Here is a 114,460-nt window from a genome sequence, read left to right as displayed (position 1 = left end):
CGGAAGATGTTGTCCACGAAGAACAGAACGTCCTGACCTTCATCACGGAAGTTCTCAGCGATCGTCAGACCGGTCAGAGCGACGCGAGCGCGGGCGCCCGGCGGTTCGTTCATCTGGCCGTAAACGAGAGCTGCCTTGGAACCTTCGCCGCCGCCAAGCTTGTTGACGTTGGACTCAATCATTTCGTGGTAGAGGTCGTTACCTTCACGGGTACGCTCACCAACGCCGGCGAATACGGAGTAACCGCCGTGTGCCTTAGCAACGTTGTTGATAAGTTCCATGATGAGAACGGTCTTGCCAACGCCGGCGCCGCCGAACAGGCCGATCTTACCGCCCTTGGCGTACGGAGCCAGAAGATCGACCACCTTGATGCCGGTGACGAGGATCTGTGCTTCGGTCGACTGCTCGACGTAAGACGGTGCGTCCTGGTGGATGGCGCGCTTCTTAGCCGTATTGATCGGACCGGCTTCGTCAACCGGTTCGCCGATGACGTTCATGATGCGGCCGAGCGTTTCCGGACCAACCGGAACCTCGATCGGCGCACCCGTGTTGCTTACGGGCTGACCGCGAACCAGACCTTCGGTCGAGTCCATGGCAATCGTGCGAACGACGTTTTCACCGAGGTGCTGCGCGACTTCGAGAACCAGGCGGTTGCCGTTGTTCTCGGTTTCGAGCGCGTTCAGGATCGGAGGCAGTTCGCCTTCGAACGCCACGTCGACAACAGCGCCGATAACCTGGGTAACCTTGCCCGCGCCGTTCACCGCTGCGGTTTTCTTGGGGGTAGCTGCCTTAGCCATTATCCTTACCCTCTTTCCTTACCTCAGAGCGCTTCCGCGCCCGAAATGATTTCAATGAGTTCCTTGGTGATCTGAGCCTGACGCTGACGGTTGTAGGAAAGCGTCAGCTTGTTGATCATCTCACCGGCATTGCGCGTTGCGTTATCCATCGCGCTCATCTTGGCGCCCATTTCACCGGCAACGTTTTCGAGCAGAGCCCGGAAAACCTGAACCGAAATGTTGCGCGGAATAAGGTCTTCCAGAATAGAAGCCGCATCCGGCTCATATTCATAGACGGCGCTCTGCGTCGCGGCATCCTCTTCCACAACAGGCGTTGCGGCGGGAATGAGCTGCAGGCCGGTCGGGATCTGGCTGATGACGGACTTGAATTCCGAATAGATCAGCGTGCAGACGTCGAACTCACCGGCGTTGAAGAGCGAGATCACCTTCTTGGCGATCTGGTCGGCATTTTCAAAACCGACCTTCTTCACGTCGCGCAGTTCGATGCGCTCGATGACGTTGGCTGCAAATTCGCGACGCAGGGCGTCGTACCCCTTTTTGCCAACCGTGATGATCTTGACCGTCTTGCCTTCCGAAATCAGCTTGCGGGCGTGATCGCGGGCAAAACGGGCGATTTGCGAGTTGAAACCGCCGCAAAGACCACGCTCAGCCGTGCAGACGACGAGCAGATGCACATCGTCCTTGCCGGTGCCGGTCATCAGCGCCGGAGCAACGTCCGCCTCGACCGCATTCGCGATGTTGGCAAGAACGGCGCTCATGCGCTGAGAATAAGGCCGGGCGGCCTCCGCAGCTTCCTGGGCGCGCCGAAGCTTCGCCGCGGCGACCATTTTCATCGCCTTGGTAATCTTCTGCGTCGCCTTTACGGAGGCAATGCGGTTTTTCAGATCCTTTAGTGAAGGCATCCGTTATCCGTCCGAGTAAAAGAGCCCTGATTTAAGAGAAAGACTTGGCGAAGTTATCAAGAGCGCCCTTGAGCTTGCCCTTGGTATCGTCGCTGATAGCCTTTTCCGTGCGGATGGTGTCGAGGATCGCCTTGCCTTCCGACCGGAGGTAGGAGAGCAGACCCTGCTCGAACTTGCCGACCTGCGCGACTGCAACCTTGTCAAGGTAACCGTTGACGCCGGCGAAGATCACCGCAACCTGTTCTTCCGTCTTGAGCGGCGAGAACTGCGGCTGCTTCAGAAGTTCGGTCAGGCGTGCACCGCGGTTCAGCAGGCGCTGCGTCGAAGCATCGAGGTCCGAACCGAACTGGGCGAAGGCTGCCATTTCGCGATACTGGGCGAGTTCACCCTTGATCGAACCGGCAACCTGCTTCATCGCCTTGATCTGGGCGGCAGAGCCAACGCGCGAAACCGACAGACCGACGTTAACGGCCGGGCGGATACCCTGATAGAACAGGTCGGTTTCAAGGAAGATCTGGCCGTCGGTGATCGAGATCACGTTGGTCGGAATGAACGCCGAAACGTCGTTACCCTGGGTTTCGATGACCGGCAAAGCCGTCAGCGAGCCAGCGCCCATTTCGTCGGAGAGCTTCGCAGCGCGCTCGAGAAGACGGGAGTGGAGGTAGAAAACGTCGCCCGGATAAGCTTCGCGGCCCGGAGGACGGCGCAGCAACAGCGACATCTGACGGTAAGCAACAGCCTGCTTGGAAAGGTCGTCGTAACCGATGAGAGCATGCTTGCCGTTGTCACGGAAGTACTCGCCCATGGCGCAACCGGCAAACGGTGCCAGATACTGCATCGGAGCCGGATCGGAAGCCGTGGCGGCGACGATGATCGAGTACTGCAGCGCGCCGCGCTCTTCCAGAACCTTGACGAACTGGGCAACGGTCGAACGCTTCTGACCGATAGCGACGTAGACGCAATAAAGCTTGTCGCCGTCAGGGCCATTGTCGTGAATGGCCTTCTGGTTCAGGATCGTGTCGAGAATGATGGCGGTCTTGCCGGTCTGGCGGTCGCCGATGACGAGCTCGCGCTGGCCGCGACCAACCGGGATGAGCGCGTCGATGGCCTTGAGGCCGGTCGACATCGGCTCATGAACCGACTTGCGCGGAATTATGCCGGGAGCCTTGACGTCAACGCGCGAACGCTTGGCGGCATTGATCGGGCCCTTACCGTCGATCGGATTACCGAGCGCGTCAACGACGCGGCCGAGCAGTTCCGGACCGACGGGAACGTCAACGATAGCGCCAGTCCGCTTTACGGTGTCGCCTTCCTTGATGTCACGGTCGGAACCGAAGATAACCACGCCGACATTGTCGACTTCGAGGTTGAGCGCCATGCCGCGGATGCCGCCCGGAAACTCGACCATTTCGCCGGCCTGAACATTGTCGAGACCGTAAACGCGAGCAATACCGTCACCGACGGAAAGCACCTGGCCGACTTCCGAGACTTCCGCCTCATTGCCGAAATTTTTGATTTGATCTTTCAGAATTGCGGAAATTTCCGCGGCGCGGATATCCATCAGCCAACCTCTTTCAGTGCAAGCTTAAGGGTGGAAAGTTTGGTGCGAAGAGACGTATCGATCTGGCGGGAGCCGACCTTGACGATCAGACCACCGAGGATCGACGGGTCGACGGTAACGGAAATCGTCACATCCTTGCCGGTAACGCTCTTCAGCGCCGCTTTCAGTTCAGTTTCCTGCGCCTCGTCGAGCGCATGTGCCGAGGTGACCTCGGCGGTGATTTCGCCGCGATGGGCGGCAGCGATGGTGCGGTAGGCGCGGATCATGCCGGGAACAGCGAAGAGACGGCGATTATTCGCAACAACCTTGAGGAAATTCAGAGCGAGACCGGAGATACCGGCCTTTTCGCAGATAGCGGTGATTGCCTTGAACTGATCCTCGGCGGAAAACACCGGGCTCGCAACCAGACGCTTCAAATCGTCGCTTTCGTCGAGAAGTGCGCCGAACTTGTCCAGCTCGGCCTGAACCGCTTCGACCGCACCCGCTTCCAAAGCAAGCTCGAAAAGCGACGACGCATACCTTTCCGCTACACCGGATGTTCCATGGGAGGTGTCTGCCACGGGCACTTTTTCCCTGCTAATCGTCCAAGACCATCAGCGATGGGGCTCCACCGCATCAAATTCTTGAAATCGTTTCAATTTCCCCGAAAAAGACCGGAATTCCCCCCTGCCTTTTCCCAATTTCGCGGTCCGTCTAGCATAGGACGCCGGGACTCGCAACACGCGTAATAGCGGAAAGCGCCGTTTGGGCAAGGGGGAATGCGTTTAAATTTTCCGATTTCGCTCAGGATGCGGCGCATCTGCGGCACAAAAGCCAAAAAGCCCGCCTCAGACCAGCCCGAAGACGTAGCTCAACGACAGCGCAGCGAGCAGAAAGTGCACAACCAGAAGTATGAAATTCCGCATGGTTGCGCCGCCATCGGAGAGTATGGAGAGAATGCCGCCAAAGACACTGAGGCCGAAAGCCGCACCAAAGGCGAGATAGACCATGGGCTGCGCGAGAAGCAGGGCGGCGGCGCCGAGACCGAGATAGAACCCGGCAAGCGACGAGCGCGCGAGCGTATAACCATCGCGGCGCTCACCCGCTGGCTGCAGCCCGAAGGCACGCAGCGTAATACCCGGTGCAAACATAAAAAAAAGGCCCATCATGGCCGAAACTACTGCCGCTCCGAAGGCCAGCTGCTCGCCGAACTCGGCGGGAAAATAAAACTCCATCTCGTTCCCCAAATCATCTTTGATTGCCTGCTGCGTTATGACACGGTCATGACAACGGGAAAACGCCCCGTCGGCGAGTTTCAAAGGAAACTTTGCGGGTCGATATCGAGCTGCACATGCACGCTGCCGCGCTCTTTCGGGCCATTGGCCAGAAGCGTTCGCAGAAAAGACTGCATGTCGGAATTGCGACGCCCGTGCACGAGGAGGCGGAAACGGTGGCGTCCGCGGATGAGAGCCAGCGGCGCTTCCGCCGGGCCGAGCAGCATGATGCCCGTAACTTGCGGCGCGGCCGCCCTTAAACCCCGTGCATGGGTTTCGGCCTCTGCACGCGTATCGGCGGAAACGATGATGGAGGCAAGGCGTCCGAAGGGGGGCAGGACAGCCTTTTCCCGCTCCACGATCTCTCTTTCATAGAAAGCCGAAGCATCACCCGAAACGATGGCCTGCATGACCGGATGCTGCGGCTGATACGTTTGCAGCAAGCCATGGCTCTTCAAACCGGTTCGCCCGGCGCGTCCCGTCACCTGTGAAAGCAGCTGGAAGGTTCGCTCCGCCGCGCGCGGATCGCCATTGGCAAGGCCGAGATCGGCATCGACAATGCCGACAAGCGTCATCAGCGGAAAATTATGTCCCTTGGCGACCAGCTGCGTGCCGATCACGATATCCGCCTCCCCTTTAACAATCGCCTCCAGCTCCAGCCGCAACCGCTTGACGCCCATGAGATCGGAGGAGAGCACGATGGTGCGGGCCTCAGGGAAATGTTTCTCCACCTCCTCGGCAATGCGCTCCACGCCGGGGCCGCAGGCCACCAGATGATCGAAGGTGCCGCATTCCGGGCAATGATCGGGCGTTGGCTCATTATGGCCGCACTGATGGCACTGCAATTGATTGCGAAACCGGTGCTCCACCAGCCAGCTGGAACATTGCGGGCACTGGAAACGGTGACCGCAGACGCGGCAGAGCGTGAGCGGCGCATAACCGCGGCGATTGAGGAAGAGCAGCGCCTGCTCGCCCTTTTCGATGGTCTTGCCGATGCCGCGCAGCAGGACGGGTGAGAGAAACCCTCCCCGCTCGGGCGGGTGGCGGCGCATATCGACAAGATGCAGGTCCGGCATCGCTGCATCGCCGAAACGTGTATGCAGGTGAATGGTGTTATAACGCCCGGAACTACCATTAACCTGGCTTTCGACCGACGGTGTGGCAGACACCAACACTACCGGGAATTCCGCGATCCGCGCCCTTACCACCGCCATGTCGCGGGCATTATAGAAGACACGATCTTCCTGCTTGTAAGCGGGGTCGTGCTCTTCATCGACAATGATGAGACCGAGATTGTCGAAGGGCAGGAAAAGCGCCGAGCGCGCCCCGGCCACCACCTTCACCTCACCCGTCACCGCCTGCCGCCAGACCTTTTCGCGCATGCGGGGCGACAGATCCGAATGCCATTCCGCCGGTTTCGCACCGAAGCGATCCTGAAAACGCTCCAAAAACGCAGCCGTCAGGGCGATTTCCGGCAGCAGGATAAGAACCTGCTTGCCTTGCCTCAACGTTTCAGCCACCGCCTCGAAATAAACCTCGGTTTTGCCTGACCCCGTCACACCGTCGATCAGCGAGACATGAAAACCGCCCTTGCGCACATCTTCCAGTATCTCCGAGGCGGCCTGTTTCTGTGGGCCCTCCAGGCGCGGCTCGACATAATCAGGATCGGGTTCAGCCACCACAGGCGGCGCGGGCAGAAACACCGTCTCGAACACGCCCTGCTTGACGAGACCATCGATGACGCTGGTTGAGACGCCGGCGGCATGGGCAAGCCCGCTCTTCGTCCAGCCATGCCCTTCCGCCGCCAGTTCCATCACCCGCTCACGGGCGGGGGTGAGGCGCTCCGGCCGACCCTCCGTCAGCCGCAGCCCCTCGATCATCGGTTCGGGATCGAAGGCGGCAGGGGCGCGCAGCGCCATGCGCGCCACGAGGCCGGGCGGAGACAGCGTATAGGCGGCAACCCAGTCCACGAAGCGGCGCATTTCCGCCTTCAGCGGCGGGCACTCGAAACTCTTGGTGATGGGCCGCAGCTTCTTCGGATCGACGCCCTTCTCACCCGCATCGTCCCAGACCACGCCGAAGACCTGCCGGGGACCGAGCGGCACCTGCACGACGGAACCCGTCTCCACCACCATATCCTCAGGCACAGAGTAGCTGTATGGCCCGGGCGCTGGCATGGGCACGAGAACGGGCACCGTGCGCGTGGGCGACGGCGGGTCGAACAGAGCCCCAAACAGATCGGACGAATCTTTTGCCATGATGTGGCGACCATGCCCCGACGACAGGAAAAAGGAAACCGCCCGGATGTAGTGGGCGCGCCTTGCAAAGTCCACCTCTTAACCAAATGCTGACCATAAGCGCATAGTTTCGGGGCATGGAATGGAGCGCCGCGTGACCGAAATCCTGACATTTGCCGAACCCGATCTCCTGAATGAACGCCAGTCCTGGCTCGCCGCCCTTGCCGGCGAACGCCGCCTTTCCGACAACACCGTCGAGGCCTATGAGCGCGACACGCGCCAGTTCCTGACCTTTCTCACCGGCTATATCGGCAAACCCGCTGCGGTCACGGATATAGCCGATCTGCGCCCTGTCGATCTGCGCGCCTTTCTGGCCAACCGGCGCAAGGAAGGTACCGGCGCCCGTTCGCTCGGCCGGCATCTGGCCGGCCTGCGCTCGTTGCTGCACCACCTACAGAAAAAGGGACTCGTCAACGCGGCCGGCGCCACCGCCATGCGTGCGCCGAAACAGCCGAAATCCCTGCCGAAACCACTGACCGACCGCCAGGCGCTGAAGATCACCACGGCCGAGGCACAGTTAAATGAAGAACCCTGGATCGCCGCCCGCAATGCCGCGGTCCTTTCGCTGCTTTATGGCTGCGGTCTGCGCATTTCCGAGGCATTGGGTCTTACCCCAGCCGATTTCCCGCCCGGCACCCGCAGCCTGCGCATCACCGGCAAAGGCAACAAGACGCGGATCGTGCCGCTCCTCGCAGTGGTCACGGAAGCGGTCGATACCTACAGGACGCTGTGCCCCTATGCTCTGGCCGTGGATGAACCGATGTTCCTCGGCGCCCGCGGCGGCAAACTGCAGCCGGCGATCATCCAGCGGGAAATGCAAAAGCTGCGCGGCGCTTTCGGCTTGCCGGAAAACGCCACCCCGCATGCGCTGCGCCATTCCTTCGCCACCCATCTTCTGGCGGGCGGCGGGGACTTGCGCACCATTCAGGAACTGCTCGGCCATGCGAGCCTCTCCACAACACAGGTCTATACCGGCGTCGATACCGCACGACTGCTGGAAATCTACGATAACGCCCACCCGCGCGCCTGAAGCAGGAATCGGTTAACCGTAAACATTAACCAGACGTCCAAACCGCCGTTCTATAAACAGACAAGAACCGGATTGGACCGATGCACAGCCTGATAAAACCCGAAAATCTCACCGCCACCCTGATGGGTAAGACCGGCGACGCCCTGCTCTGGCTGCTGGCCGCCCTGCATGTCACCGCCGTCGCCATCCTGCTCATGACCCTGCTGTCGCTCAGTGAAGCGGGGGCTGCGCAGCAGCAGATCGCCTGCACCGGCAGCGACATTCTCGTGGAAATGCGCAAGACCGATCCACAAGCCTTCGCAAAGATCGAACAGGAAGCGACCGCTATCCCGAACGGCAAGGGCAATTTCTGGCGCATCGAAAAGGCCGGAACGCCCACGTCCTATCTTCTCGGCACCATGCATGTCACCGATCCGCGTGTTCTGGAAATGCCAACCGCTGCCAGCCCGGCCTTCGAAAAAGCCGCGACGGTGATCGTGGAATCGGACGAAATCGTGACAAGAAGGTCGCCGCCTCGCTGCTGAGCAAGCCTGAACTCACCATGTTTCTGGATGGCAAATCGATCACCGATATCCTCTCACCGGAAAATGTCACGCGTCTGGAAAAGGGCCTCAAGGAACGCGGCATTCCGTTGAACGCCGTTTCACGCATGAAGCCGTGGATGCTTTCGAGCTTCGTCGCCCTTCCCGCCTGTGAATTCGCCCGTAAGGCCACTGGCCTTTCCTTTCTCGACAAGAAGCTGGCGGAAGACGCCATTGCGGACGGAAAACACCTTGTCGGACTGGAGACCATGGTGGAACAGCTGACGGCCATGTCCGAGCTGCCGATGGAGTTTCATCTTCAGGCGCTGATCGAAACGCTCGAACTGCGCGATCGGATGGATGACATCATGACAACCATGACCGATCTATACGTCGCCGGCGATATAGGCATGACCATGCCCATGCTGAAAAGCCTGGACCCCAAAAAGGCAGCGGCCGAAAGCGAACAGGGCTACGCCGCCTTCGAACAGCGCATCATCACCGACCGCAACCATGTCATGGCGGAGCGGGCCACACCAGAACTTGCCAGGGGCAATGTTTTCATGGCCGTTGGCGCACTGCATCTGCCGGGCGAGGAAGGTCTTGTCGAATTGCTGCGCGCGGAAGGCTTCACCCTCACGCGGGTCGATTGACCGGCTCATTCCCGATGCTGACGGGCCGGACATTGGCGCAGAACGGCCGCATCGTCGCCGGCACGATGCGGCGGTGAAACGGTCCCACGACAAGAAGATAAAGCCGCCCGAACAGGTTCTTGCGCCTGACGATGGTGGTGACACTCACCAGCTGGCGGTTTTCTTTCTCTTCGAGATCGACGACGATCCGGAAATCGAGATGGCGGTCGTCGAAGCCGAGCACAGTCCGCTGTGGCGTGGATGATAGGACGGGAAAACCGCCTGCCGATGTGCCAGCCGCAATTTCTACCATTCTCAATCCGAAAAGCGCTACCACGCGGTTTCGAAGCGCCATTAGGCTGCGGATCCACGGCGGAGGATGATCTAGAAGCAGCCTGCTCACATCGAGCGACGTTATGCCCGTCCTCATCATCTCGCCCTGAAAGCGATCACACCAATCGGCGCCCGGCAATATGTCTTCGCTGTTTCGCATCTCTGTCCCCCAGCCGCCCGTTGCGGCAAGGGCCACCATCGTCTTTTTACGGCGAACCGAAAACGTGACAAACCGCCGCTCAACCGTGTGTCATGCGCTTGAGAATATTGGTACGCCAGTAGAGCTGGTGAACCAGAACGGCGGCGACATGGCCGGCAATCAGCACCCACATCACAGCCTTGAAGGGACCGGAATGCAACTCTCCTGCCGTTGCGATACCGAAGTAATAAGCAGCGATGCCGGAAAGCGGCAGAATGAAGAACAGGACATAGAAGGTGAAATGAGCCACCTTGGCGGCAATCTGCGACACACGCGGTTCTTCAGCCGGATGCGGCGGCACGCCTTGGAAAAAGCGAAGACAGAGACGCAGTACCGCAAGCAACAGAATGGCAAAGCCGACATAGGCATGAATATTGGCCGAAGAAATCTGATCCGGTGTCAACGTCTCACCCCGCCGCATCAGCCGGTAGGCGTGCTCCATGCCATCGGGAAACAACAGGTTGAAGAAGATCAGAAGCGCCATCAACCAATGAATGATACGCTGCGGCATAGTGAAGGAAACTTGACTACGAAACGCCATTTTATTGCCTTTTATCAAAAGGTTAGACAGGCTGCGGCGCGCAGTATGGAAAACCCCGGCCTGCATGGCAAGCCGGGGTTTGGCAGATGACTGAAATTTAATGATGGAGCAACGGGCTCCAAAAACCGATCACATGTGGATCGGCTTGAAGAAGGTCGCCAGCGCCGCTTCCTTCACGGCTTCCGACATGGTCGGATGCGCATGGCAGGTGCGGCCGAGATCTTCCGAAGAACCGCCGAATTCCATCAGCACTGTGATCTCATGGATCATCTCACCAGCGCCGAAACCAACGATATGGCCGCCGAGAACCCGGTCGGTTTCCTTGTCGGCAAGGATCTTCACGAAGCCATCCGTCACCTGCATGGCGCGGGCGCGGCCATTGGCGGTGAAGGGGAACTTGCCGACCTTGTAGGCGACGCCAGCGGCCTTCAGTTCTTCTTCGGTCTTGCCGACGGAAGCGACTTCCGGCTGCGTATAGACCACGGCCGGAATGACGTCATAATTCACATGGCCGTGCTGGCCGGCGAGAATTTCCGCAAGAGCAACGCCCTCATCTTCCGCCTTGTGTGCCAGCATCGGGCCTTTCACCACGTCACCGATTGCATAGATGCCATCGACATTGGTCTTGAAGTGGCCGTCGATTTCGACACGACCGCGACTGTCCAGTACGACGCCGGCTTCCGCGAGGCCGAGACCTTCGGTATAGGGCTTGCGGCCGGTGGAAATCAGGACGACATCAGCTTCCAGCGTTTCAGCAGCGCCGCCCTTGACCGGCTCGAATACGACCTTGGCACCGGCAGAGGTCTTTTCAACGGCCGTCACCTTGGCACCGAGCTTGAAATCGAGACCCTGTTTGGCGAGCAGACGCTGAGCCTGCTTGGAGACTTCGCTGTCCATGCCGCCGAGAATAGTGTCGAGATATTCAACGACGGTGACCTTCGCGCCAAGACGCGACCAGACCGAACCAAGCTCGAGGCCGATGACGCCACCACCAACGACGATCAGCTTTTCCGGAACCTTGGAAAGGGCGATTGCACCGGTGGAGGACACGATGACGGTTTCATCGATATCGACCTGAACGCCCGGAATGCCGGCAACGTCGGAACCGGTGGCGATGACGATGTTCTTGGCTTCGATTTCTTGGCTCTCACCCTTCTCGTTGGTGACGGAAACCTTGCCGGCGGAAACCACCTTGCCCATGCCCTGGAAGGCATCGATCTTGTTCTTCTTGAACAGGAAGGACACGCCGTCGACATTGGCCTTCACCACGCCGTCCTTGTGGCCCATCATCTTTTCAAGGTTCAGCTTCGGCGCGGCAACTTCGATACCGAGCGTATCGACACCATGGGCGACATGCGCGAAGGTTTCGGACGCGTGCAGCAACGCCTTGGAGGGGATGCAGCCGACATTGAGGCAGGTGCCGCCATAGGTCGCGCGCTTTTCGATCACTGCGACCTTAAGACCAAGCTGTGCCGCCTTGACCGCGCAAACATAACCGCCGGGACCCGTACCGATTACAACTACATCATATGCCATGTTCTGGTTCCTGCTTTATTGGGACAAGATATCGGATCATTGCCCAGCTTCCATTTGACCTGAAACTCAGGCCGCTTTTTCCGTTGCGAGTTTTATACCAAGAGCGATGAAGACAACACCGCTGGTGCGGTCGATCCATTGGCTGGCGCGCTGAAACGCGGCGCGCATGCGCGGCGTTGTCATGAACAGGCTGACGCCGACGAACCACAGGATAAGGCAGCTTGCCATGACGAGCCCGTATCCGAATTTGATGGTAACCGGCGTATGCGCATGAACCACCGTCGAAAAGATCGACAGGAAGAAAAACACCGGCTTTGGGTTGAGTGCGTTTGCGGCAAAACCAAGTGTGAAGGCCTTCAGCCCGGTCTGCATGCTTTTTGCTCGAACGCCGCCCTCGCCTTCAGCGGTCGGCAATTCTGTCTTGCCGGCGCGCAGCGCCTTGATGCCGATATAGATCAGATAGGCGACGCCCAGCCATTTGACTATGTTGAAGAGATAGATCGACTGGGAAATGATGAGACCAAGTCCGAGGATCGTATAGGTGACATGGAACATCAGCGATGTTCCGACGCCAAAGCTGGTGATGATGGCCTGCCTGCGTCCGTGAACCATTGCCTGGCGCATGACCATTGCAAGATCGGCGCCCGGCGATACGATTGCGAAAGCGAAGATCGCCATCAGCGATGCAAGTTCGATAAGATATTGGTGCATCACATCAGGCCTCAGAACATCAACACGACAAACATCAGCGCAAGTCCAAGCATTGAACCCAACCAGACGAAAGACCGGATATAGGGCACACCTGCCAGATAGAGCGGAATATAGATGATGCGGCAGATCAACCACAACCACGCACCGATAAGCGCAAGTCCGGCCGGGTCACCCGCCATGATAACGCCGAAAGCCAGTGCCAGAAAAGCCGGATAGGTCTCCCGGAAATTCGCCGATGCGCGCGAAGCGCGACCGGAGAGCTTACCCTGTGGCTTCTGCTCACCGTCTCTCGGACCGGCATTCCATTCACGCCCCAATTCTCTGGTCGCCGTCATCCCCTGCAACAGGACATGCACGACGAGAAGAAGAACGCTTAGACCGATAAGCGGTAAAAAAGGCGAAGCGGCAAGAAATGTCGGCTGCACGTCTGCTCTCCCGGGTGGTCTTTCAGCGGGGTTTCACTTGAAGCCCCGCTGAAACGAAAAGCAAGAGCGATCAGAGATCGAGAACCAGACGTTCCGGATCTTCGAGGCTTTCCTTGACGCGAACGAGGAAGGTCACGGCTTCCTTGCCGTCAACGATACGGTGATCGTAGGAGAGCGCGAGATACATCATCGGACGGATGACGACCTGACCGCCGATGGCGACCGGACGCTCCTGGATCTTGTGCATGCCGAGGATGCCCGACTGCGGTGCATTGAGGATCGGCGAGGACATCAGCGAACCGTAGACACCGCCATTGGTGATCGTGAAGGTGCCGCCCTGCATGTCGGCCATGCCGAGCGAACCGTCGCGCGCTGCCTTGGCGAGGCGACCGAGTTCCTTTTCAACGCCGGCGATGGAGAGCTGGTCGGCATCGCGGATAACCGGAACGACAAGACCCTTATCGGTGCCGACAGCCATGCCGACGTGACAATAGTTCTTGTAGATGATGTCCGTACCGTCGATTTCAGCGTTGACGGCGGGCAGTTCCTTCAGCGCGTGGGTCACGGCCTTGGTGAAGAAGCCCATGAAGCCGAGCTTGACGCCATGCTTCTTCTCGAACACGTCCTTGTAACGGTTGCGCAGGTCCATGACGGCGCTCATGTCCACCTCGTTATAGGTGGTCAGCATGGCGGCGGTGTTCTGCGCATCCTTGAGACGCTTGGCGATCGTCTGACGCAGGCGGGTCATCTTCACGCGCTCTTCGCGAACCTGATCCTGCTCGGCGGAAACCGGACGGGGAGCAGCAGCAACCGGAGCCGGAGCGGCGGCAGGTGCGGAAACGCCCTTGGCGACGGCGGCGAGAACGTCACCCTTCAGAACCTGGCCGCGCTTGCCGGAACCATCGACCTGATCGGCAGACAGGTTGTTTTCAGCCAGCAGCTTGCCAGCGGCAGGTGCCGGCGGCATAGCGCTGGCGGCAGAAGCAGCGGGAGCCGGAGCAGCGGCGGCGGCAGGCTTTGCCGGTTCGGCAGCCGGTGCCGAGGTTGCAGCGCCGGCAGCACCTTCGGCGATCTGGCCGAGAAGCGCGTCGAGACCGACGGTCTCGCCGTTCTGCGCAACGATTTCGGTCAGCACGCCGGAGGCGGGTGCCGGAACTTCGACGGTAACCTTGTCGGTTTCCAGTTCTACGAGCGGTTCGTCGGCCTTGACGGTGTCGCCGACCTTCTTGAACCAGGTGCCGACGGTCGCTTCGCTGACGGATTCGCCGAGGGTTGGTACGCGGATTTCAGTGGCCATGATCTAGTTCCGTTATTCGGGTGTCTTTTTTGCGGGGCGATGCGGGAGAGTTCTCACTCTCCCAGCGCGTCTTCCAGGAACGCAGCAAGCTGCGCCAGATGCTTGGACATCAGGCCGGTCGCCGGAGAGGCGGCAGCCGGACGGCCCGTGTAACGGACCTTCTGGTACTTGGCGTCGATATGCGCCAGGACCCATTCCAGGTAAGGATCGATGAACGACCACGCACCCATGTTCTTCGGCTCTTCCTGGCACCAGACCATCTCCGCATTGCGGAAGCGCGACAACTCGTTGATGAGCGCCTTGGCCGGGAACGGATAGAGCTGCTCGACACGCAGCAGGTAGATATCGTCGATACCGCGCTTTTCACGCTCCTCGAGCAGATCGTAATAGACCTTGCCCGTGCACATGACGACGCGGCGGATCTTCGAATCCTTCTGCAGCTTGATCGGACCGTCCTTGATGACTTCCGCATCGTCCCACAGGAGACGGTGGAAGGAGGACTCGCCTGCAAGCTCGGCCAGCGAAGAGGTGGCGCGCTTGTGACGCAGCAGCGACTTCGGCGTCATCAGGATCAGCGGCTTGCGGAAGTCGCGCTTCACCTGGCGGCGCAGGATGTGGAAGTAGTTGGACGGCGTCGTGCAGTTGGCAACCTGCATGTTGTCTTCGGCGCACATCTGCAGCCAACGCTCCAGACGGGCGGACGAGTGTTCCGGACCCTGACCTTCGTAGCCATGCGGGAGAAGGCAGACGAGACCGGACATGCGCAGCCACTTGCGTTCACCCGAAGAGATGAACTGGTCGAACACCACCTGCGCGCCGTTGGCGAAGTCACCGAACTGGGCTTCCCAAAGGGTCAGCGCGTTCGGACGGGCCAGCGAGTAGCCGTATTCGAAACCGAGAACGGCTTCTTCCGAAAGCATCGAGTTGATGACTTCATAACGGGCCTGCGTCGGCGAAAGGTTGGCGAGCGGAATATAACGCTCTTCGGTCTCCTGATCGTAGAGGACCGAGTGACGCTGCGAGAAGGTGCCGCGTTCGCAATCCTGACCGGAAAGACGAATCTTGTGGCCGTCGGCAACGAGCGAACCGAACGCAAGCGCTTCCGCCATTGCCCAGTCGATGCCTTCGCCCGTCTCGACCATCTGCGAGCGGTTTTCCATAAAGCGCTGGATCGTGCGGTGCGCGCTGAAGCCTTCCGGAATGGTCGACAGCTTCTTGCCGATTTCCTTGAGCTGCTTCATCGGTACGCCGGTCTTGCCGCGACGCTGCTCATCGGCATTGTCGGCAGCGCGCAGGCCGGACCACTGGCCATCCAGCCAGTCGGCCTTGTTCGGCTTGTAGGACTGGCCTGCCTCGAACTCCTGCTCGAGATGAGCACGCCAGTCGGCCTTCATCTTCTCGAATTCACCTTCGCTGATCAGGCCTTCCGCAATCAGCCGGTCGGCATAAATGCGCGCGACCGTCTTGTGACCACGGATAACCTTGTACATCTTCGGCTGCGTGAACGCCGGCTCATCGCCTTCGTTATGGCCGAAGCGACGGTAACAGAACATGTCGATGACGACAGGCTTATGGAACTTCATGCGGTATTCGGTCGCGACTTTGGCCGCATAGGTAACCGCTTCCGGATCGTCACCGTTGACGTGGAAGATCGGCGCTTCGATCATCTTGGCGACGTCGGACGGATAGGGCGACGAACGGGAGAAGGCCGGGTTCGTCGTAAAGCCGATCTGGTTGTTGATGATGAAGTGCATGGTGCCGGCAACGCGGTGACCGCGCAGACCGGAAAGGCCGAGAATTTCGGCAACCACGCCCTGACCCGCAAAAGCGGCATCGCCATGCAGCAGGAGCGGCAGCACCTTGGCGCGTTCAGACAGCGGAATGATGTCGCCGTCCCACACCTTGGCCAGCTGGTCCTGCTTGGCGCGGGCCTTGCCCATGACAACGGGGTTGACGATCTCAAGGTGCGACGGGTTGGCCGTCAGCGACAGGTGAACCTTGTTGCCATCGAATTCGCGGTCGGAGGAGGCGCCGAGGTGGTACTTCACGTCACCCGAACCTTCGACATCGTCAGGCTTGAACGACCCCCCCTTGAACTCGTGGAACACGGCGCGATGCGGCTTGCCCATCACGTTGGTCAAAACGTTCAGGCGACCGCGGTGGGCCATGCCGAGAACGACTTCTTCCAGACCTTCCTGGCCGCCGCGCTTGATGATCTGCTCCAGCGCCGGGATGAGCGATTCACCGCCATCGAGGCCGAAACGCTTGGTGCCCTTGAAACGCACGTCGAGGAACTGCTCGTAGCCTTCGGCTTCGACCAGCTTCGACAGAATGGCCTTCTTGCCTTCGGCCGTGAAGGCAACGCCCTTGTCCGGACCTTCAATACGCTCCTGAATCCAGCCTTTTTCTTCCGGGCTGGACATGTGCATGAATTCGACGCCGATGGTGGAGCAGTAGGTGCGCTCCAGAATATCGATCATCTCGCGCACGGTCGCATATTCGAGGCCGAGCACGTTATCGATGAAAATCTTGCGGTCGTAGTCGCTTTCCTCGAAGCCGTAGGACTTCGGCGAAAGCTCGTTGTAATCCTCGACGGCAACGGCAATACCGAGCGGGTCGAGCTTGGCATGCAGGTGGCCGCGCATGCGGTAAGCGCGGATCATCATGATGGCGCGAACGCTGTCACGGGTCGCCTGCAGCACTTCGGCTTCGCTGACCGGCTTGCCGGTGTCGGCGCTCTTGGCCTCAGCTTTCGCCTGTACCTTCTTTTCGATGGCCTTTTCGACCGTGGCCCAGTTGCCGTCGAGTGCGGAGACCAGTTCGCCATTTGCCGGGATCGGCCAGTTGGCACGCTTCCAGGAGGCGCCCTTGGCCGCCTTCTTCACGTCTTCCGGATTATCGGACAACGCCTTGAAGAAGCTCTGCCACTCCGGCGACACGGAAGAGGGGTCCTCTTCGTACCGGGCATAGAGCTGCTCGATATAGGCTGCATTCGCGCCGTCCAGAAACGACGTGATCTGAAACTGCTCGTTCGCTTCTTGCCTTGCCATTGTGTTCTTGCGGACTTATCCGTCCGCCTCCTCGATGCCGTTAGGGCCGTTCAACCGGCCTGCCGCTTTGATTATTGCTGTCTGCCGCCGGGGCGGTATGCCGTCTGTCTGTCGTTCTTGCAGCATCGGGCAGCGCGAGCTTTAGGCCGCGCCGCCCGTCACCGTTTCATGTGGTCTCAGCCCTTGAGGACTTCAACCAGCGTCTTGCCGAGGCGCGCCGGGGAAGGCGAAACCTTGATGCCGGCCGCTTCCATGGCTGCGATCTTGGATTCCGCATCGCCCTTGCCGCCGGAAACGACAGCGCCGGCGTGGCCCATGGTGCGGCCCTTCGGAGCCGTGCGGCCCGCGATGAAGCCGGCCATCGGCTTCTTGCGGCCCTTCTTGGCTTCGTCGATCAGGAACTGCGCTGCATCTTCTTCAGCCGAACCACCGATTTCGCCAATCATGATGATCGACTGCGTGGCGTCGTCAGCGAGGAACATTTCCAGGACGTCGATGAACTCGGTGCCCTTGACCGGGTCGCCGCCGATGCCGACAGCCGTCGTCTGGCCGAGGCCTTCGTTCGATGTCTGGAACACGGCTTCATAGGTGAGCGTGCCGGATCGCGAAACGATACCGACCGAACCCTTGCGGAAGATGGAGCCCGGCATGATGCCGATCTTGCATTCTTCCGGCGTCAGGATGCCGGGGCAGTTCGGGCCGAGCAGGCGGGACTTCGAACGGTCGAGGCGAGCCTTGACGCGAACCATGTCCATGACCGGGATGCCTTCGGTGATGCAGGTGATGAACGGAATTTCCGCATCGATGGCCTCGATGATCGCGTCGGCAGCACCGGCCGGCGGAACATAGATCACGGATGCGTCTGCACCGGTCTTTTCCTTGGCTTCGGCAACCGTTGCGAAGATCGGCAGGCTTTCGCCCTTGGAACCGGTCCAGGTTTCGCCACCCTTCTTCGGGTGGATACCGCCGACCATCTGCGTGCCGTAATAAGCAAGCGCCTGTTCGGTGTGGAAGGTACCGGTCTTGCCGGTCAGACCCTGAACAAGGATCTTGGTGTCTTTATTAACGAGAATAGACATTATTTCCGGTCCCTCAATTAGCCGTTGATCGCCGCGACGATCTTCTTGGCTGCGTCGTCCAGATCGTCAGCAGCCGTAATCGCAAGGCCCGATTCGTTCAGGAGCTTCTTGCCAAGTTCGACGTTGGTGCCTTCGAGGCGAACAACGAGCGGAACCTGCAAACCGACTTCCTTCACCGCGGCGATAACGCCTTCGGCGATGACGTCGCACTTCATGATGCCGCCGAAGATGTTGACGAGGATACCCTCGACCTTCGGGTCAGCCGTGATGATCTTGAAGGCTGCCGCAACCTTCTCCTTGCCGGCGCCACCGCCGACGTCGCAGAAGTTTGCCGGCTCCTTGCCGTAAAGCTTGATGATGTCCATCGTCGCCATGGCAAGGCCAGCGCCGTTGACCATGCAGCCGATGTTGCCGTCGAGCGCCACGTAAGCGAGGTCCCACTTGGAGGCTTCGATTTCCTTGGCGTCTTCTTCGGTCTCGTCGCGCAACGCCTTGACGTCGTCATGGCGGAACATGGCGTTGCCATCGAAGGAAACCTTGGCGTCGAGAACGCGCAGATGGCCATTTTCCATGACGATCAGCGGGTTGATCTCGAGAAGAGCCATGTCCTTCTCGCTGAAGGCCTTGTAGAGGATCGGGAAGAGCGACTTAGCGTCTTCGGCAGCAACGCCGTCGAGCTCAAGCGCCTTGGAGATCGCAGCAACGTCGGCATCGGAAACGCCCTTTTCAGGGTTGATGGCGATGGTGTGGATCTTCTCAGGTGTGTCGTGAGCGACAGCTTCGATGTCCATGCCGCCTTCAGTGGAAACCACGAAAGCAACCTGGCCGACCGAACGGTCTACCAGCAGCGAGCAGTAGAGTTCGCGCGCGATATCAGCGCCGTCTTCGATATAGAGCCGGTTAACCTGCTTGCCGGCATCGCCCGTCTGCGCCGTTACCAGCGTGTTGCCGAGCATGTCCTTGGCGTGGGAAACGACTTCTTCGATGGACTTCGCCAGACGAACGCCGCCCTTGGCGTCCGGGCCGAGTTCCTTGAACTTGCCCTTACCGCGTCCGCCAGCATGGATCTGGCTCTTGACGACGTAAAGCGGGCCGGGAAGCTGCTTTGCGGCAGCTTCTGCTTCTTCGACCTTGAGAATGGCCACGCCTTCAGCAACCGGCGCGCCGTAGCCCTTCAGAAGAGCCTTGGCCTGATATTCGTGAATATTCATGGAATAATCCCTGTTTGGAGCCGCTTGAGGCTATTACTTCAGCGACGGAGCGATGTTGACGCAGGCTTCGCAAAGCCCGGCGACGGCACCGACGGATTTCTGGAAGGCGGCTTCTTCTTCCTTGTTGAGTTCGATCTCGATGATGCGCTCGATACCGCCTGCACCGATGATGGTGGGAACGCCGACATACATGTCGTCTACGCCATACTGACCCGAGAGATGGGCAGCCGCGGGCAGGACGCGCTTCTTGTCCTTGAGGTAGGATTCAGCCATTTCGATTGCAGATGCAGCCGGCGCGTAATAGGCCGAGCCGGTCTTCAAGAGGCCGACGATTTCCGCACCGCCGTCACGGGTGCGCTGAATGATCTGCTCGAGACGCTCGGCCGTCAGCCAGCCCATCTTGACGAGGTCGGTCAGCGGAACGCCAGCAACGGTGGAGTAACGGGCGAGCGGCACCATGGTGTCGCCGTGACCGCCGAGAACGAAAGCGGTAACGTCTTCAACCGAAACGTTGAACTCTTCAGCGAGGAAGAGGCGGAAACGCGCGCTGTCGAGAACGCCGGCCATGCCGACGACCTTGTTCTTCGGCAGGCCGGAGAACTTCTGCAGCGCCCAGACCATGGCGTCGAGCGGGTTGGTGATGCAGATGACGAAAGCGTTCGGCGCGTACTTCTTGATGCCGGCGCCGACCTGTTCCATGACCTTGAGGTTGATGCCGAGAAGATCGTCGCGGCTCATGCCCGGCTTGCGGGCAACACCTGCGGTGACGATGCAGACGTCAGCGCCTTCGATTGCAGCGTAATCGGAAGCACCGGTGAGCTTTGCATTGAAGCCTTCAACCGGGCCGGACTGGGCAATATCCAGACCCTTGCCCTGCGGGATACCGTCGGCAATATCGAAGAGGACGATATCGCCCAGTTCCTTCAGGCTGGCCAGATGCGCCAGCGTGCCGCCGATCATGCCAGAACCAATAAGTGCAATTTTTTTGCGAGCCATCGAATGCTTCCTCTTGAGCTTCAATTCAATTTCACCGCGCCAAACCGGCAGCCAAATTGTCGCACTTCGATTAGCCCCATTGGCTAAAATTGGCAACAGATTCTTTTGTGATCAGTATTTTCAATCGTTTAGATCATTATTTTCTTACGTAAACGTAAGAAAATACGTCACGAAAGTGTCAAAGTTTCTGCCGTTTTTCGAGATGAAGCGCCAGATAATCGGCGCTGCGCATCTCAAACAGACGCGAGGCGGTACGATCGAACTCGAAACCTTCTGTCCCCTTGCGTTTGCCGAGCAGGTCCTCCGGCATGGCGGCAGCGGAGGCAAAAAGCCTGACGCTGTGATCGTAAAGTGCGTCGATGAGGATGATGAAACGCTTGGTCTCGTTGCGCTTGTCCGCGTTCAAGAACGGGATATGGTCGATGAAGACCGTATCGAAACGATTGGCGATAGCCAGGAAGTCCGAAGCCCCAAGCGGTTTTTCGCAGAGATCGGAAAAGGAAAACCGGGCGACCCTGCCGCTGGCGCGCGGCACCAGAATGGAACGCCCCTTCATCGGTATCTCGGTCGGCGCAACAAGATGGCCGCCAGTCATATGCCGCCAGGCCATGTCCATCGCCTGATCCGCCGAACCGTCGAGCGGGGTGACATAGACCGGAAGGCTTTCCAGCTTCTCCATCCGGTAGTCGGTGGGGCTGTCCAGCGTTACCACCTCAACATATTTCTTCAGCAAGTCGACGAAAGGCAGGAACAGGCCGCGATTGAGCCCGTCTTTGTAAAGATTGTCGGGGACGACGTTGGAGGTGGTCACCAACGTGCAGCCATTGGCGAAGAGCTCGCTGAACAGCCGGGCGAGGATCATTGCATCGGCAATATCCGTGACGGTGAACTCGTCGAAGCAAAGGAGCTCCGCTTCCGCCAGAAGTTGGGCCGCGACAGGTGGAATGGGGTCTGCCTGTTTGGTTTCGCCATTTTTCAACTTCTGCCGGTGCGCATGCACACGATTATGCACATCCGCCATGAATTCATGAAAATGGCAACGCCGCTTGGAAGAAACGGGCGCCATCTCGTAGAACATGTCCATCAGCATCGTCTTGCCGCGACCGACGCTGCCATAGACATAGAGACCCTTGACGGCCGCCGCAGGTCCGGACTTGCGCGCGAACATCCAGCCAAGCGCACTTTTTTTTCTGGCGGGCTTGCGCGCTTTCAGATCGGCAAGGATACGGTCGAGATGAGCCGCCACGCCTAGCTGGGCGGCGTCGGCCTGCAAAGTGCCAGCTACCGTCAATGCGTTGAGCTGTTCAACGACACTATGGTTATAGTCAGGCAATGGCTTCATGAAAAAGCGCCCCGGACGCGGGCGCAAATCCGCACCCGCGACGAATGGAATGGCTTAGAGCGAAGAAGGCAATCCGGCTGCACCGGAAATGCTCATCGGCTGAGGCTGAGCGGCTGGCCGCTATTGGTCGTGCCGTCAAAGCGCGCATCGGCGCTTTTGTAGACACGGCCGATCGTATTGCCGGCGCGGTCCTTGAAGAGGACCATCTTGCCGGAGACTTCCCAGGAACCCATTGCCGTCAGCTCGCCCGCACAACCGCGCGTGCCGCCACGGGAGCCGGCGCCGAGATTGGTGAGTGTCAGGAACATGTCGCAATTGGCACCGCCGTTGGAAACGCGCCAGTTGCCGACCATGGATTCCTTGGTAACGTCGAGGGCCGTTGCCGGGGGCGCTGCAGAAGCGACATTCACGCCGCCAGGTGCTGCGGATGCAGGCGCCGATGGGAACTGGCTGCCCGAAGCGCCGCCAGGCGGAGGCAGGGCGCCGGACTGAACGGAAGGAACCGGCTGCGCCTGCAAAGGCGGCGTATAACCGGGATTGTTGCTGGCATTGTTGTTGTAATCGTAGGAGGTACGTTGGCAACCGGCAAGGCCCATCACAACGGCAAGGCCCGTCACCACATATCTGAATTGCATATCAAGCTCCCGATTCTCTCGCTTCCGGAAAGACAGTGATCAAACAAGAAGGCTGAATTATTACCAAAGCCTTATCTTGCGCAAGCGATGGCCGGGATAATTACCATTTCGGTCGATTTTTACCGAATTTTCCCGTGCCGGGTTGTAAAAAGGGCCACGGTCGAGACCGTGGCCCGATAGGGTTTCCGTCGTCAGCGAATCGCCTTCAAACGCGGCGCTCGACCATCATCTTCTTGATTTCCGCAATCGCCTTGGCCGGGTTCAAGCCCTTGGGGCAAGCCTGCGCGCAGTTCATGATGGTGTGGCAGCGGTAAAGGCGGAACGGATCCTCGAGATTGTCGAGACGCTCGCCGGTTGCCTCGTCGCGGCTGTCGATCAGCCAGCGATAGGCCTGTAGCAGAACGGCCGGACCGAGATAACGGTCGCCATTCCACCAGTAGCTGGGACAGGAGGTGGAGCAGCAGGCGCAGAGAATGCACTCATAAAGACCGTCCAGCTTCAGGCGATCCTCATGGCTCTGCTTCCACTCCTTGGCGGGTGTCGGCGAGACTGTCTTCAGCCAGGGCTCGATGGAGCGGTGCTGCGCATAAAAGTTCGAGAGATCGGGAACCAGGTCCTTCACCACGGGCATATGCGGCAGCGGATAGACCTTCACCGTCCCGTTGATCTCGTCCATGCCCTTGGTACAGGCGAGCGTATTGGTGCCGTCGATGTTCATCGCGCAGGAACCGCAGATACCTTCGCGGCAGGAGCGACGTAACGTCAGCGTCGGATCGATATTGTTCTTGATGTAGAGAAGCGCATCGAGAACCATCGGTCCGCAATCATCGACGTCGATATAGAAAGTGTCGATGCGCGGGTTCTGGCCATCATCCGGGTTCCAGCGATAGACGCGGTATTCGCGCACATTCTTGGCACCATCCGGCTTCGGCCAGACCTTGCCTTCGTTGATCTGGGAATTCTTGGGGAGAGCGAGTTCAACCATGATAAAATCCTAGTATGCCGACAGGAATTCGGACTTCACATAACCCTTGCAACCACCGAACAGCGCGTCGCTGGCTCGCACATAAGCGACCGAGCCTTCGCGCTTTATGACCTCGGCTTTTGTCCCAGGTCTGGCGACGCATTCCAAATTCTGCGCCGTAACCGGATTACCGACCGAGATACGGGCATTCATCGCTGCTTTGGCGGTTTTCCATACGCCGACGTCGTTGAAAACCGCAGCAGTATTTCCACCGGGAGCACGCAACTTGTAGCGCTCGGCAGCTACCGCAGGAGCGGCAGCCACTAGAGCACCAATCAGAACAAGAAGACTGATGCGCTTTCCCATGATCAATATACTCGCGCCTTCGGCTCGATCTTTTTCGGATCGATGCCGTCGGCGATGAGGTCGGTGTGAACCGGGCGATAGTCGAGTTTGACGTCCCCTTCGGGGCTGACCCAGGCGAGCGTATGCTTGCGCCAGTTCACGTCGTCGCGACCGCCGAACGGACCGTCGACGAAATCCTCGCGGGCGTGCGAACCACGGCTCTCCTTGCGCGCTTCCGCACCGTAAACCGTCGTGATGGCATTGGCCATCAGGTTGTGCAGCTCGAGCGTCTCGACCAGATCGGAGTTCCAGACCATCGAACGGTCGGTCACCTTGACGTCGGGCAGTTCCTTCCAGATCGCCGAGAGACGGCGGCAGCCGCTTTCCAGCGATTCCTGGGTGCGGAACACGGCCGCATCGTCCTGCATGGCGCGCTGCATTTTGTCACGCAGCACCGCCGTCGGCGTCGAGCCATTGGCGTAACGCAGGCTGTCGAAGCGTTCCATGATCTTGTCGCAGGCCGCTGTGTCGAGAGCCGGAACCGGCCCATCGCGATCGATGACCTGGGCGGCGCGAATAGCGGCAGCACGACCGAAGACCACGAGGTCGATCAGCGAGTTGGAGCCGAGGCGGTTCGCGCCGTGAACCGAGGCGCAACCAGCTTCGCCCACAGCCATCAGGCCGGGTGCGATGCGTTCCGGGTTGCTGGCATCGGCATTCAGCACTTCACCCCAATAGTTGGTCGGAATGCCGCCCATATTGTAGTGAACCGTCGGCAGAACCGGGATCGGCTCGCGAGTAACGTCAACGCCTGCAAAGATCTTCGCGCTTTCGGAAATGCCCGGAAGACGCTCATGCAGGATCGCCGGATCGAGGTGATCGAGATGCAGGAAGATGTGGTCCTTATTCTTGCCGACGCCACGGCCTTCACGGATTTCCATCGTCATGCAACGCGACACCACGTCGCGCGAGGCGAGGTCCTTCGCCGAAGGAGCATAACGCTCCATGAAGCGCTCGCCTTCGGAGTTGACGAGATAACCGCCTTCGCCGCGTGCGCCTTCGGTGATGAGGCAGCCTGCGCCGTAAATGCCGGTCGGGTGGAACTGCACGAATTCCATGTCCTGGAGAGGCAGGCCGGCGCGGGCGATCATGCCGCCGCCGTCGCCGGTGCAGGTGTGGGCAGACGTTGCCGAGAAATAGGCGCGACCGTAACCGCCGGTCGCCAGCACCACCATCTTGGCGGAGAAGCGATGGATCGTACCGTCATCAAGGTTCCAGGCAACGACGCCGGTGCAACGGCCGTCTGCCGACATGATGAGGTCGAGCGCGAAATATTCGATGAAGAATTCCGCATTGTTGCGCAGCGACTGGCCATAAAGCGTGTGCAGGATGGCGTGGCCGGTACGGTCGGCGGCGGCACAGGTGCGCTGCACCGGCGGGCCTTCGCCGTAATTCTGCATATGACCGCCGAACGGACGCTGGTAGATCTTGCCTTCTTCGTTACGCGAGAAAGGCACGCCGTAATGCTCCAGCTCATAGACCGCCTTCGGCGCTTCCATGGCGAGATATTGCATGGCGTCGACGTCACCCAGCCAGTCGGAGCCCTTCACGGTATCGTAAAGGTGCCACTGCCAACAGTCGGGCGTCATGTTGGTGAGCGATGCGGCGATGCCGCCCTGCGCTGCGACGGTATGGGAGCGCGTTGGAAAAACCTTGGTGATGCAGGCGGTCTTGAAACCCTGCTCGGCCATGCCGAGCGTGGCGCGCAGACCGGCGCCGCCGGCGCCCACCACGATCACGTCATAGGAGTGATCGACATAGGTATAGGCCTTGCCATTCTGGGAAGGTGAACTGATCGAAGCCATGGCGAACTTATCCTACGAATGCGATTTTCAGGATGGCGAAGATCGAAAGGCCACCGATGAGGATCGCGAAAAATGTATTCAGCATCAGAAGAACGAGCTTCGAAACTTCGGCGTGAACGTAGTCTTCGATGATGACTTGCATGCCGAGCTTCATGTGGATGAGGCCGGAGACCAGCACCAGAGCCATGATGACCGCAACGAGCGGGTTCGACAGCGCGGCGGCGACTTCCGGATAGGGCGCGCCGGCATATTTGATCAGGAAGATCACGAAGAAGATCAGCAGCGGAACGTTGGCGACCGCAGTGACGCGCTGGCGCAAGAAATGGTCCGTACCTTCCTTGGCAGAGCCGAGACCGCGAACCTTTCCGAGAGGTGTACGCATATCCATGAAAAATCTCCTCAGCGCACGATCAGGGCAATGACCCAGATCAGCGCGGTCAGACAGATCGACACGACCCACGAGGCCTTTGCCAGCTTGGTGGTAAAGTGCTTTTCAAAGCCATGACCCAGATCCCACATGAAGTGGCGAAGACCACCCAGCATGTGGTGAACCAGAGCCCAGGTGTAACCGATCAGGATGAGCCTGCCGATGATGGTGCCCATCGCCCAGTTGACCCAGTCGTAATAGGCAGGACCCGAGGCAAGCGCGATCAGCCACCAGGCAACCAGAAGCGTTCCGAAATAAAGCGCGCCGCCGGTGATGCGGTGCACGATGGATGCAACCATCGTCGGAATCGGCTTGTAAATTTGAAGATGCGGCGACAGAGGCCGGTTATTAGTCGCATTCGCCATCAGAACCTCGCGGCGTTTTCCCGTGCGCCCATCAGATAAGGACGCCCCCAAGCAACAGCACATGACGAAAGAATGTGCATTGCACCAACCGCGACGTTTAATCACATGGCAGCGTCACCACAAGCACATTTCACGGCCGATTCGAATTTAATCGATTGGTTCACGATTTTTTTTTGGATTTTTTTGCGTCAAAAAAATGAAAAATCGAGCGTTTCCAAGATTTACGCCCTCGAAATATTTACCTTTACGTAATTCAGAAAAGGTGTAATTTACGATTGGTTAACCTCAAAAACCGGAGCATGAGGCTCATGTTACAGCGTCGAATCGCCGCCCTGACCATGACGGTCGCTGGCGCAATTTTCGCCTCCGTGCCACCGGCGGCGGCAGAGGATTTTTATGGCCGCCACCAATATCGGCATCATCAATCCGATGTAAGCTTCTCCACCGATGGGTTGCCATCAACCCTTCCCGGCGGCACCTATGTCGGCGGCATAGCAGCCCTGCGGGTGCGCGGGAACGGCAACTATTTCGCGATCAACAGCGGATTTTCACGAAGAGGTGCAGCCGATAAAACGGGCATGCAACTGGCCCCCAGGGCGACAATCATCTCTGTCCATGCCGAAAACGCCGACGATGTCTGCGCGTATGAGCATGGCGTCTGCATCATCAGGCCCTGATCAGATAAAACGCCACACCGTGGTCTTCTTCACTTCGCTGTCTTCCAGCGCCCGCGTCACCGGCACCTGATAGGTCGCCTCGGCGCGAAGGCGCTCTTTGGGCAGATAGGCCCGCCCCGGATCGCCGACGAGGACGCTCACACCCTTCGCCGTCAGCGCCAGAAACCACGGCACGAGAAGATCGGCAAAGTCGCGGTCGTAGAACACATCGCCCGCCAACAGGACATCGGCCTCGACCGGCTTGCCGACTAGGTCGAACCCCGTAAAGCCGATATCCACGCCATTGAGTGCAGCATTCAACCGAATGGCCGTTTCTGTCCACGGATCGATATCGGCTGCCAGAACCTTGGCTGCGCCGGCCTTCGCCGCCGCGATGGCAACCAGCCCGGAGCCACTGGCGAAATCCAGCACATACTTGCCGCAAACACTCTCAGGATGATCGAGAACATAACGAGCAAGCCCCTGCCCGCCAGCCCAGGCGAAGGCCCAAAACGGTGGCGGCAAGCCGATCTCCTCAAGCTCATCCTCCGTCTTCAGCCACAGTTCATGAGCCTCCGTGGCAAGATGAAGACGCAATTCCGGCACATGCGGCGGGCGCATGATGCCGGTATTGTCAAGAATGAAGCGTTGGGGATCGGTCCTCACCGAAGCATCAGTCCGGTGACTTAGGCGGATTGGCGAGGCCACCCATGCGACAAACCTCGAGATACTCCTCCTCCGTCACCGGCTGCACGGAAAGCCGCATGGAGGTGACGAGAGACATCTTTTCCAGCTTCGGGTTGGCCTTCACATCCTTCAGCGAAACCGGTTGCGGCATATCGCAGACGGCACGGATATCGACGCAATCCCACTTCAGATCTCCTTCCGCAGTCGAATCCGGATGCGACAATGCACAGACTTCGACAATGCCGACGACATCCAGCCCCTCATTGGAGTGGTAGAAGAAACCCTTGTCGCCAATCTTCATGGCGCGCATATTGTTGCGCGCCTGATAATTGCGCACGCCGGTCCATTCTTCACCGGCCTCACCCTTGGCCTTCTGCATTTCCCAGGACCATTTGAACGGCTCGGACTTGTAAAGCCAATAATTCGCCATATCCGATCACGCCCCCGGATTGTTGAAGACCCAGTTATAGGGCTTCACATCGACACTTTCGAACAGGCCGGCCTTGGCATAGGGATCGGCGTCGGCAAGGGCCTTGGCCGCATCGATATCGGCAGCTTCCACGATCACGAGGCTGCCATTCGGCTTGCCTTCGGCATCCAGAAACGGACCGGCGATCTTCAGCGTGCCTTCTGCATTGAGTTTGTTCAGATGTTCCAGATGGGCCGGGCGCGTTTCCATGCGCACGTTAAGATGGCCCGGCTTGTCCTTGCAGATAAAGGCAAACAGCATTGTCGTCTCCTTGCTGGAGCATGTCCCCCGAAGCGTCAGCGGTTTCGGGATCAGGACATGCGTAAAACATCATTTGACCGCCCACCTCACTCGGTGGTGATCGGCCGTGTCATCAATTGTTGCATGGCGCTCGCCACATCCAGATTGCCGTCAATGATAGCGGCCACCGCTTCGGTAACCGGCATGTCGACAGCGTGACTTTCCCCGAGCCGGGCGGCGACGGCAGCAGCGAAGGCGCCTTCCACCAGCCCGCCGGACATGTCCTTGCCCTCGCCCCGGCCAAGCGCGATGCCGAAACGCAGGTTGCGCGACTGGTGGCTGGTGGCGGTCAGCACCAGATCGCCGAGGCCCGAGAGACCGCGCACCGTGTCCGCCTTGCCGCCCATGGCGACGATGAGCCGCGACATTTCGGCAAGCCCACGCGAGATCAGCGCCGCGCGGGCGGAATCACCAAGGCCAGCGCCTTCAACAATGCCGGCGGCAATGGCGAGAACATTCTTCAGCGCCCCGCCCAGCTGCACGCCGATGCGGTCGGTCGAGGCATAAAGCCGGAAGGTCCTGCCGGAAATCGTGGTCGCAAGCCGCTCGGCAACCTCCGGGTCTTCCGCCGCAATCGCCATGGCCGTCGGCAAGCCGCGCGCAATATCCGCCGCGAATCCCGGACCGGAGAGAACCGCAATCGGATGATGCGGTAATTCCGCTTCCAGAAGTTCCGTCAGCAGTCGGCCGGAGCTGCGGTCGATGCCCTTGGCGCAGGTGACGACGATAGAGTCATTAGCCAGATAAGGACCGTAATGACGGGCCGCATCCGCATGAGCCTGTGAGGGCATGGCGAAGAGCACGATATTGGCGCCAGCCAGCACATCCGGCTCGGCCGAAAATTCAAGCGCGTCCGGCAGATCGACACCCGGCAGAGCCGCCTCGTGAACACGATCAACCTCCAGATCGGCCATCAGCGATGGATCACGGCCGAGCAAGGTGACGTCATGCCGGTTTTCCAACGCAATGACGACGGCAAGCGCTGCTCCGAAGGCGCCGGCGCCGATAACGACGATTTTTTCACGCTGCATCAGGCCTTGGCTCCCCTTTTACCGAAACCGATCAGTGTCTCCGCGTTGCCGTCCAGCGGCCAGCGCGAGCGCGGCGGGATTTCGAGCGGATCGGGGTCACGGCCATCCGCCATGCGCTCCAGTCCCGCCCAGGCGATCATCGCCGCATTATCCGTGCAAAGCCGGTGCGGCGGCGCAACGAAACGGAAGCCATGGGTATCGCAAAGCGACTGCAGCGTCTGGCGGATTTCCTGATTGGCCGCAACGCCGCCGGCGACGACCAGCGCAGGTGTCGTCTCCAGCTGCGGAAACTCCTGGCTGAAACGGGCAAGGCCACGGCCGATACGGTCCTTCAGGGTGCGCGACACCGCTTTCTGGAAGGAGGCGCAGATATCGGCAATATCCTGCTTCGAAAGCGGCGCGATGGCGGTCGCGGCCTGCCGCACCGCTGTCTTCAAGCCCGAGAAGGAAAAATCGAGCCGTGTCTCTCCCACCATCGGGCGCGGAAGCGGAAAACGGTCCGGGTCACCCTTTGCCGCCGCTTTCTCTACGGCAGGCCCGCCAGGATAGGGCAGGCCCAGAAGTTTCGCGGTCTTGTCGAAGGCTTCCCCCAAAGCGTCATCGATGGTGGTTCCCCAGCGCTCGTAGTCATCCACGCCGCGCACCAGCACCAGCTGGGTGTGGCCGCCGGACACCAGCAACATCAGATACGGGAACGACAGACCATCGGTCAGCCGCGCCGTCAGCGCGTGGCCTTCCAGATGATTGATGGCGTAAAGCGGTTTGCCGGCCGCCTTGGCGATAGCCTTGCCGGTCATCAGCCCCACCAGCAGGCCACCGATGAGGCCGGGGCCGGATGTGGCGGCAATGGCGTCGACATCGGCAAGAGTGACGCCCGCCTGCTCCAGCGCCTCTTCCACCAGCGTATCCAGCGCTTCGACATGGGCGCGGGCGGCAATTTCAGGCACCACACCGCCATAAGCGCTGTGTTCCTCCAGCTGCGACAAAACGACGTCGGAGACGATCTCACCACGCCCGTCCGCATGCCGAACCACAATGGATGCAGCGGTTTCGTCACAGCTTGTCTCTATGCCAAGAATACGAAGAAAGGGGGCCATCAAATCTGTTCGTTCATTGCGATCATGCGCTGAGTTGGTCTAAGACAACTCCGGTAACAATGGATAGACGCGGATGCAAACAAAACCTTTCCGAATCGGCACGCGCGGCAGCCCGCTGGCGCTCGCGCAGGCTTACGAGACGCGCAACCGGCTGATGGCGGCGCATGGCCTGCCGGAAGAAATGTTCGAAATCGTCGTGCTGTCCACCAAAGGCGACCGGATAACCGACCGCGCTTTGTCGGAGATCGGTGGAAAAGGCCTCTTCACAGAGGAGCTGGAAAACCAGCTTCTATCAGGCGAACTCGATATGGCCGTGCATTCCTCCAAGGACATGCCGACCGTTCTGCCCGAAGGCCTCTATCTGTCCGCTTTCCTGCCGCGCGAAGACATACGCGACGCCTTCATCGGTCGCACCGCACCGAAGTTGCTGGAGCTGCCACAGGGCGCCGTGGTCGGTTCCGCATCCCTGCGTCGCCAGGCGCTCATCCGCCGCCTGCGTCCGGATTTGAGCGTCATCATCTTCCGTGGTCAGGTCGATACGCGACTGCGCAAGCTCGAAGAAGGCGAGGCGGATGCCACACTTCTTGCTTTTGCCGGCCTGAAGCGGCTCGGCAAGGACAATGTGCCGACGGAAATTCTCGACCCGAAGGAATTCCCTCCGGCTCCTGCCCAGGGCGCAATCGGCGTGGAAAGCCGCATCGGCGATACGCGCATGGACAAACTGCTCGCTCCCATAAACGACAGGCCCACTCATGATGCCGTGACCTGCGAGCGCGCCTTTCTGGCAGCACTCGATGGTTCCTGTCGCACGCCGATTGCCGGCTACGCCACCTGCGACGGCGACGACTTGCATTTTTCCGGCCTGATCCTCACCCCCGATGGCCAGACGAGCCACGGCATCGAAATCTCTGGCAACCGCCGCGATGCGGCAACGCTCGGCCGGCAGGCCGGCGAAGATGTGCGCGCCAAGGCCGGCAGCAATTTCTTCGAAGGCTGGAGCTGAGGCGATGCGGATCGTCGTCACCCGGCCGCAGCGTTCGGGCGAAAGGACGGCCGCAAAGCTTGAAGCACTTGGGCATGAGCCGGTGCTTCTTCCGCTGTTTTATCCTGTCCATCATGGGGAACGCGCCGTCTCGGCGCTATCCGCCCCGCTGGCGGCCATCGCGGTGACCAGCGCCGAGGCGCTGCGGGCGCTGGAAACATCCCTGGACGGGCTGGCTCCCTATCTGTCAAAACCGCTTTTCGCCGTCGGCGGAGCAACGGCGGAAGCGGCGGAAAAAACCGGCTTCGAACAGATTTTCACCGCCTCCGGCGACGCCGCCAGTCTGACCGCACTGGTAGCTGAGCACCAGGTTCTGTTTTCCGAAGAAGCACCGCTGCTTTATCTCGCCGGCAGGCCCCGTGGCGCCACCTTCGAGAAGGGCCTTGCCGCCGCTGGCATTCCCTTCAGAACGGTAGATTGTTACGAGATGCTGCCCTCCGGCATTTCGCAGACAATGCTTGGGACGGCGTTTGTCGAAAGCGCTGCCGATGTGGTCCTGCTCTATTCATCGGAAGCAGCGCGGGCCTTTTTTCATCATGTATCGACGCAAAAATACGTGGCGGCGCTGGCAACGACACAAATCATCTGCATCAGCCGCAACGTGCTGTCTCTCGTTCCTCAAATCTTCCGCGCAAACGCAAAGGCCGCCAGCGAGCCGAGCGAGGCGGCAATGTTTGAACTTCTGCGCCATAACTCTGGAACCTAATTCGAGCTCGCCTCTTTCCTTTGCCGCCGTCACTGACTAGGTTTAGATTACTGCAGGCAGAAATGAGGTTGTCATGGTATCGGGAAAGCCGCCACGCCACTCCAAGTCCAAAGCCGAACCGGTCACCATCGACCTGGACGCCAAAGACGTGAAAGCAATTTCCGCCGACGTGGACGCTGCGAAGACGGACGAAAAGCCCGGTGACAAAACACCGGAGGCTACAGCAGCGCCTGGAGTTTCGGCCGCAAAGTCGCAAGCAGCCGCAACGGGTAACCCCGCCCCCGTCTGGGACCAGCCCAAGAAATCCCCTATCGAGCCCGAACCCAATATCGGCAAAGCTGAATCCGAGGCCACGGCGCCCAAGGCTGAAAGCGCTGCGGGCAAACAGAAAGAGGCTGTCTCGACGGCCCCTGTTCCGCCGAAAGCCGATACAAAACCGTCGACGGGCGCCACTGACACGAGCGCCGCTGCGGCGGCTGCGGCGAAGCCGGCCTTCGGCTCTACAGCGTCCTCCAGCGCATCCAGCAGCGACGGCGCCGCAAAACCATCGACGGCAACCTCTTCCTCAGGACCGGCAAAGCCCTCCACACCACATCAGGTGGAGCGCAAACAGGCGGCGACCTCCGGCCTCATCGCGGCGGGTATCGTCGGCGGCCTTGTGGCGCTCACCGCCGCAGGCAGCATGCAATATGCCGGCATCCTGCCCTCCTTTAATGCAGGTCAGGCGGGAAGCGAGGAAATCGCCGCATTGAAAACCGATCTGAGCAGCTTACGGCAGCAGCTTGCCAATGCGCCTGCCGCCGATACCTCGGCGCTGGAACAGCGCATCGCAACCCTCGAGGGCGCAAAGGGTGAGACCCCACAAATCGATGGACTGTCGGAAAAAATCGCCGCGCTGGAATCCACCCTCCAGTCGGAGCGATCCGCGCAGGCATCGGCGACGGCGGAACTGACACGCCGTCTTGCGGATGCGGAAGCCAAGATCAATGAACCGCGCGACGATATCGAAGTCGCCCGCGCCATTGCTTCCGCCGCGCTGAAGGCCGCGATCGATCGCGGTGGGCCGTTCCTCACCGAACTCGACACGCTATCGAAGGTCACGCCTGATGATCCGGCCATCGCATCGCTGCAATCCTTCGCCGCAACCGGCGTACCATCGCGTTCCGAGTTGATGCAGAAATTCCCCGATGTCGCCAATGCGATGCTGTCGGCCATCAACCAGCCTGACCCCAATCAGGGCATTATGGAACGCCTGACGGAAAGCGCCTTTTCGCTGGTGAAGGTGCGCCCGGTCGGAAATATCGAGGGCGAGACCCCCGAAGCCCAGATTGCGCGCATGGAAAACAAGCTGCGCAACGGCGATCTGCAAGGCGCGGCGCTTGAATGGAACGGGCTTCCCGATGCCGCCAAGACGGCATCGGCCGATTACAAGAAATCGCTGGATGCGCGCATCGAGGTCGAAAATCTGGTCGGCGGCACGTTGAACCGCGCCATCACCAGCACCGGCAGGCAGGGGTAAGGGCATGACCAGAATTCTGACTTTCGCCGTTATCGTTCTGGCTCTCGGCTTCGGTTTTTCCTGGCTGGCGGACAGGCCGGGCGTGCTATCCATCGTCTGGCAAGGCCAGCTGATCGAAATGAGCCTGATGGTCGCGGCCTCCATAATTGCGGCGCTGGTCGCCGCCGTTATGCTGGTCTGGTGGGTCGTCAACGCCATCTGGACCTCGCCCAATGCCGCGCGTCGTTATTTCCGCGCCCGCAAGCGCGACCGTGGTTATCAGGCGCTATCCACCGGTCTCATTGCCGCCGGCGCCGGCAATGCCCTCCTTGCCCGGAAGATGACGGCACGAACACAGGGGTTGCTCAGCGCCGATCAAGAGCCACTGATCCACCTGCTCGACGCTCAGGCCGATCTCATCGAAGGAAAATATGACGCGGCGCGGCGCAAATTCGAAGCCATGGCCCGCGATCCAGAAACCCGCGAACTTGGCCTTCGGGGCCTTTATATCGAGGCGCGCCGTCAGGGCGCCTACGAAGCCGCCCAGCAATATGCCGAGGATGCGGCGGAAAAGGCGCCCTATTTGCCCTGGGCAGCACAGGCGACGCTGGAAAATCGTTGTCGCAACGGACAATGGGACGATGCCATACGCCTGCTCGACCAGCAGAGGGCGGCCAGTGTCATCGAACGCGGCGAGGCGGAACGGCTGAAAGCGGTGCTTCTCACCGCCAAGGCCGGCGAAAAGCTGGAAAGCGACCCCGTGGGTGCCCGCGAGGATGCCAAACACGCGCTCAAGCTTGCCAAGAGCCTCGTTCCGGCAGCGCTGATCGCAGCAAAATCCTATCTGCGCGAGGACAATCTGCGCAAGGCGGCCACGGTTCTCGAACCCGTCTGGAAGAACGATCCGCATCCGCAACTCGCCGAACTTTATGTCCGCGCCCGCAGCGGCGATACCGCCATCGACCGGCTGAAACGGGCTGAGCGGCTGGAAAGCCTGAAGCCCAACAATATCGAATCCCTGTTCGCGGTGGCACAGGCAGCGCTCGACGCCAAGGAATTCGCCAAGGCGCGGGCCAAGGCCGAGGCTGCCGCCCGGATTGAGCCACGCGAAAGCATCTTCCTGCTGATGGCCGATATCGAGGAAGCCGAAACCGGTGATCAGGGCCGGGTACGCTACTGGATGGCACAGGCGCTGCGCGCGCCGCGTGACCCCGCCTGGGTTGCCGATGGTATTGTTTCGGAAAAATGGCTGCCGGTGTCGCCCGTTACCGGCCGTCTCGATGCCTTCGAATGGAAAGCACCTTTTGGCCAACTCGAAGGCCCCGTCGAGGATCTCACGATCGAAAATGCGATTGCCGCAGCACCGGCAAGGGCCGAACCGGCTGCGAAGACAATCATTGCAGAAGCAGCGCCGGAGACACGCGCCGAACCGAAACCGATCCCGGCCGCGCCGATTGAGGTCAAACCGGCCGTATCGGTCCCAAAGGAGAAAAAGCCTGTTACAATCGAGGCGCCGGTGGAAACCGATGCATCGAATGGGAAGGCGGAGGCCGTGCCGTTTTTCGGCGGCGCGCCGGATGATCCGGGCGTCAAGAAATCAGGCGCGGAAGCCGAACCCAAGACGCGGCTCAAACTCTTCTGACCAACAGGCTATCGATGTTCCAGCAAATACAATCGTTTATTCAAAACCTCGTCGGCCCGAATGCGGGTGATTTCAGCCCGGACGATCTGAGGGTTGCGGTGGCCGCCCTCTCTTTCCAGGTGATGGAAGCGGATGGCACCGTCTCGAAAAGCGAGCGTGACCGCCTGCGCGAGATTCTGCATGAATATTACCATCTCGATGGCGGCAAACTGGATGCCCTTCTCACCGCCGGCCAGGAGGCGGGCAAGGAGGCCGTCGATTATTACCGCTTTACCGCCGATATCCGCCGCCATCTCGACGAAGATCAACGCGTGGAGCTTATTGGAATATTATGGGATATTGTTTACGCTGACGGCGAACGAAGCGAAATGGAAGACCATGTGATCTGGCGGGTAGCCGATCTGCTCGGTGTATCCGTGCGCGACAGGGTTCTGCAACGTCAGCAGGCCGCCACGAGGTCCGGGCCCGCTGAAGAAAGCGAAAACGAAGACGATGCTGTTTGACCCTTCCAGGCAACAGGAAAAACAACCATCGCTGCTCATCGTCCTGCATCAGGAACGTTCCACGCCCGGCCGTGTCGGCCAGATGCTGGTGGAAAAAGGGTATCGTCTGGATATAAGGCGACCCGCACTCGGCGACGACTTGCCGCAGACGCTGGAGAAACACGCGGGCGCCATCATCTTCGGTGGCCCGATGAGCGCCAACGATTCTCATGACTACGTCAAAGCCGAGATCGACTGGCTGAAGGTGCCGCTTAAGGAAAATAAGCCCTTTCTCGGCATCTGTCTCGGCGCGCAGATGCTATCCAAACATCTGGGCGGCAAGGTGGAGGCCGACAGGGACGGTAAGGTCGAAATCGGCTGGTATCCGCTTCATGCCACCGAACATGGGCGGCTTTTGATGCCGCATTGGCCGAAGATGGTCTATCATTTCCACAAGGAAGGGTTCGAGCTGCCGCGCGGAGCCGAACTTCTGGCCTCGGGCGAGACCTACCCCAATCAGGCCTATCGCTATGGAAAAAATGCCTGGGGCTTGCAGTTTCACGCCGAACTGACCCGCGCCATGATGCATAGTTGGGTGGTGCGCGGCGCCCAGAGGTTCGGCATGCCCAATGCACAGATGGGCAGCCAGCATCTGGAAGGCCGCATGCTGTTCGACACGCCTCTCAGGGCATGGCTCGGCAATTTTCTCGATCTGGTTTTTGAAGGCAAGGCGCAGCGCTAGAGCATTTCCAGTAAAAGTGCTTAGCGGTTTTACGTTCGGAAAATGCGTAAAAACAAAACGATCTAAGCCCCATCGCCATCAGTGCGGCGCATCCAGATTGTCGATCTTGCGCAGTTTGGAAAAACCGAGCGCCCAGATGACCGCCACAGCAAGCGTACCCGCCCCGCCGATGACGACTGCGGGCACCGCTCCGACGACATGAGCCATGGTGCCGGCACGAAACTCGCCCAGCTCGTTCGATGCGCCGACAAAGACCATATTAACCGCATTCACACGCCCGCGTACCTCGTCCGGTGTCCAGAGCGCAATCAGGGTCTCGCGCACATAAACCGACACCATGTCCGATGCGCCCATGACCACCAGCGCGGCGATGGACAGCCACGCGGTCTGCGACAGTCCGAAAACCACAGTGGAGATGCCGAAGAGGCCGACGCCGGTAAACATCAGCAGGCCGGCGTGGTGACGAATGGGTTTGAAGGCCAGAATGACCGCAACGGTGATGGCCCCGATGCCAGGCGCGGCACGCAGAAGCCCAAGGCCCCATGGGCCGAGCGTCAGCACTTCCTTGGCAAAAATCGGCATCAACGCAACAGCACCGCCGAGCAACACCGCGAAAAGATCAAGCGAGATCGCGCCAAGGACGACTTTTTCCTGCGAGATGAATTTGAACCCGGCCAGCATGGTTTCGAGGCTGATGGCTTTTGCCGGGCCGCGTTGTTCCGGCTTACGGATTGCTACTGCAAGCGCCGCGGAAACAATGAAAAGCACGAGCGCTACGCTATAGGCGACGGAGGCCCCGAGACCATAAAGCAGACCACCGGCGACAGGGCCAAGAATCGACGCCATCTGCCATGAAGACGAATTCCAGGCGATAGCATTCGGCAAATCCTCGACCGGCACGAGATTGGGTGCCAGCGACTGCACCGCCGGCCCCATGAAGGCCCGCTCTATGCCGAAGACGACGAGAATGGCGAAGACCGGCCAGGGCGAAAAGCTGTGCATCAACGTGAGGCTAAGAAGCGCCGCAGCGCAGAGCGCCGCGATCAGCAGGCATATGGCCATGATGCGCCGGCGATTGTGCCGGTCGGCGACCGTTCCCGTGACGAGGATCAGAAGCAGCGACGGCAGAAATTGGAAAAGACCGATCAGGCCGAGATAAAAGGCGTTGCCGGTAACCTCATACATCTGCCAGCCGACAGAGACGCTGACGATCTGGATGGCGAAGGCCGAAAAAAACCGGGCGCTGAAAAAACGGCGATAGGAACTATGCCGGAATGCGCCAAAGCGATTATCGGCGGAAGGGAGGGACATCGGCTGGGTGCTCGCGAGACAATAGGAGAGCTTTGCAATAGAGCGATATGGCAGGAATCGCCAGCCCTCATCGATGGATGACGAAAAGTGCAGGCGGTTTTGTGCGAATTCCCGCTGCAAGGCCACAAGCCGGACTGCCATGATCGCCGGTCGATGAGGCCAAAGTTCATTACGATCAGGGGCAAGACTTGCCGGTTCACCAGCGAATGTCTAAATGTCTTGCAACCAAGATACGGAGATATTGATGCTTGCCCTGTTTCAGACCATCGATCTGGCCTTGAACCTCTATACGTGGGTGCTGATCGCCAGCGCGATTTTTTCCTGGCTTTACGCCTTCAACGTCATCAATTCCCGCAACCAGTTCGTGAACGCCATCGGCAGCTTTCTGTTCAATGTCACGGAACCGGTTCTGCGACCCATCCGCCGCATTCTGCCCAATCTCGGCGGCATCGACATTTCGCCGATCATCGTGCTCCTGATCATCTTCTTCATCCGCTCCTTCATGTGGAACACGCTTTACCCGATGGTCGCTTGAGCGGCTGCTGGCAGAAGCACGGTGATCATGTCCGCCTGACCGTCCGCCTCACACCGAATGGCGGGCGGGACGCCATCGGCGGCGTGGAAAAGGATGCGGAAGGAAACACGCATCTCAAGGCCCGTGTCAGCGCCGTGCCGGAAGGCGGCAAGGCCAACAAGGCCCTGATTGTCTTCCTGGCAAAAAAACTCGGCCTGCCGAAATCATCCATCAGCTTCGTTTCAGGCGAAACAGCGCGTAAAAAAATCCTCCGGATCGATACCGACCCGGAGGATTTCGAAGAGCTATTTAAAAAGCTTTAAGGCAGATCAGCCCTGCGCCTTGTAACGCTCAATGGCTTCAACGATCAGCTTCTTGGCAACATCAACATCCTGCCAGCCGCCCATCTTCACCCACTTTCCGGGCTCCAGATCCTTGTAGTGCTCGAAAAAGTGCTCGATCTGCTTCAGCGTAATTTCCGGCAGGTCGGTGTAATTGTGCACCTTGTCGTAACGGCGTGTCAGCTTCGGAACCGGCACGGCGAGAATCTTCTCGTCCTTGCCGCCGTCATCTTCCATGATCATCACGCCGATGGGGCGGACATTGATGACGCAGCCTGGAACCAGCGGACGGGTATTGCAGATGAGAACGTCGATCGGATCGCCATCGTCGGACAGGGTGTGCGGTACGAAGCCATAGTTACCCGGATAGGTCATCGGCGTGTAGAGGAAGCGATCGACGATCAGCGCACCGGCATCCTTGTCCATCTCGTACTTGATCGGATGTCCGCCGACCGGCACTTCAACGATGACATTCACGTCATCCGGCGGATTCTTGCCTACGGAAATTGCATCGATACGCATTCGCTTCCCTCATTCGACGGGTTGGATTTGGTTTTCGATACTGGGAAAGTCGCCGCATTGCAACATGGCTTTGGGCGGATAAGGCAGAATGCGGGATTTGAGGCTATCGCAATGGCGCATGGCCGTCCGCGAGAATGAACCCCGGCCCAAATCACCGGGGCATTATTTGTCAATTCCAGACGAAACCGACTTTGCGAAGCGACTTGCCGTCAAAGTCTTCCATGCCTTCGGCAATATCGCGGCCGCCGTGAGATCGGAAAAAGCGGTTGGCCACATCGCTGTCTTCAAGGCACCAAACAACGATGCCGTTGCAGCCAAGCGAGGTCAGCAATCTGCGCGCTTCCGTAAACAGCAGCGAGCCAAGCCCGATGCCCTGATATTCCGGTCGGAGATAAAGTTCGTATATCTCTCCGTCTTGCGGCAGCCCGCGTGCCCGGCTGAGGCCCAGTGTCGCATATCCGGCAACCACACCGGCCACCTCCACCACCAGCATTGTCGCAGAGCCTCTGGTCGCCTTCTTCCACCAGATTTCTCCGCGACGCTCGAGCATCTGCATCAACGGCCGATGCGGGATAAGCCCTGCATAGGCCTGTTGCCACGACAGACGGTGCGCCTCGGAGATGGCGCGCGCGTCATGCGGTTCAGCACGGCGAACATCGATGGATAACGTTTTCATAACGCGATTCTGGCCCCGGCCACGGAAACTTACCAGTCATAAAGGTTAACGCCGGCAAGCTTACCCACAGCCTATTCATGTGGACGACCCTGAAAAATTAACGCATCCTTAACCTTTGGCAAAGCGCCTTTCGACTCATACGCACATAAAAACGAACGCATAAAAAAACCCGGCCAAAGCCGGGTTTTTCGAAAGCATGGATCAAACCGATCAGCTGGCTGCAAGCTTTGCCTTTTCGAAACGCTTGCGGTCGTTCGGGTCGAGGTAGAGCTTGCGAAGACGGATCGACTTCGGCGTAACTTCGACGAGTTCGTCATCCTGAATCCAGGACAGCGCACGCTCCAGCGTGAACTTGATCGGTGGCGTGAGCTTCACCGCCTCATCCTTGCCAGCGGCGCGGATGTTGGTGAGCTTCTTGCCCTTCAGCACGTTCACGTCGAGGTCGTTGTCACGGCTATGAATGCCGATGATCATGCCCGCATAAACCTTCTCGCCGGCATCGATGATCATCGGGCCGCGATCTTCAAGGTTGAACAGGGCATAGGCGACTGCTTCGCCGGATTCGTTCGACAGCAGAACGCCGTTGACGCGGCCGCCGATTTCGCCCTTGTAAGGCTGGTAGTCGTGGAACAGACGGTTCATCACAGCCGTGCCGCGCGTGTCGGTCAAAAGTTCAGACTGATAACCGATAAGGCCGCGGGTCGGCGCGAAGAAGACCAGGCGGACGCGATTGCCGCCCGAGGGACGAAGCTCAACCATCTCGGCCTTGCGCTCGGACATCTTCTGAACAACGACACCGGAATGTTCTTCATCAACGTCGATGACGACTTCCTCGACCGGCTCCATAAGCTGGCCGTTTTCATCCTTGTGCATGACAACCCGCGGACGCGAAACGGCAAGTTCGAAGCCTTCGCGGCGCATGTTTTCGATCAGAACCGCCAGCTGCAATTCACCGCGACCGGAGACGAAGAACGAATCCTTGTCGGCGGATTCTTCGATCTTCAGCGCAACGTTGCCTTCGGCTTCCTTGAACAGGCGGTCGCGAATGACGCGGCTCGTGACCTTGTCACCTTCGGTGCCGGCGAGCGGCGAATCGTTGACGATGAAGGACATGGTAACCGTCGGCGGATCGATCGGCTGCGCCTGCATCGGCTCCATGACGGCAGGATCGCAGAAGGTATCGGCGACGGTGCCCTTGGAGAGGCCGGCAATGGCGACGATGTCGCCCGCATGGGCTTCTTCGATCGCGGTGCGCTCGATACCGCGGAAAGCGAGAATTTTCGAGATACGGCCGTTTTCAATCAGCTTGCCGTCCTGGCCCAGAACCTTGACGGCCTGGTTCGGCTTGATCGAACCGGAGGCGATGCGGCCGGTGATGATGCGGCCGAGGAAATTGTTAGCCTCGAGGATCGTGCCGATCATGCGGAACGGCCCCTCTTCGACCTTGGGCTCCGGAACGTGCTTGACGACGAGATCCAGCAGCGGCGCGAGACCTTCGTCGGTCGGGCCTTCCGGATTGACGTTCATCCAGCCGGAGCGGCCGGAACCGTAAAGGATCGGGAAATCGAGCTGTTCGTCGGTGGCGTCGAGCGCCGCGAAAAGGTCGAACACTTCGTTGACGACTTCTTCATGGCGGGCGTCCGGACGGTCGATCTTGTTGATCGCGACGATCGGGCGAAGACCGACCTTCAGCGCCTTGCCGACCACGAATTTGGTCTGCGGCATGGGGCCTTCGGCAGCATCGACCAGAACGATGGCGCCATCCACCATCGACAGGATACGCTCGACTTCACCGCCGAAGTCGGCGTGACCGGGGGTGTCGACGATGTTGATACGGGTATCTTTCCACTCGATCGAGGTCGCCTTGGCGAGAATGGTGATGCCGCGCTCTTTTTCAATGTCGTTGGAATCCATCACGCGCTCCATCACGCGCTGGTTTTCACGGAACGAACCGGATTGCTTCAGAAGCTCGTCAACAAGCGTCGTTTTTCCATGGTCAACGTGCGCGATGATCGCGATGTTGCGAAGTGCCATTGTTTAAAATCTCTGAGGTTGGGCGCTATATTGATGAGAAACGCCAATTTAGTTTGGCGCGCTCATAACCTTTTTTTTGCAAATGCGAAAGGGGGCTCATGTCATAAGCCCCCTGCGCTCAGCTTCTAACTCAGAAATATGACAGTCTCTTATAGGAGACCGCGCTTTAAAAGCATGGCGTCCGGGCTCGGCATCTTGCCGCGGAAGGCAAGATAGGCCTCCTCCGGATCGATCGAGCCGCCAACGGAATAGATGTTATCCTTCAGCCGTCGCGCCATCTCGCTATCAAAGGCATTGCCGGTTTCCTCGAATGCCGAAAAGGCGTCGGCGTCCAGCACTTCCGACCACATGTAGGAATAGTATCCGGCGGAATAACCGTCGCCGGAAAACACATGCTGGAAATGCGGCGTCGCATGGCGCATGACGATGGATTTCGGCATGTTGAGCGCGGAAAGGACCTCACCCTGCACGGCCATCGGGTCACCGACGTTGTCGCGGGTATGAAACGCCATGTCGACAATCGCCGACGAGGTGAATTCCACCGTGCTGAAACCGGCATTGAAGGTCTGCGCAGCCAAAACCTTGTCCAGTAGCGCCCTCGGCATCGGCGCGCCTGTTTCATAATGCAGGGCGTATTTTTCGAGAATTTCCGGCACCGTCAGCCAATGTTCGTAAAGCTGCGACGGCAATTCAACGAAATCGCGCGAGACACCGGTTCCGGAAACGGAAGGGTAAGTGACATTCGACAACATGCCATGCAATGCGTGGCCGAATTCATGGAACAGCGTGCGCGCATCGTCGAGCGAAAGCAGCGCGGGTTTGCCCTCGGCCGGTTTGGCGAAATTGCAGACATTGTAGATGATCGGTATTTCTCCGACCGTGCCGTTCTTGAGGGGCAGCTTATGCTGCGACTGGAAGGAGCTCATCCATGCGCCGGACCGCTTGGAGGGACGGGCGAAATAATCGCCGAGGAACATGGCCTTCAGACCGCCCTTTTCATCGCTGATTTCGAAAACACGCACATCCGGGTGATAGGCCGCGACGCCTTTGATTTCGACCGCCCGAATCCCGAACAGCCGCCCGGCCACATCGAAGCACGCTTCGATGATCTTTTCGAGCTGCAGATAGGGCTTCAATTCAGCCTCGGAGAAGCTAAATTTCCGTGCCCGGAGCTTTTCGGCATAATGCCGCCAGTCCCAGGGCAGCACCTCGTGATTCCTTCCCTCCTTAGCGATGATGGCGGCCAGTTCGGCCTCCTCCTCGCCCGCACGGCGCACGGCCTTTTCCCAGACCTGCCCCAGAAGGCCGTTCACGGCATCCGGCGTCTTCGCCATCGTATCATCGAGCTTGTAGGCGGCGAAATTTGCGTAACCGAGAAGCTTTGCCTTCTCCTCGCGCAATTCGAGCGTGCGGCGGACGATCTCGCGATTGTCGGTCCCGCCGCCATTCTCGCCACGCGCCACCCACGCCCTGAAGGCCTGCTCGCGCAGATCGCGGCGCTCGGAAAAGGTCAGGAAAGGCTCGATGATGGATCGGGAAAGGGTAACGGCAAATTTGCCGTCCTCGCCATGTTCACGGGCAGCACCCGCCATCGCGTCTCGCAGAAAATCGGGAATGCCGGTAAGTTCCTCTTCCGTGGAAAGCAGGAGCTTCCAGTTCTTTTCATCCGCCAGCACATTCTGCCCGAATCTCGCACCGAGACCGGCAAGTTCCTCATTGATCGCCGCCAGCCGTTCCTGCCGGTCCTTCGGCAGCTTGGCGCCGGAGCGCACGAAACTCTTCCAGTGCCGCTCAAGAACACGGCTCTCCTCACCCGTCAGCCCCAGCGCCTCGTGCTTTTCCCACAAAGTGTCGATCCGCTTGAACAGGGCCTCGTTCATGCCGATCTTCGAATAGTGCCGCGACAGTTTCGGCGCGATCTCCCGCTCCAGCGCCTGGATCACGCCATTGGTATTGGCGCCTGCCCTGTTCCAGAACAGCGCCGAAATGCGCGAAAGATCGTCGCCTGCGATTTCGAGCGCGGTCACCGTGTTTTCGAAGCTCGGGGCCTCAGAATTGCCGGCAATCGCATCGATTTCGTGTTCGTGGGACAGAAGGGCGGCATCGAAGGCCGGAGCGAAATCCTCATCCCTGACCGCATCGAATTTCGGCAGACCATTATGGCCGTTCCAGTCAACGAGTGCGGGATAAAGCGCGGTCTTGGATGGCATTTCATCTTCCTTGTACAATTCCGGTTAAGCTCATATGGGCACGCCTCCACCGGCAATTCAATATGCCCGGCGGAGATGTCAGGCCGCGTGAAAAAATATGGAAAGTCCGGTCTTTTTTGCTTCAGCGTAACAATCGGCGACTATATTGCAGATCATCCAGAAACCGAACTGACGCATACTTTACCCGATTTTCCACAATATGACTTGTGCACCATTGATTATCGCCCGGATTTTAGTAAGTCTGACTTACGAAAAGGCGAAACATGGGCACTAAACGCGAAAAAGACTCATTGGCATTTTTACTGAACAGTGGCGCACGCCTGCTGAACAGTGCTTTCGAGCGCCGAATTGCTGAAGCCGGACTGGGCCTGACACCCGGCGAAGCACGCGCCCTGCTGACGGTCGCCGTCGTTGATGGCAGCAAACAATCGGATATCGCCGCCCGGCTCGGCATCGAGCCCATGACGATCTGCGCCTATCTCGACAAGCTGCAATCTCTCGATCTCATCGAACGCCAACAGGACCCGCAGGACAGGCGCTCCAAGCGTATAGTGATGACAAAAAACGCAGCCGAGATGCTGGAAGCCGTGCGCCAGGAAATCGATGAACTCGTCCGTCACGCCACACAGGGCCTGAATGACGAGGAGGTCGCGCTTTTCCGCAGCTTCCTGCAGACTCTCCGCAACAATCTCCAGCCGGAACAGTCGAGCCAGGGCTGCTGATCGCAATGTCGCCAGAAACGGTTATGTCCAGAAAGCGCACGGCCATGCTCGGTGCGTTGCTGACGGCGCTGGCGCCGATTTCCATGGCCATCTACACACCCGCCATGCCGGAACTGACGCGGGTTTTCTCCACCACGGAATCCGCCGTGAAACTCAGCCTGTCGCTTTACTTCGCCGGTTTCGCCATGGCGCAACTGCTGGCCGGCCCGGCATCCGATGCCTTCGGGCGGCGAAAGGCGAGTCTCGTTTTCCTGTCCATCTTTCTGGGCGGGGGGCTGCTGGCGATCTTCGCCCCAACAATCGAGGTGCTGCTCTTCGCCCGGCTTGTTCAGGGTATTGGCGCCTCCGTCGGCATGACGGTGGCGCGCGCCGTCGTGCGCGATCAATTTACCGGCTCGGAAGCCTCCAGCATCATGAACCTTATTGGCATCATGCTGGCCGTTGGCCCAGCCATGGGCCCGACCATAGGCGGACTTTCGCTTGCGGCTTTCGGGTGGCAATCGGTATTTTTCCTCATGGCCGGCCTCGGGGCCATCGCCATCTTCACCGTCGTGGTTTTCCTGCGCGAGACGACAATCCCGGACAAGAACCTGATCCGCCCGCGTCGGCTCCTGTCGGCCTATGGGACATTGCTCACCGAGCCGCGTTTTCTTCTCGCTGCACTGGTACTCGGGGGTTCCATCGGCGCGCTTTATGCGCAGGCGACCATGCTGACCTTCATCCTCATCGACAAAGTCGGCATGACACCCACCGCCTTCGGCATCGGCATGCTGATGCAGACCGGCGCCTATTTCTTCGGCTCAATCGCCCTGCGTTATATCGCACCGAGGCTTGGTGACCGCCGTTCGGTCGTCCTTGGCCTCTGTTTTTCGGGAATAGGCGGCCTCCTTATCCTGCTGTCGGTGTTCCTGATACCGCCATCCTTTCTTTCGATCATGGGACCTGTGGCGGTCGCAACGGTCGGCATCGCCTTGCTGACGCCATCCATGGTGACGGCGGCCCTCGCCCCTTTCCCGCATATTGCCGGCTCGGCATCGGCAATGATGGGTTTCATTCAGATGGGATCTGGTTTTGCGGGCGGTGCTGCAGCCTCACTCATCGGTTCGCCGTTGACCGGCTTCGGCATCATCATCCCCGTGATGGAGTTCACCGCAATCGCCAGCTACATCGGCTTCCGCATCGTCTCCATACGAAAGACATGAAAAAACCCGCCGACGGCGTCGCCAGCGGGTTTCATTATTTCCATTTCAGCAGAATTACTTGCTGATATTGCGCTTTGCGAGTGTGCGAAGACGCAATGCGTTAAGCTTGATGAAGCCTGCAGCGTCCTTCTGGTCATAGGCGCCATGGTCGTCCTCGAAGGTCACCAGCGCGTCGGAATAGAGCGACTTGGCGCTCTCGCGGCCGGTCACCATGACATTGCCCTTGTAGAGCTTCAGCGTCACTTCGCCTTCCACATGCTCCTGGCTCCTGTCGATCAGGGCCTGCAGCATTTCTCGCTCCGGCGAGAACCAGAAACCGTAATAGATCAGCTCGGCGTAACGCGGCATCAACTCGTCCTTGAGGTGGGCCGCACCCCGGTCAAGCGTGATGGATTCGATGGCGCGATGCGCGGCAAGCAGGATGGTGCCGCCGGGCGTCTCGTAAACGCCGCGCGACTTCATGCCGACGAAACGGTTCTCGACCAGATCGAGACGACCGATGCCGTTTTCACGGCCGTAATTGTTGAGCGTGGCAAGAAGCGTCGCCGGCGACATTTCAACGCCGTTGATGGAGCAGGCATCGCCCTTGCGGAAACCGACCTTGATGACGGTTGCCTTATCGGGCGCGGCTTCCGGGGAGATGGTGCGCATATGCACATATTCCGGCGCTTCCTGCGCCGGGTCTTCCAGAACCTTGCCCTCGGAAGAGGAGTGCAGCAGGTTGGCGTCCACCGAGAAAGGCGCCTCGCCCTTTTTATCCTTGGCAACCGGAATTTGATGCTGCTCAGCGAAGTTCAGGAGGTCCGTACGGCTCTTGAACGACCAGTCGCGCCAGGGAGCGATGATCTTGATATCCGGATTCAGCGCATAGGCCGACAGCTCGAAACGGACCTGATCGTTGCCCTTGCCGGTGGCGCCATGTGCGATGGCGTCGGCGCCGGTCTTCCTGGCGATTTCGATCAGGTGCTTGGAGATCAGCGGACGGGCAATGGAGGTGCCGAGCAGATAGACGCCTTCATAAACCGCGTTTGCGCGGAACATCGGAAACACGAAATCACGTACGAACTCTTCGCGGACGTCCTCGATGAAGATTTCCTTGATGCCCAGCATCTCGGCCTTCTTGCGCGCCGGCTCGAGTTCTTCGCCCTGGCCGAGATCGGCGGTGAAGGTCACCACCTCCGCGCCGAGTTCCGTCTGAAGCCATTTCAGGATGATCGAGGTGTCGAGACCGCCGGAATAGGCGAGAACGACTTTCTTAACGTCTTTCGGAAGTGCCATAGTGATGTCCATCTGCATGATGACGGCATTGGGACACCGCCATTTCCTTGGGATTTCGGCACTTTTACAGTGCAAGCCGAAATGTGTGAAGCGCTTTTCAGTGAGATAAGCGACAAAACAATTGATGGGCGCATACGAGGGCGGGCGATGACCGGGCGTATTGATGGAAACGAGGCGATTGTCACATGCATTATGAAAATTCGCGCTTTATCATAAAGCGGCGCGATCAACTTGAAGACCGTGAATGAAACCCGTGAGGTTCAGGCAACGTTGCAAACCGCTGGAAACAGCCGAAACGACGCGAAGGAGAGACCTATGACGACCATCCACCCCGCATTCAAGGAAGATAATGTCGCCGTCATCACCGGTGCTGCCTCCGGCATCGGACTTGCCGCAGCCCGCAAATTCGCCGGTTTCGGCATGAGTGTCGTGCTCGTCGATCTCGACGGCGAGAGGCTTGCTGCAGCCCATGCGGATATTGTGGCCGTTGCCAAGAACGGCGAAGCGCAGGTTGTCGCCATTCCGACCGACATATCCAGGCTCGATGAACTGGAGGCGCTGGAGCGCGCCGTGATCCAGCGTTTCGGACGCGTTCACGTCCTGATGAACAATGCCGGCATCCAGCCCGGCAGCGCCATTTTCGGTCCACAGGCCAATTGGGAAAATATCATCAACGTCAATCTGATGGGTGTCGTGAACGGCAGCCGTGTTTTCGGGCAGGGCATGATCGCCCATGGCGAGCCGGCGCTCATCGTCAATACCGGCTCGAAGCAGGGCATCACCACGCCTCCCGGCGATCCGGCCTATAATGTCTCGAAGTCCGGCGTCAAAACCTTCACGGAGGCGCTTCAGCACGAATTGCGTAACCTACCGAACAGCTCGGTTTCCGCTCATCTGCTGATCCCCGGCTTCGTCTTCACCGGCCTCACCGCCCATGGCAGGACAGAAAAGCCTAAAGGCGCATGGACCGGCGAACAGACCGTCGATTTCATGGTTGAAAGCATCGGTCGGGGCGATTTCTACATTCTTTGCCCGGATGGCGAGGTGGACCGACCGACCGATGAAAAGCGCATTCTCTGGGCGGCCTATGACATCGTCCAGAACCGTCCGCCGCTATCGCGCTGGCACACGGAATATTCCGCCGCCTTCACCAGCTTCCTGAAAAACTGAATGTTCCGGGCCGCCGCGATGTAACCATTGCGGCGGTTTTTCGCGTCAGTGCTCAAAAGCATTGGCAGAAATGCGAAACCGCGTTAAGCACGGCAATCTCCAGCTTTTACGGGTGCCGCGATGGATTTCGTTCCCAGCCTGCCGACATTGATCGCCTTCACCATTGCCATTCTCCTTCTGGCTGTGACCCCGGGGCCTGACATGACGCTTTGGATCAGCCGCTCCCTGCGTGAGGGCCGGACGGCAGGTTTCATGACGCTTCTGGGAACCAATATCGGCATTACCGTGCACACGATGCTCGTCGCCTTCGGCGTCGCCGCCCTCATCGTCGCCTCGCCGACGGCTTTCATGATCCTGAAGACCGGCGGAGCCGCCTATCTGGTCTGGCTCGCCATCCAGGCAATCCGCAAAGGCTCGGATTTCGTGATGGTGAAAAGCGCCGGCGAAAAATCGCAGTCCTCCCTGAAGTCGGCGCTGCTGAACGGCATCTGGGTCAACCTGCTGAACCCGAAGATCATCATCTTTTTCATGACCTTCCTGCCGCAATTCGTCAGCGCATCCGATCCGCATGTGACCGGCAAGCTGATCTTCCTCGGCATCTGGTCGATCATCGTCGCGCTGCCGATCGGCATCGGCATCGTAATCGCGGCAGATGTTCTTTCAGCCTGGCTGCAACGCAACCGGAAAATTCTGCGCGGACTGGATTATACGATCGCAGGTGTCTTTTCGCTTTTCGCCGTCAAGATTTTCTTCACGCAGGCGCGCTGACGGCAACAAAAAGGCGCCCTACGGCGCCTTTTTTACAATCAACCGATCAGCAACTCATCGTCATCGAGCTTCTGGCCGCGTATCTTGCGGAACATGTCGATCAAATCTTCGACCTCGAGATCCCTGCGGCTGTCGCCGGAAACGTCGAGCACGATCTCACCGGCATGCAGCATGATCGTGCGGCTACCATAATCCAGCGCCTGACGCATGGAGTGGGTAACCATCAGCGTCGTCAGCTTGCGCTCCGACACCACCTTGCGGGTCAACTCCATCACGAATTCGGCCATGCCGGGATCGAGTGCCGCCGTATGTTCATCCAGCAGCAGCACGTCCGAGCCGGACAGCGTCGCCATCACGAGCGAGACTGCCTGCCTCTGACCGCCGGACAGAAGGTCCATGCGGTCCTTCAGACGATTTTCCAGCCCGAGATTGAGCGAGGCGATGCGCTCCTTGAAGAAATCCCGCCGACCACGCCCAAGCGCCGGCAAAAGGCCGCGACGCGTGCCGCGCGACGCCGCCAGCGCCAGATTTTCCTCGATGGTGAGCGCGCCGCAGCTGCCCGCCAGCGGGTCCTGAAACACGCGCGCCACCCGCCCCGCCCGGCTGGCGGTCGGTTTGCGGGTTACATCGGCGCCGCCGATCATCACCTTGCCCGCCGTCGGCAGGACATCACCGGCGAGAACGCCGAGCAGCGTCGATTTGCCGGCGCCATTCGAGCCGATGACGGTGACGAAGGAGCCATCCTCAATAGTGAGGTCGATCTTGGAGAGCGCCTGCTTCTGCAGCGGCGTGCCGCGCCCGAAGACAACCTGAATATCGGAAAGGGAAATCACGATGTTGCTCCCCCGCGGCGCAGTCGGGGCAGGATCAATGCGATGGCCACCAATACCGCCGTTACGAAATTGAGATCGGACGCCTTGAGGCCCAGCACATCGCTCGACAGAGCGAGCTGGATGGCGAGACGATAGGCGATGGAGCCGAAGACACAGCCGATCAGCGCGACCAGAATACCGCGCGCGCCGAACAGTGTCTCGCCGATGATGACGGCCGCAAGCCCGACAACGATAGTGCCGACACCGGAGGTCACATCGGCAAAACCATTGGTCTGCGCGAACAGGGCGCCGCCGAGAGCGACCAGGGCATTCGAAAGCGCCATGCCGAGGTAGATCTGGTTACCTGTCTTCACCCCCTGCGCCCGCGCCATCCGGGCATTGGCGCCCGTCGCGCGCATGGCAAGGCCCGCATCGCTTTCAAGAAAACGCCAGACGAGGATGACCGCGGCCAGCACCAGCGCGCCGACGAACAGCGGCCGCACCAGATATTCCGACAGGCCGAGGCCGTAAAACGGCGATATCATCGTATCCTGATTGAGCAGCGCCACATTCGGCTTTCCCATCACGCGCAGATTGACGGAAAACAGCGCGATCATCGTCAGGATCGACGCAAGCAGGTTGAGGATTTTGAAACGAACGTTGAGGGTGGCGGTCACGATGCCGGCGGCGGCACCGGCCACCATCGCAATCGCCGTCGCAACCCAGGCATTCAGACCGGCGATGATCAGCACGGCAGCCACGGCGGCGCCGAGCGGAAACGAACCGTCCACGGTCAAGTCAGGAAAATCAAGCACACGGAAAGCGAGATAAACGCCGATCGCCACGAAAGCGAAGACCAGTCCCAGCTCCACGGCGCCCCAGAAGGCGATTTGGCTCACGGTAATGTCCTTGTTATTGCCGCCATCAGGCGGATACGGGTGCTGTCTCGCGCCACGTAAAACGGGCGGCGAATTTGCCGCCGCCCGTTATTCAGTCTGGTTTCGGTTCAGTCGATGACCTTGGTGGCGCGCTTGGTGACGCTTTCCGGGAAGGTGACGCCGGCTTTTTCGGCGGCCTTCTTGTTGATCACCAGATCAGTGCCGACAGCAACGGTTGCCGGAATATCGCCCGGCTTTTCACCCTTGAGAATGCGGACGACGACGGCGCCGGTCTGTTTGCCAACGTCGAAATAGTTGAAGCCGAGGGCGGCAACCGCACCGCGGGCGACCGAATCCGTATCGGCCGCGTAAAGCGGGATCTTGGCTTCGGAAGCAACACCGGCAGCCGCTTCGAAAGCGGAAACGATAGTGTTGTCAGTCGGAACGTAGATCACATCGGCCTTGCCGACCAGTGCGCGGGTTGCACCCTGCACTTCTGCCGATTTGGTGGCGACGGATTCAACAACCTTGAGACCCGCTTTCTCAGCCTCAGCCTTCAAGAGGGCGAGCGTCGATACGGAATTGGCCTCGGCCGAATTGTAGATGAAACCGATGGACTTGGCGTTCGGGGAGATTTCCTTGATGAGCGCCAGATGTTCGCCAACCGGGAGCATGTCCGAAAGGCCGGTCACGTTGCGGCCGGGCTTTTGCATGTCCTTGACGAGCTGTGCGCCGACCGGGTCGGAAACCGCCGTGAAGACAACCGGAATGTCGCGCGTGGCGGCAACGACGGCCTGCGCGGAGGGCGTGGAGATCGGCACGATGACGTTCGGCGCATCGCCAACGAACTGGCGCGCGATCTGCGCGGCGGTGCCGGGATTGCCCTGCGCGGACTCATAAAGGAACTTGAGGTTCTCACCCTCCTTGTAACCGGCTTCGGCAAGCGCGGCCTTGACGCCGTCACGGGCGGCGTCAAGCGCCGGATGTTCGACGATGGCGGTGACAGCAACGGTGACGTTTTCAGCCTTGGCCGGCAGAACGAGGGCGCTCGCGGCGGCGAGAGCCAGAATGAGTGCGCGCATGGATATCCTCCTGTTGGTTCCCTGTTTTCGTCTTCTTAGGAACAAGACAGCCCGAAATCAATCGGAGAACCGCTGCAAAACAAGCTTTCAGGCGGCAATTGCGGCTTATTCAGTCATCCGCGCCGTGGTTGGCGATCATCATCGCCTCGAAAGCCAGCCTTTCGGTCTTGCGCATCCGTTCCGATTCCGACTTCAACTGGCCGCAGGCGGCGAGAATATCGCGACCGCGCGGCGTGCGGATCGGCGAAGCATAACCGGCCTGATTGATGAAATCGGCGAACTTCTCGATCTGCGCCCAGTCCGAGCACTGATAGTTCGTGCCCGGCCATGGGTTGAACGGAATGAGGTTGATCTTGGCCGGGACGCCCTTCAAAAGCTGCACCAGCATCTTGGCGTCTTCCAGACTGTCATTGACATCCTTCAGCATCACATATTCGAAGGTGATGCGACGGGCGTTGGAGAGGCCCGGATATTTGCGGCAGGCCTCGATCAGTTCCTTCAGCGGATATTTCTTGTTGATCGGCACCAGCATGTCGCGCAGCTCGTCGCGCACCGCATGCAGCGAAATCGCCAGCATGACGCCGATCTCATCGCCGGTGCGGAAGATTTCCGGCACAACGCCCGATGTGGAGAGCGTGACGCGACGCTTGGAGAGCGACAGGCCATCGCCATCGGTGGCGATCAAAAGCGCGGTCTTCACATGCTCGAAATTATAGAGCGGCTCACCCATGCCCATCATCACGATGTTGGAAACCTTGCGGCCTTCGCTCGGCACATAAGCGCCGACCGGCGTCGAACCGTCGGGAAAATCACCGAGCCGATCGCGTGCCAGCAGAAGCTGGGAAAGGATCTCCTCAGCCGTCAGGTTGCGCACGAGGCGCTGGGTGCCGGTGTGACAGAAGGAACAGGTCAGCGAACAGCCCACCTGGCTTGAAATGCACAGCGTACCGCGACCCTCTTCGGGAATATAGACCGTCTCGATTTCGACCGGACGTCCCGCACCGCGCGGTGGGAACCGCATCAGCCATTTGCGGGTGCCGTCATTGGAAATCTGTTCCTCGACGATTTCCGGACGGGCGATGGTAAAGGCCGCCTTCAGCTTCTCGCGAAGCTCCTTGGCGACATTGGTCATATTGTCGAAATCGGAGACGCCGCGCACATAAAGCCAGTTCCACAACTGGCTGACGCGCATCTTCACCTGCTTCTGCGGCACGCCGATTTCCGAAAGCGCCTCACCCATTTCCTCACGGGTCATGGCGATCAGCGACGGCTTGCCGGACATCAGATCGCTATTGGCGATCAACGGCGTTTTGACTGCCAGGCCGGCAGGGGCTTGCATTACAGACATTACGCTATCCCATCATTCCATGCATCGCACGACCGGCCTTTCGGATAGGCGGAAAATCGTCTGCATGTCGAGAAAATCAAAGGCGGAGCAGTTTTCGCGCATCCGCCTGTCAATGTTGCCGCGCCTTTAGCATCAAACAAGTAAAAACGCAAATGGCCGGTCAAGGACCGGCCATTGTCAGACACAATACGGTGTCAGGATTATTTACAGCTCTCGATCTGCTTGAGAGCCGCCGAAATACCCGACAGCGAATAGGAATAGGATGTCGCGGTGCCACGGCCGGAGGTGGCCTTGACGGTCATGGACCTGCCGCCCTTCATGGCCGCCACAAGCGCCGGTTCTTCGGCGGCGTTTTCAACCCAGGCGGCCTTGTCCTTGGTGAACATGACGAAGTTTTTGTTGTCGATCGTCACATTAACCTTGGAACCCTGCTTGAGCGGATAACCCACCATGGCCTGCGGCTCATAGGAAATGTTCTGCCCCGGACGTTGCGAGACGATGAAAAAGATATCGCCGTGGTCGACATTTGCCGGCTCCTTGGCGGTCGGAATGGAAAGAACGTAGCAGACGGTGCTGTTGCCCGATTTGTACGAATAGGCACCCCATGCATTGAACTGCTGGATGCGCGTGGGCGACTGTGCAGATGCTACGCCGACGCTGGTCAGCAAAATGGCCGCTGCGGTTGCTACACTTCTTACAAACATTGAATTTCCTGCCGGGTTATTGTCTTCCATTGGCCCGAAGCATCGGCGAGCCCAGTTTCTGGATCGGCCACGTTCAGGTGCGGATCGTCTTTTCTCATTGTGGTCGGGAAGCGGTTACCAAACCGTCAACAACACGCATAAAATGCCGGAAACGTCTTGCGGTGTTACAGATTGGCGACTCCCGACGCCCTGAGGAGAAAGGTGCGAAACACCCTTCTTTCGTGTGTATGACACATAAATTCAGGCAAGAATTTGTCGCCCGTCAGGCTCGCCCGAACAGGCAGATCACAGAGGCGTTACCCGGCTTCCTGCTGCCGTTTCAGCATGGCGTCAGCCGCCTCGTAGTGCTCCAATTTGATATGGGCGCGGATCATAGCGAGCGCTGCCGTGATGACGGCGATGTCGTCGGTGAATCCGATAACGGCCAGCACATCCGGCACGGCATCCATCGGCATGATGAAATAGGCGAGCGCCGCCAGGATGATACCCTTGGCGCGCAGCGGCGTATCGCGGTCGATCGCGCAATAATAGGCCGCCGCCGCATCGCGTGCGAAAGGTACCTTCGACATCACGCGCTTCAGCTTGGGCCAGAATTTCGCACGCACGACGTTCTCGCGCTCCTCCCGCCTGTCGGCTTCACCAGGCAGAAGAATTTCACCGATTTTCACATCATCCATGATCGACGGTCCTCCGGTCACGGCTATTATATGGGATTTAAGCTCCGCCGTTCAATTGCTTCGGGCCGCAGCCGCCTTCTGCATGGCCTCGGCCAGAAGAAAATCGCGCTCCGTCACACCCTGCGAATCATGGGTGGTGAGGCAGACCTTCACCCGCGAATAGACATTGGACCATTCGGGATGATGATTGAGCCTTTCCGCCACAAGTGCGGATTCGGCCATGAAACCGAAGGCTTCCGCAAAGCTTGCAAACTTGAAGGAACGGACGATAGCCGCTCCGTCCTCGCGCAGGGACCAGCCCTCTAGTTTCGACAGGGCCTGCCGGATGGCGTCCGGCTCTAGTCTGGGATATTTCATGAACTTACCTCCGCTTGAGACCCATTAACGCTTCAACGACGGGATCGACGCACAATCCATGAAACATACAGCTATTCTTTTTGTCTGCATGGGCAATATCTGCCGTTCACCGCTGGCCGAAGGGGTTTTGAGACGCCTTGCCGACAGCGCGGCCATGTCTGATCAGCTCACCATCGATTCCGCCGGCACCGACGGCTGGCACGCGGGTGACGCGCCCGATCCACGGTCCATCGCCATGGCGCGACGGCATGGCGTCGATATTTCCCGGCAGCGGGCGAGACAGGTCACCCTGGCGGATTTCGAGACCTTCGACCTGATACTCGCCATGGACGAAAACAATCTGGCGAACCTGCTGCAATCGAGCCCGGGAAGGCAGCGACACAAGATCCATCTCTTCATGGACTATGCCACTGGCTGCCGCGAGAACGTCCCCGACCCCTATTACGGGGCCGAGGACGGGTTCCTCAAGGTCTACAACATGCTCTTGGCAGGATGCAGATCGTTGCTCGAAAAGATGGAGCTGGACCGCGCCTCATGAAGCGGAAACGCCTCTTCAACGATATAGGGTCCACCGCCCACCGATTCCTTCGACGACATCAGCACGAAACGGCCGACCGTGAAGGGCGAGGTGCGGAAGTTGCCGCGTCCGGAAAGATACTGCACCACATCGTCCACGCGGGAGGAGCGCAACCGCGCCAGCGTGACATGCGGCATGAACTTGCGCGGATCGGGCGGGAGACCGATCCTCTGGCAAATCCGCTCGATTTCCGCCTGAAGCGCATGCATTTCCGGCGAGGGAGAAACCCCGGCCCAGATGGAATGCGGTTTCTTGGAACCGAAGGACCCCATACCGGTGAGGTTCAGCTGGAATTCCGGCCTGTCGATCCGGTCCAGCCTGTCCACGACCTCATCTGCGGTACGACCGTCGATGTCACCGATAAAACGCAGGGTTATGTGATAATTCTCCACATCGATCCACCGGGCTCCCGGCAGACCACCGCGCAACAATGAGAGGCTCATAGCCGCATTGCGCGGAATTTCGAGGGCGGTAAACAGTCTCGGCATGGCGAGCTCCCCGAATCTCTTGGCAGAACAAGCATAGCGAATCACGCAAAACGGATGGGCGCAAGTGCTTATTTTTTTTGCGCACCGATTGTCGTGATGAAGCTTTCAACAGCCGGCAAAGATTTTTCGACCATCATCGCCACACCCTTCGTATTGGGGTGCATCTTGTCGTCCAGCTTCAGCGCATCATCCGTCACCACGCCATCAAGAAAGAACGGATAAAGCGGCAGGTTGTATTTTTCGGCGAGCTTCGGAAAGATCGGATTGAAGCGGCTGGCATAATCATCGCCCATATTCGGCGGCGCCATAATGCCGACCAGCAACACGGCTATGTTGCGCTTCTGAAAACCGGAAATGATGGTGTCGAGGTTCTTTTCGGTCTGTTCGGGGGGAATTCCGCGCAGAGCGTCATTGGCGCCGAGTTCCAGGATGACCCCGTCCGCACCATCGGGAACCGACCATTCCGCCCGCGCCAGACCGCCGGAAGAGGTATCGCCGGACACACCGGCATTGGCGATGGCGACATTGACGCCCTTGCCCTTTAATGCAGCTTCAAGCTGTGCGGTGTAGCTGTCGGTTGGCGGCAGCTGATAACCAGCCATCAAGCTGTCGCCGAGGCCGACCAGTTGCAATGTCCGTTCCTGAGCCATCGCAACAGAGCCCGAAAAGGCAGCGGCGAAAATGACGATGAAGTGAAACAGGGCAGCTTTAAATCTCATCACGGCTTTCCTAACTTGGTTCCCATTGTCTGAAATACCGACCGCATCGAGCGCCAGACCGTTTTCATCACCCTATATAGGAACGAGAATTGTGACGAAAAGCATCATAGAGCTGAAGAAAGCCGACCTCACGCTCGGCAATGCCGCCGCCTCCGTTCACGTTCTCAAGAACATCGATCTTTCAATCGGAGAGAGCGAGGCGGTTGGTATCGTCGGCCCCTCCGGATCGGGAAAGTCGACGCTTCTGATGGTGCTTGCCGGTCTCGAGAGGCTCGATAGCGGCGAAATCATCATTGCCGACACCGAACTGCACAAGCTCGGCGAAGATGCGCTGGCGGATTTCCGCGGCCGGAATATCGGCATTGTCTTCCAGTCCTTCCATCTCATCGCCAATATGACGGCGCTGGAAAATGTCGCCGTTCCGCTGGAACTGGCCAATGTTCCAAACCCGTTCGAGATCGCCAGACGCGAGCTCGTCGCTGTCGGTCTCGGCGAGCGCCTGAGCCATTATCCCGGCCAGCTCTCCGGCGGCGAACAGCAGCGTGTCGCCATCGCCCGCGCGCTTGCCCCTTCGCCGGCCGTACTGATCGCCGACGAACCGACCGGCAACCTCGATACCGATACCGGCAGGCAAATCGCCGATCTTCTCTTTGCCAAGCAGGCCGAACGGGGCATGACGATGATCCTCGTCACCCATGATCCGTCGCTTGCCGCCCGGTGCTCACGGCAGATCAAGGTGCGATCCGGCGAGATTGAGGGCGACAGCGCCCGTCCCCAGATGGCGCGGGCGGTATCGGCATGATCGGCTCCATTTTCCCCTCTTTCGCCAATATAAGAAACGCCATGAGGCTTGCGCGCCGCGAAATTCGTGGCGGCCTGCGCGGCTTTTACATTTTCCTTGCCTGCATTGCGCTCGGAACCGGTGCCATAGCCGCCGTCAATTCCGTGTCACGCGCAGTCACTAGCGCCATAGCCACCGAAGGCCAGTCGATCCTTGCCGGAGACGTCCGTTTCGAGCTGCGCAACAGGGAGGCGACGCAGGAGGAACGGGCCTATCTCGACCGCCTTGGTACCGTCGCGGTTTCCACCGGGCTGCGTTCCATGGCGCGCCTTGCCGATGGGTCTGAACAGACCCTGACGGAAGTGAAGGCCATTGACGGCGCCTACCCGCTCTATGGAACTTTCGTGGCCGAGCCGAACCGACCGCTGAGCGAACTTCTGGCCGGGAACGGCGACACTTATGGCGCCATCGCCGCGCCGCTTCTGCTGGAACGGCTCGGCATCAAGGTCGGCGATGAAATCCTGCTCGGTAATGTGAAGCTGAAACTGACCGGCACCGTGGTCGACGAGCCGGATGCTCTGTCCGACGGTTTCGGTTTTGCTCCACGACTGATGGTCAGTCGCGACGCCCTTTTCGCCTCGGGTCTCGTTCAGAACGGGAGTCTTGTCGAACATGCCTACAAGATCAGGCTGAGCGATCCTTCGGCACGGTCAACGATGACCGATGCGGCCAACAAGGCCTTTCCCGATGCCGGCTGGTCCATCCGCACCAGTGACCGGGCGGCCCCATCGCTCACCGAAAACGTCAATCGCTTCTCGCAATTCCTGACGCTGGTGGGCCTCACCGCGCTCATCGTTGGCGGGGTCGGCGTCGCCAATGCCGTTCGCGCCTTTCTGGATTCTAAACGCACCACCATCGCCTCGCTGAAATGCCTGGGTGCGCCGGCCTCGGTGGTCACCATGACCTATCTCTTCCAGATCGCCTTCATCGCCGCCGTCGGCATCATCATCGGCCTTGTCGTCGGCGCCGTCGCGCCGCTTATCGCCATGCGGTTTCTGGAGGGCGTATTGCCCGTGCCGAAGGAGCTTGCCTTTTATCCCGGCGCTCTCGGTCTTGCCGCCCTGTTCGGTCTCCTGACGACGCTCGCTTTCGCCATCGTACCCCTTGGCCAAGCGCGCGAGGTGCCGGCAACGGCACTTTTCCGCGAACAGGGTTTCGAGGAGGGAAGCTGGCCATCCTGGCCCTATCTGGTAGCAACCGGCCTGCTGCTGGCGGCGCTCGCCGCTCTTGCCATCTTTTCTGCGGAAGACCGCTTCATCGCCTCGGTCTTCCTGGCGGCCATCGCTTTTGCGTTCATGGTGCTGAGGTTCGTTGCCTCCGGCGTCAAGGCCATCGCCAAGCGCAGCCCGCGCGTTCATTCGGCTGCGCTCAGGCTGGCGATCGGCAATATCCACCGGCCAGGCGCGCTCACCCCCTCCGTCGTTCTTTCGCTCGGCCTCGGCCTGACCCTGCTCGTGACGCTGACGCTGATCGACGGCAATCTGCGTCGCGAATTGACGGACAGCCTGCCGGACCGCGCACCGAATTTCTTCTTCGTGGATATTCAGGGCAGCGAACTTCAGGGCTTCCGCGATCTCCTGAAACAGGAAGCGCCGGAAGGCGCGCTGACAGAAGTGCCGATGCTGCGCGGCCGCATCCTGGCGCTCAACGGCGAGGACGTCACGAAGATGGAGGTGCCTCCGGCCGGGCGCTGGGTGCTGCGCGGCGACCGGGGCATTACCTATTCGCAGGATATTCCCGAAAATGCGACTCTGACAGAAGGAAGCTGGTGGGGGCCGGACTATAGCGGCGAGCCGCTGGTTTCCTTCGCAGCCGAGGAAGCTGGAGAACTGGGTCTCAAGATTGGCGACACGGTTACCGTCAACGTGCTCGGCCGCAGCATCACGGCCAAGATCGCCAATCTGCGTAATGTCGAATGGGAATCCCTCTCAATCAATTTCGTCATGGTGTTTTCGCCCAATACCTTCCGCGGCGCACCGCATGCCTGGCTTGCGACCCTTGCCGATCCTGCCGCAACCGCCAGCGACGAGGGCCGCATATTGCGAGCCGTCACCAACACCTATCCGACGATCACCAGCGTGCGCGTGAAGGATGCGCTCGATGTCGTCAACCGGCTTGTCGGCCAACTCGCTACCGCCATTCGCGCCGCTGCGGCCGTTGCGCTCATCGCCTCCGTCCTGGTCCTTGCCGGCGCTCTTGCCGCCGGAAACCGCGCCCGTACCCATGACGCGGTCATCCTGAAAACGCTGGGCGGCACACGAAACCTGCTCATCCGCGCTTTCTCCTATGAATATATGATGCTCGGCCTCGCCACCGCTGTCTTCGCGCTTTTCGCCGGCGGCGTCTCCGCATGGTTCGTGATTGCCCGTATCATGAAGCTGCCCTCCAGCTTCCTGCCGGATGTGGCGATCGGAACCCTCGTCGTCGCCCTCGTCATGACGGTGGGCATCGGTCTCATCGGCACATGGCGGATTCTCGGGCAGAAGGCAGCCCCGGTTCTCCGGCAGGCAGGCGAATGATCATCGGTTGTACGCCGCTTAACTTTAACGATTAATTCTTTGTAATGATCGCCAAAACGTGAGCGCTTTTCGCGCATATGGTGTCTTTTCGACGGGAAAAGGCCTTGTATCGGACACGATCTGCCATCATATTCTCAAGCAGGCTTGCTGAAGCTCCGCAGCGGCGCCCGGGAGGTATCCCGACACCGTAGCAATCACGGAGCTCAAAAGAGGAAACAATGGCTGACTTCAATAACTACCAGAACCGCATGGCGCAGACGCGTGCACAGTCTGGTGCGATGATCGATGAAGGTCTTCGCGCCTATATGCTGAAGGTTTATAACCTGATGGCGCTGGCTCTGGTCATCACCGGTGTCGCGGCATTCGCGACCTTTACGCTCGCGACCACCAATGAGGCTTTCGCCCAGTTGCTCTATGCGTCGCCGCTGCGTTGGGTCGTCATGCTCGCACCGCTCGGACTGGTGTTCTTTCTTAGCTTCCGCATCCAGAACATGAGCGTTTCCGCTGCCCAGATGACCTTCTGGGTCTATGCGGCACTGATGGGCGTATCACTGTCTTCGATCTTCCTGGTCTATACCGGCCAGAGCGTCGTGCAGACGTTCTTCGTGACCGCTGCCTCGTTCGGCGCGCTCTCGCTTTACGGTTACACGACCAAGAAGGACCTGTCCGGTATGGGCTCTTTCTTGATCATGGGTCTGTTCGGTCTGATCATCGCATCGATCGTTAACATCTTCCTCGCGTCTTCTGCGCTGCAGTTCGCGATTTCCGCGATCGGCGTTCTGATCTTCGCAGGCCTCACCGCCTACGACACGCAGAAGATCAAGGAAATGTATTTCGATGGCGATGACGTTGCCGTGGCTGGCCGCAAGGCGATCATGGGTGCGCTGACGCTCTATCTCGACTTCATCAACCTGTTCATGTTCCTCCTGCAGTTCATGGGTAACCGTGACAAGTAAGGGCAGGAACCCAACTGGCAGACATGCAAAAGGCGGCCCTTCCGGCCGCCTTTTTATTTACCAGATTTCTCACGGACTGCCCTTTCGCCGTTTGTCGCATAGAGCCACAGCAGGCTGGTGGGATAGCGCGCCATCTCATCTCACTCGATGAGCTTCAAAACCTTGTCGAAGACCTTCAGAACCTGCGGCAACTCATGCCCACGTTTTAAAATGCGGCCATCCGTATTCACCACGCAATAAGCACCCTGTTTCGCCGCCAGCTTGGGGTTTTTCTCGATCCTGAAAAGCGGCATTTCACCTGAGCGCTTGAAGACGGAAAACACTGCCTTTTCCTTCAGGTGATCGATGGCGTAGTCACGCCATTCGCCCTCTCCCACCATGCGGCCATAGATGCGCAGAATCGCATCCAGCTCGCGGCGGTGAAAGGTGACCGGCAAAGGGTCCTTGTTCTTTTTATATTCGCGGAGATCGATGACGGTGGAATTGTCACGTGAAGCGGTCTGCACCTGCTGCACATCCGGTTGATCGGTCATCCAATACCTCCGATTCCACCCAAATCATCCGTGCAGTGTGAGCCTGAGAGGGCGAAATTGCAAGTCTTTGCACCGGCATGGCGTACAGGACAGGGGAATTCCGGGCAGGGTTTGACAAGCCTTCGATGCGCAGCGGAACCGGAAGACGGCAGCGCAGAACTGCGCCCGCCGTTTCTCGGACAAGCGCTGCCAACTGCAAAAGCAGGGGTTAAAAATGGTAACCATTTAGGCAGCCATTTTCGCGTAGGCTGCCGTATTTCGGTCAAACCATGGCCTGAATTGGGTGGAATAGTCCTATTGTCAATTGATGCCTAGGCACCAAGATGACCCGGTCCGGTGCATTGACCCTTTACCCCCAGCCCCCAATGCCCGGACCGGATCTTCCATCGCCTTACGGGCGATCAAGGGTTTCCATTTCCAAGCAGGATACTGGCGCCGACGATTGCCGCGGGATCGCCACCGGCGTTGGCTGTCTGCAAAAGCACGGCGCAGCCGCCCTTTTTCACCTTGGCCACCACGCTCGCCGGAAGCTTCACCGTCATTGGCGAACCATCCCACATGCCGACTGTCTGCACATCATAGACGCTGTGCCAGTAGGACATTTTTTTCCCCTGGTTTTCGCCCTTCTGCACATCCACGGTCTGCTCGCGCGTGAAATACGCAACGACGACATCGGCCTTGCCGCTGCCAGCGCCAATATCGATCTCCACCTCGTCACCGGCAAATTTCGACGAAACCGGCACGTTCAGTCCCTTTCCCTCGCGCTTGAAAGCATCAAGCCTGTCATAGATACCGCGAACATCGGCACCCTTGACATGGTCGCGGCCGTTCAGAATGGCCTGCGGCGTATAGACCCCGTTACGGCCGAGCGCGCGCATATAACCATATTGCCGGTCGGTATTTTCCTTCGAGGCGAGCGAATCCGTCCAGCCGAGATAGTTCCAGTAATCGACATGGTAGGAAAGACCGACGACGTCGCCCTTCTGGATCATCTTGCGCAGGGCTTCATCTGCCGGCGGGCAGGATGAGCATCCCTGCGAGGTGAACAATTCGACGACGCCCTTCACGGCCTCCTGCGCCTGCGCGGAGGTGACGAGAAACGTGCCGAGAAGACATATCGACAGAGGGAATTTCAGCGGCATTACAAAAACCTTTGTCCGGAAGAGATCCAGACGAATTGATGCGATCAATCCTGCCGGATGCAAATCGGAAAATAACGTCTAACGCCCTTCAATAGAAAGTCACGAAGGGGTGAGCGACAATCACAAAAAAAGAGACCGCAAAATGAAAGGCGCCGGGATTTCTCCCGACGCCTTCGATCGTCAAAGCGTTAAGCGGCCAGATCGCGCAGAACGGTCTGCAGAATGCCGCCATTGTTCATGTAGATCACCTCATCAAGCGTATCGATGCGGCACAGAAGCGGCACTTCCTTCACCGAACCGTCGCTGTAGGTGATCTTGGCGATCTTCTTTTCACGCGGCTTGATTTCGCCTTCGAGACCATCGATCTCGACGATTTCATCGCCCTTGAGGTCCAGGCTCGCCCAAGTCGTGCCTTCCTCGAAGACGAAGGGAACGACGCCCATGCCGACAAGGTTGGAGCGGTGGATACGCTCGAAGGACTGTGCGATCACAGCCTTCACGCCGAGCAGGTTGGTGCCCTTGGCCGCCCAGTCGCGGGAAGAGCCGTTGCCATATTCGACACCGGCAAAGATGACGAGCGGTACGCCCTCTGCCTTGTACTTCATGGCAGCATCGTAGATCGACATCTCTTCCTTGGACGGATAGTGGATGGTGTAACCACCTTCCTTGCCGTTCGGACCAAGCATGTGATTGCGGATGCGGATATTTGCGAAGGTGCCGCGCATCATCACTTCATGGTTGCCACGCCGCGTGCCGTACTGGTTGAAGTCGGCCACGGCAACACCATGCTCCGTCAGATAGGCACCGGCAGGCGAAGCGGCCTTGATCGAACCGGCCGGAGAAATATGGTCGGTGGTGATCTTGTCGCCGAAGAGACCGAGGACGCGCGCGCCCTTGATGTTCTTGAGACCGGCGCCCTTTTTACCCATGCCGACAAAATAGGGCGGGTTCTGAACATAGGTAGACTGGTCGTCCCAGGCATAGGTCTGGCCCGGCGGAACCTGAACGGCCTGCCAGTTCGCATCGCCCTTGAACACGTCGGCATACTTCGTTTCGTAAAGCTCACGGGTGACGTATTTCAGGATGAATTCCTGGATTTCCTTGGAGGTCGGCCAGATATCCTTGAGATAAACAGGATTGCCGTTCTGATCGTCGCCGATCGGCTCCTTGGTCAGATCCTTCTGGACCGTGCCGGCAAGGGCATAGGCGACGACGAGCGGCGGCGAGGCCAGATAGTTCGCCTGAACGTCAGGCGAGATACGACCTTCGAAGTTGCGATTGCCCGAGAGAACACCGGCGGTGATCAGGCCCTTGTCGTTGATCGTCTTGGAGATCGCAGGCGGCAGCGGACCGGAATTGCCGATGCAGGTGGTGCAGCCGAAACCGACGAGGTTGAAACCGATCGCATCGAGATCCTTCTGCAGACCTGATTTGTCGAGATATTCGGCAACGACCTGGCTTCCCGGTGCCAGCGAGGTCTTCACCCATGGCTTGGACTTCAGCCCCTTGGCGACCGCATTGCGGGCGAGAAGGCCGGCGGCAATAAGAACGGAGGGGTTGGACGTGTTCGTGCACGACGTAATGGCGGCAATAGCCACATCGCCGTGACCGAGATCGAACTCCTCGCCCTCAACCGCATAGCGGCTGTGGAGCTGGCCGGGCTTCTTGTAGTCGTTCTCGAGAGCCGTCGCGAAATTCGGCGCGATGGTTTCGAGCGGCAGGCGGCCTTCCGGACGCTTCGGTCCGGCCATGGAGGGCACGACATCGCCAAGATCGAGTTCCAACGTGTCGGTGAACACGAGGTCGGAACCATCGCCGGTGCGCCACATGTCCTGCGCCTTGGAATAGGCTTCGACGAGCGCGATACGGTCCTTGGCGCGGCCGGACATGGTCAGGTAATTGATGGTTTCACCATCAACCGGGAAGAAGCCGCAGGTCGCACCATATTCCGGGCCCATATTGCCGATGGTTGCACGGTCGGCCAAAGACATCGAATCGAGGCCGGGGCCGAAGAATTCGACGAACTTCGAAACCACGCCCTTCTTGCGCAGCATCTGCACAACGGTCAGAACGAGGTCGGTCGCGGTGACGCCTTCCTTCACCTTGCCGGTCAGCTTGAAGCCGATGACCTCAGGCAGAAGCATGGAAACCGGCTGGCCGAGCATGGCAGCTTCAGCCTCGATACCGCCGACACCCCAGCCGAGAACACCGAGACCATTGATCATCGTGGTATGCGAATCCGTACCGACGCAGGTATCCGGATAAGCGATCGTCTCGCCATCCTCTTCCTTGGTCCAGACGGTCTGGCCGAGATATTCGAGGTTGACCTGGTGACAGATGCCGGTGCCCGGCGGGACAACGCGGAAGTTCTTGAACGCCTGCTGGCCCCACTTGAGGAAGCGATAACGCTCGCCGTTGCGCTCATATTCGAGTTCGACGTTGCGGGCAAACGCATTCGGCGTGCCGAATTCATCGACGATAACAGAGTGGTCGATGACGAGATCGACGGGAACGAGCGGATTGATCTTTTCCGGATCGCCACCGAGAGCCTTGATACCGTCGCGCATGGCGGCGAGGTCAACCACGGCGGGAACGCCGGTAAAGTCCTGCATGAGAACGCGGGCGGGGCGGTAGGCAATTTCGGTTTCGGTCAGGCCCTTGTTGTTCAACCATTCGGAAACCGCAATGATGTGCGCCTTGGTGACGGACTGGCCGTCCTCGAAACGCAGCAGATTTTCCAGCAGAACCTTCATGGAATAGGGCAGCTTGGAAACGCCCTTCAGGCCATTGGCTTCAGCCTTGGGAAGGCTGAAATAGACATAGTCCTTACCATCAACGGTAAGGACGGAACGACATTGAAAACTGTCGAGTGACTTGGGCATGGATTAAAACCCCGCTTACACTGATAGCCAACACGTTCGTGCGGACACCTATGCACTCATGCACATCAGGATGCGGGTACGACCATTTCCGCTGTCCGCACGTGAAAATTGCTCCTCGCAATCGTCAAGTCCGGCGCAAGATGATGTTCACGCCGGCCGCTGGCGTGGTTGACACCCATATAGATAATTTCGGAGAAACGTGCCAGACCATTCCACGAAGCTAATCGATTTTTTTATCGAGACGACGAAATCTGAAACGGAATCGCAGCATGGATTTGACGGCGGAAAATCTTGGCGTGCGACGCGGCGAAGATTTCATATTCATGAACATTTCCTTCAAGTTAAGCGATGGAGAGGCTCTGGTGCTGACCGGCCGCAACGGCTCGGGAAAATCCACTCTCCTGCGGACAGTCGCCGGCCTACTGCGCCCCGAACAAGGCAGCGTAAAGATAGCCGGCGAAGGGGTTGATGAGGAGATGCGGCCGTCAGAGGCTTGCCATTATCTCGGCCATCGCAATGCCATGAAAACCGAACTGACCGTTTCGGAAAACCTGCGCTTCTGGAAGGAATTCCTCAGCGACTTTGCCGGCGGCACGGGCATGATGATTGATGAGGCAGCGGAGATCGTTGGCCTTGCCGGCATTACCCACCTGCCCTTCGGTTATCTCTCCGCCGGCCAGCAGCGTCGTTTTGCCATGGCGAAGCTTTTGATTGCATGGCGACCGGTGTGGATACTCGATGAGCCGACGGCGGCGCTCGACAAAGCTGCGGACGGGATGTTTACCGATCTCGTCAAAAGCCATTTGGGGAAAGGCGGGATTGTCCTGGCTGCGACCCATCAGTCTTTGGGGCTAGAGAAGGCGCGTGAATTGCAGATGACGGGTTTTGCGGGTGTGGAGGCTTGGGCATGAACGGTTTGCGCACGGGGCATACCCCCCTCTGCCCTGCCGGGCATCTCCCCCTCAAGAGGGGAGATCGACTCGTGGTGAGCTCTCGTCCATCTGAAAGCTTGAGAATGGAGCGGCGAAATCGCGTCTTGCCGATCTCCCCCCTTGAGGGGGAGATGCCCGGCAGGGGAGAGGGGCGTAAACCACACCCGCACAGGCCTACCCAATGACCGCCCTCTTCCTCCGCGATATCAAACTCTCCATTCGCGCCGGCGGCGGCGCGCTGATCGGCGTGCTGTTCTTCATGACAGTGGTTGCCGTCATCCCCTTCGGCGTCGGTCCTGATCTCAACCTGCTCGCGCGCATCGGCCCGGCCATCGTCTGGATCGGCGCGCTTCTGTCCGCCCTTCTCGGCCTCGACCGGCTGTTCCAGGCCGAGCGGGATGACGGCTCCCTCGATTTGATCTTGATGCAGGAAACTCCGCTAGTCCTGACCGTGTTCGTGAAATGCCTGGCGCACTGGGTCACGACCGGTCTGCCGCTGGTGCTTGCCTCCCCTTTGCTCGGCCTCTTTATGAACATGGACGAAGTGGCTATCGGCGCCGTGATGCTGACGCTTCTGGTCGGCTCACCCGCAATCACTTTCATCGGTGCGGTCGGCGCGGCAGTTGCCGTTGCCCTGCCGCGCGGGGGGCTTCTGGTTTCCATCCTCGTGCTGCCGCTCGCCATTCCCGTGCTGATCTTCGGCGTCAGCGCTTCCTATGCGGCAGTGCAGGAACCGGCGCCCTTCATGCCGCCATTCCTCATTCTGTGTGCGATCACGTTATTTTCAGCCGTGACCGGCCCTTTCTTCGCCGCTTTGGCGCTGCGCAATGTTATGGATTGACGAAACTGCAATGCACGATCCCGTGTTGACAGGGATCAATTGCGGGGCGGCCATTCTCGGGTTACACAAACGGCATGAACGAGCAGACCTTCACCATCACCAAATTCAGTGATCTCGCCAATCCCACCCGGTTTCTGGCGCTGGCGGCACGTATTTTGCCATGGCTCGCTGCGCTCACGGCGCTGGTGCTGGCCGCCGGTCTTTATCTGTCCTTTACCACCGAAGGCGATTACCAGCAGGGTTACACGGTGCGCATCATGTATGTGCACGTGCCGTCCGCCTGGCTCGCAATGATGTGTTATTCGGTCATGGCGGTCTCCGCAATCGGCACCCTCGTCTGGCGTCACCCGCTGGCGGATGTCAGCCACAAGGCCGCCGCCCCCATCGGCGCGGCCTTCACGCTGATTGCGCTCGTCACCGGCTCGCTCTGGGGCAAACCCATGTGGGGAACCTGGTGGGTGTGGGACGCGCGGCTGACTTCCGTCTTCGTGCTTTTCCTGATGTATCTGGGGCTGATCGCGCTCAACCGCGCCATGGACGATCCGTCCAGAGCCGCCCGCGTCAGCGCCGTGCTGATCCTCGTCGGTTTCGTGAATATCCCCATCATCAAATTTTCGGTCGAGTGGTGGAATACGCTGCACCAGCCGGCAAGCGTCATCCGCATGGGTGGTTCCGCCATCGATGCGGAATTTCTATGGCCGCTTCTGACCATGGCGATCGGTTTCACGCTGCTGTTCTTCACCTTGCACATCGCCGCCATGCGCAATGAAATCTGGCGTCGGCGCGTGGCCGCGCAGCGGCGGCTTGCCGCGCGCATGGCAAACCGGGAGGGCTGAGGTGATGACACACGCCTTTTATATCGGCATGTCCTATGCGGCGACCGGCCTTGTCGTTCTCTGTCTCATCGCCTGGGTCGTTGTGGACGGCCAGGCGCGCAAACGGGAACTGAAGCAACTCGAAGCATCCGGCGTGCGCCGCAGGGCGAGAGCCGCTTCCGCAGGTGATGCGCAATGACGCAGGCCGACCACAACACCAAGACCAAAACAACGGGCCGCAGCCGTTATGCGCTGGCGCTACTACCGCTTCTGCTGTTTGGTGGTTTTGCCCTTGTCGCCGGCAAGATGCTCTACGATCAGGACGTGAATGGCCTGGATATCAGCGCCATTCCTTCCGCACTCATCGGCACCAAGGCCCCCGCCCTGTCGCTGCCGCCACTGGAGGGCTCGAACCTTCCGGCGCTCACCGATGCCGCTATCAAGGGCAAGCTGACACTGGTCAATGTCTTCGCTTCCTGGTGCATTCCCTGCCGGCAGGAGCACCCGCTGCTTCAGGAATTGTCAAAGGATAACCGCATCACCGTCGTCGGCATCAACTACAAGGACAAATCGGACAATGCGCTGCGCTTCCTCGGCGAACTCGGTAATCCATTTGCCGCAATAGGCGTCGATCCGAACGGCAAGGCGGCAATTGACTGGGGTGTTTATGGCATTCCCGAAAGTTACCTGGTCGGCGCCGATGGCACGATCCTTTATAAAAAGGTCGGTCCCTTCGATGCCCGCAGCATAGAACGTGACCTGCTGCCGGCCATCGCAGCGGCGACAGGAAAATAGCCGCCGCGCCAGAAGGATATCACGCCTTGGCAACGACCCGGAGCGCAGGCCCTTCCGCAGGCAAACGTATGCCTTCCAGCACGACCTGATCGCGACCGCCGCGCTTTGCGGCATAAAGACTGTCGTCGGCCCGCTTGATGGCATCGTGAATGGAATGGTCTCCCCTCGCGACGGCTGAGACACCGAAACTTGCGGTGATCTGGCTGGTGACGCCGCGGTTGCGCCAGTCGAGAGACGAAAGACCCGTGCGCATGCCATTGGCAAGCTGGCCGGCCGCAGCAGCCGTCTGCCCGGGCAGGAAGACCACGAATTCCTCACCACCGAAACGCGCCACCAGCGCATCCTCGGGCGCGTTTCGCCTGAGGAGATCGGCAAGGCCGATGAGCACGATATCGCCAGCCGCATGACCGTAGACATCGTTAATGCGCTTGAAGTGGTCTATGTCACAGGCGATGATCGCGCCGTCAGGCGTATCGTTGCGGAAATCGGGAACACGCCGGTCGAAGCCGCGGCGATTTAACACGTCCGTCAGCGGATCATGTTCCGCCGCATGCTGGTGACGGTCGACGGTGACGGAAATCTGGCTCGCAAGCACCGACAACGCCAGCAGAAAGCCGAAGATGCTGGCGGCGAGCTGCATGTAAAAAGCATAGTCCGACTCGAAGAATTCGCTGAGCTCGACCATCGAGCCACCCGGCGTCATCACCAGCAGCATGCCGATACGCACCAGCGTTTCCAGCACCACGAGCGAGGCGATGGCCACCATCAGCCTGTCAGCGAGCGCGACGGGCCGTTTGCGCACGAGCCAGACCGGAAAGGCGAGCAGCAGAGCGCAGACGACATCGCCGATAACGAGTTCGCGTTTCAGATCAGGCGTGACGAAAACATGGAACGAAACGAGCAATACCGCCACCGCCACGATCGACAGCCGCGCCTTGGTATAAAGCGGCCGCTCGAAATGGGTGAGCAGCGCGTGGCCATAAAGGAAGAAGGCGGAGAAGAACAACAGGTTCGAAAGGATCGCCTGGACTTCGAAAGGCAGACCGCCAAGCACCAGAGGCGTTGCGAAGCCAAAAGCCGCCGAGAGATAACCGATACCCCAATAGCGCGCCGAAGCGTGGCCGATCCTCTGCAGGAACAGAAACACCACGCCGAATGTCAGCATGATGAAGGGAAGAAGATAGGCGAAATTATCTTGCAACGGGATCTGCCAGGAAGAAACGGGCCTTTGAAGCCGGACGTTACCGCAATGCCCTTAAAAAAGCCTGCATATAACGCGCGGTTTCTGGGCCTTTCAGGCCAAAATCCCGGCGAACCCGTTCACATTTGCGGGAGCGCGTTCTGCCATTCCTTGATCGCTTCGACGGGCCAGACCAGCATCACCACGTTCAGCGTGAGATTGTCGCGGATCAGCCAGCCCGTGAAAATCTCGAAGAAGATGGCGATCAGGACTGTCAGCCACACCGGCACGCGCGCGGCAAAGAGGAAACCCAGCGCCATGAAAACCGTATCCATCGCCGAATTCAGGATGCTGTCGCCGGTATAACCCAGCGCCATGGTCGCCGTGCGGTAACGATCAATGATAATAGGCGAATTTTCGAGAATTTCCCACGCCGCCTCCACCAGAACCGCGAAAGAAAGCCGCATGGAAAACGGTTTGTTGCGGAACAGCAGCCACGCGAACCAGTAAAACAGGAATCCGTGAATGATATGCGAGGGCGTATACCAGTCGGCCAGATGCTGGGAATTGCCCGGCGTGTTCACACCCGGCTCGAACAGCTTCACATAACCGCATTCGCAGATCGGAATACGGCCCATGGCGTAGAGAATGACGATTTGCAGGAGAAGCAGGCCGGCGGCCACGCCGAACCATTTGAGCGAACGCGAACGGGAAGCCGGCATCTCCGCAACTGTCATTTTTCGTCCTTGTTCAGCGGCTCGACCGAATGGCGCATGACGAGCGGCATCTGCGCCATGGTGAAGATGATGGTGATTGGCATGGTGCCCCAGACCTTAAAGGCCACCCAGGTGTCTGTAGAGAACATTCGCCATACAACTTCGTTCAGCACCGCCAGAAAAAGGAAAAAGATGCCCCAGCGCAGCGTCAGCTTGCGCCAACCCTCATCCGTCAGCTTGAAGGCGGAATTGAAGACGTAACCCAGCAAAGACTGCCCGAAGAACAGGCCACCCAGCAGAATGACACCAAACAGCGTGTTGACGATGGTCGGCTTCATCTTGATGAAAGTATCGTTCTGCAACCACAATGTCAGCGCACCGAAAACGAACACCACGATGCCTGATATCAGCGGCATAATCGGCAGCTTGCGCGTCAGGACCCAGGAAACGGAGAGCGCAATCGCCGTCGCGATCATAAACAGGCCGGTGGCAATGAAAATCGGGCCACCGAACTCTGTCAGGACCGGAAAAGTGGTTGCAAGCCATTCGCCACGCGAATTGGCGAAAAAGAAAACGACAAGCGGGCCAAGCTCGAGCACGAATTTCAGGAGCGGACTGATTTCCGCCACCATCTTTTCGCTTTCCTTGGAATTGCTTTCAATATCCATACTCAAACTCCCGCAATGGCCTTGGCGAAATCTTCCGCCTCGAAGGGCTCCAGATCCTCAACGCCTTCACCCACACCGATGAAATAGACCGGCAGCTTGTGTTTGGCGGCGATGGCGACGAGGATACCGCCCCGCGCCGTGCCATCCAATTTTGTCATAATCAGGCCCGAAACACCCGCCACATTGCGGAATATCTCCACCTGGTTCATGGCGTTCTGTCCCGTCGTCGCATCCAGCGTCTGCAACACGGTATGCGGCGCATCCGGATCGAGCTTGCCGAGCACGCGCACGATCTTTTCCAGCTCCGCCATGAGTTCCGTCTTGTTCTGCAGGCGGCCGGCCGTATCGATGATGAGCACATCGCTTTTCTGCGCCCGCGCCTGCTCATAAGCGTCGTAGGCAAGACCGGCCGCATCCGCACCGAGCTTGGTGCCGATGAACTGCGAGCCGGTGCGGTCCGCCCAAATCTTGAGCTGCTCGATCGCCGCCGCGCGGAACGTATCGCCGGCCGCCAGCATCACGTTGAGGCCCGAGCCGGAAAGCTTCGCGGCAAGCTTGCCGATGGTCGTCGTCTTGCCCGTACCGTTCACACCGACGACGAGGATGACATGCGGCTTGTGCGACAGATCGAGCTCCAGCGGCTTGGCTACCGGCTTCAGAACCTTGGTGATCTCGCCCGCCATGATGCGCGCCACATCCTCGCCGCTGACATCCTTGCCGTAGCGTTCCGAAGACAGGGCGCCGGTGATGCGCATGGCGGTCTCGACCCCGAGATCGGACTGGATGAGAAGATCTTCCAGCTCGTCGAGCGTATCCTCATCCAGCTTGCGTTTGGTGAAGAGCGCCGAAATCTGTGTGGTCAGCTGCGACGACGTGCGGGCAAGCCCTGCCCGCAGGCGCTGAAACCATGTCAGTTTTACCTGCGGTGCCGCAGGGGCAGGCTCCTCCCGCTCACTGGCGGACGAAAAACCCTTCGGTAGAGCTGGCGGTATAGCGGCGGGCTGGGCGGTGGTCGCAGCTTCGGCCTCGTCAAGCAGCGCATCCATCGCATCCGCATCCAACACGACATCCGCTACTTCCGGGGCAGATTCGACCTGCTCTTCGGCGGCGGCTTCCGCCTGTAGCAACGACAGCGGCACTACACCCATATCGCCGGAAAGCTCGGCACCGGGCAGAAGCGGTGCGTCCTCTTCCTCATCATCGTCGGAAAGGACCACGTCCGTCGCCTCGTCCGGGGCAGGTCCGCCGGCCGTCTCCATCTCCAGTTCGGAAACCGGGTCCTTGTCAACAGGGCCATGCGCTTCGGCGTCGCTTAGCGCCGCTTCGAAAGAAGCGTTTTCATTGTCGCGCTCAGGCGCGGCGTCCTCTTGCGGCCGCTCTTCCGTTTCGGCCTTGTCCTTGCCGAACGAAAAGACTTTTTTGATGAAGCCGAGGGCCATGGTCGTTCCCGTGTCTTTTCTCTTGTGTCGCCTCAGGCCGCATCCGCCGCCAGAAGCTTCATCTTCAGATGTTTGCCGTTGTGGCCGGTAATCGAAACCTGCGCAAGAGTGCGCGGGGCAAGATGCGGTGCCTCCACCAGCGTGAAATTGTCGGTATGGGCAAAACCGTTGTTTTCAACGAGGATCGTCTGCGCCGAACCGACCATACCTTGCAGATGCGTAAACCGCAGCGCCTCGCCGCGCTCCCGAAGCCTCGCCGCCCGCTCCTTCACCAAAGCCCGGTCAAGCTGCGGCATGCGTGCCGCCGGCGTACCCGCTCGCGGGCTGTAGGGAAACACATGCAGGCTGGAAATGCCGCATTCTTCCGCAAGCGTCGCGGCGTTTTCGAGCATGTCTTCCGTCTCTGTCGGAAAACCGGCGATCATATCCGCGCCAAAGGCGATATCCGGCCGAAGCGACCGCACCTCGTGACAGAAGCGAATGGCGTCTGCCCGCAAATGGCGGCGTTTCATGCGTTTCAGAATCATGTCGTCGCCATGCTGGAGTGACAGGTGCAGATGCGGCATGAAACGCGGCTCGTCGGCAATCAGATCCATCAGATGGCGGTCGGCCTCGATACTGTCGATAGAGGAAAGCCGCAGCCGCAGGATGTCCGGAACCTGCTTCAGCAATGTCTTGGCGAGATAACCGAGGGAAGGCTCGCCCGGCAGGTCCGCGCCATAGCTCGTGGCATCCACCCCGGTCAGCACGATTTCGCGATAACCGCTCTCCGTCAGCCGACGGGCCTGATCCACCACCGCACCCATCGGCACGGAGCGCGAATTGCCGCGCCCATAGGGGATGATGCAAAAAGTACAGCGATGGTCGCAGCCATTCTGCACCTGAATGAAGGCGCGCACGTGCCCGTCTATGTGCTTCACCATCTGCGGCGCGGTCGCCTTGATGCTCATGATATCGTTGACGCGCAGCTTTTCTTCCGCTGAGACGCCAAAATCGGGCAGCGCACGATAGGAGGCGCTTTTCAGCTTTTCCTCATTGCCCAGCACCGCATCCACCTCGGGCATGTCGGCAAAGGTCTGTTTTTCAGTCTGGGCAGCGCAGCCGGTAACGATGATGCGCGCGTGCGGATTGTCGCGCCGTGCACGCCGGATGGCCTGGCGCGCCTGGCGCACCGCCTCGCCCGTCACGGCGCAGGTATTGACCAGCACGGCATTGTTAAGCCCGGCCTTTTCGGCCTCCGCCCGCATCACTTCCGATTCATAGGTGTTGAGACGACAGCCGAAGGTTATGACCTCGACGCCGCTCATACAGCCCCCCGCTCGACCGCATCCCGCGCCCAGACGCCCGTGACGGGATCGACGGAACCGGACCATTCCCATTCGGCCGGGCCGGTCATGATGACGTGGTTATCCTCACGCCAGTCGATGGTCAGCGGCACGCGGATGGGGCTGGAGGCGACATCGATGGTGACCTTTCGGCTGGTGCGGCCGGTACGGGCAGCGGAAACGGCCGACGCGCAGGCGGCCGAACCGCAGGCAAGCGTCAGCCCGGCGCCGCGCTCCCAGGTGCGGGTGCGAAGCGCGCTGTCGGAAATGACCTGCGCCAGCGTGATATTGGCCTTTTCCGGAAACATCGGGTGATTTTCGAGAAGCGGCCCGAAACGTTCGAGATCAAACGTCATCGGATCGCGATCCACCCAAAAAATCGCATGCGGATTGCCCATGGACATGACGGCCGGCGAATGCAGGACCGGCGCATCGATCGGCCCGATCTGCAATTCGATGCGACTGGTATCGTGGAACTCCTCAGACAGTGGAATGTCGCTCCAGCGGAATCTGGGCTGACCCATATCGACCGAAATCATGCCATCTTCATGCTCGACGGCATTCAGAATGCCGGCGACAGTTTGGAAGGTGAAGCTGGTCCTGCCGGTTTCGGAAGACAGCGCCTGCACCACGCAGCGCGTGCCGTTGCCGCAAGCCTGCGCCTTGGTGCCATCGCAATTGAGGATATCGATATAAGCATCCGTGCCGCCGACACGCGGATCATGGATCGCCATGATCTGGTCGAACTGCGTGGCGGGATCGGAATTGAGGGCGATTGCCGCATCAGGCGTCACCATATCTTTGCGGCCGCGCATATCGACAACGAGGATCTTGTTGCCAAGCCCGTTCATCTTCGCAAATTCGACCGTGTCCGCCATCGCCTTAAAACCTGAAAACTGCCTGAAAACCGGGTTGCATGCGGGATTTTCCCGCGCTTTCGCCCTATATGGCGGAAAGGACGGGAAATTACCAGACTGTTGCGGCGCAAACGGGGCGGCCGTCAGGCGGAAGGCACGTCGAAAACCTCACCCGGGCGCATCGGCCGGAAACGGCTTTCCTCCACTCCCTGCTCCGTCAGCGCTGCCTTGAGGGCCACAAGCGGCGCATCCACCGCCTCATCGGTGAGTTGTACCGTACCCCAATGGTGGCCGCAGACATGCGCCGCACCGCAAAGCTTCATGCCTTCCACGGCTTCCGCCGGGTTCTGGTGCTGGCCCTTCATGAACCAGCGCGGCTCGTAAGCGCCGAAGGGCAGGTTGGCGAGGCGGAACTCGCCATGCTTCTTGCGCGCGGCGTGATAGTTGAGTCCCTCATGGAAGCCGGTATCGCCGATATGGTAAATCTTGCCGCCAGGCGTTTCGATGACGAAAGCCGCCCAGAGCGCCATCCGCCGGTCATTCAGGCCGCGCGCCGACCAGTGGTGGCAAGGCTCAAAGTGAATTTTCACCGCACTGGCATCGATCACATCGCCCCAGTCCCCCACCTCTATACGGGCCGCCTCGACACCGGTGCGGATGATGGCGTCATTGCCAAGCGGCGTGATGAAAAGCGGCTTGTGCGCCACATGCAGGCGCTTCAGCGTTTCCATATCCAGATGGTCGTAGTGATTATGCGTCACCAGCACCAGATCGATGGGCGGCAGATCCTCGAAACGGATGCCGGGCGGGTTGACCCGCTTGGGACCGGCAAAGCTGAATGGGCTCGTGCGCTGCGACCACACCGGATCGATGAGAATATTCAAACCCGCCGTCTGGATGAGAAACGAGGCATGGCCGACAAAAGTGACGCGCATGTCTTTGCCTTCGATCCGTGCTTCCGGCTTCGCGAAGGGAAAGGGGCTGGGGTAGCTTTCCGGCCATGTGGAGCGCTCGCCATTGAAGCGCCACTTCAAAAGGCCCATGAAGTTGCCGGGCGGCGTGCCGCCAGGATTGAAAAAGCGTATCCCGTCGAAATGATCGGAGATAGGGCCGCTGTAATAGGCGCTGGCGCTCGAACGGCGGGCATAAAGGCCGCCGCCTGCCAGAGCGAGCAGACCAACAGCGGAAAAACGGAAAAATTTTCGACGGTTCATGAGAAATGTATAGGTGGCGAAGAAGCAGCCTTCAAGGAGGACCCATCATGGCCTGCTGAAGATCACGCAAAGATGAAATCAGCGCTTTCGCGGCTGAATCCCGCCGCCGCCTTGACTTTTCCCGCACTTTCCTGTTTATCCCGCCCATCAGCTGGCAGTTTCACGACTCCAAGCCGCCGACCGGGACCCGAAAAGGTATAAAGAGATCCCGGAGGTCAACACCCGACAGCGCGATGCGCCCTCGGGTGCTTTTTGGCTTTGCGTCTTGTTTTTGCCAGCGAAAGCACCGACGTTTCGGAGACCCCGGAACGAAGAAGGAAGAAACGATGTTTGAAAACCTCCAGGACCGCCTTGGTTCCATTCTGAATGGACTGACCGGCCGTGGCGCGCTGACGGAAGCCGATGTTGCCGCCGCCCTGCGCGAGGTTCGCCGTGCGCTTCTGGAAGCGGACGTGGCGCTGGAAGTCGTGCGCTCCTTCACCGACAGGGTGCGTGAAAAGGCTGTTGGCGCCGCCGTCCTGAAATCCATCAAGCCCGGCCAGATGGTCGTCAAGATCGTGCATGACGAGCTGGTCGAGATGCTGGGCACCGAAGGCGTTTCCATCGACCTTCACGCCCCCGCCCCCGTTGTCATCATGATGGTGGGTCTGCAGGGTTCGGGTAAAACCACGACCACCGGCAAGATCGCCAAGCGCCTGACCGACCGCGACAAGAAGAAGGTGCTGATGGCATCTCTCGACACGCGTCGTCCGGCCGCACAGGAACAGCTGCGCCAGCTGGGCGTCCAGACCGGTGTCGACACGCTGCCTATCATCGCCGGCCAGTCGCCGACGGATATTGCCGCGCGCGCCGTGCAGGCCGCAAAGCTTGGCGGCCACGACGTTGTCATTCTCGACACCGCCGGCCGCACCCATATCGACGAACCCTTGATGCTGGAAATGGCCGACATCAAGAAGAAGTCCAACCCGCACGAAATCCTGCTGGTCGCGGATTCGCTGACCGGTCAGGACGCCGTCAATCTGGCGCGCAACTTCGATGAGCGCGTCGGCATAACCGGCCTCGTTCTTACCCGTATGGATGGTGACGGTCGCGGTGGTGCTGCCCTCTCCATGCGCGCCGTCACCGGCAAGCCGATCAAGCTCATCGGTATCGGCGAGCGCATGAACGAACTCGATGAGTTCCATCCGCGCCGTATCGCCGACCGTATTCTCGGCATGGGCGACATCGTCTCGCTGGTCGAGAAGGCCGCCGAAAACATCGATGCGGAAAAAGCCCGCGCCATGGCCGAGAAGATGGCCAAGGGCAAATTCGACCTCAACGATCTCGCCGACCAGCTTGCCCAGATGAAGAAGATGGGCGGCATGGGCGGCATCATGGGTCTTATGCCCGGCATGGCCGGCATGAAGGACAAGATGGCTTCGGCCGGCATGAACGACAAGATGTTCGACCGCCAGATCGCCATCATCTCGTCCATGACCAAGGCCGAGCGCGCCAATCCGGATATTCTGAAACACAGCCGCAAGAAGCGCATCGCCGCCGGTTCCGGCACCGATGCCGCCGAAATCAACAAGCTCCTGAAAATGCATCGCGGCATGGCCGACATGATGAAGGCCATGGGCGGCAAGGGCAAAGGCGGCATCATGAAGCAGATGATGGGCGGCCTTGCCGGCAAGATGGGCCTCGGTGGCATGATGGGCGGCGGCATGCCTGATTTGTCCAACATCGATCCGAAGCAGCTTGAAGCGCTCCAGAAGCAGGCGGAAGCCGCCGGTCTCGGCAAGCCGGGCGCGATGCCCGGTCTTGGCGGGCTACCTGGGGGATTGCCAGGTCTTGGCGGCGCAAAGCTTCCAGGTCTCGGCGGCATGCCGGGGCTTCCCGGTTTTCCGAAGAAGAAGTGAGGCACACCGGTGAACGATGTAGAGGTGAAAGCCCAGCTTTCCGAATACCGCCAGTCGATCGACAATATCGATGCCGCGCTGGTTCACATTCTTGCCGAACGGTTTCGCTGCACCAAGGCGGTGGGCGTATTGAAGGCAAAATACAGTTTGCCGCCGGCTGATCCGGCGCGCGAGGAATACCAGATCGAACGCCTTCGCCGTCTTGCGAAGGACGCCAATCTGGATCCGGATTTCGCCGAGAAGTTCCTGAACTTCATCATCAAGGAAGTCATCCGGCATCATGAAGCAATCGCCGCCGAACATGGCGGCCTCGACAAGACCGCCTGAACGGCGGACAAGCCATCCTAAGGAGTATATAACATGGCACTTAAAATTCGTCTCGCACGCGGTGGCTCCAAGAAGCGCCCGTACTACCAGATCGTCGTTGCTGACGCCCGTTCGCCCCGCGACGGCCGTTTCCTCGAGAAGGTCGGTTCCTGGAACCCGATGCTCGGCAAGGACAACCCGCAGCGCGTTGAGCTGAAGGCTGACCTCATCAAGGAATGGATCGCCAAGGGCGCACAGCCGACCGACCGCGTTCTGCGCTTCCTCGCTGAAGCCGGCCTTGCCGAGCGCGCCGCTCGCAGCAACCCGGAAAAGGCAAAGCCGGGCAAGCGCGCTCTCGAGCGTATCGCTGAAAAGAAGCAGAAGGCTGAAGATGCAGCCGCTGCTGCTGCGGAAGCCTCTGCTGCAGAATAATCTGCACGGAAACTTTTGAAGAACGGGTGGTGTGGTTTTCCATGCCGCCCGTTTTTTGTTTATTTTGGCGTCAACAAACCTTAAAGCTGACGCAACCAACACCAGAAGACGGACGGCCCGATGGCAAAGCTGGAAAACCCGATACTCATGGCAAAAATCGGCGGCGCACAGGGCCTGCGCGGCGAAGTCCGTGTCAGTACCTATACGGACGACCCCATGGCGCTGGGCGATTATGGCAATCTGGTTACCGCCGATGGTCGCGTCTTCGAGATTCTGGAATTGCGCGAGGGCAAGAATGTCGTCGTCGTCCGCTTCAGAGGCATCAACGACCGCAATGCGGCGGAGAGCTTGAACGGTCTGGAACTCTTCATCGACCGCGACAATCTGCCTGACGACGAGCTTGACGATGACGAGTTTTATTATGCCGATCTCGAAGGGCTGGAAGCCGTCGATGCGGAGGGCAGAAGTTATGGCGCCGTCAGCGCCGTCTATGATTTCGGCGCAGGTGACCTGCTGGAGCTGAAAGGTGCAGGCCGACGCCCTGCCCTCATTCCCTTTTCGGAAGCAGCCGTGCTGGAAATCGACCTCGAAGCCGGTCGCATTCTCATCGATCCGATGGCCGCCGGACTGATCGACAACCCCGATGACAAGGACGAAACCGGCGTATCGCCTTTCGGCAAGAAATAAACCATGACCTTCAAGGCTACCGTTCTGACGCTCTACCCGGAAATGTTTCCGGGACATCTCGGATATTCGCTGGCGGGCAAGGCGCTGGAGCGGGGGCAATGGTCACTGGACGCCGTGCAGATCCGCGAATTTGCCACCGACAAACACAGAAGCGTCGATGACACGCCGGCAGGCGGCGGCGCCGGCATGGTGCTGAAACCCGACGTTCTGGCGGCGGCCATCGACCATGTTTCCAATGGCGATACACGCCCGCGGCTACTGATGAGCCCGCGCGGCAAGCCTCTGTCGCAAAACCGTGTGCGTGAACTGGCGGCCGGAGAGGGCGCGATTATCGTCTGCGGTCGTTTCGAGGGTGTCGACCAGCGGGTGATAGAGGCGCGCGGGCTGGAGGAAGTGTCGATCGGCGATTACATCCTCTCCGGCGGTGAGCCGGCGGCGTTGACGCTTCTTGACGCCGTCGTCCGTATCCTGCCCGGCGTTATGGGCAACGATCTTTCCGGTGTTCATGAGAGCTTCGAGGGCGGACTGCTGGAACATCCGCATTATACCCGCCCGCAGGTCTGGGAAGGCCGTGACATCCCCGCCATTCTTACTTCCGGCAACCACGCCGTCATCGACAGGTGGCGTCATGAACAGGCGCTGAAGCTGACGCAGGAAAGACGTCCGGACCTTCTGGTAAAGGCTCAGGCCGAAACGAAATAATAGGCCGTCAGCACCAGCCCGACGGCGATCACCAGCCAGCGGATGATCCATTGCGGCACCCGCCGTGCCGTATGCACGCCCGCATAGCCGCCAAGTGCGGCCGCGGGGAACATGATGAGCGCCGCCCACCAGGAAACGACGCCGCCGCTGACGAAGATCGCGATTGCGATAACGGCGATCACGACTGACAAGAGGTTTTTCAGCGCATTCAGATGATGATAGCTGCCTCCCGAGGTTATTCCGAGAATGGCCAGCATCATGATGCCCATGCCAGCGCCAAAAAAACCGCCATAGACGGAAGCGAGTCCCTGGAAAATGAGGCTCGGCAGATTGCCGGGCGAACGTTCGACGCTCGCTTTTGGCCTCAGCCACGGGCCGGCAGCGAAAACGGTGGTTGCAGCGAGAAGTAGCCATGGCACAAGCTGGCGGAAGGAAGGATTGTCGAGCGACAAAAGCAGAAGCGATCCGGCCAGCCCGCCGACGACTGAAACGGCAGACAGAAGGATTGCCTCGCGCCAATGGGCGCGAATTTCAGGCCCATAGGCGATGACAGAGGTGACGTAGCCCGGAAACTGCACGATGGCTGACGTGGCGTTGGCGACGATCGGCGGCAGGCCGGCCAGCGTCATCGCGCCGAAGGTCAAAAAAGTGCCGCCACCGGCAATGGCATTGACGACACCCGACAGAAAGCCGGTGGCGAACAGCATGAGAATAACGAATACGGACATAGCCCCTCCCAAGGTTCCCATGCCATATCCGCCAGCGCGCTGCTTCGCAACTGCCGGAACGCGGCGCGTAATTGATAAAATATTGTCATGAAAGGGATGACAAACGGCGCTGCCTCGTGTATGTGCCCGCGTGGAAATGGGAAATATCCCAGCCGAAAGCAAAGAATGGCGAACCCGCTCCTGCCGCAAGGCATGGTCTGAAGGCATTGACCGACAGACGAACCGTTGAGCGCTCTGGCTGTTTCAGAAGAAATCAGAGGTTAACATGACCAATATCATTCAGCAGCTGGAAGCCGAACAGGCCGCCAAGATCGAAGCAAAGCGCACCCTGCCCGAGTTTTCTCCGGGCGACACCCTGCGCGTCAACGTGCGCGTTACCGAAGGTAACCGTACCCGCGTACAGGCTTACGAAGGCGTTTGCATCGCCCGTTCCGGCGGCGGTCTTTCCGAAAGCTTCACCGTTCGCAAGATTTCCTACGGCGAAGGCGTCGAGCGCGTATTCCCGATCTACTCCCCGCTGGTCGAAGGCGTTGAAGTCGTTCGCCGCGGTAAGGTTCGCCGCGCGAAGCTCTACTACCTGCGCGACCGTCGCGGTAAAGCTGCCCGTATCGTTGAAAACACCGGTACGCGCGCCCGCAAGCTGAACGAGTCCGAGCGTCAGGCGCTTGCCGACGAGAAGGCGCGTCTGGAAGCCGAAAAGGTAGCAGCAGCTCAGGCTCTCGCCGCAGAAAAGGCAGCAGCCGAAGCCGCAGAAGCCAAGGCAGCGGAAGAAGCAGCAAAGGCTGCTGAAACCGCAGCGGAATAAGATTTCCATTTCGATGGATTGATCAAAAGGCGGCCTTCGGGCCGCCTTTTTTGTTGCGCTGATGTAGCGCAACAAGCCATGCGAGGAAAATGCCGCTTGAAAGCCGCGTTTGGCAAGCATTGGCTGGCCAGAGAGAATACCGACGTTCTTTCAGTCATTTGCTTCGCCGAAAGATCCGGCAGATTTCGACCGGCAACAAATGCTGACCTGATTTCCCGCAAAACTGTTTTAGCCAATCTTCGAACAGCATTGCCTAATTGCATTTATTGTGCAATTTTCTAGCCGTTTCAGGTGTTATTATGTTTTTATTTAATTCTTTTTTAACAAAAAATAAGTCCGCTTTTTTCGCCGTTGGTCTCGCCAGCGCGTTGATGAATGTTCTTAATCTTTCCGGCTCGCTTTTCATGCTGGAAGTTTACGACCGCATTTTGCCAAGCAAGAGCATTCCATCCCTTGTGGCGCTGGTCGTTCTCCTGATCGTTCTCTACGCGTTTCTGATGGGGTTCGACGCGCTGCGAGGACGCATATTGGCGCGCATCTCGGACAATATGGACGACGCGCTCAATCAGAAGCTTTTCAGGGCGTCAATCACTGCCCCGCTCCTTGCCTCGGGGAAGATCGATGGGCTGCAGATCGTCGGCGATCTCGATCAGATCCGCCAGTTTCTCTCCGGGCCAGGTCCGGCGGCTTTTTTCGATATTCCCTGGCTGCCCATCTATCTGCTGATCTGTTTCGCCCTGCATCCATGGATCGGGTTTGCTGTGCTCGGCGGCGCCTTGGTTCTTATCGTACTGACGCTTCTGACTAATTGGTTGACCGAAAGGGCGACAAAACAGGCTTATACTGCACGAGGCCAAAGAAACGTCCTCGTCGGCAGCAGCCAGCGCAACATTGAATCCATCAAGACCATGGGCATGATGGGGGCGGTGACATCCATGTGGGACGAGCTACATTCCAGATATCGCGCCGTCACCCTGTCGACATCCGATACGGCCGGCATGCTCGGCGCCATGTCGCGAACATTCCGACTGTTGCTGCAATCCGGCGTCATGGCGATCGGCGCCGTTCTTGTCATCGACGGCAATGCATCGGCGGGCAGTATCATCGCAGGGTCGATCCTCTCCGCAAAGGCGCTCGGCCCTGTCGAACATGCGATTGCGAACTGGCGCAGCTTCATGACCGCAAGACAGGGCTGGAAACGCGTCAACGAGTTCCTGGAACTGGTGCCCGAACCCTCGCCGCCGCTCTCCCTGCCCCGCCCGCAATATACCGTAGCGGTTGACCGTGTAACCGGTGGACCGCCAAACGGCGCGCGCGATACGGTTGCCGATATTTCCTTCACGCTGAACGCGGGCGATGGTCTCGGCATCATCGGCCCAAGCGCCTCCGGCAAATCCACGTTGGCACGCTTGATGACCGGCATCTGGCCCTATGAACGCGGTTCCGTCCGCTTCGATGGGGCCGCGCTCAACCAGTGGGATTTCGAGTTTCTCGGCAAATCCGTCGGCTACATGCCCCAGCAGGTGGAGCTGATGCCCGGGACTGTGGCGCAGAATATTGCGCGCTTCGACCGCGATGCGACAGCGGAAGCGGTTGTCGCCGCGGCCAAGGCCGCACAGGTGCATGAGCTGATCCTGAACCTGCCCAACGGTTACGATACCTATATTGGCGACCGTGGCGAGGCTTTATCGGGCGGACAAAAACAGCGCATCGGCCTTGCCCGCGCCCTGTTTGGCGAGCCTTTTTTCGTTCTTCTCGATGAGCCGAACTCCAATCTGGACAGCGAAGGCGAAGCGGCCCTGCGCAACGCCATTGGCGACATCAGGGCGCGCGGCGGCATCGTCGTCGTGATTGCCCATCGCCCCAGCGCGATTGAAAGCGTCAATCTGGTGATGGTGATGAGCAACGGTCGGATGCTGCGTTTTGGCACGAAGGAGGAGGTGCTCGCGCAAATACTGCGGCAGAATATCCGCCAGGTGCCTGAGGAGGAAGAGACGCGCAAGATTGAAAACCGGGTGAGCGAAAATGGTTGAGACGGAAAAAACCGGCAGGACAAATGCCTCCATTCTCAAACACTCGACCGCGGTGGTCGTTCTGGCGCTCGGCCTGTTGGTCGGATTGGGCGGGTGGGCTGCTTTTGCAAAGCTTGCCGGTGCGGTGGTCGCCACTGGCCGGGTCGTCGTTGAAGGCAATTCCAAAAAGATCCAGCATCTTTCCGGTGGCATCGTCAGCGAGATAAATGTCGCCGAAGGTGACAGGGTAGAAGCCGGTCAGATCCTGTTGCGGCTGAGCGCGACCGTCGTGCAGGCGAACCTCTCGATCGTTGAAAATACGCTTGCGCAACTTTACACGCGACGGGCTCGTCTGCGTGCGGAAATTGCCGAGGCGACGTCTTTCACCGTGCAGGAAGATCTGGCGGCCCTGACGAGTTCCAAGGCGGCCAAAACCTTTATCGACAGCGAACAGAACCTCTTCAACAGCCGTCGCAACGCCTTGATCGGCATGAAGAAGCAGCTGGCAACTCGCAAGGATCAGCTCGCCGACGAGGCTCGCGGCCTCGAGGTGCAGGTGCAGGCAACGGACAATGAGCTTACCATCGTCAAAGAAGATGTTTCCAAGACGGACGAGCTCTTCAAAAAAGGGCTTGTCACGCTTCAGCGCCTCAATCTCCTCAAGCGCCAGCTTTCCAATCTCGAAGGCCAGCAGGGCCAATACATCGCCGCCCGGGCACAGACGGTGGGCAAGCTGAGCGAATTGGACCTGCAATTGCTTCAGCTCGATGAAGACCGGAAATCGGAAGTCACGAAAGATCTGACATCGATCGAAGCGACCGTCGCGGAATATGAAGAGAGGCTGGCGGCAACGCGCGATCAGCTGGATCGCCTTGACATCCGCTCACCGATCGCCGGCCGCGTCTACCAGCTTTCAGTGCATAATATAAACGGTGTCATTCAACCGGGCGAAGTGCTGATGCTGGTGGTGCCTGAGCAGGATGAGCTTGCCATCGAGGCCAATATAACCCCACGGGACATCGATCAGATTTACGTCGGACAGCCGGTTACCATTCGTTTCACGGCGTTCAATCAAAGCACGACGCCGGATTTCAGCGCGCAAGTTGCTGTCGTCGCCCCGGACCTGCAGATGGATTCCCGGACCGGCACATCTTATTACGCGCTGCGTATCAAACCCGACAAGGCCGGAATGGGTCATCTGCCCGGCGGGAAACTATATCCCGGCATGCCGGCCGAAGTATTCATACAAACCAGCGAAAGGAGTGTTCTTTCTTATTTTGTAAAACCGTTCCAGGACAGGCTCAAAAAGACCTTCGTACAGGAATAAACAGTTTCCATTGCATAATTTTTCGAAAGGAATTTTCGCAACACGCTAAAGACGCACTTTATTCAAAAAAACAATTTCTTATATTGTATTATCATTTTTTACGTATTAAATATTACCCGCAATATTTATTACAAATTTAATTTCAATTCATCGATTTCTCAAAAATTTATGGGAGTGTAAAATGGCGTTAAAAGTAACTTTTGGTAATGGTGGCGCTGCTTCGGTCTCTTCGCTCACCAATCTGGTCGATCAGGAAGCTTATAAGCTCCTAACCGAATCCACAGCACAGGTCAAAAACGGTTCTTCGCTCGACTCCGGCGTGGTCAATGTCGGCGCGGTATCCGTTCCCGGCACCGGCGCGGGCGGCACGGTCGATGTCGGCTATGATCCCAGCTCTAACAGCTTCAAATTTGACGTGTCTTCGGCATGGAATTCGGTAAAAAACGCTCTCGCCCAGTCCGACACTTCTGAAAACCTTATCTTCAAGGATTTCGTTCAGGTCGATGTTCATCTCGGCGGCACCGGTTCGTCCAACGTTGAAGTTCTCAATGCCAAGCGTGGCAACATCTCGACCGGCGAAGGCAATGACACTGTCACCGTCTCTGTCATTTCGAACGACAAGGCTTGGGTAAACGCCTTCAACATCGACACGGGCGCCGGCAACGACACCATCGTGGTCAAGGCGGGCACGGCATTCGATGGCGGCGTTGCTGCCGGTACCAATGTCGTGAACGGTGGCGCTGGCGTCACCGACGGCAGCTTCACCTCCGTCAAGATCGACGCCGGCGCAGGCAACGACTCTATCGACCTGAGTGGCGTAAACCTCGCCTCCTCGCTGGTAGCCGGCGGTAAGGGCATCGACCACATAAAGGCAAGCGGTGGCGCCGATACCTTCGTCTTCAATCTCGGCGACATGGCCAAGAGCTTTGCGACCGACACTATCGAAGGCTTCAACACGGCCATGGACAAGCTCAAGCTGGTCGGTACGGTACTCGACAACTGGGCGGTGTCGACGATCGATAACGACACCATCCTCACCTACAACGTCACTGGCGAGCACAAGGGCGAAAAGATCGTTGTCGCCGGTGTCCACCTGACCGGTAGCGACTGGTTCACCGCGTAATTCTCTTGAAGAGAATTCATTATTTGCCGCTTAAAATGATCGTGGCCCGGAGACATCCGGGCCACGATTTTTTGCATATGCGGCGATCGGCAACCGCTTCAGATGTCGCAATATTCCAAAATCAGGCCGCTTTGACCTGATTGCCCATTCTGCGCGTTGCGATGATGACCAGCACGCCTGCTAGCGCCAGGCAAAAGGCAAGGAAGAACATCGGCGCAATGGTGCTGCCGGTCTCATCCTTGATCCAGGGCACCACGTTCTGCGCCACGAAGCCACCCAGATTGCCGACGGAATTGATCGCGGCGATGCCGGCGGCCGCACCTGCTCCCTTGAGGAAGCGGCCGGGCAGGCTCCAGAACACCGGCTGGCCGGCAAAGATGCCGGCAGCGGCGATGCAGAGGAAGGCGAACTGCAGCACCGGGTCACTGAGCAAGGCCGACATCAACAGGCAAAAGGCGCCAATGAAGGCGGGGGCGACGATATAGGGCGTCTTGTTCTTTGCCTTGTCGGCTGCCAAAGGCACGACGAACAGGGCAACGGCAACGATCACCCAAGGGATGATGTTGATGAAGCCATTGGCGGTGTTGGAAACGCCGAAGCTCTTCACGATGGTCGGAAGCCAGTAGCTGAGACCATAAGCGGCCAGCGGGAATCCGACATAGCAAAGCGCCATGAACAGAACGCGCGGATTGACCAGCGCCTTGAAGCCATCCTCTGCATGCTCTTCCATGCCCTTGTTCTCTTGGGCCAGCCGGTTCTTCAACCAGTCCTTCTCATCCCGGCTCAGGAACTTCGCCTTTTCGGGTGTATCGTCCAGATAAAAGAAGGTGACGATACCCGCGATCACCGCCGGAATACCGGTCGCGAGAAACACCCATTCCCATCCGGCATAGCCGAGGAAACCATCCAGATCGAGCAGCATGCCGCCGAGCGGCGCGCCGATGGCATTGGCAAGCGCGCTGAAAATCATGAACAGGCCGATCATACGGCCGCGATAATCGCGCGGGAACCAGAGCGTCATCAGGAACAATACACCCGGGAAGAAGCCCGCCTCGCAGAGTCCGAGCAGGAAGCGCAGGATGTAGAACATCGTAGCGTTCTGCGTGTAGGCAAGCGCGATGGTGACGGCGCCCCAGGAAACCAGAATGCGGGCAAACCATTTGCTGGCGCCGAAACGGTTGAGGAACAAGTTGCTCGGCACTTCGAAGATGAAGTAACCGATGAAGAACAGCGAAGCGCCAAGGCCGTAGGCATATTCGCTAAGGCTCAGCGCATCGACCATCTGCAGCTTTGCGAAGCTGACATTCTGGCGGTCGATATAGGCAATGAGATAGAGAAGGCCAAGAAACGGCATCAGCCGCCAGGTGATCTTCGAGATAAGGGCTTTTTCGGATACCATATGCTTTCCCTCCCTTCGATTTCTCGTCGAAACGCAAATGATAAGGGAACCCATCTATATGTGCGCCGCAAAATAGGCAAGTTGCATTGCAATATAACCATTGAAGATCCCCTGCAAGACAAGACTGTTGAGGCCATTCAGCAATGATGCAGCGCACATGGAAAATGCCAAACCGTCGCATTCCGTGCTCTGCGCATTCATGTTGCCGTTAAACCGGCGATCTGCTATGAAGGCTGCCATGGGATCTAAATTCGGATGTCTCGCGCAGAATGTTTATGTGCTGCAGGACCACAAGCGTCTGCCGGCACGGTTCTTTGCGCGCGTTTCCGGGGCGCTCACCAGCCGACTTAGGCTCGCCTGACAGCACCGCTGTCCACGCCATTCCGAACCCTGATTACACTTTTCCATGACAAGGCATAGAGCCATGAGCGCACCCCGCACCTTATATGACAAGATCTGGGACGACCACGTCGTCAATCGCGACCCAGACGGAACCTGTCTTCTCTACATCGACCGTCACCTCGTCCATGAGGTGACGAGCCCGCAGGCCTTCGAAGGCCTGCGCATGGCCGGTCGCCCCGTGCATTCGCCTGCCCGCACGCTGGCCGTTGTGGACCACAACGTTCCGACCACGGCCGACAGGCTGGAAGGCATCAAGAACGAGGAAAGCCGCATTCAGGTGGAAGCGCTTGCGCAGAACGCCAAGGATTTCGGCGTCGAATATTATTCCGAGCGCGACAAGCGCCAGGGCATTGTCCATATCGTCGGCCCCGAACAAGGTTTCACCCTGCCCGGCATGACGATCGTCTGCGGCGACAGCCACACCTCGACCCACGGCGCCTTTGGCGCACTGGCGCATGGCATCGGCACCTCGGAAGTGGAGCATGTTCTGGCGACGCAGACGCTGATCCAGAAGAAAGCCAAGAACATGCTGGTGCGTGTCGACGGTAAAGTTCCTGATGGCGTTACCGCCAAGGACATCATCCTCGCCATTATCGGCGAGATCGGCACGGCGGGTGGCACCGGCCACGTAATCGAATTTGCCGGCGAGGCGATCCGCTCGCTCTCCATGGAAGGCCGCATGACGGTCTGTAACATGACCATTGAGGGCGGCGCGCGTGCGGGTCTTATCGCACCGGATGAAACCACCTTCGATTACATCAAGGACAAGCCGCGCTCGCCGAAGGGTGAAACGCTGGAACAGGCCATCGCCTATTGGAAAACGCTGAAATCCGACGAAGGCGCCCATTACGACAAGGTCGTGGTGCTGGATGCGGCCAACCTGCCGCCCATCGTCTCCTGGGGTTCGTCTCCGGAAGACGTGACCTCCGTTGAAGGCATTGTTCCCAATCCCGATGACATCGAGGAAGAAAACAAGCGCGCCTCCAAGTGGCGTGCGCTTGAGTATATGGGCCTGAAGCCCGGCACGCGCATCACCGATATCGCCATCGACCGCGTCTTCATCGGCTCCTGCACCAATGGCCGCATCGAGGATTTGCGCGCGGCGGCGAAGATCGTTGACGGCCGTAAAGTCGCTCCCACCGTTTCGGCCATGATCGTGCCGGGCTCCGGTCTCGTGAAGGAACAGGCGGAACAGGAAGGTCTGGACAAGATTTTCCTCGAAGCCGGTTTCGAATGGCGCGAACCGGGCTGCTCCATGTGCCTTGCCATGAATGATGACCGCCTGAAACCCGGCGAACGCTGCGCCTCCACCTCGAACCGCAATTTCGAGGGCCGTCAGGGCTATAAGAGCCGCACTCACCTCGTCTCGCCAGCTATGGCGGCAGCGGCGGCGATTGCCGGTCATTTCGTCGACGTGCGTGAGTGGCAATGATTGCCGCATGATTGCTTGAACAGCAAACCCCGGAGCGATCCGGGGTTTTTGTTTATTCGGAAATAATCTTCACACGCTGGCCGGGCTGCAGCGTCGCCGTGGCGCTCATGGCATTGATCATGCGGAACATGTCGAGCTTCCGGTCGGTTCCCATCATCCGCGCCGCCATCGTCGCCACGGTTTCACCGGGCTTCACAGTCACCACCCGCACCCTCAGCGGCTTCAGCGAGGCAATTTCCTGCGGCGTCATCTTGCGGAAGCTGGTGCGCAATATGTTGGCGATAGAATCGAGCTGGGTATTGCCCTTCGGCACGGCCGTCAGGAAACGGAATATCTGCTGGCCGACACGAATGACGGTCACGTCGAAGTCCCATTTATCCGCACTTGCCCGGGCTGTCGCAGCCTCCAGACCGTTGATCTTCGTTTCCTTGACGGTTTCCGGCAACAGGCCGGCAACCCAGCCGCTGGTCAGATAATTGGCAAGGCTCGTCTGTTTCGGATCGGCGACGCCGTCGAAACGGATCGCCATATCGCCCGGTCCCGTCGCCAGAACAGCCTCGACCTTGTTGTCGATGACGAAACCTTCCGGCACATCGAAACGAATGCCAAGCGTTCCGTGCAGGAATGTCTGGCCGCGGACATAACCCTCCTGCGGGCTGTCGCCATAAAGCAGGCCGTCTATGCCATCCAGAAACCAGTCGCGACCACGATCCCCGACCTGGCCGTCCTGGCCGAAGGCGCGTGCATGACGCCGCGCAAGCTCGATGCGCTGCGGCGTGTTGGGGTGGCTGGAAAGAAAGTCGAGGCTCTGGTCGTTTTCAGGGTCGGCCGAGGAGAAGCGCGCATAGGCCGCCATGGAATCCAGAAAACGCGGCGAGGCAAAGGGGTCGTAACCGGCCTCGCCCAGCATGCGCACGCCGATCACATCCGCCTGCAATTCCTGCTGGCGCGAAAAGGCCGCGAGCCGCAGCTTGCCGCGCGCAAGCGCCTGCTTGCCAGCAAGATCGCTCGACAGCACTTCGGCAACCACGCGGCTGGCAATCACCTCCGCCTCTTCGCGGCGCTGGCGTTCGATGCCGTGATTGGCGGTGACATGGCCCATTTCATGCGAAAGCACGGCGGCCACTTCCGAAGCATCGTTGGCAAGCGCTAGCAGTCCGCGCGTCACGTAAAGATATCCGCCCGGCAGCGCAAAGGCGTTGATGGCCGGCGAGTTAAGGATAGTGATGCGGTAGGACTGTTGCGGGTTTTCCGAAACAGCCGTCAGAGCACCGGCGATGCGGGCGACAAGCCGCTCCGTCTTAGCGTCACGATATTCGCCGCCATAACTTGCCACGATGCGCGGATGTTCGCGTGCACCCATCTGGGCGCGCGGATCATTCTTCTGCACTTGTTCGACCGTTTGCGGATTATCCGACGGCCGCAAGGTGGACTGGTATGCCGGGCTGAAGAGAGACTGACACGACGACAGGAACACGGCAGACGCCGTCAGCACGGAACAGGCGGCAACCATCCTGCCCGAACGGCGAAGGCCTGAACGGGAGAAGAGCCTCCCCTCTGCGGTCATGCTATTTCTCATTCTCTATGCCTGCCCCTAACGTTCCTGATCATCCGTTAATTGCAGACCAGAATAACAGATTCGCCCCAACGGGCGATGAATGCCGAAACGGTAAAAACGATCCATGAAGTCCGGATTATTCCTGAAGAACGCAATAATTCCCATCTTTTCTCGGGCAACAACTTGAAACTGGCAAGTGCAAATTAGCGCCATTGAAGTCATCTAAATCGATTGCCAGCGGCACACGTCGAAAATAAGGCGATCACCCGTTCAGAAAACTGTCCACCGCCTTCACATTTTGTGTGGCGAAGAAATCTGCGGTAGAGCCGACATAGACAACCCGGCCGCGATCAAGAAAAACCACCTGCTGCGCCAGCTTCTTTATGTCGTCAGGATGGTGGGTGACAATAATCACCGTGTTTTTTGTTTCTCCATGCAAGTCGAGAAGCAGGGAGGCCATACCCGCCCGCAGTCCCGGATCGAGTGCGGCAAAGGGCTCGTCGAGCAGCATGACCGGTTTTTTTCTGACCAGCGCGCGCGCCAGCGCCGCCCTCTGCCTTTCTCCGCCGGAAAGCGTGCCCGGCAAACGTTTGTCGAAACCCGCAAGACCGACGCGGACGAGGGCCATCTCAATCCGTTCCCGGTCTTCCACACGTAATTTCAGCCCGGGGCTGACACCGAGAGCGACATTGGTGAAGATATCGAGATGGGCGAAAAGATTATTATCCTGGAAGATCGATGAGACCGGTCTCTCCGAAGGATCGAGCGCCGCCATGTCCTGCCCGCCGATCATCACGCGGCCGGAATCCGGCACCTCGAAGCCTGCGACGAGGTTGAGAAGCGTCGACTTGCCAGAACCGGACGCGCCAACGACAGCGGTTATCCGGCTCTGCGGGAATGTGCAATCGAGGTCGAAATCCTGCGTTCCAAGCCGCAGCCTGACCTTGTTGAGTTCAACGGCAAAATCTTCGCCGGTCATATGCTCGCCCTTGCTGATGGGGATTGCCGCGCAACACCGCCTGCGGCAAGCAGCAGGCAGACGATACCGAGAAGGGAGGCATAACCGGCGGCGTCATTGGTACGATAGCTGCCCATGCTGCTGTAAACCAGCCATGGCAGAGTGACGAAACTTTCCGACCCGAACAGGGCAACCGCACCTAAATCGCCGAGAGACAGGGCCATGGCGAAGGAAAACGCCATGGCCAGCGGCCGCCACAGAACCGGAAGATCGGCGAACCGCAGCCGCGTCAAGCCCTGAAGCCCGAGACTGGCGGAAAGCCGGCCGGTGCGCAAAAAATGACTGGTGAAAGCCGGTTCCAGCACCCGCATGGCAAGCGGCAAAGCCATCAGCATATTGATGAGCGCCACGAGGACCGGCGCATAGAAGCTGACATCGCCGAAAACCCGCAATAACAGGAACCACCCGCTTCCCAATACGACAGGCGGCACCAAAAGCACCAGCGAAGACCCCGCCCCCAGCATGGCGGAGAGGAAGCGCAGGGGTTGCCCCGCCTGCCGTCTGGAGCCTATCGCCTGTCGCGCGCCGATGATCGCCATGCAGCAGAGCACAACAAGAGCTGCGGACAGTGCGGCAATTGCAAGACTGGCCACCGCCGCGCGCAGGAAAATCGGCGCGGACAGAAGGCGCGGCAGATCGGCCCTCAAACCCGAAACAGCGATGGCAGCAAGCGGCAGCCCGATCAGCAGAACAGCGAACACGATTGCCACGCCATCCCAAAGACGGGCGCCGACGCCTTTTCCATCGAAACGGCGAAGGGAACGGCCAAGCGAGGGAATCTCCGCTTCGGGCGACGGCAAAAAGGCAAGAAGGCCGAGCAGAATTGCGGTGAGGGCAATCTGCAAAACCGAAAGCGCAATCGCCCGCTGCGGATCGAAATCGAACCGCAGCGCCTGATAGATCGCCACCTCCAGCGTCGTTGCCGCCGGCCCGCCGCCCAAAAGAAGAACGAGCGTGAAGCTGGTGGCGCACAGCATGAAGACAAGCCCGGCAATACCGGGGATGAGACGCGCGACCGCCGGCCATTCGATAAAACGGAAAATCGAAACCGGACCCATACCGAGGCTCGCCGCCATGCGCCAATATTCGCCCGGAATACGCTCCAGCCCGGCCAGCATCAGCCGCACCGAAAGCGGCAGATTGAAAAACACATGGGCAATAAGAATGCCGGAAAGACCGTAAATGCTGAACGGCTCATCCGCCCCGGCAAAAACAAGGGCCGAATTCAAAACGCCCTGCCTGCCCCAGATGGTGATGATACCGAAAGCGCCGACGATCACAGGCAGACCCATCGGCACCGCCATCAGTCTGACGATCCAGATTCTTCCTGGAAACTCGCGCCGACGGCAAAGCGCCAGTGCCACCGGCAGGCCGAGAAAAAGGGAAAGAAGGGTGGAGAGCGTTGCCTGATAAAGCGTGAAACGCAGGATGCGCAGCGTATAGGCATCCATGATGCCGGCAGCGGGCGCGCCGGCATCAAAAGACAGGAGAGCCGCAACCGCGAGCGCCATGAACAGGAAAACGGCAGCAAAAGCCGCCGTTCCGAAAATGATCGACCGTCGGTAATCGCGACACGGCATCATGCGCGGGTGTGCCCCTTCCTCAATTCATGCTCATGGCGGCAAGCCATTCATCGATCCATGCCTTGCGGTTCCTCGCCACCTCTTCCGGATCCATCACGAAAGTCTTCTGCGGCACCACGAGTTTGGAAAACGCCTCCGGCAAAGGCTTAGAGGTCGCCGCGACCGGCATCATCCAGTTGTTTTCCGGAATGGCATCCTGAAAACCGGATGTTAGCGTAAAAGCGAGGAACTGCTTTGCCAGTTCCTTGTGCGGCGCGTTTTTGAGGAGACCGGAAACCTCGATCTGGATGTAATGTCCTTCGGAAAAGGCGGCGGCCTGATAACGATCCGTTTTTTCAGCGACCATGTGATAGGCGGGCGAGGTGGTGTAGGAGAGCACCATCGGCACCTCACCCTTGGTGAAGAGGCCATAGGATTCCGACCAGCCCGGCGTGACGGTGAGAATGCGCTTCCTGAACTTTTCCCAAGCCTCCGGGGCCTTGTCGCCGTAAACCGATTTCACCCATAGCAGCAGGCCGAGCCCCGGCGTGGAGGTGCGCGGATCCTGAATGACGATTTTCTGCGAGGGGTCGCCTTCCACGAGGTCTTTCAGGCTCGTCGGCGGGCTTTTCACCGTCTGCGTATCATAGATGACAGCGAAATGACCGTAATCATAGGGAATGAAAACATCGTCCGTATAACCGCCCGGCACTTTGGCCGCCGATGCATCGATGCCGCTGACATCGAACAGACCGGTCTGTTTTGCTTCCGCGACAAGATTGGTGTCGAGACCGACGACGACATCCGCCTTGGACCCCGCCCCTTCAAGCTTCAGACGATTGAGCAGCGCCACGCCATCGGCCACGCCGACGAAATTGACCGTGCAATTACAAACCTTCTCGAAGGCTTCCTTCACCTTGGGGCCGGGACCCCATTCGGAAACGAAACTCTCATAGGTGTAGACGGTCAGTTCCTGTCTATCCTGTGCAATGGCAAGACCGGGCAGAAACAGCGAGGCGGCAACGAGGGAATTCAGGAAAAGACGACGGCGCACGGGTATCTCCTCAAAAAACGATAGGGAAATAGCCGTCTGCGTTAAAGCCGTCTAATCCCTCCGCCGGTATGAACCGGATCAGGTTCTTCGGGTTGGCAAGCCTCTCAGCCTTTTACACCAAAGCGCAAAAGACACCCCGTTAGATCAAGATGATGGTGTAATCCCGCCGTCCGTGATTGGCAAGATGGCCGAGGTCAGCCCTGTTCCGTCATATGCACCAGTTCCCAGACATGTCCGTCGGGGTCCTGAAAGCTGCCGGCATACATGAAGCCATGATCCTGCACGGGCTTCCAGCTGCCACCGCCGGAGGCGAGCGCCGTGGCGATCATCCGGTCGATTTCCTCCCTGCTTCCGGCGGAAAGACAGGTCAGAACCTCGGTGGTTCGCGTCGCATCGGCAATGTCGCCGTTGATGAAATCGCGGAAACGTCCCTCCTGCAGAAGCATCACGAAGATATTCTCTTCCACGATCATGCAGAGTGTGTGGTCATCTGAATATTCCGGGTTGAAGTTGAAACCGAGAGCAGTAAAGAAGTTTCTTGACGTCTCGATGTTCTTGACCGGCAGATTGACAAAAATCATGCGCATTTTTCAACTCCTCCAAGCGAACGCCGGCATAGAACGGCAATTCTGCTTTTCTGTCAAAGGTCGAAGGAGGACCGGCAAAGGAAGGACTGATGCCTTCAGCCCTCCAGTTCCTCGCGAAGCATCTCCAGTTCCAGCCATTCTTCTTCCATGTCTTCCAGCTTGTCGCGCAGCTTCGACATTTCCTGCGCCAGCGTGTTGAAAGCCTCCGGATCTTTTGTGAAAAGTTCCGGATCGGCCATGCGCTGCTCGCGTTTTGCGATTTCGCTTTGCGCCTTCTCCATCTCCTTAGGCAGATTTTCGAGCGCGAATTTCTGCTTGAAGGAAAGCTTGCCCTTCGCCTTTACAGGCTCCTGTGAAGCCGAGGCGGAAGATGCCGCTTTCGCCTTTTCCTGCTTCTCAGCCTTGCGCTTCTCGTCCGACGCCCCCTTGCGCTGCGCCATCATGTCCGAATAGCCACCGGCATATTCGATCCAGCGCCCGTCAGGCTGGTCGGGATTAACAGGGGCGATGGTGGAGGTCACGGTACGGTCAAGAAAATCGCGGTCGTGGCTGACGAGAATGACCGTGCCGGAGAAGCCGGCGACGATTTCCTGCAGCAGATCGAGCGTTTCGATATCGAGATCGTTGGTCGGCTCGTCGAGGATCAGAAGATTGGTCGGCCGTGCCAGAATGCGCGCCAGAATAAGGCGCGCGCGCTCGCCACCGGACAGGTTGCGGATTGGCGTGCGGGCCTGTTCCGGCTGGAACAGAAAGTCCTTCATATAGCCCGTCACATGCTTCAATTCGCCGTTAACCAGCAGATTTTCGCCGCGGCCATCGGTCAGATAATGCGCGAGCGTATCGTTGGGATTGAGATCCTCGCGCTTCTGGTCGAGCGTCGCAATCTCCAGATTGGTGCCAAGCTTCACCGTGCCGCTATCGGGCTCCAGCTGGCCGGTGAGCATCTTCAGAAGCGTGGTTTTACCGGCGCCGTTCGGGCCGACGAAGCCGATGCAATCGCCGCGATGGACGCGCAGCGAAAAGGGCGCGACGATCACGCGCTCGCCGTAAGCCTTGGTGATGGCCTCGGCCTCGATGACCAGTTTGCCGGATTCACGCCCTTCGGTAACGGTCGCCTGCACCGTGCCCTGCGGCCCCTTGTGGCCGCGATATTCCGCGCGCATCGCCTGAAGCTCGCCGACGCGGCGCATGTTGCGCTTGCGCCTTGCGGTCACGCCATAACGCATCCAGTGTTCTTCGCGCTCGATGGCCTTGCCGAGCTTGTGCTGCTCCAGCTCTTCCTCTTCCAGAACCTTGTCGCGCCATTCCTCGAAATGGGCAAAGCCACGATTGAGACGGCGGGACTGGCCACGATCGAGCCACACGGTCGAGGTCGAGACCTTCTCCAGAAAGCGCCGGTCGTGCGAGATCAGCACCAGCGCACTGCGCGTCTGCTGCAGCTCGCTTTCAAGCCATTCGATGGTGGGAAGATCGAGATGGTTGGTCGGCTCGTCCAGCATCAAAATATCCGGCTCAGGCGCCATGACGCGGGCAAGTGCCGCACGGCGCGCCTCGCCGCCTGAGAGGCTCTCTGGATTTTCCTGTCCGGTAAGGCCCAGATGTTCGAGAAGATAGGTCACGCGATAGGGATCGTCACCCGGTCCTAACCCCGCTTCCGCATAGGCCTGGACGGTGGCGTAACCGGCAAAATCCGGTGCCTGTTCCAGATAACGAATGGTGGCGGCGGGGTGCCGGAAAACCTCGCCCGACTGCGCCTCGATGAGACCCGCGGCGATCTTCATCAGGGTGGACTTACCGGAACCATTGCGCCCGACAAGGCAGATGCGATCGCCCGGTTCCACCTGGAGATTGGCGCCGTCGAGCAGCGGGGTCACGCCGAAGGTCAGCTTGATGTCATCGAGTTTCAAAATTGGGGGTGCCAAGGCGTCAGGCTCCGGTCAGGTCATAAGGGCGGGCGAGCACGATGGCTTTTCCGCTTTTCAGCGAGAAATGCACGGGGCCGCCATTCGCGACATTGGAAATAGTGCGGGACGAACCGAAAGCAAGCGCGAAATCCTTCAATGGATAACGCACATTGCCGATATCGAGCCCATCAAGAGCGGTAAATCCGGCAACCGAAAACAGCGAAGCGGGCGGCAGATCAATGGCGAGCGAACCGGCAAGCAACGGCCTTGCCTCTTCCTCACCCGAGGTCAGCGTCACCTCAAAACCATGTTCCGCAAGCGCTACCGCATAAAGAAGGTGTTGCAGAGCATGGTCGCTTCGTGCGCCGCCAAGCGCGCCCACCAGCAGCAGCGAATGCGCGCCGCGCGACAGTGCCTCGGAGACCGCGATCTCACCATCTGTCACTGCCTTTGCCGCCGGATAGGGTTGCCGCGTCACATCGGGCCAGGCGTTGAGCAACTCTTCATTGGCGGAATCGAAATCCCCAACCCACAGCTCGGGCACAAGGCCAAGCGGCCCGGCATGGCGCATGCCGCCATCGGCCGCAATCACACGGCTGTCCGCGACCGCCTCTTTCAGACGACCGGTCACCGTGACATCGCCGCCAAGCAGAATGGTGAAGCGCTCTTTGTTCATGCCCTGCCTTACCGCACCTCGGCCGAAAATGGAAAGCAGAAACCCGATGAAATCAGCCTATATTGATTTTCGCCGGCTTCGGGATTATGAAACCCCTCAGTGGTGATTTGCCGACCGGCTTGCAGCCACTTTAAAGAAGTCGCTAAAGGGTCGAGGAAAAGGGCAATTTCCTGGGACCGGTCGCGATTTCGCTGCCGGTTTTTTTGTTTTCGCAACGTTCTTTACGCGACCCGGAAAAGAGAGTTCGACATGCCGATCAAGATTCCCGATACGCTTCCCGCCTTTGAGACCCTCGTTCATGAGGGCGTGCGGGTCATGACCGAAACGGCGGCCATCCGGCAGGATATCCGCCCGCTCCAGATCGGGCTTCTCAACCTCATGCCGAACAAGATCAAGACCGAAATCCAGATGGCGCGCCTCGTCGGCGCCTCGCCGCTGCAGGTGGAATTGTCGCTCATCCGCATCGGCGGCCATCGCGCCAAGAACACGCCGGAAGAACATCTCCTCTCCTTCTACGAGACGTGGGAAGAAGTGCGTCACCGCAAGTTCGACGGTTTCATCGTCACCGGCGCGCCGATTGAGCTGCTCGAATATGAGGACGTCACCTATTGGAATGAAATGCAGAAGATATTTGAATGGACCCGCACCAATGTTCATTCGACCCTCAACGTCTGCTGGGGCGCGATGGCCGCCATCTATCATTTCCATGGGGTGCCGAAATACGAGCTGAAGGAAAAAGCTTTCGGGGTCTATCGCCACCGCAACCTTTGCCCCTCCTCGATCTACCTCAACGGCTTTTCGGACGATTTTCAGGTTCCGGTATCACGCTGGACGGAAGTTAGGCGCGCCGATATCGAAAAACACCCCGACCTCGAAATCCTGATGGAATCTGAGGAAATGGGCGTGTGTCTGGTGCATGAAAAGGAAGGCAACCGTCTCTATATGTTCAATCATGTCGAATATGATTCGACCTCATTGTCCGACGAATATTTCCGTGACGTGAATTCCGGCGTTCCCATCAAGCTGCCGCATGATTATTTTCCGCACAATGATCCGGAACTAGCCCCGCTCAACCGTTGGCGCAGCCATGCCCATCTGTTTTTCGGCAACTGGATCAACGAAATATACCAGACGACGCCCTACGATCTCGAATCCATCGGCAAACTCGCTGCGTAAATTGCGGATTGCGAATTGCCGGAAAATGACGCAACGTCCGCCGGCAATTCATGGCAATCGGGAGAATGACGTTATGAGCGACGCGGCGGTGCGGGAGAATTTCGGTTTCACGACGACCGGCGAAAAAGTCGAACGCGTCACCATCTCGAAAGGCGGGCTGACGGCCAAGATCATCACCTGGGGCGCCGTTATTCAGGATCTGCGTCTTGAAGGCCACCAGCCGCCCCTCGTGCTCGGCTTCGACAAGTTCGAGGACTATAAATATTCCTCCTATTTCGGCGCCACCCCCGGCCGCAACGCCAACCGTATTGGCGACGGCCGGTTCTCGATCGACGGGCACGAATACCAGCTGGAGCTCAATGAAAAGGGCGTAAGCCACCTGCATGGCGGTAGCGACGGCATGGGCAAACGCAACTGGATGCTGATGGAACATGGCGAAAGCCATGTGGTTCTGCAGATTATCGACCCCGATGGCCGCGCCGGTTATCCCGGCAATTGCACGGTCACGGCCACCTATACGATCCTCGACGGCGGCGTGCTTTCGGTGGTCTATGAAACGGTGACCGACCAGCCGACCATCGCCAATGTCTGCCAGCATTCCTACTTCAATCTCGATGGCGCAGACACCGCACTTGGGCATGAGATCAGCATCGCGGCTGATTTTTACCTGCCCACCAATGACAAGCAGATACCGACGGGCGAAATCCGCTCCGTCGAAGGCACCGTCTTCGACCTGCGCCACCCGACACCGATGCGGCGCAAGGAGAATGGCGAGCAGGTTCTCTACGACCATAATTTCTGCCTCTCGCCAGAGCGCCGCGCCAAGCGCAAGGTCGCCCGCGCCTATTCGTCGGCCTCCGATATCGCCCTTGAAGTTCACACCACCGAACCCGGTGTGCAGTTTTATTCGGCCTTTAAACTGGATGTTCCGGTTCCCGGCCTCGATGGCCGTCGCTATGGCCCCTTTGCCGGTTTCTGCCTGGAAACGCAGATATGGCCGGACGCCGTCAACCACGCGGATTTCCCGCACGCCATCCTGCGGCCAGGCGAAACCCTGCGACAGGAAACCGATTATATTTTCAAGAAAGGCTGAAGCGGCACGCCGGGATCAATCCAGCACGCAGCCGACATAGCCGCCGGAGGCGCGGGCGCGCCGTTCGATGAGGCTAGCAAGCCGTTGCAGCCCGCGTCCCGGCTTGCTGGCGACGCGGTCGATTGGATTGGGTAATGACACAGCCAGCAGCGCCGCCTGACGGGAGCTGAGTTTTGCGGCCGGCACCTTGAAATGGTGCTGGGCGGCAGCCTCGATACCGTAAATTCCCGGTCCCCATTCCGCAACGTTGAGATAAATCTCCATCATCCGCTTTTTCGACCACACGAAATCGGCGGCAATCGCCAGCGGCAATTCCAGCCCCTTGCGCAAAAACGAGCGGCCGTTCCATAAGAACAGATTCTTCGCCGTCTGCATCGGAATAGTGCTGGCGCCGCGGGTGGAAGCCCCCTCGAGCGCATCGCTGACCACAGATTGCATCTGGTTCCAGTCCACACCGCCGTGGAAACAGAACTGCCCGTCCTCAGACATCATCACGGATTGCACAAGGCGCGGCGAAATATCCTCAAGCGGCACCCAGCGTCTATCATAACCCTGCAGAGTGACCATATCGGTCAGCATCAGCGTCGAAACAGGCCGGATGAATGGCAACGCATAAACCGGAATCAACAGATAGGGCAGAATCAGCAAAACCAGCATGGTCATGACGATACGCTTTGCCAACGTGCGAAAATCCACCTTCTGCCTGCTTCGGTCTTCCGCCAGCACGGCATATTCTGCGTCGCTTTCAGGCGTACTGCTCAATATCCGTCCCCGCGCCCCACGCCAATTGAAGCCTTTCATAGTCCATTGCCGCCTTGAAGGCGAGTCCGGTGACACCGTTGCGACCCCGGAATCACGAAAAGGTTTGCCTGCATTCGTCCGGCATGCCAAAGAGCGCGCATGGACGCTCAGATGACGAATTTCGAAACGAGACTGCGCGAAAACGCGGCAAAAACCGAAGCCCTGCTTGGCCGCCTGCTTTCCGGCGACGCCCGCGCGGATGAGATCACGCGCCCGCAAAACCTGCTCGACGCCATGCGCCATGGCGTGCTGAACGGCGGCAAACGCCTACGGCCCTTCCTCGTCATCGAAAGTGCTGCCCTTGCGGGCGGGAATGCCGAAGCCGCCCTTTATGTCGGCGCGGCACTGGAATGCCTCCATTGTTATTCGTTGGTTCATGACGATCTGCCGGCCATGGACGATGACGACCTGCGCCGCGGCCAGCCGACGGTGCATCGCAAATTCGATGAGGCAACCGCTATTCTCGCGGGTGACAGCCTGCTGACGCTTGCCTTCGATATCATCGCCTCGGACGAAAATCCGCTAGCCGCGGAACGCAAGACCGCACTCGTGCTTTCGCTTGCCCGCGCAGCGGGCATAGGCGGTATGGCTGGCGGCCAGGCGCTCGATCTCGCTGCGGAAAAGAAGGCACCCGATGAAGCCGGCGTCGTTACATTGCAGGCTATGAAAACCGGCGCACTGTTACGTTTTGCCTGTGAAGCGGGCGCAATTGTTGCTGGCAGCGACATTTCCGAAAGGCAAAGGCTGCGTCTCTTCGGCGAAAAGATCGGCCTCGCCTTCCAGCTTGCCGACGACCTTCTGGATTTGACGGCCGACGCCGCCACCATGGGCAAGGCCACCGGAAAGGATGCCGCTCGCGGCAAGGGAACGCTTGTGGCGTTGCGCGGCGAAGACTGGGCACGTCGCAAACTGCAGGAGCAGGTGGCGGAAGCCAGCGAACTCTTGGCCCCTTATGGCGAAAAGGCCGCAATTCTCATCGCGGCCGCCAGATTCATCGCTGAACGAAAAAGCTGAGCGGCTTCCGCTCAGCTTTTCATCACCCAATCAGCCCTTGAGCGGCGAAATCAGCACTTCGACGCGACGGTTCTGGGCGCGGCCATCCGGCGTTGCGTTCGAGGCGATCGGCTGCGACGGGCCGAAGCCGAGCGTCGAAATACGGCGCTGGTCGACGCCGCGCGCGCCGAGATAATTGGCGACCGACGCGGCACGACGTTCCGAAAGGCCCTGATTGTAACCGGCGCTGCCGGTAGAATCGGTATGGCCGTTGATGTCGATGAGCGTGCGGTTGAACTTGTTCAGCACGATGGCGACAGAATCGAGCGTCTGATAGAATGGCGGGATGACCTGATCCTGGTCCGTCGCGAAGGTGATGTTCGACGGCATGTTGAGAACGATGCTGTCGCCACGGCGGGTAACCGAAACGCCGGTTCCCTGAAGCTGGGCGCGAAGCTCTGCTTCCTGGCCATCCATGTAATTGCCGATGGCGCCGCCGGCGAGCGCGCCGATGCCCGCACCGATGAGCGCTGCATTGCGGCGACCGGTCGGCGAACCGCCGACAGCCAGACCACCCAGAGCACCGACCACGGCGCCGATGCCGGCGCCGCCCGCCGTGTTCGAAATCTTCTGCTCACCCGTATAGGGATCGGTGGTGGTGCAGGCGGAAAGATAGGTCCCGCAAAGGGCGACGATCGCGATTTTTTTGATCATGTGTTTTGATGCTCCGAGAGGTTCAGGAGGTATGACAATGGAATTCCGGCCTTTTCACGCTACTCTTTACTCCGCCGCATCTTTCCGGCCAAAACGCTTTTCGATGTAATCGATCACAAGCGCTTCAAAATCGGCGGCGATGTTGGGACCACGCAGGGTCAGCGCCTTTTCGCCATCAATAAAGACGGGCGCTGCCGGGCTTTCGCCGGTTCCGGGCAGCGAAATGCCAATATCGGCATGTTTGCTTTCGCCGGGCCCATTGACGATGCAGCCCATGACGGCAACGTTGAGCGCCTCGACCCCGGGATATTTTTCCCGCCATATCGGCATGTTCTTGCGAATGTCGTTCTGGATGTTCTGGGCCAGTTCCTGAAACACGGTAGACGTGGTGCGCCCGCAGCCAGGACATGCCGCAACGACCGGAATGAACTGCCGAAAGCCCATGACCTGCAGCAGTTCCTGCGCCACCTGGACCTCGCGGGTGCGGTCGCCATTCGGCTCCGGCGTCAGCGAAACGCGGATCGTATCGCCGATGCCATGCTGAAGCACGTAACCCATGGCGGCGGACGAGGCGACGATGCCTTTCGAACCCATGCCCGCTTCGGTCAGGCCGAGATGCAGGGCGTGGTCGGAGCGTTCCGACAGCATGGAATAAACGGCGATCAGGTCCTGCACCTGGCTGACCTTGGCCGACAGGATGATGCGGTTGCGCGGCAGGCCGATTTCTTCGGCAAGCTCGGCGGAAATCAGCGCCGACTGAACGATCGCTTCTCGCGTTACCTGACGGGCGGAGAGAGGGAAGCCTTGCTCCTTGTTCCTGTCCATCAGGGTCGTCAGCAATTCCTGATCGAGCGAGCCCCAGTTGACGCCGATTCGCACCGGCTTGTCGTAACGGATCGCCATTTCCACGATCTCGCCGAACTGCTTGTCCTTCTTGTCCTTGAAGCCGACATTGCCCGGATTGATCCGGTATTTGCCCAGCGCCTCGGCACAGGCAGGGTGATCGGCGAGAAGCTTGTGGCCGATATAATGGAAATCGCCAACAAGCGGCACATCAAGCCCAAGACGCAGCAACCGCTCGCGGATTTTCGGCACCGCGGCCGCACTCTCGTCGCGGTCGACGGTGATGCGCACGATTTCCGAACCGGCGCGGAACAACGCCGCCACTTGGCTGACCGTGGCGTCGATATCCGCCGTATCGGTATTGGTCATCGACTGCACGACGACGGGCGCGCCGCCACCGACGATGACACCGCCCACGTCTACGGCGACGGATGCGCGGCGGGGCTTGGGATCGTAATCGGCATGTGACGTCATGGCGGTCTCTGGAGCTTGCGGCAAGGTCTGGCAATTGAGGTGAAACAAGGGGGCCGGCTTGTCAACACCCAACGCATGAGAGCTTCTACTTTACCGCAATCATGGCAAAATTCGAGACGCCTATTCCTTGCCCGCGCCATCCGCATGGCGCGCGAGCCGCGAAAGCAGCAGAACCACCACATGGAGCAGGGGTAGGAACAGGAAGACACTGGCGAGACCGGTATGTTCCGCGATGAAGCCGATGGCGGACGGTGCCACCAAGATACCGGAGTAACCCATGGTGGTAACAACCGAAAGGCCGATTCCCGGTGCCAGCCCCGGCATGTTGCCCGCTGCCGAAAAGGCAATCGGCACCATGTTGGAAATACCGATGCCGGCAATCGCGAAGCCGATGATCGCAATAGTGGAATTTCCCGCAAGACCGGCAATCATAAGACCGATAATCGACATGGCCGAACAGAAGCGCAGGGTCGTCACGGCGCCGAAGCGGTCACGCACCAGATCGCCGGCAAACCGCATCGCCGCCATGGTCATGGAAAAGGCCGCAAAGGCAAAACCGGACTGCGATACGGAAGCACCGAGTTCATTGCGCAGATAAAGCGCACCCCAGTCGAGGATGGCCCCTTCCGGGATCATCGAGAACAGCGCCATCAGGCCGATGATCCAGGGCAGAGGCGTCAGCGGCAGGCCACCTTTCGGGTGCTCCTCCTCCGGATGCGGACGATCCGCAAGGACGCGCGGCCACGCAATGACCAGCAGCACGAGCGCGATGACGGTTAGCGCAATGGCGTGTCCCTGCACACCGATGGCCGTGATGAGATACCCGCCAAGACCGGCGCCGATCAGGCCGCCGAGGCTCCAGAAAGCGTGGCACGACGACATGATGGCGCGGCGCATATCGCGCTCCACCGCTACCGCATTGGCGTTCATGGCGACATCCATCGCCCCCGTCAGCCCGCCGAACAGGAAAACCGCGATCACCCCCGCCCAGACGGTGCCGGCCCAGGAGATGAAAAGCAGCGTCGGCAGAAAGATGGCGGCGGTGACAAGGCTGACCGTACGCGAGCCGAAACGGGCGATCTGCGATCCTGCAATCGGCATGAAAACCAGCGAACCGATACCGAAAACCAGAATGATCAGGCCGAGCGCACTTTCGCTGAGGGACAGACGTGCGGCAAATTCCGGAATCTTCGGCGCCCATGAGCCCATCATGAAGCCGTTCATCAAAAACAGCAGCGAAACGCCAAGCCTGTGCCGCGTCAGATAGGATGAGCGTGTGCCTGTCGGCGAAAACGTCGTGGGGCCATTCATCGGCAATATCCTTCAGACTTGACCATGAGAAAACTGAGCGACGTCATCATCGCCGCAATGAACCTGTACGCCCTTTGCCGACAGGGCCTCGACCAATGCGCGGTCGGCATCCTGTTCCAGCACCAGGGAAAGAGGTGGGGAGAAATCATGCACATGGAAAGCTGCCCTGTGGCCGAGCTTTTCCGTGGTGATGGCGGCGACAATCCGCTGGCTGGCGCTGCAGGCGAGCCGCTTGAACACCGCATCTTCGAAAACATCCGCCGACAGACCCGTCTCGGCCGCAACGCCGCAAACACCGAGGACACATAGATCTGGCCGCATCAGTTCAAGCTGCCGAAGCGCCATGGCATCGATCGCCGCACCTACGGCCGGATCGACTTTGCCGCCGATCAGCACCAGATCGATATCGGCCCGCCCCGTCAGCTCGGCGGCTATGGCGGGCGTATTCGTCACTACGGTCAGATTGAGCCCGGCCGGTATCGCTCGTGCAATGGCAAGATTGGTCGACCCGGCATCGATGAAAACCACCATGCCCGGTTCAATGAGCGGAACGACGGCGCGCGCCAGCATGGCCTTGCGGTCCGCATCCTCGGCAATACGCGTTTTCAGCGGCACCGTCTTGCTGTCGGAAAGCAACGCCCCGCCATAAACCCGTAAACATTCGCCACGGGCCGCCATCTCACGCAGGTCGCGGCGCACGGTGTCTTCGGAAACGCCGAAACTCTGCGCGAGATCCTGCGCCAGCACCCGACCGCTTTGCCGCAACTGCGCAAGGATGAGCGCCTGCCGCTCGCTAACAAAATGATCGCTCATCGGAACTCATGCATAAACAAGAATAAACGTGCAAGAACATGCATATTTGAGTTTTTTCGGTTACGCAATAAAAAACGCCCGCCGAAGAGGCGGGCGTCTGACATTGCATCAATGATCAAATACGGCTTTATTCCCCGTAAGCGATCAACAAATCTTTCGCATCGATCTGATCGCCGGGGCGCACCAGAACTTCGGCGATCTTGCCATCGCGTTCGGCGTGAAGCGCGGTTTCCATCTTCATGGCCTCGATGGAGAGCAGCACGTCGCCGGCCTTGACATCCTGACCCTGGTTGACGAAGACGCGGCTGATCACGCCCGGCATTGGCGCGCCGATATGGACGGCATTGCCGGGTTCGGCCTTGCGGCGCACGGCGGAGCCGGAAGCGCCATGGGCGCGATCCGGCACCTTGATGCGGCGCGGCTGACCATTGATCTCGAAGAACACCGTCACCATGCCCTTGTCATCAACGCCGGACGAAGCCTGATTGACGACGACAAGCGTCTTGCCGCGCTCGAGATCGGCAAACAGCTCTTCGCCATCTTCCATGCCGTAGAAATAGGCATGGGTCGGCAGCACGGAGACCGGACCATATGTCTCAGCAGTCAGCGCGAAATCGGTGAATACCTTCGGATACATCAAATAGGATGCGAACTCGAAGTCATCGACCTTGCGCTCCAGCTTGGTCTCGATCACCTTCCGTTCGGCATCGAGATCGGCATCTTCCAGCAGCGAACCCGGACGGACGGTATAGGGCGCTTCGCCCTTCAGCGCCTTTTTCTGCAGGGCTGCCGGCCAGCCGCCCGGCGACTGCCCAAGATCGCCCTTCAGCATCGACACCACCGATTCCGGGAAAGACACTTCACGATCAGGGTTTTCAACATCGGCCACCGTCAGATCCTGACTGACCATCATCAACGCCATATCACCGACGACCTTGGAAGACGGCGTCACCTTGACGATATCGCCGAACATCCGGTTGGCGTCGGCATAGGCCTGCGCCACCTCGTGCCAGCGGCTCTCAAGACCCAGCGAACGGGCCTGTTCCTTGAGGTTGGTGAACTGTCCACCCGGCATTTCATGCAGATAGACTTCCGAGGCTGGTCCCTTGAGATCGCTCTCGAAGGCCGCATACTGGTTGCGCACGGCCTCCCAATAGAAGGAAATGCGGCGGATCCATTCGGTATCGAGGCCCGTGTCGCGCTCCGAGCCCGCCAGCGCCTCCACAATCGAGCCAAGGCAAGGCTGCGACGTATTGCCGGAGAAGGCGTCCATTGCGGCATCCACGGCGTCGACACCGGCATCCACGGCCGCAAGAACGGTCGCGGCGGAAATGCCCGAAGTATCATGGGTGTGGAAATGAATCGGCAGACCGGTCGCCTCGCGCAGCGCCTTGAACAGAACCTTGGCGGCAGCCGGTTTCAGCAGGCCCGCCATATCCTTGACGGCGATGATATGGGCGCCGGCCTTTTCCAGCTCAACGGCGAGGTTGGTATAATATTTGAGATCATATTTCGGACGCGCCGAATTCAATAGGTCGCCGGTGTAGCAGATGGTCGCCTCGCAGAGCTTGTTCTCCTCGGCAATTGCATCCATCGAGACGCGCATATTCTCCACCCAGTTCAGGCAGTCGAAGACGCGGAAGAGATCGACCCCCCCCTTTGCGGCCTGACGGACGAAGTATTTCACGACGTTGTCGGGATAGTTCTTGTACCCAACGCCGTTCGCGCCGCGCAGAAGCATCTGCAGCAGCAGGTTTGGCGCGCCTTCGCGGATCAGCGCAAGACGCTCCCATGGGTCTTCCGTCAGGAAGCGCATGGAAACGTCGAACGTCGCACCACCCCAGCATTCCAGCGAGAGAAGCTGCGGCAGCGCCTTGGCGTAAACGCTGGCGACACGGGCGATATCATGGGTACGAACGCGGGTGGCCAAAAGCGACTGGTGCCCGTCACGCATGGTCGTATCAGTAACCAGAACGCGTTTTTCATTGCGCATCCAGTCCGCAAAGCCTTTCGGGCCAAGCTTGTCCAGCAGTTGTTTGGTGCCATCGGGCGTCGGCGCGTCGATATAAGGTACGACCGGCTTTGCCGCCTTTTGGGAGGGCTTAGCACGACCCTTGGTTTCCGGGTGGCCGTTGACAGTCACATCGGCAAGATAGGTCAGGAGCTTGGTGGCGCGGTCCTGACGCTTGACCTGCGCGAACAGTTCCGGCGTCGAATCGATGAAGCGAGTCGTATAGGTGTTGTTGCGGAAGCTGTCGTGACCGATAATGGCTTCGAGGAAGGTGAGGTTCGTTGCCACACCGCGAATACGGAATTCGCGCAGCGCGCGATCCATGCGGTTGATCGCTTCATCCGGTTGCGGCGCCCAGGCCGTTACCTTGACGAGCAGTGGATCGTAATAACGGGTGATGACAGCGCCGGTATAGGACGTACCGCCATCCAGACGGATGCCGAAGCCCGAGGCGGAACGGTAGGCGGTGATACGGCCATAGTCCGGAATGAAATTATGTTCCGGGTCTTCCGTCGTGATACGGCACTGCAGCGCATGGCCGTTGAGACGGATGTCCTCCTGGCGCGGCACGCCGGATTCCGCCGTGCCAATGGCGGCGCCTTCGAGAATGTGGATCTGCGCCTTGACGATATCGATACCGGTCACGACTTCAGTGACGGTATGCTCCACCTGGATGCGTGGATTGACCTCGATGAAGTAGAATTTGCCGGTATCGGCGTCCATCAGATATTCGACCGTGCCGGCGCCGATATAATTGGTGGCGGCGGCAATCTTCAGGGAGTAGGCAGCCAATTCCTGACGCTGCGCTTCGGTGAGATAGGGCGCGGGCGCACGCTCGACCACCTTTTGATTGCGGCGCTGGATCGAACAATCACGCTCGAACAGATGCACGACATTGCCATGCGTATCACCGAGAATCTGGCTTTCGACGTGACGCGCACGCTCGACCAGCTTTTCCAGATAGACCTCATCCTTGCCGAAAGCGGCCTTCGCCTCGCGCTTGGCCTCCGTCACCTCGCGGGCGAGATCCTCTCGTCTGCGGATGGCGCGCATGCCGCGTCCGCCGCCGCCCCAGGAGGCTTTCAGCATGACCGGATAGCCGATTTCCGCAGCCATGCGCTCCACTTCCGCCATATCGTCGGGCAGTGGATCGGTAGCGGGAACAACGGGGACGTTGACCGAGATCGCCAGATTACGGGCAGCCACCTTGTTGCCGAGCTGGCGCATCGTATCCGCCGTCGGCCCGATGAAGGTGATGCCGGCCTTGTTGCAGGCCTCCACGAATTCGGGGCTTTCAGACAGAAGACCGTAACCGGGATGGATCGCGTCCGCTCCGGAAAGCTTGGCAACGCGAATAACCTCCTCAATCGAAAGATAGCTCTCGATCGGCCCCATATCCTTGGCGAGATGCGGCCCCCTGCCGACCTGATAGGATTCGTCCGCCTTGAAGCGGTGCAAAGACAGCTTGTCCTCTTCCGCCCAAATCGCAACGGTTTTAATCCCAAGCTCGTTCGCTGCCCGGAAAACGCGGATCGCAATTTCGGATCGGTTGGCAACAAGTATTTTCGATATTTTCAAGACGGTCTCCCCACACGCCAAAACAAAATTTCTGCTGCACTGCGGAATTAAGCAGCAAAACCCTGTCTTGGAAAGAGCAATTCCGGCGAGAACTGTCCTGTTTGCGCTAGCTCAGCAAACCATGGCGAAAAGCAAGCGCTACGGTGTGCTGTCGGTTCTTGGCGCTGAAACGGCGCTGGATCCCGTTGATGTACCAGTCGACCGTGTGGTTGGAGATCGATAGTTGGCGTCCAATTTCGGTGGAAGTCATACCGTCCGCCATCAGCGTCAACACCTCCATTTCGCGCCTCGTAAGCTCGAGAGCGGAAACGTCAGGGGCATTGCTGAAACCATGGGCCTGCCCGGAAAGATCGAGAAGGCGCCAGAACACGGCACGCGTGGCCGCATCCAGTAACTCCACCTGCAAAGAGGGCAATTGCCGATCCTGGCCGCCAATGAACACCGCACCGATGAAGCCCGCACGGCCGTGCACGGGAAAGGCGTAACCACCCTGCAGACCGTACCGGCCGGCATCGTGGAAAAACACGCTCGCCCTTTTGCGATGCATCGCACGCGGCAGCCCCTCCAGCGCTTCCTTCCACTGAAATGGCTTGTGCACCATGCCGATCACTTTGCGGACGGGATCGACAAGATTGTATTTTTTTGCCCTGTAGACCTCCAGCCAGCCTTCGGGCAGGTGTTGCGCGAGGATGTGTCCGGTGGAGGCGAGCTCACCGGTCATCCGCCTGCTGACGAGAAAATATTCGAAACCGTATTCGCGAATGAGCGTTACAAATTCAGAACGAACGCGGTCGGCGCTTCCCGCTTGGTAACACGCAGAGATGAAGTGAAGAATATCATGCATAAAGACACGGGGTCCGGAGCTTGGCTTGAAGGGAATGACACGAAGGACATGGTCCCGCGATGACGTCATGTTACTCGGGCGCCGGTCGGTTGAGATTGAACATATCGTCGTTAGCAATCCCTGAAACGAAGATGCGAAATCTTGTGACGGCAGGCCTCCGGAAACATCAGGTTCGGTTTTTTTCGGTTCGCACGCGCGGTCGATCTGTTAAGCCGCCATTCAGACAGAAAGAGCGATAATTACACAAATTTCGCCGTCTCATGCAACCTTGCTAAAATAACTTGCCTTGAGGCCGAACAAACAACCGCTCGAAAAAGACGCTCGGACTGGATTGAAAATTTGACCTTGTTTCAGGTTTACACACGCGCGCTGCGCTATCTGACCGTTCATAAATGGCGGGTGACGGTGGTCGTCATCGCCAACGTCATTCTTGCAGCTATCACCATCGCCGAACCAGTTCTGTTCGGCCGGATCATCGACGCCATCTCTTCCGGCACAAATGTCGCGCCCATCCTCATTTTGTGGGCGGGTTTCGGTGTCTTCAACACTGTCGCTTATGTGGCTGTTGCCCGCGAGGCCGACAGGCTGGCCCATGGCCGGCGCGCGTCGCTTCTGACGGAAGCCTTCGGGCGCATCATCTCAATGCCGCTCTCCTGGCACCATCAGCGCGGCACCTCCAACGCCCTGCACACGCTTTTGCGCGCCAGCGAAACGCTGTTTGGCCTGTGGCTCGAATTCATGCGCACGCATCTGGCCACCTTCGTCGCACTGGTGCTGCTTGTGCCGACAGCCATGTCCATGGACCTGCGCCTCAGCTTCGTGCTGATCGGCCTCGGTATCGTTTATTGGTACATCGGCAAGTGGGTGATGAGCCGCACCAAAGACGGTCAGGCTTCGGTCGAAGAGCATTATCACAGCGTTTTTGCCCATGTCAGCGACTCCATCAGCAACGTGTCGGTGCTGCACAGCTACAACCGCATCGAGGCCGAAACGAAAGCGCTGAAATCTTTCACCGAAAAGCTGCTGAGCGCGCAATATCCTGTGCTGGACTGGTGGGCCTTCGCCAGTGCACTTAACCGCACGGCCTCCACCGTTTCGATGATGATCATCCTCGTCATCGGTACCATGCTGGTGAAGAACGGTGAGTTGCGCGTTGGCGATGTCATTGCCTTCATCGGTTTCGCGAATCTCCTGATCGGCCGTCTGGACCAGATGCGCCAATTCGTGACGCAGATTTTCGAAGCCCGCGCCAAGCTCGTGGATTTCTTCGTGCTGGAAGATTCCGTCAAGGAACGGGAAGAACCGGGCGATGCGCGCGAATTGTCGAATGTCTCCGGCACCGTGGAGTTCCGCAACATCAATTTCGGTTTCGCCAACACCAAGCAGGGCGTTCACGACGTTTCGTTCACGGCCAAGGCCGGCGAGACAGTCGCGATCGTCGGGCCGACGGGCGCTGGCAAGACCACGCTCATCAATCTCCTGCAGCGGGTCTACGACCCCGATTCCGGCCAGATACTCATCGATGGAACCGATATTTCGACGGTGACGAAAAATTCGCTCCGCAACTCCATCGCCACGGTGTTTCAGGATGCGGGCCTGCTGAACCGCTCCATTCGCGAAAACATCCGCCTCGGCCGTGAATCGGCCACCGATGCGGAAGTGGTGGAAGCAGCGGCGGCAGCAGCGGCGACGGATTTCATCGACAGCCGCATCAACGGCTATCTGACCCAGGTGGGTGAACGCGGCAACCGCCTGTCCGGCGGCGAGCGCCAGCGCATCGCCATTGCACGCGCCATCCTGAAAAACGCCCCCATTCTGGTTCTCGATGAGGCAACCAGTGCGCTGGACGTGGAAACCGAGGCCCGTGTGAAGGCCGCTGTGGATGCGCTGCGAAAGAATCGCACGACCTTTATCATCGCGCACCGCCTTTCCACGGTCCGCGATGCCGATCTCGTTCTTTTCCTCGATCAGGGCCGGATCATCGAGAAGGGCACCTTCGATGAACTGACCCAGCGCGGCGGTCGCTTCACCTCACTACTGCGCACCAGCGGCCTGCTAACGGAAGACGAAAACCAGCAACCCCGGCCAAAGGCTATTGCCTCCTAAGGGTCTGGCTGACGGAATGAAGACAGGGCGGACAGCATGTTGTCCGCCCTTTTTCTTTGTGCGCTTCCCGGCGACCCCGCCAGATCACAGGTCGCCTATCAAAGAATTCCGGTCAAGGAACTTGCCAGCCAGAAATCAATCTGCGCGCATGGGAGGACAGTTCCCAGAAAGGCAACGATAGCTGCGAGTTTGATCAGGAAAACTCCAAGCACCACGCCAAGCGTCATTCCGACGCTCGTCTTCCGTGGGCAGCGCGCCAGCCAACACGACAACGTTAACGAAAGAACGGTGAGCAACGCCAACAGCGCAAGTTCTGTGAAAGATGCGCTGAATTCCTGGATAATTCCCCTCCGACCGACCGACTATTTGTGACTGCTGCTTTCTCGAAAGGATTGACGAGACAGTCCGTACCGGACGATCCGGCACCGCGCCATCGAAGCCTTCGCCAATATGAGCCTGTCTCGGCGCTGCAGCACCTTCCAGCCAGTGCTGCGAAGGAAGCCCGGTGCCATGCCATGATCCGACCCATAAGCTGAGTCGGAGGTCAGGGTAGCCCCATAAAGATTCAGGCCCCCGCGTTACCACGGGAGCCTGAGTTTATAGGCGAACGGAGACCTGATCGTCTTAGTCGAAGGGAATCACCCGATCATCTGCCGACAGGACCTTGCCATCGACGGAAACGGAAACTGCCGCCGTATCTGCCTTGCGGCTGACGACGATGTCCTTTGCCTTCCCGTCGAGCGTGATCTTCACCGAGAAACCGCTCCAGTCCTCTGGCAGCGACGGCGAAATATGCAGCTCTCCGTTGGTGCGGGTGATGCCGAGAATACCCTCGACGGCCGCACGATAGAGCCAGCCGGCAGAACCCGTGTACCAGCTCCACCCGCCACGGCCGGCGTAGGCGCCTTCACCGTAGACATCCGCAGTCACCACATAGGGTTCGACCCGATAGGTTTCCGACGCCGCCGCATCGAGCGCATGATTGACGGGGTTGAGCAGCTGGAAGCAGTTCCATGCCTCCTGCGCACGACCTTGCTTGGCAAGCGCAAGAACCACCCAAGTCGCCGCATGGGTATATTGTCCGCCGTTTTCGCGCACACCCGGCGGATATCCCTTGATGTAGCCCGGATCATGCGGCGCACGCGAGAAGGGCGGCGTGAACAGCCGGATGATGCCGGTCTTTTCATCGACCAGATGCGACATGACCGCATCCATCGCCTGCTGCGACCGAGCCTCTTCGCCTTCGCCGGAGAGAACGCTCCAGCTCTGGCCGAGAGAATCGATCCGGCATTCCTCGCTTTCGGACGAGCCTAGCGGTGTGCCGTCATCGAAATAGCCGCGCCGGTAATAGCTGCCATCCCAACCCGCTGTTTCCAGCGC

The 114,460-nt window shown here is 59.2% G+C and carries 109 protein-coding genes, 1 pseudogene and 2 riboswitches (2 of these 112 only partly in view); of the genes and pseudogenes, 38 read left to right on the top strand and 72 right to left on the bottom strand.

Annotated features, from left to right (window positions below; genetic code table 11):
* The 6 genes from atpD to PL597_RS12655 all read right to left on the bottom strand — a co-directional run.
* A protein-coding gene (gene atpD, locus PL597_RS12680; RefSeq protein ID WP_271365287.1) for a F0F1 ATP synthase subunit beta crosses the window boundary here: on the bottom strand, positions 1–797 show its 5' portion. Its footprint begins 658 nt before the window's first position; 797 of the gene's 1,455 nt are visible here — the first part of the coding sequence; the start codon lies at positions 795–797; the stop codon falls past the left edge of the window.
* A 23-nt stretch (positions 798–820) separates the two neighbouring features.
* Positions 821–1,699 carry a F0F1 ATP synthase subunit gamma gene (locus PL597_RS12675; protein WP_077985522.1) on the bottom strand — a complete coding sequence of 293 codons (879 nt, stop codon included), beginning with the start codon at positions 1,697–1,699 and terminating at the stop codon, positions 821–823.
* Between the two features lie 31 nt (positions 1,700–1,730).
* The gene (gene atpA, locus PL597_RS12670) at positions 1,731–3,260 is read right to left on the bottom strand and encodes a F0F1 ATP synthase subunit alpha (protein ID WP_271365286.1); all 1,530 of its coding nucleotides are present in this window, start codon (positions 3,258–3,260) and stop codon (positions 1,731–1,733) included.
* The gene (locus tag PL597_RS12665) at positions 3,260–3,826 is read right to left on the bottom strand and encodes a F0F1 ATP synthase subunit delta (RefSeq protein ID WP_269826526.1); all 567 of its coding nucleotides are present in this window, start codon (positions 3,824–3,826) and stop codon (positions 3,260–3,262) included. The genes atpA and PL597_RS12665 overlap by 1 nt, the downstream gene beginning before the upstream one ends.
* Before the next feature lie 261 nt (positions 3,827–4,087).
* A complete protein-coding gene (locus PL597_RS12660) occupies positions 4,088–4,474 on the bottom strand; it encodes an AGROH133_08824 family phage infection protein (RefSeq protein ID WP_137412261.1) in 387 nt (128 codons plus the stop codon).
* A gap of 80 nt (positions 4,475–4,554) precedes the next feature.
* The gene (locus PL597_RS12655; protein WP_137412262.1) at positions 4,555–6,771 is read right to left on the bottom strand and encodes a primosomal protein N'; all 2,217 of its coding nucleotides are present in this window, start codon (positions 6,769–6,771) and stop codon (positions 4,555–4,557) included.
* A 121-nt stretch (positions 6,772–6,892) separates the two neighbouring features.
* Here PL597_RS12655 and PL597_RS12650 point away from each other — a divergent pair, with 121 nt between their 5' ends.
* Positions 6,893–7,840 carry a tyrosine recombinase XerC gene (locus tag PL597_RS12650; protein WP_271365284.1) on the top strand — a complete coding sequence of 316 codons (948 nt, stop codon included), beginning with the start codon at positions 6,893–6,895 and terminating at the stop codon, positions 7,838–7,840.
* 80 nt (positions 7,841–7,920) lie between these two features.
* Positions 7,921–9,014 (top strand): annotated as a pseudogene (locus PL597_RS12645) (TraB/GumN family protein).
* Here the strand turns inward: PL597_RS12645 and PL597_RS12640 are convergent.
* From PL597_RS12640 to sdhC, 17 genes are all read right to left on the bottom strand, one after another.
* Complete coding sequence (locus PL597_RS12640; RefSeq protein ID WP_149147118.1) at positions 8,998–9,486, bottom strand: DUF2867 domain-containing protein; 489 nt, start codon at positions 9,484–9,486, stop codon at positions 8,998–9,000. The pseudogene PL597_RS12645 and the gene PL597_RS12640 overlap by 17 nt on opposite strands.
* Positions 9,487–9,565: 79 nt before the next feature.
* Positions 9,566–10,066, bottom strand: a complete 501-nt coding sequence (locus PL597_RS12635; RefSeq protein ID WP_271365283.1) for a cytochrome b — start codon at positions 10,064–10,066, stop codon at positions 9,566–9,568.
* Between the two features lie 129 nt (positions 10,067–10,195).
* Positions 10,196–11,602, bottom strand: coding sequence for a dihydrolipoyl dehydrogenase (gene lpdA, locus PL597_RS12630; RefSeq protein WP_137412267.1), 1,407 nt, complete (start codon positions 11,600–11,602; stop codon positions 10,196–10,198).
* Between the two features lie 66 nt (positions 11,603–11,668).
* On the bottom strand, positions 11,669–12,313 hold the full coding sequence (locus tag PL597_RS12625; protein WP_271365282.1) for a LysE family translocator: 645 nt from the start codon (positions 12,311–12,313) through the stop codon (positions 11,669–11,671).
* Positions 12,314–12,324: 11 nt separating this feature from the next.
* Positions 12,325–12,738, bottom strand: a complete 414-nt coding sequence (locus PL597_RS12620; RefSeq protein WP_080811657.1) for an MAPEG family protein — start codon at positions 12,736–12,738, stop codon at positions 12,325–12,327.
* Positions 12,739–12,808: 70 nt separating this feature from the next.
* Complete coding sequence (gene odhB / locus PL597_RS12615; protein ID WP_191217231.1) at positions 12,809–14,035, bottom strand: 2-oxoglutarate dehydrogenase complex dihydrolipoyllysine-residue succinyltransferase; 1,227 nt, start codon at positions 14,033–14,035, stop codon at positions 12,809–12,811.
* A gap of 53 nt (positions 14,036–14,088) precedes the next feature.
* A complete protein-coding gene (locus tag PL597_RS12610; protein WP_271365278.1) occupies positions 14,089–17,085 on the bottom strand; it encodes a 2-oxoglutarate dehydrogenase E1 component in 2,997 nt (998 codons plus the stop codon).
* A gap of 176 nt (positions 17,086–17,261) precedes the next feature.
* Positions 17,262–18,164 (bottom strand): succinate--CoA ligase subunit alpha, encoded by a 903-nt coding sequence (gene sucD, locus PL597_RS12605; protein WP_003492390.1) that lies wholly within the window; start codon positions 18,162–18,164, stop codon positions 17,262–17,264.
* Between the two features lie 17 nt (positions 18,165–18,181).
* Entirely contained in the window at positions 18,182–19,375 is a 1,194-nt protein-coding gene (gene sucC, locus PL597_RS12600; protein ID WP_004443803.1) for an ADP-forming succinate--CoA ligase subunit beta, read from the bottom strand.
* Between the two features lie 33 nt (positions 19,376–19,408).
* Positions 19,409–20,371, bottom strand: coding sequence for a malate dehydrogenase (gene mdh, locus PL597_RS12595; RefSeq protein WP_003523512.1), 963 nt, complete (start codon positions 20,369–20,371; stop codon positions 19,409–19,411).
* A gap of 178 nt (positions 20,372–20,549) precedes the next feature.
* Positions 20,550–21,713: a cell division protein ZapE gene (zapE, locus tag PL597_RS12590; RefSeq protein ID WP_142912976.1), complete on the bottom strand. Its 1,164-nt coding sequence runs from the start codon at positions 21,711–21,713 to the stop codon at positions 20,550–20,552.
* Between the two features lie 92 nt (positions 21,714–21,805).
* Positions 21,806–22,348 (bottom strand): protease inhibitor Inh/omp19 family protein, encoded by a 543-nt coding sequence (locus PL597_RS12585; RefSeq protein ID WP_077985509.1) that lies wholly within the window; start codon positions 22,346–22,348, stop codon positions 21,806–21,808.
* A gap of 205 nt (positions 22,349–22,553) precedes the next feature.
* On the bottom strand, positions 22,554–23,333 hold the full coding sequence (locus tag PL597_RS12580) for a succinate dehydrogenase iron-sulfur subunit (RefSeq protein WP_004443810.1): 780 nt from the start codon (positions 23,331–23,333) through the stop codon (positions 22,554–22,556).
* 9 nt (positions 23,334–23,342) lie between these two features.
* Positions 23,343–23,678 carry a succinate dehydrogenase gene (locus PL597_RS12575; protein ID WP_077985508.1) on the bottom strand — a complete coding sequence of 112 codons (336 nt, stop codon included), beginning with the start codon at positions 23,676–23,678 and terminating at the stop codon, positions 23,343–23,345.
* A 2-nt stretch (positions 23,679–23,680) separates the two neighbouring features.
* Positions 23,681–25,522, bottom strand: coding sequence for a succinate dehydrogenase flavoprotein subunit (gene sdhA, locus PL597_RS12570; protein ID WP_269826530.1), 1,842 nt, complete (start codon positions 25,520–25,522; stop codon positions 23,681–23,683).
* A 7-nt stretch (positions 25,523–25,529) separates the two neighbouring features.
* A complete protein-coding gene (gene sdhD / locus PL597_RS12565) occupies positions 25,530–25,910 on the bottom strand; it encodes a succinate dehydrogenase, hydrophobic membrane anchor protein (RefSeq protein ID WP_077985506.1) in 381 nt (126 codons plus the stop codon).
* An 11-nt stretch (positions 25,911–25,921) separates the two neighbouring features.
* On the bottom strand, positions 25,922–26,314 hold the full coding sequence (sdhC, locus tag PL597_RS12560; RefSeq protein ID WP_077985505.1) for a succinate dehydrogenase, cytochrome b556 subunit: 393 nt from the start codon (positions 26,312–26,314) through the stop codon (positions 25,922–25,924).
* A 308-nt stretch (positions 26,315–26,622) separates the two neighbouring features.
* Here sdhC and PL597_RS12555 point away from each other — a divergent pair, with 308 nt between their 5' ends.
* Positions 26,623–26,991 carry a hypothetical protein gene (locus PL597_RS12555; protein WP_271365276.1) on the top strand — a complete coding sequence of 123 codons (369 nt, stop codon included), beginning with the start codon at positions 26,623–26,625 and terminating at the stop codon, positions 26,989–26,991.
* Here PL597_RS12555 and PL597_RS12550 read toward each other — a convergent pair whose 3' ends face one another.
* The 5 genes from PL597_RS12550 to tsaD all read right to left on the bottom strand — a co-directional run bounded on the left by PL597_RS12550 (position 26,992) and on the right by tsaD (position 30,554).
* Positions 26,992–27,636 (bottom strand): class I SAM-dependent methyltransferase, encoded by a 645-nt coding sequence (locus PL597_RS12550; RefSeq protein WP_271365275.1) that lies wholly within the window; start codon positions 27,634–27,636, stop codon positions 26,992–26,994.
* 7 nt (positions 27,637–27,643) lie between these two features.
* Positions 27,644–28,087: an EVE domain-containing protein gene (locus PL597_RS12545; RefSeq protein WP_003492407.1), complete on the bottom strand. Its 444-nt coding sequence runs from the start codon at positions 28,085–28,087 to the stop codon at positions 27,644–27,646.
* Positions 28,088–28,093: 6 nt separating this feature from the next.
* Positions 28,094–28,387 carry a YciI-like protein gene (locus PL597_RS12540; RefSeq protein WP_052818748.1) on the bottom strand — a complete coding sequence of 98 codons (294 nt, stop codon included), beginning with the start codon at positions 28,385–28,387 and terminating at the stop codon, positions 28,094–28,096.
* Positions 28,388–28,473: 86 nt separating this feature from the next.
* Positions 28,474–29,457, bottom strand: coding sequence for an NAD(P)H-dependent glycerol-3-phosphate dehydrogenase (locus PL597_RS12535; protein ID WP_271365274.1), 984 nt, complete (start codon positions 29,455–29,457; stop codon positions 28,474–28,476).
* Positions 29,457–30,554: a tRNA (adenosine(37)-N6)-threonylcarbamoyltransferase complex transferase subunit TsaD gene (tsaD, locus tag PL597_RS12530; protein ID WP_077985501.1), complete on the bottom strand. Its 1,098-nt coding sequence runs from the start codon at positions 30,552–30,554 to the stop codon at positions 29,457–29,459. Before tsaD ends, PL597_RS12535 begins: the two co-directional genes overlap by 1 nt.
* Positions 30,555–30,627: 73 nt before the next feature.
* Between tsaD and hemC the strand changes: the two genes are divergently transcribed.
* The 6 genes from hemC (at position 30,628) to PL597_RS12500 (ending at position 36,666) form a co-directional block, all read left to right on the top strand.
* Positions 30,628–31,557, top strand: coding sequence for a hydroxymethylbilane synthase (gene hemC, locus PL597_RS12525; RefSeq protein ID WP_271365271.1), 930 nt, complete (start codon positions 30,628–30,630; stop codon positions 31,555–31,557).
* Positions 31,558–31,561: 4 nt separating this feature from the next.
* Positions 31,562–32,302, top strand: a complete 741-nt coding sequence (locus tag PL597_RS12520; RefSeq protein WP_271365269.1) for a uroporphyrinogen-III synthase — start codon at positions 31,562–31,564, stop codon at positions 32,300–32,302.
* Between the two features lie 73 nt (positions 32,303–32,375).
* Positions 32,376–33,821, top strand: a complete 1,446-nt coding sequence (locus tag PL597_RS12515; protein ID WP_271365268.1) for a COG4223 family protein — start codon at positions 32,376–32,378, stop codon at positions 33,819–33,821.
* Positions 33,822–33,825: 4 nt separating this feature from the next.
* A complete protein-coding gene (locus PL597_RS12510) occupies positions 33,826–35,442 on the top strand; it encodes a heme biosynthesis protein HemY (protein ID WP_271365267.1) in 1,617 nt (538 codons plus the stop codon).
* A gap of 14 nt (positions 35,443–35,456) precedes the next feature.
* Complete coding sequence (locus tag PL597_RS12505) at positions 35,457–35,945, top strand: tellurite resistance TerB family protein (protein ID WP_077985496.1); 489 nt, start codon at positions 35,457–35,459, stop codon at positions 35,943–35,945.
* The gene (locus PL597_RS12500) at positions 35,935–36,666 is read left to right on the top strand and encodes a glutamine amidotransferase (protein WP_269826536.1); all 732 of its coding nucleotides are present in this window, start codon (positions 35,935–35,937) and stop codon (positions 36,664–36,666) included. Before PL597_RS12505 ends, PL597_RS12500 begins: the two co-directional genes overlap by 11 nt.
* Positions 36,667–36,744: 78 nt before the next feature.
* Here the strand turns inward: PL597_RS12500 and PL597_RS12495 are convergent, their stop codons facing one another.
* On the bottom strand, positions 36,745–37,977 hold the full coding sequence (locus tag PL597_RS12495) for an MFS transporter (protein WP_077985588.1): 1,233 nt from the start codon (positions 37,975–37,977) through the stop codon (positions 36,745–36,747).
* A 244-nt stretch (positions 37,978–38,221) separates the two neighbouring features.
* Here PL597_RS12495 and PL597_RS12490 point away from each other — a divergent pair, with 244 nt between their 5' ends.
* Both PL597_RS12490 and PL597_RS12485 read left to right on the top strand, forming a co-directional pair.
* The gene (locus PL597_RS12490) at positions 38,222–38,512 is read left to right on the top strand and encodes a YggT family protein (RefSeq protein WP_003523487.1); all 291 of its coding nucleotides are present in this window, start codon (positions 38,222–38,224) and stop codon (positions 38,510–38,512) included.
* Positions 38,509–38,814: a DUF167 domain-containing protein gene (locus tag PL597_RS12485; protein ID WP_271365266.1), complete on the top strand. Its 306-nt coding sequence runs from the start codon at positions 38,509–38,511 to the stop codon at positions 38,812–38,814. Before PL597_RS12490 ends, PL597_RS12485 begins: the two co-directional genes overlap by 4 nt.
* Before the next feature lie 6 nt (positions 38,815–38,820).
* Here PL597_RS12485 and ppa read toward each other — a convergent pair whose 3' ends face one another.
* From ppa to PL597_RS12465, 4 genes are all read right to left on the bottom strand, one after another.
* Positions 38,821–39,354, bottom strand: coding sequence for an inorganic diphosphatase (gene ppa, locus PL597_RS12480; protein WP_003523485.1), 534 nt, complete (start codon positions 39,352–39,354; stop codon positions 38,821–38,823).
* A gap of 169 nt (positions 39,355–39,523) precedes the next feature.
* Positions 39,524–40,030, bottom strand: a complete 507-nt coding sequence (locus PL597_RS12475) for a GNAT family N-acetyltransferase (protein ID WP_077985493.1) — start codon at positions 40,028–40,030, stop codon at positions 39,524–39,526.
* 210 nt (positions 40,031–40,240) lie between these two features.
* Positions 40,241–42,064, bottom strand: coding sequence for a translational GTPase TypA (gene typA, locus PL597_RS12470; protein WP_077985492.1), 1,824 nt, complete (start codon positions 42,062–42,064; stop codon positions 40,241–40,243).
* Between the two features lie 149 nt (positions 42,065–42,213).
* Complete coding sequence (locus PL597_RS12465; RefSeq protein WP_142912965.1) at positions 42,214–44,274, bottom strand: M3 family metallopeptidase; 2,061 nt, start codon at positions 44,272–44,274, stop codon at positions 42,214–42,216.
* A 263-nt stretch (positions 44,275–44,537) separates the two neighbouring features.
* On the opposite strand from PL597_RS12465, the gene PL597_RS12460 reads away from it, so the two are divergent.
* Together PL597_RS12460 and PL597_RS12455 are read left to right on the top strand one after the other, a co-directional pair.
* Complete coding sequence (locus tag PL597_RS12460; protein WP_077985491.1) at positions 44,538–44,996, top strand: MarR family winged helix-turn-helix transcriptional regulator; 459 nt, start codon at positions 44,538–44,540, stop codon at positions 44,994–44,996.
* Between the two features lie 5 nt (positions 44,997–45,001).
* Entirely contained in the window at positions 45,002–46,198 is a 1,197-nt protein-coding gene (locus tag PL597_RS12455) for a multidrug effflux MFS transporter (RefSeq protein ID WP_173990264.1), read from the top strand.
* A 54-nt stretch (positions 46,199–46,252) separates the two neighbouring features.
* Here PL597_RS12455 and PL597_RS12450 read toward each other — a convergent pair whose 3' ends face one another.
* Positions 46,253–47,476, bottom strand: a complete 1,224-nt coding sequence (locus tag PL597_RS12450; RefSeq protein ID WP_077985585.1) for an argininosuccinate synthase — start codon at positions 47,474–47,476, stop codon at positions 46,253–46,255.
* A 315-nt stretch (positions 47,477–47,791) separates the two neighbouring features.
* Between PL597_RS12450 and PL597_RS12445 the strand changes: the two genes are divergently transcribed.
* Entirely contained in the window at positions 47,792–48,646 is an 855-nt protein-coding gene (locus PL597_RS12445; RefSeq protein ID WP_271365265.1) for an SDR family NAD(P)-dependent oxidoreductase, read from the top strand.
* A gap of 120 nt (positions 48,647–48,766) precedes the next feature.
* Positions 48,767–49,414: a LysE family translocator gene (locus tag PL597_RS12440; RefSeq protein WP_077985490.1), complete on the top strand. Its 648-nt coding sequence runs from the start codon at positions 48,767–48,769 to the stop codon at positions 49,412–49,414.
* Positions 49,415–49,452: 38 nt separating this feature from the next.
* Here PL597_RS12440 and PL597_RS12435 read toward each other — a convergent pair whose 3' ends face one another.
* From PL597_RS12435 to PL597_RS12405, 7 genes are all read right to left on the bottom strand, one after another.
* Complete coding sequence (locus PL597_RS12435) at positions 49,453–50,247, bottom strand: ABC transporter ATP-binding protein (RefSeq protein WP_077985489.1); 795 nt, start codon at positions 50,245–50,247, stop codon at positions 49,453–49,455.
* The gene (locus PL597_RS12430; protein WP_077985488.1) at positions 50,244–51,125 is read right to left on the bottom strand and encodes an ABC transporter permease; all 882 of its coding nucleotides are present in this window, start codon (positions 51,123–51,125) and stop codon (positions 50,244–50,246) included. The genes PL597_RS12435 and PL597_RS12430 overlap by 4 nt, the downstream gene beginning before the upstream one ends.
* 107 nt (positions 51,126–51,232) lie before the next feature.
* Positions 51,233–52,186, bottom strand: coding sequence for an ABC transporter substrate-binding protein (locus PL597_RS12425; protein WP_271365264.1), 954 nt, complete (start codon positions 52,184–52,186; stop codon positions 51,233–51,235).
* A gap of 109 nt (positions 52,187–52,295) precedes the next feature.
* The gene (gene rlmN, locus PL597_RS12420; protein ID WP_271365296.1) at positions 52,296–53,468 is read right to left on the bottom strand and encodes a 23S rRNA (adenine(2503)-C(2))-methyltransferase RlmN; all 1,173 of its coding nucleotides are present in this window, start codon (positions 53,466–53,468) and stop codon (positions 52,296–52,298) included.
* Between the two features lie 266 nt (positions 53,469–53,734).
* Positions 53,735–54,238: an invasion associated locus B family protein gene (locus tag PL597_RS12415; RefSeq protein ID WP_077985486.1), complete on the bottom strand. Its 504-nt coding sequence runs from the start codon at positions 54,236–54,238 to the stop codon at positions 53,735–53,737.
* A gap of 296 nt (positions 54,239–54,534) precedes the next feature.
* Positions 54,535–54,915, bottom strand: coding sequence for a YkvA family protein (locus PL597_RS12410; protein WP_271365263.1), 381 nt, complete (start codon positions 54,913–54,915; stop codon positions 54,535–54,537).
* 51 nt (positions 54,916–54,966) lie between these two features.
* The gene (locus PL597_RS12405; protein WP_077985484.1) at positions 54,967–55,272 is read right to left on the bottom strand and encodes a 4a-hydroxytetrahydrobiopterin dehydratase; all 306 of its coding nucleotides are present in this window, start codon (positions 55,270–55,272) and stop codon (positions 54,967–54,969) included.
* A 58-nt stretch (positions 55,273–55,330) separates the two neighbouring features.
* Here PL597_RS12405 and PL597_RS12400 point away from each other — a divergent pair, with 58 nt between their 5' ends.
* On the top strand, positions 55,331–55,810 hold the full coding sequence (locus PL597_RS12400) for a low molecular weight protein-tyrosine-phosphatase (protein ID WP_271365261.1): 480 nt from the start codon (positions 55,331–55,333) through the stop codon (positions 55,808–55,810).
* Here the strand turns inward: PL597_RS12400 and thpR are convergent.
* Both thpR and PL597_RS12390 read right to left on the bottom strand, forming a co-directional pair.
* Positions 55,744–56,337, bottom strand: coding sequence for an RNA 2',3'-cyclic phosphodiesterase (gene thpR / locus PL597_RS12395; RefSeq protein WP_077985482.1), 594 nt, complete (start codon positions 56,335–56,337; stop codon positions 55,744–55,746). The genes PL597_RS12400 and thpR overlap by 67 nt on opposite strands.
* Before the next feature lie 68 nt (positions 56,338–56,405).
* Positions 56,406–57,056: an arylesterase gene (locus tag PL597_RS12390; protein ID WP_271365260.1), complete on the bottom strand. Its 651-nt coding sequence runs from the start codon at positions 57,054–57,056 to the stop codon at positions 56,406–56,408.
* 91 nt (positions 57,057–57,147) lie between these two features.
* On the opposite strand from PL597_RS12390, the gene PL597_RS12385 reads away from it, so the two are divergent.
* The 3 genes from PL597_RS12385 to PL597_RS12375 all read left to right on the top strand — a co-directional run bounded on the left by PL597_RS12385 (position 57,148) and on the right by PL597_RS12375 (position 61,372).
* Positions 57,148–57,858 (top strand): ABC transporter ATP-binding protein, encoded by a 711-nt coding sequence (locus PL597_RS12385; protein ID WP_142912959.1) that lies wholly within the window; start codon positions 57,148–57,150, stop codon positions 57,856–57,858.
* Positions 57,855–60,416 carry an ABC transporter permease gene (locus PL597_RS12380; protein ID WP_271365259.1) on the top strand — a complete coding sequence of 854 codons (2,562 nt, stop codon included), beginning with the start codon at positions 57,855–57,857 and terminating at the stop codon, positions 60,414–60,416. The genes PL597_RS12385 and PL597_RS12380 overlap by 4 nt, the downstream gene beginning before the upstream one ends.
* 218 nt (positions 60,417–60,634) lie before the next feature.
* The gene (locus PL597_RS12375) at positions 60,635–61,372 is read left to right on the top strand and encodes a Bax inhibitor-1/YccA family protein (protein WP_269824772.1); all 738 of its coding nucleotides are present in this window, start codon (positions 60,635–60,637) and stop codon (positions 61,370–61,372) included.
* A 140-nt stretch (positions 61,373–61,512) separates the two neighbouring features.
* Here PL597_RS12375 and PL597_RS12370 read toward each other — a convergent pair whose 3' ends face one another.
* The 3 genes from PL597_RS12370 to acnA all read right to left on the bottom strand — a co-directional run bounded on the left by PL597_RS12370 (position 61,513) and on the right by acnA (position 65,929).
* The gene (locus PL597_RS12370) at positions 61,513–61,905 is read right to left on the bottom strand and encodes a DUF2794 domain-containing protein (RefSeq protein ID WP_003523170.1); all 393 of its coding nucleotides are present in this window, start codon (positions 61,903–61,905) and stop codon (positions 61,513–61,515) included.
* Between the two features lie 401 nt (positions 61,906–62,306).
* A complete protein-coding gene (locus tag PL597_RS12365; protein WP_269825466.1) occupies positions 62,307–63,047 on the bottom strand; it encodes a DUF1223 domain-containing protein in 741 nt (246 codons plus the stop codon).
* A 188-nt stretch (positions 63,048–63,235) separates the two neighbouring features.
* Positions 63,236–65,929, bottom strand: a complete 2,694-nt coding sequence (acnA, locus tag PL597_RS12360; protein WP_271365258.1) for an aconitate hydratase AcnA — start codon at positions 65,927–65,929, stop codon at positions 63,236–63,238.
* A gap of 269 nt (positions 65,930–66,198) precedes the next feature.
* Between acnA and ccmA the strand changes: the two genes are divergently transcribed.
* The 5 genes from ccmA to PL597_RS12335 all read left to right on the top strand — a co-directional run bounded on the left by ccmA (position 66,199) and on the right by PL597_RS12335 (position 69,312).
* Positions 66,199–66,840, top strand: a complete 642-nt coding sequence (ccmA, locus tag PL597_RS12355) for a heme ABC exporter ATP-binding protein CcmA (protein WP_142912955.1) — start codon at positions 66,199–66,201, stop codon at positions 66,838–66,840.
* Between the two features lie 202 nt (positions 66,841–67,042).
* A complete protein-coding gene (ccmB, locus tag PL597_RS12350) occupies positions 67,043–67,702 on the top strand; it encodes a heme exporter protein CcmB (protein WP_142912954.1) in 660 nt (219 codons plus the stop codon).
* Positions 67,703–67,776: 74 nt separating this feature from the next.
* On the top strand, positions 67,777–68,538 hold the full coding sequence (locus PL597_RS12345) for a heme ABC transporter permease (RefSeq protein WP_269825426.1): 762 nt from the start codon (positions 67,777–67,779) through the stop codon (positions 68,536–68,538).
* A gap of 4 nt (positions 68,539–68,542) precedes the next feature.
* Positions 68,543–68,716, top strand: a complete 174-nt coding sequence (gene ccmD / locus PL597_RS12340) for a heme exporter protein CcmD (protein ID WP_006310865.1) — start codon at positions 68,543–68,545, stop codon at positions 68,714–68,716.
* Entirely contained in the window at positions 68,713–69,312 is a 600-nt protein-coding gene (locus PL597_RS12335) for a DsbE family thiol:disulfide interchange protein (RefSeq protein WP_271365255.1), read from the top strand. Before ccmD ends, PL597_RS12335 begins: the two co-directional genes overlap by 4 nt.
* A 19-nt stretch (positions 69,313–69,331) precedes the next feature.
* On the opposite strand, the gene PL597_RS12330 is transcribed toward PL597_RS12335, so the two are convergent.
* From PL597_RS12330 to PL597_RS12300, 7 genes are all read right to left on the bottom strand, one after another.
* Positions 69,332–70,513 (bottom strand): GGDEF domain-containing protein, encoded by a 1,182-nt coding sequence (locus PL597_RS12330; protein WP_271365254.1) that lies wholly within the window; start codon positions 70,511–70,513, stop codon positions 69,332–69,334.
* 119 nt (positions 70,514–70,632) lie between these two features.
* Complete coding sequence (locus PL597_RS12325) at positions 70,633–71,229, bottom strand: DUF2585 domain-containing protein (protein WP_142912951.1); 597 nt, start codon at positions 71,227–71,229, stop codon at positions 70,633–70,635.
* Positions 71,226–71,876, bottom strand: coding sequence for a septation protein A (locus PL597_RS12320; protein ID WP_063951440.1), 651 nt, complete (start codon positions 71,874–71,876; stop codon positions 71,226–71,228). Before PL597_RS12320 ends, PL597_RS12325 begins: the two co-directional genes overlap by 4 nt.
* Positions 71,877–71,878: 2 nt before the next feature.
* Entirely contained in the window at positions 71,879–73,315 is a 1,437-nt protein-coding gene (gene ftsY, locus PL597_RS12315) for a signal recognition particle-docking protein FtsY (protein ID WP_271365253.1), read from the bottom strand.
* Positions 73,316–73,347: 32 nt separating this feature from the next.
* Complete coding sequence (gene mtaB / locus PL597_RS12310; RefSeq protein WP_271365252.1) at positions 73,348–74,622, bottom strand: tRNA (N(6)-L-threonylcarbamoyladenosine(37)-C(2))-methylthiotransferase MtaB; 1,275 nt, start codon at positions 74,620–74,622, stop codon at positions 73,348–73,350.
* Positions 74,619–75,518, bottom strand: coding sequence for a diaminopimelate epimerase (gene dapF, locus PL597_RS12305; RefSeq protein WP_142912948.1), 900 nt, complete (start codon positions 75,516–75,518; stop codon positions 74,619–74,621). Before dapF ends, mtaB begins: the two co-directional genes overlap by 4 nt.
* Before the next feature lie 122 nt (positions 75,519–75,640).
* A complete protein-coding gene (locus tag PL597_RS12300; RefSeq protein WP_191217212.1) occupies positions 75,641–76,711 on the bottom strand; it encodes an MBL fold metallo-hydrolase in 1,071 nt (356 codons plus the stop codon).
* A gap of 326 nt (positions 76,712–77,037) precedes the next feature.
* Here PL597_RS12300 and ffh point away from each other — a divergent pair, with 326 nt between their 5' ends.
* From ffh to trmD, 5 genes are all read left to right on the top strand, one after another.
* Entirely contained in the window at positions 77,038–78,609 is a 1,572-nt protein-coding gene (gene ffh / locus PL597_RS12295) for a signal recognition particle protein (protein WP_137412297.1), read from the top strand.
* Between the two features lie 9 nt (positions 78,610–78,618).
* Positions 78,619–78,936, top strand: a complete 318-nt coding sequence (locus tag PL597_RS12290; protein WP_077985465.1) for a chorismate mutase — start codon at positions 78,619–78,621, stop codon at positions 78,934–78,936.
* Between the two features lie 33 nt (positions 78,937–78,969).
* Positions 78,970–79,347 carry a 30S ribosomal protein S16 gene (gene rpsP / locus PL597_RS12285; RefSeq protein ID WP_003520510.1) on the top strand — a complete coding sequence of 126 codons (378 nt, stop codon included), beginning with the start codon at positions 78,970–78,972 and terminating at the stop codon, positions 79,345–79,347.
* A 120-nt stretch (positions 79,348–79,467) separates the two neighbouring features.
* Positions 79,468–80,034 carry a ribosome maturation factor RimM gene (gene rimM, locus PL597_RS12280; protein ID WP_173990296.1) on the top strand — a complete coding sequence of 189 codons (567 nt, stop codon included), beginning with the start codon at positions 79,468–79,470 and terminating at the stop codon, positions 80,032–80,034.
* Between the two features lie 3 nt (positions 80,035–80,037).
* Positions 80,038–80,736, top strand: a complete 699-nt coding sequence (gene trmD / locus PL597_RS12275; protein WP_137412300.1) for a tRNA (guanosine(37)-N1)-methyltransferase TrmD — start codon at positions 80,038–80,040, stop codon at positions 80,734–80,736.
* Here trmD and PL597_RS12270 read toward each other — a convergent pair.
* Complete coding sequence (locus PL597_RS12270; protein ID WP_269825433.1) at positions 80,718–81,464, bottom strand: sulfite exporter TauE/SafE family protein; 747 nt, start codon at positions 81,462–81,464, stop codon at positions 80,718–80,720. The genes trmD and PL597_RS12270 overlap by 19 nt on opposite strands.
* A gap of 265 nt (positions 81,465–81,729) precedes the next feature.
* On the opposite strand from PL597_RS12270, the gene rplS reads away from it, so the two are divergent.
* From rplS to PL597_RS12250, 4 genes are all read left to right on the top strand, one after another.
* Positions 81,730–82,269 carry a 50S ribosomal protein L19 gene (rplS, locus tag PL597_RS12265; protein ID WP_003520506.1) on the top strand — a complete coding sequence of 180 codons (540 nt, stop codon included), beginning with the start codon at positions 81,730–81,732 and terminating at the stop codon, positions 82,267–82,269.
* A 299-nt stretch (positions 82,270–82,568) separates the two neighbouring features.
* Positions 82,569–84,302: a type I secretion system permease/ATPase gene (locus PL597_RS12260; RefSeq protein ID WP_077985461.1), complete on the top strand. Its 1,734-nt coding sequence runs from the start codon at positions 82,569–82,571 to the stop codon at positions 84,300–84,302.
* Entirely contained in the window at positions 84,295–85,608 is a 1,314-nt protein-coding gene (locus PL597_RS12255; protein WP_271359386.1) for an HlyD family type I secretion periplasmic adaptor subunit, read from the top strand. The genes PL597_RS12260 and PL597_RS12255 overlap by 8 nt, the downstream gene beginning before the upstream one ends.
* 181 nt (positions 85,609–85,789) lie before the next feature.
* On the top strand, positions 85,790–86,731 hold the full coding sequence (locus PL597_RS12250) for a rhizobiocin (RefSeq protein ID WP_173990303.1): 942 nt from the start codon (positions 85,790–85,792) through the stop codon (positions 86,729–86,731).
* Positions 86,732–86,852: 121 nt separating this feature from the next.
* On the opposite strand, the gene PL597_RS12245 is transcribed toward PL597_RS12250, so the two are convergent.
* Together PL597_RS12245 and PL597_RS12240 are read right to left on the bottom strand one after the other, a co-directional pair.
* Entirely contained in the window at positions 86,853–88,130 is a 1,278-nt protein-coding gene (locus tag PL597_RS12245) for an MFS transporter (protein ID WP_077985458.1), read from the bottom strand.
* 54 nt (positions 88,131–88,184) lie between these two features.
* A complete protein-coding gene (locus tag PL597_RS12240; protein ID WP_271365297.1) occupies positions 88,185–88,370 on the bottom strand; it encodes a hypothetical protein in 186 nt (61 codons plus the stop codon).
* 184 nt (positions 88,371–88,554) lie between these two features.
* Here PL597_RS12240 and leuC point away from each other — a divergent pair, with 184 nt between their 5' ends.
* On the top strand, positions 88,555–89,964 hold the full coding sequence (leuC, locus tag PL597_RS12235) for a 3-isopropylmalate dehydratase large subunit (protein WP_077985457.1): 1,410 nt from the start codon (positions 88,555–88,557) through the stop codon (positions 89,962–89,964).
* Between the two features lie 52 nt (positions 89,965–90,016).
* Here leuC and PL597_RS12230 read toward each other — a convergent pair whose 3' ends face one another.
* From PL597_RS12230 to PL597_RS12200, 7 genes are all read right to left on the bottom strand, one after another.
* A complete protein-coding gene (locus PL597_RS12230; RefSeq protein WP_236760878.1) occupies positions 90,017–91,477 on the bottom strand; it encodes a M48 family metalloprotease in 1,461 nt (486 codons plus the stop codon).
* Positions 91,478–91,784: 307 nt separating this feature from the next.
* Complete coding sequence (locus PL597_RS12225) at positions 91,785–92,501, bottom strand: thiamine ABC transporter ATP-binding protein (RefSeq protein WP_137412304.1); 717 nt, start codon at positions 92,499–92,501, stop codon at positions 91,785–91,787.
* A complete protein-coding gene (gene thiP, locus PL597_RS12220; protein ID WP_271365250.1) occupies positions 92,498–94,123 on the bottom strand; it encodes a thiamine/thiamine pyrophosphate ABC transporter permease ThiP in 1,626 nt (541 codons plus the stop codon). Before thiP ends, PL597_RS12225 begins: the two co-directional genes overlap by 4 nt.
* Positions 94,124–94,142: 19 nt before the next feature.
* The gene (thiB, locus tag PL597_RS12215; RefSeq protein WP_271365249.1) at positions 94,143–95,156 is read right to left on the bottom strand and encodes a thiamine ABC transporter substrate binding subunit; all 1,014 of its coding nucleotides are present in this window, start codon (positions 95,154–95,156) and stop codon (positions 94,143–94,145) included.
* A 38-nt stretch (positions 95,157–95,194) separates the two neighbouring features.
* A riboswitch (TPP riboswitch) is annotated at positions 95,195–95,305 on the bottom strand.
* 45 nt (positions 95,306–95,350) lie between these two features.
* A complete protein-coding gene (locus PL597_RS12210; RefSeq protein WP_271365248.1) occupies positions 95,351–95,743 on the bottom strand; it encodes a VOC family protein in 393 nt (130 codons plus the stop codon).
* A 95-nt stretch (positions 95,744–95,838) separates the two neighbouring features.
* The gene (locus tag PL597_RS12205) at positions 95,839–97,665 is read right to left on the bottom strand and encodes an ABC-F family ATP-binding cassette domain-containing protein (RefSeq protein ID WP_271365247.1); all 1,827 of its coding nucleotides are present in this window, start codon (positions 97,663–97,665) and stop codon (positions 95,839–95,841) included.
* A 4-nt stretch (positions 97,666–97,669) separates the two neighbouring features.
* The gene (locus PL597_RS12200) at positions 97,670–98,323 is read right to left on the bottom strand and encodes a thiamine diphosphokinase (RefSeq protein WP_269824810.1); all 654 of its coding nucleotides are present in this window, start codon (positions 98,321–98,323) and stop codon (positions 97,670–97,672) included.
* An 89-nt stretch (positions 98,324–98,412) separates the two neighbouring features.
* A riboswitch (SAM riboswitch) is annotated at positions 98,413–98,489 on the top strand.
* Positions 98,490–98,572: 83 nt separating this feature from the next.
* Between PL597_RS12200 and metA the strand changes: the two genes are divergently transcribed.
* Together metA and PL597_RS12190 are read left to right on the top strand one after the other, a co-directional pair.
* Complete coding sequence (metA, locus tag PL597_RS12195; RefSeq protein ID WP_271365246.1) at positions 98,573–99,499, top strand: homoserine O-acetyltransferase MetA; 927 nt, start codon at positions 98,573–98,575, stop codon at positions 99,497–99,499.
* A gap of 73 nt (positions 99,500–99,572) precedes the next feature.
* On the top strand, positions 99,573–100,592 hold the full coding sequence (locus tag PL597_RS12190; RefSeq protein ID WP_271365245.1) for an aldose epimerase family protein: 1,020 nt from the start codon (positions 99,573–99,575) through the stop codon (positions 100,590–100,592).
* Between the two features lie 15 nt (positions 100,593–100,607).
* Here PL597_RS12190 and mtgA read toward each other — a convergent pair whose 3' ends face one another.
* The gene (gene mtgA / locus PL597_RS12185) at positions 100,608–101,255 is read right to left on the bottom strand and encodes a monofunctional biosynthetic peptidoglycan transglycosylase (RefSeq protein WP_245307259.1); all 648 of its coding nucleotides are present in this window, start codon (positions 101,253–101,255) and stop codon (positions 100,608–100,610) included.
* A 237-nt stretch (positions 101,256–101,492) separates the two neighbouring features.
* Between mtgA and PL597_RS12180 the strand changes: the two genes are divergently transcribed.
* On the top strand, positions 101,493–102,407 hold the full coding sequence (locus tag PL597_RS12180; protein WP_271365244.1) for a polyprenyl synthetase family protein: 915 nt from the start codon (positions 101,493–101,495) through the stop codon (positions 102,405–102,407).
* 30 nt (positions 102,408–102,437) lie between these two features.
* Here PL597_RS12180 and PL597_RS12175 read toward each other — a convergent pair whose 3' ends face one another.
* From PL597_RS12175 to PL597_RS12150, 6 genes are all read right to left on the bottom strand, one after another.
* The gene (locus PL597_RS12175) at positions 102,438–103,100 is read right to left on the bottom strand and encodes an OmpA family protein (protein ID WP_077985445.1); all 663 of its coding nucleotides are present in this window, start codon (positions 103,098–103,100) and stop codon (positions 102,438–102,440) included.
* Positions 103,101–103,166: 66 nt separating this feature from the next.
* A complete protein-coding gene (gene ispG / locus PL597_RS12170) occupies positions 103,167–104,417 on the bottom strand; it encodes a flavodoxin-dependent (E)-4-hydroxy-3-methylbut-2-enyl-diphosphate synthase (RefSeq protein WP_271365243.1) in 1,251 nt (416 codons plus the stop codon).
* A 120-nt stretch (positions 104,418–104,537) separates the two neighbouring features.
* On the bottom strand, positions 104,538–105,728 hold the full coding sequence (locus PL597_RS12165; RefSeq protein ID WP_271365242.1) for an MFS transporter: 1,191 nt from the start codon (positions 105,726–105,728) through the stop codon (positions 104,538–104,540).
* 12 nt (positions 105,729–105,740) lie between these two features.
* Complete coding sequence (locus PL597_RS12160; RefSeq protein WP_271365241.1) at positions 105,741–106,541, bottom strand: DeoR/GlpR family DNA-binding transcription regulator; 801 nt, start codon at positions 106,539–106,541, stop codon at positions 105,741–105,743.
* Between the two features lie 127 nt (positions 106,542–106,668).
* Positions 106,669–110,130 carry a pyruvate carboxylase gene (pyc, locus tag PL597_RS12155; protein ID WP_269833841.1) on the bottom strand — a complete coding sequence of 1,154 codons (3,462 nt, stop codon included), beginning with the start codon at positions 110,128–110,130 and terminating at the stop codon, positions 106,669–106,671.
* 106 nt (positions 110,131–110,236) lie between these two features.
* The gene (locus PL597_RS12150; RefSeq protein ID WP_077985440.1) at positions 110,237–110,974 is read right to left on the bottom strand and encodes a helix-turn-helix transcriptional regulator; all 738 of its coding nucleotides are present in this window, start codon (positions 110,972–110,974) and stop codon (positions 110,237–110,239) included.
* Between the two features lie 339 nt (positions 110,975–111,313).
* Here PL597_RS12150 and PL597_RS12145 point away from each other — a divergent pair, with 339 nt between their 5' ends.
* Positions 111,314–113,080 (top strand): glucan ABC transporter ATP-binding protein/ permease, encoded by a 1,767-nt coding sequence (locus tag PL597_RS12145; protein ID WP_077985439.1) that lies wholly within the window; start codon positions 111,314–111,316, stop codon positions 113,078–113,080.
* A 98-nt stretch (positions 113,081–113,178) separates the two neighbouring features.
* On the opposite strand, the gene PL597_RS12140 is transcribed toward PL597_RS12145, so the two are convergent.
* On the bottom strand, positions 113,179–113,307 hold the full coding sequence (locus PL597_RS12140) for a hypothetical protein (protein WP_269824805.1): 129 nt from the start codon (positions 113,305–113,307) through the stop codon (positions 113,179–113,181).
* Positions 113,308–113,704: 397 nt separating this feature from the next.
* On the bottom strand, positions 113,705–114,460 hold the end of the coding sequence (locus PL597_RS12135; RefSeq protein ID WP_271365240.1) for a GH36-type glycosyl hydrolase domain-containing protein. It continues 7,740 nt past the right edge of the window; the window shows 756 of its 8,496 coding nt (coding positions 7,741–8,496); the start codon falls outside the window, past its right edge — the gene reads right to left on this strand; its stop codon occupies positions 113,705–113,707.

This window comes from Agrobacterium sp. ST15.13.013 (assembly GCF_027956525.1).
GTDB lineage: Bacteria > Pseudomonadota > Alphaproteobacteria > Rhizobiales > Rhizobiaceae > Agrobacterium > Agrobacterium salinitolerans.
The sequence above is the reverse complement of the archived record's forward strand: the minus strand, read 5'-3'. Positions and strand labels throughout refer to the sequence as shown.

Bases quoted from the DNA above. Each gene is read 5' to 3' on its own strand.
- rpsP (WP_003520510.1), top strand. From the start codon at position 78,970: ATGGCACTTAAAATTCGTCTCGCACGCGGTGGCTCCAAGAAGCGCCCG.
- acnA (WP_271365258.1), bottom strand. From the start codon at position 65,929: ATGCCCAAGTCACTCGACAGTTTTCAATGTCGTTCCGTCCTTACCGTT.
- PL597_RS12445 (WP_271365265.1), top strand. From the start codon at position 47,792: ATGACGACCATCCACCCCGCATTCAAGGAAGATAATGTCGCCGTCATC.
- ispG (WP_271365243.1), bottom strand. From the start codon at position 104,417: ATGACGTCACATGCCGATTACGATCCCAAGCCCCGCCGCGCATCCGTC.
- PL597_RS12325 (WP_142912951.1), bottom strand. From the start codon at position 71,229: ATGACAGTTGCGGAGATGCCGGCTTCCCGTTCGCGTTCGCTCAAATGG.
- PL597_RS12390 (WP_271365260.1), bottom strand. From the start codon at position 57,056: ATGAGATTTAAAGCTGCCCTGTTTCACTTCATCGTCATTTTCGCCGCT.
- PL597_RS12240 (WP_271365297.1), bottom strand. From the start codon at position 88,370: ATGGCAGCCTTCATAGCAGATCGCCGGTTTAACGGCAACATGAATGCG.
- ffh (WP_137412297.1), top strand. From the start codon at position 77,038: ATGTTTGAAAACCTCCAGGACCGCCTTGGTTCCATTCTGAATGGACTG.
- PL597_RS12365 (WP_269825466.1), bottom strand. From the start codon at position 63,047: ATGCCGCTGAAATTCCCTCTGTCGATATGTCTTCTCGGCACGTTTCTC.
- PL597_RS12545 (WP_003492407.1), bottom strand. From the start codon at position 28,087: ATGGCGAATTATTGGCTTTACAAGTCCGAGCCGTTCAAATGGTCCTGG.
- PL597_RS12270 (WP_269825433.1), bottom strand. From the start codon at position 81,464: ATGTCCGTATTCGTTATTCTCATGCTGTTCGCCACCGGCTTTCTGTCG.
- PL597_RS12555 (WP_271365276.1), top strand. From the start codon at position 26,623: ATGTTACAGCGTCGAATCGCCGCCCTGACCATGACGGTCGCTGGCGCA.
- sdhD (WP_077985506.1), bottom strand. From the start codon at position 25,910: ATGGATATGCGTACACCTCTCGGAAAGGTTCGCGGTCTCGGCTCTGCC.
- PL597_RS12515 (WP_271365268.1), top strand. From the start codon at position 32,376: ATGGTATCGGGAAAGCCGCCACGCCACTCCAAGTCCAAAGCCGAACCG.
- PL597_RS12650 (WP_271365284.1), top strand. From the start codon at position 6,893: ATGGAGCGCCGCGTGACCGAAATCCTGACATTTGCCGAACCCGATCTC.
- thiP (WP_271365250.1), bottom strand. From the start codon at position 94,123: ATGATGCCGTGTCGCGATTACCGACGGTCGATCATTTTCGGAACGGCG.
- PL597_RS12200 (WP_269824810.1), bottom strand. From the start codon at position 98,323: ATGAACAAAGAGCGCTTCACCATTCTGCTTGGCGGCGATGTCACGGTG.
- PL597_RS12400 (WP_271365261.1), top strand. From the start codon at position 55,331: ATGAAACATACAGCTATTCTTTTTGTCTGCATGGGCAATATCTGCCGT.
- PL597_RS12165 (WP_271365242.1), bottom strand. From the start codon at position 105,728: ATGAATGGCCCCACGACGTTTTCGCCGACAGGCACACGCTCATCCTAT.
- sucD (WP_003492390.1), bottom strand. From the start codon at position 18,164: ATGTCTATTCTCGTTAATAAAGACACCAAGATCCTTGTTCAGGGTCTG.
- PL597_RS12370 (WP_003523170.1), bottom strand. From the start codon at position 61,905: ATGACCGATCAACCGGATGTGCAGCAGGTGCAGACCGCTTCACGTGAC.
- PL597_RS12465 (WP_142912965.1), bottom strand. From the start codon at position 44,274: ATGCCATCCAAGACCGCGCTTTATCCCGCACTCGTTGACTGGAACGGC.
- PL597_RS12635 (WP_271365283.1), bottom strand. From the start codon at position 10,066: ATGGCGTTTCGTAGTCAAGTTTCCTTCACTATGCCGCAGCGTATCATT.
- dapF (WP_142912948.1), bottom strand. From the start codon at position 75,518: ATGGCGGACACGGTCGAATTTGCGAAGATGAACGGGCTTGGCAACAAG.
- rplS (WP_003520506.1), top strand. From the start codon at position 81,730: ATGACCAATATCATTCAGCAGCTGGAAGCCGAACAGGCCGCCAAGATC.
- rimM (WP_173990296.1), top strand. From the start codon at position 79,468: ATGGCAAAGCTGGAAAACCCGATACTCATGGCAAAAATCGGCGGCGCA.
- PL597_RS12455 (WP_173990264.1), top strand. From the start codon at position 45,002: ATGTCGCCAGAAACGGTTATGTCCAGAAAGCGCACGGCCATGCTCGGT.
- PL597_RS12440 (WP_077985490.1), top strand. From the start codon at position 48,767: ATGGATTTCGTTCCCAGCCTGCCGACATTGATCGCCTTCACCATTGCC.
- typA (WP_077985492.1), bottom strand. From the start codon at position 42,064: ATGGCACTTCGCAACATCGCGATCATCGCGCACGTTGACCATGGAAAA.
- trmD (WP_137412300.1), top strand. From the start codon at position 80,038: ATGACCTTCAAGGCTACCGTTCTGACGCTCTACCCGGAAATGTTTCCG.
- PL597_RS12160 (WP_271365241.1), bottom strand. From the start codon at position 106,541: ATGAGCGATCATTTTGTTAGCGAGCGGCAGGCGCTCATCCTTGCGCAG.
- metA (WP_271365246.1), top strand. From the start codon at position 98,573: ATGCCGATCAAGATTCCCGATACGCTTCCCGCCTTTGAGACCCTCGTT.
- PL597_RS12675 (WP_077985522.1), bottom strand. From the start codon at position 1,699: ATGCCTTCACTAAAGGATCTGAAAAACCGCATTGCCTCCGTAAAGGCG.
- odhB (WP_191217231.1), bottom strand. From the start codon at position 14,035: ATGGCCACTGAAATCCGCGTACCAACCCTCGGCGAATCCGTCAGCGAA.
- PL597_RS12520 (WP_271365269.1), top strand. From the start codon at position 31,562: ATGCGGATCGTCGTCACCCGGCCGCAGCGTTCGGGCGAAAGGACGGCC.
- sdhC (WP_077985505.1), bottom strand. From the start codon at position 26,314: ATGGCGAATGCGACTAATAACCGGCCTCTGTCGCCGCATCTTCAAATT.
- ftsY (WP_271365253.1), bottom strand. From the start codon at position 73,315: ATGGCCCTCGGCTTCATCAAAAAAGTCTTTTCGTTCGGCAAGGACAAG.
- PL597_RS12660 (WP_137412261.1), bottom strand. From the start codon at position 4,474: ATGGAGTTTTATTTTCCCGCCGAGTTCGGCGAGCAGCTGGCCTTCGGA.
- PL597_RS12175 (WP_077985445.1), bottom strand. From the start codon at position 103,100: ATGATCAAAAAAATCGCGATCGTCGCCCTTTGCGGGACCTATCTTTCC.
- PL597_RS12425 (WP_271365264.1), bottom strand. From the start codon at position 52,186: ATGCGCGCACTCATTCTGGCTCTCGCCGCCGCGAGCGCCCTCGTTCTG.
- tsaD (WP_077985501.1), bottom strand. From the start codon at position 30,554: ATGGCCCCCTTTCTTCGTATTCTTGGCATAGAGACAAGCTGTGACGAA.
- atpA (WP_271365286.1), bottom strand. From the start codon at position 3,260: ATGGATATCCGCGCCGCGGAAATTTCCGCAATTCTGAAAGATCAAATC.
- PL597_RS12250 (WP_173990303.1), top strand. From the start codon at position 85,790: ATGGCGTTAAAAGTAACTTTTGGTAATGGTGGCGCTGCTTCGGTCTCT.
- hemC (WP_271365271.1), top strand. From the start codon at position 30,628: ATGCAAACAAAACCTTTCCGAATCGGCACGCGCGGCAGCCCGCTGGCG.
- PL597_RS12230 (WP_236760878.1), bottom strand. From the start codon at position 91,477: ATGGTTGCCGCCTGTTCCGTGCTGACGGCGTCTGCCGTGTTCCTGTCG.
- sdhA (WP_269826530.1), bottom strand. From the start codon at position 25,522: ATGGCTTCGATCAGTTCACCTTCCCAGAATGGCAAGGCCTATACCTAT.
- thpR (WP_077985482.1), bottom strand. From the start codon at position 56,337: ATGCCGAGACTGTTTACCGCCCTCGAAATTCCGCGCAATGCGGCTATG.
- leuC (WP_077985457.1), top strand. From the start codon at position 88,555: ATGAGCGCACCCCGCACCTTATATGACAAGATCTGGGACGACCACGTC.
- PL597_RS12380 (WP_271365259.1), top strand. From the start codon at position 57,855: ATGATCGGCTCCATTTTCCCCTCTTTCGCCAATATAAGAAACGCCATG.
- sucC (WP_004443803.1), bottom strand. From the start codon at position 19,375: ATGAATATTCACGAATATCAGGCCAAGGCTCTTCTGAAGGGCTACGGC.
- PL597_RS12190 (WP_271365245.1), top strand. From the start codon at position 99,573: ATGAGCGACGCGGCGGTGCGGGAGAATTTCGGTTTCACGACGACCGGC.
- PL597_RS12500 (WP_269826536.1), top strand. From the start codon at position 35,935: ATGCTGTTTGACCCTTCCAGGCAACAGGAAAAACAACCATCGCTGCTC.
- PL597_RS12225 (WP_137412304.1), bottom strand. From the start codon at position 92,501: ATGACCGGCGAAGATTTTGCCGTTGAACTCAACAAGGTCAGGCTGCGG.
- ppa (WP_003523485.1), bottom strand. From the start codon at position 39,354: ATGCGTATCGATGCAATTTCCGTAGGCAAGAATCCGCCGGATGACGTG.
- mtaB (WP_271365252.1), bottom strand. From the start codon at position 74,622: ATGAGCGGCGTCGAGGTCATAACCTTCGGCTGTCGTCTCAACACCTAT.
- PL597_RS12610 (WP_271365278.1), bottom strand. From the start codon at position 17,085: ATGGCAAGGCAAGAAGCGAACGAGCAGTTTCAGATCACGTCGTTTCTG.
- PL597_RS12490 (WP_003523487.1), top strand. From the start codon at position 38,222: ATGCTTGCCCTGTTTCAGACCATCGATCTGGCCTTGAACCTCTATACG.
- ccmD (WP_006310865.1), top strand. From the start codon at position 68,543: ATGACACACGCCTTTTATATCGGCATGTCCTATGCGGCGACCGGCCTT.
- PL597_RS12245 (WP_077985458.1), bottom strand. From the start codon at position 88,130: ATGGTATCCGAAAAAGCCCTTATCTCGAAGATCACCTGGCGGCTGATG.
- PL597_RS12210 (WP_271365248.1), bottom strand. From the start codon at position 95,743: ATGCGCATGATTTTTGTCAATCTGCCGGTCAAGAACATCGAGACGTCA.
- PL597_RS12585 (WP_077985509.1), bottom strand. From the start codon at position 22,348: ATGCAATTCAGATATGTGGTGACGGGCCTTGCCGTTGTGATGGGCCTT.
- PL597_RS12575 (WP_077985508.1), bottom strand. From the start codon at position 23,678: ATGGGAAAGCGCATCAGTCTTCTTGTTCTGATTGGTGCTCTAGTGGCT.
- PL597_RS12540 (WP_052818748.1), bottom strand. From the start codon at position 28,387: ATGCTGTTTGCCTTTATCTGCAAGGACAAGCCGGGCCATCTTAACGTG.
- PL597_RS12260 (WP_077985461.1), top strand. From the start codon at position 82,569: ATGTTTTTATTTAATTCTTTTTTAACAAAAAATAAGTCCGCTTTTTTC.
- PL597_RS12505 (WP_077985496.1), top strand. From the start codon at position 35,457: ATGTTCCAGCAAATACAATCGTTTATTCAAAACCTCGTCGGCCCGAAT.
- PL597_RS12180 (WP_271365244.1), top strand. From the start codon at position 101,493: ATGGACGCTCAGATGACGAATTTCGAAACGAGACTGCGCGAAAACGCG.
- ccmA (WP_142912955.1), top strand. From the start codon at position 66,199: ATGGATTTGACGGCGGAAAATCTTGGCGTGCGACGCGGCGAAGATTTC.
- PL597_RS12640 (WP_149147118.1), bottom strand. From the start codon at position 9,486: ATGCGAAACAGCGAAGACATATTGCCGGGCGCCGATTGGTGTGATCGC.
- lpdA (WP_137412267.1), bottom strand. From the start codon at position 11,602: ATGGCATATGATGTAGTTGTAATCGGTACGGGTCCCGGCGGTTATGTT.
- PL597_RS12255 (WP_271359386.1), top strand. From the start codon at position 84,295: ATGGTTGAGACGGAAAAAACCGGCAGGACAAATGCCTCCATTCTCAAA.
- rlmN (WP_271365296.1), bottom strand. From the start codon at position 53,468: ATGTCCGGCAAGCCGTCGCTGATCGCCATGACCCGTGAGGAAATGGGT.
- PL597_RS12415 (WP_077985486.1), bottom strand. From the start codon at position 54,238: ATGTTTGTAAGAAGTGTAGCAACCGCAGCGGCCATTTTGCTGACCAGC.
- PL597_RS12495 (WP_077985588.1), bottom strand. From the start codon at position 37,977: ATGTCCCTCCCTTCCGCCGATAATCGCTTTGGCGCATTCCGGCATAGT.
- PL597_RS12345 (WP_269825426.1), top strand. From the start codon at position 67,777: ATGAACGAGCAGACCTTCACCATCACCAAATTCAGTGATCTCGCCAAT.
- PL597_RS12405 (WP_077985484.1), bottom strand. From the start codon at position 55,272: ATGAAATATCCCAGACTAGAGCCGGACGCCATCCGGCAGGCCCTGTCG.
- PL597_RS12140 (WP_269824805.1), bottom strand. From the start codon at position 113,307: ATGACGCTTGGCGTGGTGCTTGGAGTTTTCCTGATCAAACTCGCAGCT.
- mdh (WP_003523512.1), bottom strand. From the start codon at position 20,371: ATGGCTCGCAAAAAAATTGCACTTATTGGTTCTGGCATGATCGGCGGC.
- PL597_RS12625 (WP_271365282.1), bottom strand. From the start codon at position 12,313: ATGCACCAATATCTTATCGAACTTGCATCGCTGATGGCGATCTTCGCT.
- PL597_RS12510 (WP_271365267.1), top strand. From the start codon at position 33,826: ATGACCAGAATTCTGACTTTCGCCGTTATCGTTCTGGCTCTCGGCTTC.
- zapE (WP_142912976.1), bottom strand. From the start codon at position 21,713: ATGAAGCCATTGCCTGACTATAACCATAGTGTCGTTGAACAGCTCAAC.
- PL597_RS12580 (WP_004443810.1), bottom strand. From the start codon at position 23,333: ATGGTTGAACTCGCTCTCCCCAAGAATTCCCAGATCAACGAAGGCAAG.
- ccmB (WP_142912954.1), top strand. From the start codon at position 67,043: ATGACCGCCCTCTTCCTCCGCGATATCAAACTCTCCATTCGCGCCGGC.
- PL597_RS12450 (WP_077985585.1), bottom strand. From the start codon at position 47,476: ATGGCACTTCCGAAAGACGTTAAGAAAGTCGTTCTCGCCTATTCCGGC.
- mtgA (WP_245307259.1), bottom strand. From the start codon at position 101,255: ATGACCATGCTGGTTTTGCTGATTCTGCCCTATCTGTTGATTCCGGTT.
- PL597_RS12410 (WP_271365263.1), bottom strand. From the start codon at position 54,915: ATGGATGATGTGAAAATCGGTGAAATTCTTCTGCCTGGTGAAGCCGAC.
- PL597_RS12460 (WP_077985491.1), top strand. From the start codon at position 44,538: ATGGGCACTAAACGCGAAAAAGACTCATTGGCATTTTTACTGAACAGT.
- PL597_RS12335 (WP_271365255.1), top strand. From the start codon at position 68,713: ATGACGCAGGCCGACCACAACACCAAGACCAAAACAACGGGCCGCAGC.
- PL597_RS12655 (WP_137412262.1), bottom strand. From the start codon at position 6,771: ATGGCAAAAGATTCGTCCGATCTGTTTGGGGCTCTGTTCGACCCGCCG.
- PL597_RS12535 (WP_271365274.1), bottom strand. From the start codon at position 29,457: ATGCAGCGTGAAAAAATCGTCGTTATCGGCGCCGGCGCCTTCGGAGCA.
- PL597_RS12475 (WP_077985493.1), bottom strand. From the start codon at position 40,030: ATGAAAACGTTATCCATCGATGTTCGCCGTGCTGAACCGCATGACGCG.
- PL597_RS12320 (WP_063951440.1), bottom strand. From the start codon at position 71,876: ATGGATATTGAAAGCAATTCCAAGGAAAGCGAAAAGATGGTGGCGGAA.
- PL597_RS12375 (WP_269824772.1), top strand. From the start codon at position 60,635: ATGGCTGACTTCAATAACTACCAGAACCGCATGGCGCAGACGCGTGCA.
- PL597_RS12150 (WP_077985440.1), bottom strand. From the start codon at position 110,974: ATGCATGATATTCTTCACTTCATCTCTGCGTGTTACCAAGCGGGAAGC.
- PL597_RS12300 (WP_191217212.1), bottom strand. From the start codon at position 76,711: ATGAACCGTCGAAAATTTTTCCGTTTTTCCGCTGTTGGTCTGCTCGCT.